This window comes from Kribbella sp. VKM Ac-2568, assembly GCF_004345365.1.
Classification (GTDB): Bacteria; Actinomycetota; Actinomycetes; order Propionibacteriales; family Kribbellaceae; genus Kribbella; species Kribbella orskensis.
The window spans coordinates 56,242-168,437 of record NZ_SLVF01000017.1 but is presented as its reverse complement, the minus strand read 5'-3'; the positions used below and the strand labels follow the sequence as shown (position 1 = coordinate 168,437).

The following is a 112,196-nucleotide window of genomic DNA, read 5'->3' as shown; positions in this document are numbered from 1 at the left end:
ATAGCCTGGACAAAATGAAGCGACGTCGGACAGCCACGGGGGGAGCCGTCCGACGCCGCATCAAGTCTCTGAATTCCATCAGTGAACTTCAGAGCACGCGGGAGATTCTGACACGGATCAGTCTTGAGAATCCAGTCCCGGCGCGGATCACTTTTCGGTGTCGAGATCGGGACCCAGTTCGCCCCGGGCCGGCGGCACGTAGACCGCCGCTCCGGTGACCTTCGAGGTGCGTCGCGCGTTGGCCAGCACGACGGCCACCGACGGCAGGAAAACCGCGCCGACGATGAACATCCAGCGCCAGGGCGACGGGGTCAGCACCGCGAGCACGAAGCAGACGATGCGCAACGACATCATCCACGCGTAGCGGACGATCCTGCTGTCCAGATCCTCGGACCGGCCGGGCTGAGCACTCGTCACCGAGATGACGGTCTCGTCGGCCTTGTCACGGCGTCGCGGCATCTATCCTCCTCACCAACACCCAACGGTACGCCGCCGCGGAAGCGGTGGCGCACCCAGGCGAAGGGGAACTTCAATGACGGATCGCACCTACCGCGTGACCGAGATCGTCGGCACGTCCAAGGAGGGCGTCGACCAGGCGATCACGAACGCGATCACCCGGGCCGGCGAGACGCTGCGGCACCTGGACTGGTTCGAGGTGACCCAGGTCCGCGGCCACATCGTCGACAACGCGATCGACCACTACCAGGTGGGTCTCAAGGTCGGCTTCCGCCTCGAGGACTCCTGATCCCCGGAGTCCGCCGGACCACGCCGTACCGCTGATAACGCCGTACTGCGAACCACGCCCGGGCGTAGCGCGAACCGCCCGGGCCCGCCCGGTTCGCGGTACGGGCGGGTGCGGGCGATACCGTTCGTGCGGCAGCGCCCTCGACGGCGCCGTACATATCTGTGAGGAGAGGGATTCGTGGCCAGATCGGTACTCGTCACCGGTGGGAACCGGGGCATCGGACTCGCCATCGCGACGGCCTTCAAGGAGGCCGGCGACCAGGTCGCGGTCACCTACCGCAGCGGGGAACCGCCGGAGGGCTTCCTCGGCGTGAAGTGTGACGTCACCGACGGCGAGCAGGTGGAGGCCGCGTTCGACACCATCCAGGCCGAGCACGGCCCGGTGGAGGTGCTGATCGCCAACGCCGGCATCACCCGTGACACGTTGCTGCTGCGGATGACCGACGAGGACTGGGACGCGGTCATCGCGACCAACCTGACCGGCTCGTTCCGGGTCGCCAAGCGCGCCGCCAAGGGCATGCTGCGGCTGCGCCGGGGCCGGATCGTCTTCATCTCCTCCGTCGTCGGCCTGCTCGGCTCGCCGGGTCAGGTGAACTACGCCGCGAGCAAGGCCGGCCTGGTCGGGATGGCCCGGTCGATGGCTCGTGAGCTCGGCAGCCGCGGGATCACCACCAACGTGGTCGCCCCGGGCTTCGTCGAGACCGACATGACCGCGGTGCTGCCCGAGGAGACCCAGAAGCAGTACCTGAGCCAGATCCCGCTCGGCCGGTTCGGCCTGACCGACGAGGTCGCCAAGGTGGTGCGCTGGGTGGCCTCGGACGAGGCCGGCTACATCACCGGTGCGGTCATCCCGGTCGACGGCGGCATCGGCATGGGCCACTAGCCCCGCCCTCCGTACCACCCCTCCCAGCTCGACATTTTCCAGAAAGGGCAGTGCCCGTGGGCATCCTCGACGGCAAGCGCATCCTGGTCGCGGGCGTCACGCTCGACTCCTCGATCGGGTTCGCCACGGCCAAGGTGGCGCAGGAACAAGGCGCCACCGTGCTGATCTCGAACTTCGGCCGCGCGCTGAACATCACCAAGCGGATCGCCAAGCGGCTGCCGGTCGAACCGCCCGTGCTGGAGCTGGACGTCACCGATGCCGAGCATCTGGCCGCCCTGCCGGACGCGATCCGCGAGCACGTGGACGGCCTGGACGGCGTGGTGCACTCGATTGCCTATGGCAACCCGGAGACGATCCTCGGCGGCAAGTTCCTCGAGGGTCCGTGGGACGACGTGTCCCGCGCCGTGCACGTCTCGGCGTACAGCCTCAAGTCTCTGGCGGTGACTTGCGCCCCGTTGATGAGCCGGGGTGGCAGCATCGTCGGGCTGACCTTCGACGCCACCGTCGCCTGGCCGGGGTACGACTGGATGGGCGTGGCGAAGGCCGCGCTGGAGTCGACCTCCCGGTACCTCGCGCGGGACCTCGGCGCGCAGGGGATCCGCTGCAACCTGGTCTCGGCCGGTCCGCTGAAGACGCTCGCGGCGAAGGCGATCCCGGGCTTCGAGAAGTTCGAGGAGCCGTGGCTGGACCGCGCCCCGCTGGGCTGGGACCCGTCCGACCTCGAACCGACCGGCAAGACGATCGTCGGCCTGCTCAGCGACTTCTTCCCCTCCACCACCGGCGAGATCATCCACGTCGACGGCGGTTACCACGCGATGGGTGCCTGAATTGTCCACGTCCCTGGTGGAGCTCCGTGTCCTGGACGGAGCCAACCTCTACTTCAGCCGCGCGGCGGTCAAACTCACCCTCGACCTCACCGCGCTGATCGACGCCCCGGCGCCGGCCGCGAAGGCGTACGCCTCGGCGCTCGGCCTGGGCACCACTCGGCCGGGCCGGATCGGGTCGGGCTTCCGGCAGCGGTTCGCAGTACGGGTGGTCGGCCACATCGTCCGGCGGATCGCCCGCGAGGCGGGGATCGGCCGGATCGGCGTCCGGGTCCGCTCGGAGTCGGACGTGCACCGGCTGGTCGTCGCGTTCCCGTGGGCGCACGAAGGCCGCGCCCGGGCGCTCGGCCAGGCGATCGTCGACGTCGTCGACGCGTTCGGCGCCGACGAGCTGCCCGAACTGGTCGCCTCCGTCGGTGACCGGGTCCGCAACGAGCCGGCCGGCGACCCGCCGCCTACCCTGCGCCCGAAGGTCCCCGTGGTCGCCGTGACCGGCACGAACGGCAAGACCACGACGTCCCGGATGATCGCGCACATCGGCCGGGCCGCCGGGCTGCACGTCGGCTGGTCCAGCACCGACGGCGTGTACTTCGACGGCGAGCTCGTCAAGTACGGCGACTTCTCCGGTCCGAGTGGCGCCGGTCAGGTGCTCTCCCAGCCGGGGGTCCAGCTGGCGGTCACCGAGACGGCCCGCGGCGGCATCCTGCGGCGCGGGATCGGCGTCGCCTACAACGACGTCTCGGTGGTCACCAACGTCACGGCCGACCACCTGGGCCTCGGGGGCATCGACACCGTAGACCAGCTCGCCGAGGTGAAGGCCGTCGTCACCAAGATCACCAGGCCGCGCGGCTGGTGCGTCGTGAACGGCGACGACCCGCGGACGTTCGGGATGCGGCTCGGGTCGCCTGCCAAATGCTGGGTGTTCTCCCGCGACCCCGACTCGCCGTCTATCCGCACGGTGCTCGACGAGGGCGGCCGCGCGACCACCGTGCTGGACGGGTTCATCACCGTGCTCGACAACTCCAGCGACGCCGAGCCGCTGCTGAAGGTCGTGGACGTCCCGATGACGCTGTCCGGCCTGTCGCACTACAACGTCGAGAACGCGCTCGCGGCGACCTCGGCCGCACTCGGGCTCGGCCTGTCCCGCAGCGCGGTGATCGAGGGACTCACCACGTTCACGCCGAGCGAGAACAACCCGGGCCGGATGAACATGTACTCCATCCGCGACTTCACCGTGGTGATCGACCTGGCCCACAACGAGGCGGGGCTCGAGGCGCTGCTGGAGATCATGAACGGCGTCCGTGAGCCGGGTGCCCGGCTGCTGCTCGCGCTCGGTTCGCCGGGTGACCGGGCCGACGACATGGTGACCGCGATGGGCGCGATCGGTGCCCGCGGCGCGGACCGGGTGGTGATCGGGCACAAGGGTGACTACCTGCGCGGCCGGCCGCCGGAGGAGCTCGAGGCGGTGTTCCGCGAAGGCACCAGTTCGGTCGGCGTCGACGACGTACCGGCGTTCCCGAGCGAGCTCGACGCGGCCAAGGCGCTGGTCGGCGAGGCGCAGCCCGGTGACGTGGTCGCCGTGATGTCTCTGCAGGATCGGGCGAGTCTTGACGCGTGGTTGCGGTCCGAGGGGGCTACCGTCGATAACCCGGAGACCTTGAAGAGCAAGGTCGAGCGAGCACAGCACTGATCCCGGGCCCCTCCGCCCGGGGCCGGAACGAGGTGTCATGCGCTACTTGTGGTCGGTGCCTGCGGCGGTGATCGTCTGGTTCGTGCTCGGCTTCGCGCCGACGTACCTGAACGCGCTGCCCGACGGCTCGACCATGTTCGTGCCGGCCCGGATCGATCTGCTCGTACTCGGCGGATTCGCCGGGGGAGTGGTGGCCGGGCTGCTCATCCGCCGGATCCGGATCGTGGTGCCACTCGTCCTCGTGGTTGCCGGCGGAACCTGGTGGCTGAGCGGGAATCTCCTGTCGGCCAAGGGATTGTTGCCCGCGCTGCTGGTCGCAAGTGCCATCGGTGGGCTCTTCGGGGCCCTCGGCACCCGTAGTTCGGTGGTCGCCGCCTTCGCCCTCGCCGTGCCGGTCGCGTGGTACGCGCTGCGCCCTGCCTCCGAGCTGGAGACCTGGCGGTGGCTGTGGCAACTGAACGGCCTGCTGGTCGCCGTCGGTCTCGCCCTGCTCCTGTACGTCGCGTGCTGGCGGCGCGGGTGGCGTTCGGCGTACTACTGGGTGCCTTTGGCAGCGGTCTACGTGGCGTCGTTCGCCGTGGTGGATGGCGCGCAGGCGATCACCCAGGCGAGGGGCCGTAGTACGGACGAGGTCGCCGACGCGGGGACGGACGCGTTCTTCCAGACTTTCGAGCCGCTGCTCAGGGAGTACTGGCCGTGGTTCGTGCTGGCGGTGCTCCTGGCGATCCCGATGGTCGCGCTCAAGATCCGCGCGCTGCCGCCGCCCCCACCGCCGCCCTCCCCGTACGACGACCGCGGCAACGACGCGGTGCTGTCCGACGACCTGGACTGGATCGACCGCGAAGAGCCCAAGCGCCGGCTCATCCCACGCCGCGAACCCGTCGGCTGACGCCGCGGCGCGCCGGACCGAACCGCTTTAGTGACGCGTCATCCATAAACTCTCCGGTGTCAGGGAACCGCCCATCTTCCCGGAGGACCGTGTGAAATCTCGTCTCGCCCTCGCCGCCGCAGCAACCGCGACCATCTCGCTCGGCCTCGTCGCGCCGGCATCCGCTCAAACACCCGCCAAGGCTTCGGCCGCGTTCGAGTGCCGGCCCGGCATCGCGTGCTTCTACGAAACCACCGCCTTCAGCGGCAACTCCGTCCAGTACTCCGACCCGAGCACCGGCTGCACGGTGTTGCCGTTCGCTCCGGGCTCGCTGTTCAACTGGAGCAACAAGGACATCTACCTCTACACGACCTCCAACTGCACCGGTACAGCGTCGCTCGAACCGGCCAACAATTTCCACAGCTACCCAGGCCGCACCTTCCGGAGCTTCCGCGCCTCCTGACCCCAACCCACCACCTCCACCCCCACGACCACTCCCGGACCCGCGTCAATCCCCGGACCCGCGTCAATCCCCGGACTCGCGTCAGTTCGCGAACCTGCGTCAGTCGCCGGACTCGCGTCAGTTCGCGAACCTGCGTCAGTCGCCGGACCCGCCGCCGACGCGCCCCGGCTCCGGTCTCGCGGCCCCGTGATTGCGCTGATCCTGCGCACCTGGTCCAGGCGGCTTCGCGCGGCGCGGGAGCCCGCGCGGCTCCGGCGCCGTACCCGGATCCCGCGGAGGTCCTCGTCCCGCGCCCGGCGGACTTTGTGCTTCGAATGAGTGCCCGGGACCGTGGGAAACACTCGGCCGGTGCACAAGGTCGCCGGGATTGGGGCCCGGGGACTTGGGCTTCGGGTGGGGTGGTTGGGGCCCGGGGAGGTGTTCGGCTGGTGCACAAGGTCGCTGGGGTTGCGGCGAGGGCGGGGACTTTGTGCTTGGAGTGAGTGCCCAGCGCCGCGAGAGGCGCACGGCTGGTGCACAAGGTCGTCGGGACTAGGCGAGGGGCGGGACTGCGGCGAGGGGCGGCGGACTTTGGGCTTCGAATGAGTGCCCGGGACCGTGGGAAACGCTCAGCCGCTGCACAAGGTTGCCGGGAGATGGGGCCCGGGGACCTTGGGCTTGGGGTGGGGCTTGGAGTGGGGGGAGGGGCTAGCGCAGGAGGGGTTGGGCTAGCCATCCGCCTGGGTGGAAGCCCGGTGGGATTGCGAAGACGGCTGAGCCGATGGTGGTGGTCCACTCGTTGAGGGCGTCCGCCGCGTCCAGACGAGCCAGCAGCGGGAGGAACTGGCCTGCGACGTCGGCCTGGTAGCTGAGGAAGATCAGGCCGGACTCGCGGGTTGCGCCGGTGTCCTGGACGTAGTTGAGGCCCTTGCGGAAGATCCGGCGACCGTCGTTCGTCGAATGGTGGGAGAGCCGCGCGTGCGCGTTCTCGGCGATCACCAGGCGACCATCGGCGTCCCGCTTCTCGAGATCCAGTTCGTCGTGCTCGACCGACCCCGTGAGCGGAGCACCGGTGGAGAGCTTCCGGCCGACCGCGCGTTCCTGTTCTGAGCGGGTGAGCTCGTCCCAGGTGTCCAGGTTCATCCTGATCCGCCTGACCACCAGCGTCGTACCGCCCCGGAACCAGTCGGGGCCGTCCGTCGACCACACCGTGCTGTCGAACTCCGGAGTACCGGGGGCGGGGTTGCCGGTGCCGTCCACCTGGCCGAAGAGGTTCCGCCCGGTGGCAGGTTTCCCGTCGGCGCCGGTGCCGTTCCAGAATCCCGTCTGCCGCCAAACCGGCCGCGCGAACGGAGCCGCATCAGCCACGAGACGCCGTACTGCGTGAACGACCGACACCGGGTCGTCCGCACCGACGAGCAGCAGGAGATCGCCACCAGACCACGCCGGCTGCAGGCGATCGTGCGACATCACCGGCAGATCGTCGAGCCCACCAGGTTTCAACCTAGCAAGCCCTGGCAGGGCGAACACCCGCGGTCCGAAGCCAACGGTTGTCGTCAGTGCGACGCCGGGGAGGGCGAGCTCCGGGGCAGTGTCGCCGGGTGCGGGGCGACCGGCGCTCAGGGCAACGATGTCCGCCGTCCAGAGCCGCATCAGCCGGCCGAGCGCCGCCCGATCGGTGCCGCTCAGCAGGTTGAGTGCGACCAGCTCGGCGTGCTTGGGTGACGCCGCCGCGACAGCAGGCTGGTGATCGCCATACGGCTCGATATCCCGGACAACGACTGTGGCCTCGGTGCTGCTGGCGGCGGGGTCATCCTTGCCCAGCACAACAGCTACGCCGGTGACAGCGGCACCAGCAGCGGCGGCTCCGGCGTACCCGAAGAGTTGCCGTCGAGATGGCCGCGCGGTCAAGGTGTGCTTGTGGGTGTGGCGGACGGGTGGTAGTGCTCTTCCTCCTCGCTGAACGCCTTCACCGGCACCGTCAGGTCGTGCGAGGAACCGTCGGAGAACTTCAGCGTCAGCGGTACTTCGTCACCGGGCTTGAGCGCCTGCTTCAGACCCATCAGCATCACGTGGTCGCCGCTAGGCGCGAGATGGGCGTGGGACTCGGCCAGGACGTTGATGCCACCGGCCTTCTCCTGCATCACCATCTTGCCGCCTTTCATCGCCATCTCGTGCAACTGCACCACGCCGGCCGCCGGAGAGGTTGCCGAGGTCAACTTGATGTCCGTGCCGCCCGGGTTGGTCAGGGACATGAAGGCGGCCGTCATTGTCGTGTCCTTGGCGCCGACGGTCGCTCGCACCCAGGCGTCCTCGACCAGAACACCAGGTGTCGTGGCGGCGGCCTGCGTCGCGGAATCCGCCGAGGCCTGGGGCGGAGCCGACGATCCGCAGGAGGACAGCAACAGAGGGAGGGCGACGGCCAGACAGGCCGTCAGCAACTTGGTCTTCACGGACAGGCCAACGAGGCTTCCCCTAGCCGAGTTCCCCCTGAGCGGGGACACACAGTGTGTCCCCGCTCACGGTCCGTCTACTCCTCTGACGGGGAAGCTTCCTCGTCAGAGCGGACGAAGTCCGGGTCGCCGCCCTCGTCGCCGAACCGGGCGCCCGCCTGGGCCAGGTGGGACACCGATTCGAGCTCCGCCAGCACGGTCTGATGCTGGTCGACGCAGAGCACCACGAGGTCACCGGGGTTGGACCTGCTCAGGGCGTGCCGGACCGCGGTCAGCTCGTCGATCACGGTCTCGACCTGGCGACAGCGCGCACCGTTCTCCATCGCGGTACGGACGCCCTCGCTGACGAGCTCGGCGGTGCTGCCACGTTGCCGGCCGCGCAGCCGCGCGTCCTCGCGGACGATCACGACGTCGAAGTGCTGCGCCGCGACCTCGCCCAGTTCGCGCATGTCGTCGTCCCGCCGGTCTCCCGCGGTCGCGATCACGCCGATCCGCGACGGCCGGCCGAGCTCGGACGACGCGTTCAGGCTCTCGCCGAGCTTGTCGACGAAGTCGCCGAGCATCCGCATCGCCGGCGCGTTGTGGCAGTAGTCGACGATGACGGTCCGCCCGTCGACGTCGATCTCGTTCAGCCGGCCGGGGGACAGGTAGTACGACGTGTTGAACGTCCGCAGTCCCTGCCGGATGTCATGCAGGGGAGCTCCGGCCGCGAAGGCTGCCGCGGCGGCGGCCATCGCGTTCTGCACGTTCATCATCGCCCGCCCACCGAACGTTGCCGGCAGCAAGTGGGTCCACGCCAGCTGCATCGACCGCCGGCCGTGCTTCATGATGATCATGTCGCCGAGGTCGGAGCGGTCCAGCACGACCGCACGACCACCGCGCCGGCAATGGCCCTCGATGTAGTCGCGGACCTCGCTGCCAGGCTCGGAGACGCTGAACCACACCACCTCGCCCGAGCACTTCCGCCGCATCTTGCGCACCAGCGGATCGTCGGCGTTCAGTACTGCGAACCCGTTGCGCGGCACCGCCTCCACCAGTACGGCCTTCACGTCGGCCAGTTGCTCCAGGGTGTCCACCCCGCGCATACCGAGGTGGTCCGGCTGGATGTTCAGCACCACGGCGACGTCGTTGCGCTGGTAGCCGAGGCCCTCGCGCAGGATCCCGCCGCGAGCCACCTCGAACACGGCGAAGTCGACGCGCGGGTTCTGCAGCACCATCCGGGCGGACTTCGGCCCGGACGCGTCGGACCGGATCACCAGCCGTTCGTCGATCACGATGCCGTCGGTCGAGGTCATCCCGACCTTGCGGCCCATCCCCTTGAAGACGTGGCTGATCATCCGGGACGTGGTCGTCTTGCCGTTCGTCCCGGTCACCGCGACGATCGGGATCCGGCTGGTCGCGCCCGGCGGGAACAGCATGTCCACCACCGGCTTGGCGATGTACTGCGGGTCGCCGATCGTCGGGTTCGTGTGCATCCGGAACCCAGGGGCGGCGTTCACCTCGCAGATCGCGCCGCCGGTCTCGCGGACCGGCTGGGTGATGTCCGGGCAGATGAAGTCGATGCCGGCGATGTCCAGCCCGATCATCCGGGCCGCTTCCTCCGCGATCTCGACGTTCTCCGGGTGTGCCTCGAAGGTGCGGTCGATCGAGATCCCGCCGGTCGACATGTTCCCGGTGAGCGTGAGCTTCACCATGGTGTCCTCGGGCGGCACGTCGTCCAGCTCGAAGCCCTGGCTGCGGACCAGTTCGCGCGCGCCCGCGTTCACCGTGATCCGGGTCAGGATCTTCTCGTGGCCGACGCCTCGCCGCGGGTCCGCGTTGGTGATGTCCACCAGTTCGGCCACCGTGTGCACGCCGTCGCCGACGACGTGCGCGGGCACCCGCTCGGCGATGGCCTCCATCCGGCCGTTGATGATCAGGCAGCGATAGTCCTTGCCGGTGACGAAGTTCTCCACGATCACCGAGCCGCGGCGCGACTGCTCCGCGGCGATCGGGAACGCCTCGCGCAGTTCGTCCGCGTCCTTCAGGTTCAGACAGACGCCACGACCGTGGTTGCCGTCCAGTGGCTTGCACACGACCGGATAGCCGATCTTGTTCGCAAGCTGTACCGCGTCCTCCACGTCGCGGACCGAGCCGGACCGCGGCACCGGAAGTCCCGCCGAGGCCAGCAACCGGGTGGTCAGGTCCTTGTCGCTGGCGACGTCCACCGCGATCGAGCCGGTCTCGGACGTCATCGTGGCCCGGATCCGCTTCGCGTGCACGCCTTGTCCGAGCTGGACCAGGCTGAACTTGTTCAGCCGGATCCACGGGATGTCACGGGACACCGCCTCGTCGACGATCGCCTGGGTGGACGGCCCGAACGCGGTCCGCTCGGCCTGCTTGATGAACCGCTCGAGCTCGGTGGTGAAGTCGAACCCGGGATCCGGCTGCACCAGGTGGTTCACGAACCGGACTGCGAGTTCACCCGCGGCCAGGCCGACCGCCTCGTCGGCGTACGCGTAGACGATGTTGTACCGGCCGGGCACGCCCTTGACCTGGCGGGTCTTGCCGCGCCGCATGTCGTGGCCGGCCTCTTGCTGCAGTTGCAGCGAGACGTGCTCGGCGATGTGCCCGAGCCAGGTGCCCTCCTGCAGCCGCTCGATGAAGCCACCGCGCCGGCCGCGCGAGCAGTGGTGCTGGTCCAGCCGGGGGAGGTACCCGAGCAGCCGCTCGGTGAAGCCGTCGATCGTGTTGGAGGGGAAGTGCTCCAGCGACCCCAGGTCGACCACCAGCTGGATGGCGGGGTCGTAGCTCCACACGTTCGGGCCCCGGTAGACCCGGGTCTCGATGATCTTCAGGTCCGGGCTGGGGGTGCCCTGGGTCTGGTCGGCGGCGGTATCGGTCATTCGGTCCCACTGTCTGGTTGCGGCCCTGGAGTCGGCCCTGGCTCGGTGTCTGGTCGGCTGAGTTCGGCGCCCGCGCTCAGAGGCTCGGTCGCCTCCGGTCTGGACTGCCCGGCGGCCGACGATCTGGACTTCTTCGCCGTGGCCGCCTTCTTGGCCGGCGCCGCCGCCTTGGCTGTGCGGCGCCCGGCCCGGCGCTTGCGCTCGGCGTAGTACGCCGGGGAGACGCCCTCGGCGGCGATCTCCTTGGCGAGGTTGCGCAGATCCGCCTCGGCGGCCTCGATCGAGGCGATCTCCTCGGCCGGCGGCTGCGCGCCGTACGAGAGCAGGACGCGGGCCTTGAGGTCGAAGGTCGCGGTCGCGGGGAGCACGTGCAGGACGACGCCGGACGCGAGGATCGCCTCGGAGCGGCTCGCGTAGTGCGCGTTCGAGGTGATCCGGCTGCCGTCGAAGATCGTCACCGCACCCCGCCCGACGACCTCCAGGTGAGACCCCCGTACGACGGCCGCGGTGTCCTCGTCGACGCCGATCCCGAGCAGCCCGGGGGACTGCGCCACCAGGGACAGCAGGCGGCCGTAACGGTTGCGCTGGGCGAAGTGCTGGTCCACGATCGCGCCCTGGACCAAGCCGAGCCCGCCGGCCAGCTGGCTCATCCGCTGCCGCGGGGTCGCCCCGGAGCGCCCGAACGCGATCATGTGCTCGGCCAGGATGCTCGCGCCGGCCGACGTACCTCCGACGGCCGCGCCCCGGGCATGAGCCGCGGTCACGGCCCGGCCGAACGCGGTACCGGTGACCACGCCGCTCAGCTTGAGCTGGTTGCCGCCGGTCATGAAGATCCCGGTCGCCTCGTTCAGCGGCTCGATGAAGGCGGGGTCGTCGGCGTCCTCACGGTTCTCCGGCCGTACGCCGACCACGCTGGCGGCCCCGAGCGCGGCGAACAACGCCGAGTAGACGTCGACCACGTCCGGCCCCAGCGCGGAGGCGGTCGGAACCACCACGATCCGCGCCTTCGAGCCGCCCGCCGCCTCGACGAACTCCTGCAGGACCATCCGCTTCTTCAGCTTGTCCTCGGCCCCACCAATGGCGAACAGAGCCCCCGGCCCGCCCGTCGTCACCCCACCCTGCTGTTCAGACATAGCCGAACAATAAGTGCTCCACCCCCCGACCACCCCATGGCAACCCGGCGTGCCCGCTCTCGGCGGACCCGGAGTCAGGCGGTGCGGGCCTTCGGGATGGGCCAGACCATGGGTGGCCAGGGGCATGGCGACGACGGTCCACCAGGCTGTTTGGCGCTGTGGCTGAGGACGGCCACCAGGATCTTGATGCCGAGCACGGCGCCGAGTTGACGCCACTGCGTCCAGGAAATCACCTGCGCTAGCAGGTTGATCTAAGACCTGCCAGCCAGCTGAAATCTAACAACTATGTAGGGAGAAAGAATCAGGAAATATGACCTACCAAGCCGGAAGTGAGTGAAGTGGTTCTTGATTTAGAGAGGGTGGTGGAAGAATGGACCTTCTGTGGAAAAAGCCAAGGTCCCATTTGGTGGCGTGACTTAGGCATATGTCAGGTCCAAGGCATCATGGAAAGCAGGATGAATTAAGAAGAACTGAACACGGGAGAGCTTGGAGGGGCGGTCGAGATGATCCGGATCTTGGTAGCTAAACACAGGTGGGTGGCCGTTGTGAATGCATCCAATAAAGCCAATGTCGAACAGAAGGCCTACGAGAGATTTATATTTGTCGGACCAGGTCCCCTGCTTCGGGTTCCAAATCTCTGAGGTCAGTTTTCCTAGCCAGTCGGTTCCGATGAAGTCATGATCTGCCGTGAGCATGGCAATGTCATCGAGTATCAATCCCATTTGATCCGGAGTTAGCTTCCGGCCTTTTCCTTCGAAAATAGAGAAAACCTCATCGATCCCTGGGAATGTCGGCTTCCACTCATCTCTTAGCGCGAGGCGTCTGTTTCTGGAGTAGGCAGACTCAGCATCGTGAATTCTATCCCAGGTTATACGAGGCTTACCTGCAGTGCCTTCAAGGCACTCATTGAGATAGGCAATTACATCGCGAGGCCTCATCAGCGTCCGGCGGAGGATGAATTCAAGAGCATCACCCCGAGTCTTGTTGGTGGAAGGCAGTAGGTCGCGTATGCCTCTGAGGGCTATTCCTACTCTCAGGCCCGCGGCCTTTGCTCTCTCGTTCAGCATCGCTTCCAGGTCTGCGGCCGACCATTGGATGCGCATTGACAAGGCCCTGAACTTCTCCTCCTGGCCGCCGGTTCTGCGACCGAAGTCCAAAGCCTCGAAGATATTCGTCCTAAGCGCAACGATCACCTTGAGATTCTGCACACGCTGTAGATCCAGGACTGCTCTGAATAGGCAGCGAATCAGCGCGTTGGTCACCGAATCGTCGACCCAATCCTGATCGAGATCATCTATCACGACGAACGTGAAATTCTGTTTCGAGTCGAGTATATCCTCATCGAGTACTTTGATCATTTGGTTCAGGCGTGGCAGTTGCGTCTCATTCACGATACGCTGATACCTGGCAACTATTTCAGACTTGTTTTCGGTGATTTTAGTTGAGCCTTGCGTTATGCCTCCGCGTAACCCTTTCGCTTCGACTCCTGCCTCTGACTGAATTTGTGTTTCGAAGCGGTCTGCTATTTCTCGAACGCGCTCATCGGCTTCACACCAAAATTTCCCTTGAAATTCATCCAAATATTTCAGAGCCTCCACTTTGCTTTTGTCGCGCTTGATTCTATCGGCAAGATTGGCCAAGAAATTCTGCTTTGCGGTTGGAGAATCAACCTGATAGCGATGCCTTATTATCTCGACTAAAAGAACATGCTTCCACAGGGCAATAAACAGGGGATCAAGATGCACGCCTTCGGCGCTAAGCCAACGAATCGACTGAAGGTCGGCAACGTACGTCAGTGAAAGATCCTCTGGCGTTATCCGGATTACATGTTCGGGATACTGAAGCTCAAGGCGTCGAAGTATCGCAGATTTGCCACTACCCGTGCGACCGATGATGAAGCACCTATGGTCGTCGCGTGATGAAATCGCCTTGTACTGCGTTGTTTCGTAGAACGCATCTTCGAGGAGAGGATCCGCCTCGGCTTGTTGCCCTCCCAGATAAAAGCCTGAGCTCACGCGCGGCGCATGCTTGCCTCTTGCCATGTTTTCCCCCAGTTGTCACGCCTTGTGATGACGGGATGCTAGCGCGGGCATCGTCGCGACGGAAGACCACCGACATAACACGTCGAAGCCGGTGGGTATCAGCGAGGGTCAGGCCGGTTGTCCGCAAAGGAGTAGCCTCCAGCCAGTCTTTATCAACCATGCCGACCCTCACGTGGAAATCGCTACCGTCTCCTGAAGGTGGCTTGGTTCCTGCCCGGTATAGCTAAGGTGCTGTAGCACGGTGTGCGCGCAATGGCCGCCACGCCACGCGTTGGCGGGCCGTGTAGCCATCAATCGCTAGAGGTGGTGCCGGGCTGGGACGGGACCGCAGCCCCGGCACCACCTTTTACTGCTGGCTGGGCTTGCCGTCGGTGCCGCAGATGTAGCCCGCCTTGATGTAGTTGTCGACTCGTCGCTGGAGCTCGGCCGGGTCCCAGGCATTCAGGAAGTCGCCGTGGAAGGGGTAGCCGGGGGCTGTGGTGACGAGTTGGCCGTTGCGGGTGCCGGCCAGGGTGAGGCCGGCTCCGTTCACTGGGTAGGTGATGAGGAACTCGAGCCGCGGTACGACGACCGGGTGGCTCGCGGGGCAGGTGGCGCCGGTGGGCACGCCATGTGGTCCTTGTGGTTCGGCGAGTCCAGCCGTACGCCGTCCCAGCAGGTCGGGAAGTCGAGGTAGTTCTCCAGCTTCGAACCGGCCGGGCAGATCAGGAAGTCGCGGCTCGACTGGCTCTGCCTGACGCAGGACCACCTTGCCGCCGGGTTCTGGTCCGGGCTGGTCGCTGCCGATCACGTACCGAAGCTCTTGCGGATAAGCCGTCGCGCGGGTCCGGTCGGTGATCCCCTGGTAGTAGATGGTGACCCGCTCCGGCGCCACCGGTACTCCTACCACGGAACCGGCGTGGCCTGCAGTCGAGCCATTGCCGCGGCCTCCGTCGCGTCAGGCGCCTGCCCGTGGTTCATTGTCGAGTGGTCCACCATCGGGTGCTCCGGGGCGGCCTCGGCCTGCTGATGAACCAGTACTGCGGCGGCTGCCGCGACCAGCACGACTCCCGCGGCTGGGTCCTTCTTCGCGCGCATGTCAGTGGCCGAAGGTGAACCAGTTGAGGTTCACGAAGTCAGCCGGCTGACCGCTGGTGAAGGTGAGGTACACGTCGTGCACCCCGGTGACGGCGCCGATGTTCGCCGGGACTGTCCGCCAGCTCTGCCAGCCGCCTGTGTTGGCGATGGCGAAGCTGCCGATCGGTGCGTTCGACCTGTTGTCGAGGCGCACCTCGACGAGGCCGCTGACACCGCCTGAAGCACCTGATGCCACCCGGCCGCTGAACTGATGTGCCGCCGAGCTGCTGAAGTCGATGCTGCGATACATGGCCCAGTCGCCGTTGCCCAGCTGCATGAGGTTCTGCCCGCCGCCTGAGTCAGTGGTGGTCTCCACGCCAGTACCGCCTTGCTGCGTGTAGGACTCGGCCTGGATGGTGCTGTAGGCACTGCCTCCGCCGCCGGGCGGGGGAGTGGTCGGCGGGGTAGTGGGCGGCGTGGTGGGCGGGGTGCCGCCGCCCTTCGTCGACACCGCCACGTAGTCCACGATCATCGGGCGGTCCGGCACGGTCTCGGCCCGCGGCGTGGGACCGTTCAGCGCGTCGGGGAAGGCGCCGCCGATCGCGAGGTTCAGCAGGATGAAGTACCCCGCGTGGTTCGTCATGTTGGCCCAGGTGTCGGCCGGCAACTGCCCCTGGCTGACCGAGTGGAACTGCTGGCCGTCGACGTACCAGCGGAACTGGTTCGGCGAGATGCTCTGGTCCCACTCGAACCGGTAGGTGTGCAACGCGGACTGGCACGACGAGCCGGGACAGGCCCTGTTGCTGGCGATCCCGCTGGTCTCGTTGCACGGGCCGCCGGGGTTCACGCCGCAGTGCAGGACGCCCCAGACGGAGTTGATCCCGTTGACGTTCTCCATGATGTCGAACTCGCCGATGCCCGGCCAGTTCCAGTAGTTCCCCCGGTACGGCTGGCCGAGTGCCCAGAACGCGGGCCAGTACCCGAGTGCCGCGTTGCCCGTCACGTTCGGCATCTGGATCCTGCCCTCGATCGCGAGGACGCCGCCGGAGGGTGGCTTGAAGTTGCTGCGCTGCGTCTCGATCCGGGCCGACGTCCAACTGCCGGCGGCGTCCCGGCGTGGCGTGATCCGGAGGTTCCCGGCGCCGTCCAACGCGAGGTTGCTGGTGCTGTTCGTGTAGTTCTGGATCTCGCCGGTGCCCCAGTTGCCGGGGCCGCCGGGGTAGCCGTGGCCGGTGTCGATGATCCAGTTGGCGCTGGAAGGCAGCGAGCCTCCGGCGCCGTCGAAGTCGTCGCTCCAGACCGTCGTCCATCCGGCGGCGGACGGGGGAACGCTCGCCTGGGCCGCGATGGTCAGCGGGACGGCGACCAGGACGGGGGCGAGCAGGACGCTGAGGATGGTTCGGCGACGTGTGGATGGTTTGTTCGGGCGGGAACGCATGGCGACCTCCACGGTCTTGGACCGGCGCCATCACCAGTGCGGCGCCGAAAGGTACGAAGTATGCCTATGGGAGCGCTCTCATCGCCGTGTGTCAACGGCTCGTCACGCTGGATCGCGTCAAGACCGCGAGGGAACGTTCCCGCTCGAAGGATTTCCGCCGGGAAGGCTTCCGCAGTAGACCGTCGTACTGCGCCGCACGCTCATCCCGAGGCGCTCGTACATCGCCAGAGCGCCGGTCCCCGAGTGCGTCCAGAGGATCAGGTTCCGCCGGCCCTGCTGGTAGAACCCGCGCCTCGCGACCGCCAGCAATCCTCGCGCGATTCCCTGGCCGCGGTGATCACGCCGTACGGCGAGCTGCTCGACGTACCCCTCGTCGGAGTCGGGCAGATCGAGGCTCAGCACCACCCCGACCACCTCGTCACCGGCGAACGCGAGCGGCGAGAGCGCCGGGGCGAAGGTCTCCCGCTCGATGTTCAGCCGAGCCCACTCCTGGTACGACTTCCGCCGCGGCTGCCAGTCGGCGAAGGCGTCCTCCACCACAAGGTGAACCGCCGCCGCGTCACGATCCTCGAACGGCCGCACGGTGATCCCCGCGGGCAGCGCCGGTACGACGGGCTCGACCGGCATCGGCATCTCGAGCTGCCAGTTCGTCGCCAGTACTTCATACCCGCGCGAGCGCAGCAGTTCGGTTCCAGCTTCGTCGGCATCATCGACCGTCTGAGCTATCCAGTCGCTGCCCAGCTCAGTGGCCCGCGCCTCGGCCCAGTCGAGCAACGCGGTCCCGACGCCCCGGCCTCTGAAGGCGGGATCGACGTCGATCTGCGCTCGCCGCCCGCGGTTCAGCCACGCCCATCCCGCGAGCCGGCCGCTCTCGTCGTGGATGACCAGCGTGTCGTCGGCGAGGTCGAGCCCAGGCCGGGTGATGGAGGCCATGATCCCGTCCGCCGACGCCTCGGTGTACCCGAGCTGCTCGTTCTCGACCGCCACCACCAGCCGATGGATCGCCTCGACATCGGCAGTGCTCGCCGCCCGGCCGCTGAACCCGGCCGGCACCCTGGAAACGACAGACATGCCCAAGATCCTCATCCGCCCGGTTGCTGTTGGCAAATATGCCCTGGATTCCGCAGCTTGTTGCAATCCAGCCGTACTGCGCGTGGCGGCCGGATGTGTCACCATCACTCCTCGGGTCTGCCTGAACCTCATTTGCAGCGTGACCCTCGAACCTCCCGGGGAGTCTGCTGTGCGAATCACCTTGCCGCGCGCGATCGCGTTGACCGCCATCGTGGTCCTGCCGGTCGCCTGTGGTGGTGCCGATGAGAGCCCGGCGGTCAAGAGCACGCCCTCGAACACGTCGCCCTCCTCGGCTGAGCTGACGGTCGGGACCTTCGCCCCGCTCGTACTGGGTGCGCTCGAGGCGAAGGGCTCATTCCACGTCGACGGCGCGCTGGTCGGCAAAGGCCAACGCGAAACCGTGGACCTCACGGCGGATGTGCAGACGAGGGACGGCGTGACCGACGTGGCACTTGTGACCGGAGGCATCTCGGTCGTCAGGCTCGGCGACGCGGTGTATATGCGGGACGACAAGCTGACCGGCAGCGCGCAGCGCCCGTGGGCCAGGCTGAACCCACGCAGCAAGAATCCGCCCGAGCAGGAAGCGCTGAAGCTCGCCAAGATGATGATCGGGGTCGCCCTGGCGCACCAGGTGATCGGCGGCACGGCGTACACGACAGGTTTCAAACGGGGCGGGCAGCTCACGATCGACACCTCCGGCGAAGCGCAGGAGTACATCTTCACCATCGATCTGGGGAAGGCGGCCGCGGATCATGCGCTGGGGGAAATGCTTGACGAGCGCGTGGCGAAGACGACACGAAAGGGTCTGAGCGTGTCGATCGCCATCGATGGCAACGACCTGCCGCGTCGGATCGAGTACCTGTTCAGCACCACCACTGGCTTCGCGGCGAACGTGAGGGTGACGTTGAGCGCGTTCGGGCAGCAGTTGCCGATCGTCCCGCCATCCGCTGCCGAGATTGGGGAAGTCAGCTGAGACTGCCCAAGCAATCCGCGGTGCACACCAAGCTCGACCTCAGGTGAGGGCGCCGTCGGCGTCGGCGGCTTCTACTTCTTCGCGGGAGATGCCGAGCAGGTAGAGGATCGTGTCGAGGTAGGGGACGCTCAGGTGGGTGTCGGCGGCCTCGCGGACGACCGGCTTGGCGTTGAAGGCGATGCCGAGGCCGGCCGCGGCGAGCATGTCCAGGTCGTTCGCGCCGTCGCCGATCGCCACCGTCTGGGACAGCGGAGTGTGCGAGGCGGCCGCGAACCGCCGCAGTGCCGTCGCCTTGCCGGCCCGGTCGACGATCTCGCCGACCACCTTGCCGGTGAGCTTGCCATCGACGATCTCCAGCACGTTCGCCGCCGCGAAGTCGATGCCGAGCTCGGCTGCGAGCTTGTCGGTGATCTGGCTGAACCCGCCGCTGACGATCGCGAACTGGTACCCGAGCCGCTTCAGCGTCCGCACCAGCGTGCGAGCCCCCGGCGCCAGCTCGATCGCGTCGTACACCTCGTCGAGCGCTGAGACACTCAACCCTTCGAGGGTCGCCACCCGGTGCCGCAGCGATTCGGCGAAGTCGAGCTCGCCGCGCATCGCCTGCTCGGTGACCGCGGCGACCTCCGCCAGCCGGCCGGCGTGCTCGGCGAGCATCTCGATCACCTCGCCCTGGATCAGGGTCGAGTCGACGTCCATCACGATCAGCCGCTTGGCCCGGCGATACAGCCCACCCGCCTGTACTGCGACGTCCAGGCGCTGGGCGACACCTTCGAGCGCGAGTACGGCGCGCAGGGCGTCCGGGTCGGCGCCGGACACGGCGATCTCCATCGCGGTGACCGGGTAGCGCGCCATCCGGCTGATCCGGTCGATGTTCCCCCCGATGTCGGCGATCCGGCCGGCGATCGCGGCGAGCCCCGCGGCCGACAGGGGATTCCCGATCACGGTCACCTGGCTGCGGCCCTTGCGGCGCGGTTCGTTGTCGCCGATGCCCTTCGAGACGTCGATCTCGACCTCGAGGTTTTCGGCGAGCGTCTTGAGGTCCTTCTTCAGCTCCTTGTGGTCCCGCGGCGCGGTCAGCAGCACCCCGAGTACCAGCCGGCCCCGGAGTACGACCTGTTCGGCGTCGATCACGTCCAGGCCGCGGCCGGCCAGCGTCGACAGCACGGCGGAGGTGAGGCCCGGGCGGTCCGTGCCGGTCAGCGTGACCAGCAGGGTCGGGCGATCGATGGGGTGCGCGTCGTACTCAGCCTGTCCAGTCATGACGAGGATGACGCTACCCAAGAATGGTTAACGGGGAGTCGGCGGTCCACATGCGGCGACGAGTGCACGGCGCGCGGCAGCGGCCAGATTCAGCAGCGTGCGGCGCCTGGCATCGGCTTCGGCGCCGGTGACGGCCGCTCCGTCGTCCTCGAGCGCCGCGTCCGCGATCGCGAGCAGGCGCCTTGCGGTCGCGGCGGTCTTCACGGCGCGGGCCTCGTAGCCGGGAGCGAGATCGTCGCCCTTGCTGGAGCCGATCCTGCGGATGTCGATCAGCGCGTCGGCGACCTCAGGCTTCCACCTGGCCACGTCCAGGGCGGCGAGCGACTCGGCCGCCTCGATCAGCGCGGCCCGCAGTCCCCGGTCGGCTTCCCCGAGGTCGGCCGGTGGGGGACTGGTCGCCGGCAACACCGTCCACTGCACCGCCGGTCCGACGTACGCCGGTACGAGCCCGAGCTCAGTCCCGGTCAGTACGACGGCCTCGCCCGTCTCGAGCGCGGCCTCGTTGAACGGCGGTGGTCCGGCCAGCCCGATCGGGTCGCCGGGGATCGGCAGGGCGAGATGGGCCTGGATGGCGCCGGCCGCGCGGAGCAGGTTGAGTGCCACCGGCAACGTCGCGGGCGCCGGGTGGGCGGCGAGGCCGGACACGTGGTGGCCGACGTCGTCGCCGAGGATCTTGTGCGCGGCCGTGTCCGGGTCGCAGGCGCCGGTCAGCATCGCGTTGGTCCAGACGGTGAAACGCACCGAGGCGGCAGTGGTCAGCACACCTGACATTGTCCCATCCGGCGGCCGCCGGCCCGACACCACCAGGGTCGGCGCACCTCGCCGCGGCCGACCCCGTAGGTTTTGGTCCATGACTGCAGTGGTGGAGCTCGCCGGTGTCTCGATCGTCCGCGGTGATGCGCGTCTGCTCGACAACATCGACTGGTCGGTCGACGAGGCCGACCGGTGGGTGGTGATCGGCCCCAACGGCGCGGGCAAGACGACGATGCTGCAGATCCTGGCGGCGCAGATGCACCCGACCACCGGTGTCGTCGGGCTGCTCGACGAGGTCCTCGGCGCGGTCGACGTGTTCGAGCTCCGGCCGCGGATCGGCCTGACCAGCGCAGCCCTCGCGGATCGCCTGCCACGCTCCGAACGCGTCGCCGACGTGGTCGTCTCCGCCTCGTACGCCGTACTGGGTCGCTGGCGCGAGGAGTACGACGAGCTCGACCATCAGCGGGCCAAGGAACTGCTGACCGAACTCGGTATCGGTCACCTCAGCGACCGCACCTTCGGCACCTTGTCAGAGGGTGAGCGCAAGCGCGTCCAGATCGCCCGGGCCCTGATGACGGACCCCGAGCTGATGCTCCTCGACGAGCCGGCGGCAGGTCTGGACCTTACGGGTCGCGAACACTTGGTCCGCTCCCTCAGCCGGATCGCGACCGCCGAAGGTGCCCCCGCGATGGTCCTCGTCACCCACCACGTCGAGGAGATCCCGCCGGGCTTCACCCACGCCCTGTTGCTGAAGCAGGGCCGCATCGTCAGCGCCGGTCCCATCACCGAGGCCCTGACCGCCCAGACCCTCAGCGAAACCTTCGACATCCCCCTGGCCCTCGACCACATCGACGGCCGCTACACCGCCCGAGCCCTCTGACCTTCGACTTCATCGTCCGAGTCTTCTGACCCTTGACCAGACCAGGCGGCTACACCGCGCTGGCCTCTGGACCCGGAGGCTCCAGCTGCCACCGCCTCTTCGTGGCGGGTGGATTTGTGGGTGGGGTGTTGGCTGGTAGGTGAAGAGGGAATCCTCGAACCGTCCGGGTGCGTCGGACGGTTGGTGGACCTGCTGGAGGTCCTGATCGCGGATAGAGTTGGCAGATGATGGATTGGCTGCGGGACAACGTCTGGGCGGCTTGGCTCGGGATCGCCGTCGTACTCGGTCTGGCTGAGCTCGCCTCACTCGACTTCACCTTGCTGATGCTGGCGGCGGGGGCGATCACGGCCGCCGGCGTGAGTGCCCTGTTCCCGCATCTCTTGTGGCTGCAGATCGTCGTCGGCCTGATCACCGCGGCCGCGATGCTCGCCGCCATCCGCCCGTTGCTGGTCCGCAAGATCCACCACGGCGTCGAGCTGAAGACCGGCTCGGCGCACGTGATCGGCCGCAATGGTGTCGTGATCAAGGAGATCCACCCCGACGGCGGCGGCTCGATCAAGCTGAACGGTGAGCTCTGGACCGCCCGCCCGTACGACGAGGTCTCCACCATCCCGCCGGGCACCCGCGTCGAGGTGATGGGCATCGACGGCGCCACCGCGGTCGTTTATCCGGTCGGCGAGCCTCTCACCCACCGCCCCGAGCTCGGCCAACCCGACCCCACCGACCAGAAGAACGACTCCTGACCTCCTCGCCGACCGCACCGCCACCGGCGTCAGGTCTGATGCACAGTCGTGCTGTGGCGCGCTGGTCGGGTGGCGTTGTGCGGCGGTGCGCGCGAAGTACTGTCGGAAGTAGGACATCGTTGCCATCGGCGACGCTTCGGCCGGCGGTGCGGCGGTCCGGAACCTGACTGATCAGGAAGCCGGATCGTGAGGGAACCGTTGCCCCCAGTGGACCGTCGATAGGAAAGACTGTCCGTCCTGAGGGTTCATCGAGTGGGAGGGTCACGTGACCGCGTTCCTCATAGTGTTGGCATTGGTCGCCTTACTGGTGGTCGTCACACTGATCAAGTCCGTCCGGGTCGTGCAGCAGCAGACCGTCGGCATCGTGGAACGGTTCGGGAAGTTCAAGGTGGGTCTGCAGCCCGGCCTGAACCTGCTGACCCCGTTCGTCGACAAGGTGCGCTACACGATCGACATGCGCGAGCAGGTGGTCGCGTTCCCGCCCCAGGGCGTCATCACCGAGGACAACCTGATGGTGTCGATCGACTCCGTCATCTACTTCCAGGTGAACGACCCGGTGCGGGCGACGTACGAGATCTCCAACTACATCCAGGCGATCGAGCAGCTCACCATGACGACGCTGCGAAACATCATCGGTGGCATGGACCTGGAGCAGACGCTGACCAGCCGCGAGGAGATCAACGAGAAGCTGCGCTACGTGCTGGACGAGGCGACCGGCAAGTGGGGCATCCGGGTGAACCGGGTGGAGCTCCGCTCGATCGACCCGCCGCCGTCGATCCAGGACTCGATGGAGAAGCAGATGCGCGCCGACCGCGACAAGCGCGCCGCGATCCTGACCGCCGAAGGTATGCGGCAGTCGGCCGTTCTGTCGGCCGAGGGTCAGAAGCAGTCCGCGATCCTCACCGCGCAAGGTGACCGGGAGTCCCGCATCCTGCGGGCGCAGGCCGAGCGGGAGGCCCGGATCCTGAAGGCGCAAGGTGAGGCGCAGGCCATCACGACCGTCTTCAACGCGATCCACGCCGGCAAGCCGGACCAGGGTCTGCTGGCCTACCAGTACCTGCAGATGCTGCCGTCGATCGCTCAAGGCGACTCGAACAAGCTGTGGATCATCCCCAGCGAGATCGGCAAGGCGATGGAGGGTCTCGGCAGTGCCGTCGGCCAGATCGCCGGCATCACCCAGAAGGCCGAAGGTCCGTTCCCGGAGCCCGACCTGGGCGACTCGCACGCGATCGAGGTCGAGAGCGGGATGGGTTCGGCGGCTGTTCCGGATGCCGCGGTGGCCGAGGCCGACCACGCGGTCCAGGAAGCGATCGCCGCGGCACAGAACGCGGCTGTCAGTTCGCGCAGCCAGCAGCAGAGTGCGACCCCGGCGGTGACGGCCAACCCGGAGCCGGCCGTACAGGACGTGCCGCCGTCGGCGGAACCGCCGGTCGAGCGCTGACCAGCCTCGGTACGACGTACTGATCACGGCCCGGCTCACACCTCAGGGTGTGAGCCGGGCCGTGTGACGTCCACTGCACTTTCCGGTTCATTGGTCGGACTGACGAGCAGCTACGTCTGTCAGGTGCGTAGAGTCTGGCAGCGATGACATGGTTCGAGGCGCTGCTCGTCTTCGTGGCGGGCATAGGCGCAGGCACAATCAACGCGGTGGTGGGTTCCGGCACTTTGCTGACCTTCCCCGCGTTGCTTGCTGTCGGCATCCCGCCGGTGCTGGCGAATGTCAGCAACAGCGTCGGCTTGTCACCCGGTACGGCGGCCGGCGCGATCGGTTACCGGCGCGAGCTCGAAGGCCAGCGTGGCCGGATGCTGCGGCTGATTCCCGCTTCACTGGTCGGGGGCATCGTCGGAGCGGTCCTGCTGCTCAAGCTGCCGGGCTCTGCGTTCGAGGCGATCGTGCCCGGGCTGATCCTCCTGGGCTGTGTTCTGGTGGCCCTGCAGCCCTGGCTGTCCAAGCGGATCAGCCTTCCTGAGCACACCCATCGCGGAGCCTGGTGGGTGATTCCGGCCGTCTTCGCGACCGGTGTGTACGGCGGGTACTTCGGCGCCGCCCAGGGTGTTCTCCTGATGGCGATCCTCGGCATCGGGATGGACGCCAATCTGCAGCGGATGAACGGTTTGAAGAACGTGCTCGCCACCGTGGTCAACACGGCTGCGGCGATCTTGTTCATCATCGTCGCGGACGTGGACTGGCTGGCCGCGGCGCTGATCGCGGTCGGCTCGACGATCGGCGGATTCGTCGGCGCCCGCTACGGCCGCAAGCTCCACCCGACAGCGCTGCGGGTCCTCATCGTGGTGATCGGCATCATCGCCATCGTCACGATGGTCTTCTGATCGAGGACTACCCGCTGGCCTGCTGGCCCCTCTGCAGGCCTGCCAGCAGCAGGTCCAGGCCGTAGTCGAACTGCTCGTCGCCGCCGGTCGTGCGGGACAGCTCCGGTGTCAGTTCGACGACGGTCGGGAACTCGGTGGGGGAGAGTGACTCGATCGTGGCCCGCAGCCGGCGCCGCTCCTGCGGGTCCTGCCGCTCGGCCGCCATCTGGATCTCCCAGGACGTCGCACCGAGGACATAGGTGAACAAGGTGGTGTGCGTCCGGGCCGCCGTCTGCGCATCGAACCCGGCCGACCGCAGTACGCCGAGCAGGCCTTCGGCCACTCGGGCGGTCTCGTGGCCGCTCAGTGGCCGGCCGGCCAGTAGTTGCGCGAGGCAAGGGTGTTGCAGCATCAGCGCGCGCAGTCCCCGGCAGACGGCGCGGACCTGGTCCGGCCAGGCGACGCCCTCGGGGACCGGCGGGATGAGCCCCATCAGGTGGTCGCGGACCGCGTCGTACAGGTCGTCCTTGTTGCGGAAGTAGGTGTAGAGCGCCATCGGGCCGACGCCCAGCTCGGCGGCCAGACCGCGGAGGCTGAAGGCATCGGTGCCCTGGCCCTCCATCAGGTCGAGCGCGGTCCGCACGATCAGCTCGGGGCTGAGCGTGTTGCGCGGAGTGCGGGTCTTGGCCGGCATCCGGGGTACCTCCCTGATGGGTCGTAGATCACTACGGAACGTCTACCGTACGGTGTATAGTACACCGTAGAGCAGCTGGACGACGCGAAGGGATTCTGCAGCGTGCGAGCCGTACAGATCACCGAGTTCGGTGGACCCGAGGTCCTCAAGGTCAGCGATGTCGAGGAGCCGACGGCCGGTGAGGGGCAGGTCCTGATCACCGTCGACCGAGCCGGGATCAATTACGCCGACACCCATCAGGTCGAGAACAGCTATCTGTCGAAGGCGGAGCTGCCGCTGATCCCGGGTGGCGAGGTCGTCGGCCGTACTGCGGACGGCCGTCGGGTGGTCGCGCTCGTCGGGTCCGGTGGTTATGCCGAGAAGGCCGTGGCGCACGCGCCGTACGTGTTCGACGTGCCGGAAGGTGTCAGCGACGGGGAAGCGCTGGCGCTGGTCCTGCAAGGTACGACCGCCTGGCATCTGCTGAAGACTTCGACCCACTTCAAGGCGGGGGAGTCGGTGCTGGTGCACGCGGGCGCGGGCGGCGTCGGCTCACTCGCGATCCAGCTCGCCAAGCTCTGGGGCGCCGGGCGCGTGATCGCGACGGCCTCCACCGACGACAAGCGCAAGCAGACTCTGGAGCTCGGCGCGGACGCCGCCATCGACGGCGACCCCGAGGGCCTGAAGGACCGCATCCTCGAGGCGAACGGCGGCAAGCCCGTCGACATCGTGCTCGAGATGGTCGGCGGTCCGGTGTTCGACGAGTCGTTCGCCGCGCTCGGCCGGTTCGGCCGCCTGGTCACCTTCGGCGCGGCCTCACGCCAGAGCGCCAACGCGATCGAGCCGGGCCGGCTGATGAAGGGCTCGAAGACGATCGCCGGCTTCTGGCTGGCCGACTGCTTCAAGAACCCGGCGCTGCTCGGCGACCCGCTGGCCGAACTGTTCGAGCTGGCCGGAGCCGGCAAGCTCCGCCCGATCGTCGGTGGCGACTACGCGATGTCCGACGTCGCCACCGCCCACGAAGACCTGCGAGCCCGCCGTACCGTCGGCAAGCTCGTGCTTGATCCCGCCCACTGATCACCCCTCACAACCCCCCGAAAGAAGTCCTAACAGATGACCATCGCAGTCGAGAAGGTTCTGTACACCGCCCGCGCCACCGCGCACGGTGGTCGTGACGGCCACACCGCCAGCGACGACGGCAAGCTCGATGTCACCGTCGCGCCGCCGAAGGAGATGGGTGGCAACGGCGAGGGTACGAACCCCGAGCAGTTGTTCGCGGCTGGATTCGCGTCCTGCTTCCACAGCGCGCTGAAGCTGGTCGGCCGCCGGGCCCGCCAGAACGTCGACCACTCGACGGTCACCGCGGAGGTCGGCATCGGCCCGATCAACGGTGGCGTCGGCTACGGGCTCGAGGTCGAGCTCGTCGTCAGCCTGCCGGACGTCGACCGCGCGATCGCCGAGGAGCTCGTCGCCAAGGCCCACGAGGTCTGCCCGTACTCCAACGCCACCCGCGGCAACATCAAGGTCGGCCTCGTCGTCTCCTGACACTGTGTCGAATCAGCCCCTCTGGAGCACTGCTCCGGAGGGGCTGATCCTTTTCAGGACATGCGTTCCAGCGCCTCGGCGAGCATCGGCTGGGTGGCGGTGACCGGCGCGGCCGAGATCGTCAGCGCCTCCATGATCGCGGTGTACTCGTCCAGGTCCTCGAGTTTGTCCAGGTACAGCGCGCTGGCCGCGTGCTCGATGTAGACCACGTCCGGCAGATCGCCCTCCGGGAACCGCAGGATGCTGAAGGCACCACCGGCGCCCGGGTAGCCGATGCTGCTGAACGGCATCACCTGCAGGGTGATGTTCGGCAGCTTCGCCATCTTCATCAGGTACTCGATCTGCTCGCGCATCGTCGCGCGTCCACCGACCGGCCGGTGCAGGACGGCCTCGTCGATGACCACCCAGAGCTTCGCCGGGTCCGGCCGGGTGAGGATCTGCTGGCGGGCCACCCGCAGGGCCACGCGCTGCTCGATCTCCTCGGCGGGCAGGTACGCCTTGCCGAGCTGGACGACCGCCCGGGCGTAGTCCTTGGTCTGCAGCAGCCCGGGCACGAAGAGCACCTCGTAGGTCCGGATCAGCTTGGCGGCCACCTCGAGCCCGACGTAGTTCGAGAACCAGCTCGGCATCACATCGCCGTACCGCGACCACCAGCCGGGGTTGTTCGCGGCGCGGGCCAGGTCCATCAGCCGCTCGCGTTCCTCGGGGTCCTTCAGCTCGTACAGGTCGAGCAGGTCGCTGACGTCGCGTTCCTTGAAGCCGACCCGGCCGAGCTCCATCCGGCTGACCTTGGACTCGGAGGCGCGGATCTGCCAGCCGGCGTCGGCACGGCTGATCTTCGCGGCCTCACGCATCCGGCGCAGGTGCCCGCCGAGCATGATCCGCAGCGCGGTCGGGCCACCCTCGCCACCAGCCACCGTCACGCGGTCATCACGTCCCCGTAGGTCATGCCCGGTCAGCCGCGGCCGGGCCAGCACAATGAGAGCGTTCTGATGTTATCCGGAACTTCAGCTCGGGGAGGCCAGCGCGAGCACCGTGGCGGTGGGCAGTTTGGCCAGGTCGGCGCCTTCGACGAGCAGCTTCGAGCCGCGGATCCCGCTGCCGATGACGACCGGACCAGCCTGTGCGACGGCCTCGTCGACGAGCACCGGCCAGTCGGTCGGCAACCCGATCGGGGTGATCCCGCCGTACTCCATCCCGGTCGAACCCACCGCGTCGTCCTGCGCCGCGAAGGAGATCTTCCGGACGCCGAGGTGCTTGCGGATTACGCCGTTCACGTCCGCGCGGTGGGTGGCGAGCACCATCACCGCGGCGTACGTCGACTCGCCGGCGCGCTCGCCGTGCACGATGACGCAGTTCGCCGACGCCGCCATCGGTACGTCGTACTCCGCGCAGAAGGCGGCGGTGTCGGCCAGCGTGGGGTCGATCGCGACGGCGTAGGCGGGCAGGTCGCCCAGTGCGGAACGAACCGGCTCGGCCAGCAGTTCGGGCACCTCGGCGGCGGGCTTCCACTCGAGGCTGCCGAGCACCGGCGCGGTCACTTCGCTTCCGGGGCGCCGACGAGGTCGGCGTACTCGGTGTGCTCCTCGAGGAATTGCTTGTAGAAGGGGCACAGCGGCTTGACCCGCAGCCCGGCGTCCCGGGCGTCCTCGAGCGACTTGACCGCGATCTTGCCCGCCACGCCGCGGCCGCGGTAGTCCGGCAGGGTCTCCGCGTGCAGGAAGGCGATCGCCGAGCTGGTCAGTCTGTAGTCGACGAAGCCCATCAGGTTGCCGTCGGCATCGTGGGCCTCGTACCGGCTGCGGTCCGGCGCGTCCGCGATGGTGATCTCGTTGTCCATACCAGCCACTCTAATCAGCCCCCCGGCAAGGCGATCCGGCCGTCCGGATGACGGTGGGTTTTGGGTTCGTGACCGTGGGGGTACCGAGTCCAGCGGACGATCGCAACGGGCCAGGAGGAGTGGCTGATGAGCACCGAGCACGCGTTGGACGAGGGTAGGGCGATACCGAGTCTGGTACCCGCCAGGATGGACCGGCTGCCGTGGACGAGGTTCCACTGGATGATCGTCGTCGGTCTCGGTGTCTCCTGGATCCTCGACGGTCTGGAGATCCAGCTGGTCTCGCTGGTCGGCAACGTGCTGAAGGAGCCGCAGACCCTCGGGCTGAGTACCCAGCAGGTCGGTCTGCTCGCGTCGATCTACCTGGCCGGCGAGGTCGTCGGCGCGCTCGTGTTCGGCCGGCTGACCGACAAGTGGGGTCGCCGGAGCCTGTTCATCATCACCCTGCTGGTCTACCTGATCGCCTCCGGCGCGGCCGGGCTGAGCTGGGACTTCTGGTCGCTCGCCGTCTGCCGCTTCGTGGCCGGGATGGGGATCGGCGGTGAGTACGCCGCGATCAACTCCGCGATCGACGAGCTGATCCCGTCGAAGTACCGCGGCCGGGTGGACATCGGCGTGAACGGCACCTACTGGGCCGGCGCGCTGATCGGTTCCGCGGTCGGCCTGGTCTTCCTGAACGACGACCTGGTGCCGATCGAGTGGGGCTGGCGGCTGTGCTTCCTGATCGGGCCGGTGATGGGCCTGATGATCATCTACCTGCGCAGGCACATCCCCGAGAGCCCGCGCTGGCTGATGACGCACGGCCGGGTCGAGGAGGCCGAGGCCACCGTCGACCGGATCGAGGAGACGGTCCGCCGCCAGGGTGGCGAACTGCGCGAGGTGACCGACGACGAGGCCATCAACGTGGTCGACTACCCGCCGGTGACGTACCGCGAGATCGCCCGGGTGATGTTGCGCGACTACCGCAGCAGGTCGTTCCTCGGCTTCTCGATGATGGTCACGCAGGCTTTCCTCTACAACGCGATCTTCTTCACCTACGCGCTGGTGCTGAACACCTACTTCGGGCTGGACGACTCGAGCATCGCGCTGTACTTCTTCCCGTTCGCGATCGGCAACCTGGCCGGACCGCTGCTGCTGGGCCATCTCTTCGACACCATCGGCCGGCGCAAGATGATCCTCGCCACGTACTCGATCTCGGCTGTCGTGCTGTTCATCACCGCGCTGCTGTTCAACGCGGGCGTGCTGACCGCGGCGACGCTGACCGGTCTGTGGTGCGTGGTGTTCTTCTTCGCCTCGGCGGGAGCGTCCTCGGCGTACCTGACGGTCAGCGAGATCTTCCCGATCGAGCTGCGCGGCCAGGCGATCTCGTTCTTCTTCGCGATCTCGCAGCTCACCGGTGGTGTGGTGGCGCCGTTCCTGTTCGCGTCGCTGATCGGTGAGGGCGAGAACCCGGCCCGGGGTCCGCTGACGGTCGGTTACATCATCGGCGCCTGCGTGATGCTGATCGGTGGTCTGATCGCCTGGTTCTTCGGGGTCGACGCGGAAGGCCAGTCGCTGGAGAACGTCGCGAAGCCGCTCTCGGCGCGCGAGACCGCTTCCTCGACCCGCTTCCAGGGCACCAGACCGCGGCTGCCCAGCACCGATGCCCAGGGCCGCCGCATCACCCCGGTGCTCCCGCCCGACCAGCAGGGGGAGAAGCCGGAGAAGCCGTCAGCCTAAGATCGCGCCGTGGGTTCACTTCTGGTCGCCGGTACGACGTCCGATGCGGGGAAGACGACCGTCGTGACCGCCTTGTGCCGGTGGCTGGCCCGGCAAGGCGTCCGGGTTGCTCCGTTCAAGGCGCAGAACATGTCGAACAACTCGATGGTCTGTGCCGACGGCGCCGAGATCGGCCGGGCCCAGTGGATCCAGGCCGTCGCCGCCGGCGCGGAACCCGAGGCAGCGATGAACCCGGTCCTGCTGAAGCCGGGCAGCGATCGCCGCAGTCACGTAGTACTGATGGGGGAGCCCTGGGGTGAGCTGACTGCCCGGGGCTTCCTCACCGAGCGGGCCGAGCTGGCCAAGGCGGCCTTCGCCGCGTACGACGACCTCGCGAGCCGGTACGACATGGTGATCAGCGAGGGCGCGGGGAGTCCGACGGAGATCAACCTGCGGCGGGCCGACTACGTGAACATGGGGCTCGCCCGGCACGCCCAGGCGCCGGTCGTGGTGGTCGGTGACATCGACCGGGGTGGAGTCTTCGCGTCGATGTTCGGCACGGTGGCGCTGCTCGACGCGGCGGACCAGCGGTTGATCAGCGGGTTCGTGGTGAACAAGTTCCGCGGGGACGTGTCGTTGCTCCAGCCCGGGATCGACATGCTCCGGGCCGTGACCGGTCGTCCCACCTATGGGGTGATCCCGTGGTTGCCGGATCTCTGGCTGGACTCGGAGGACGCCCTCGACGTACCGGCCCGCCGTGCCTCGTCCGGTGCGGGAGAGGTGCTCACGATCGCGGTAGTTCGGTTCCCGCGGATCAGCAACTTCACGGATCTGGACGCGCTCGCGGTCGAGCCGACCACGAGTGTGTTCTTCACCGCGAGCCCGGCCGAGGTCCGCGATGCGGATCTGGTGGTGCTCCCGGGGTCGCGGGCGACGACCGCGGACCTGGCCTGGTTGCGTTCCACCGGCCTGGCGGATGCCGTGGCCGGTCGGGTCGCGGCGGGACGACCTGTGCTGGGGATCTGCGGTGGCTACCAGTTGCTCGGGGAGTCGATCTCGGATCCGCTGGGAGTCGAGGGTGGCGGCGACCACCGCGGCCTCGGGCTGTTGCCGGTGGCAACGGAGTTCGCCGCGGTGAAGGTGCTGGCCCGCCCGGCGCCGACGGCGTACGAGATCCATCACGGGGTGGTGACGGTGACCGGGGAGGCCGGCGAGTTCCCTGGTGGGTGCCGGTCCGGGGTGGTCTGGGGGACGATCTGGCACGGGTTGCTCGACGATGACGCGGCTCGACGGGCCTTCCTGACCGAGGTGGCCGGGTTGGCGGGCAAGGCTGCGCCGGACGGGTCCGTGTCGTTCGCCGCGCTGCGAGAGTCCCGGCTCGACCGGCTCGCCGATGCGATCGACGAGCATCTGGACACGGCCGCTCTGCTGGCGCTGATCGAGGGTGGCGCCCCTGCCGGGGTTCCGTTCATCCCGCCCGGCGCACCGACGGAAACTGTCGGCAGCGTGGACTAGCGTCGCCGAGAAACTCGACTGGGAGGCTCTTCGGATGACGGACATCAAGGCAGAACTGCACAGCAAACTCCGGGAGTCCCGCGCGGTGATGCTGGCGAAGCTCGACGGTCTGAGTGAGTACGACCGTCGTAGACCACTGGTGCCCTCCGGGACGAACCTGCTCGGCCTGGTGAAGCACCTGGCCGGCCTCGAGTACATGTACCTGGGGGAGAGCTTCGGGCGGGCGCCCGGGGAGAAGCTGGCCTGGGTCGAGGACGAGTCGATCTGGGAGGGCGCGGACATGTGGGCGCTGCCGTCGGAGAGCAGCGACTACCTCATCGGCCTGTATCAACGGGCCTGCGCCTTCGCGGACCAGACGGTCTCCGAGCTCGACCTGGACACCCCTGGCGAGGTGGCGCACTGGCCGGAGGGCGGGCGCAAGACCACTCTGGGCGTGCTGCTGATCCGCATGGTCGCCGAGACCGCGCACCATGCCGGCCACGCCGACGTCGTCCGTGAGTTGATCGACGGCCGGGGCGGCTCCGATGCGGACATGCTCGACGAGGAGGGCTGGCAGGCCTACTTGGCGAAGGTGCAACAGGCCGCGGAGACATTCCGCGACTGACCTTCCGCCGGCTGCCCCGCGGGTGCTGAGATCATGGTGCGGTGTCAGTCGACGTGGACGGGCTGGAGGTGTTCCAGCAGCAGCGAGGCCGGATGTTCGGCATCGCGTACCGGATCCTCGGCACGGCCACCGATGCCGAGGAAGTGCTGCAGGACGCCTGGCTCCGCTGGCAGGCCACCGATCGCTCCCGCGTGGACGACCCGGCCGCCTACCTGGCGAAGACCGTCACGAACCTCTGCCTGACCCGGCTGACGACCGCCCGCGCCCGTCGTGAGACCTACGTCGGCGAGTGGCTGCCCGAGCCGGTTCTGACCGATCCACGGCTGGACGACCTGGGCCCGCTCGAGGTGGTGGCCGAGCGCGAATCGGTGTCGATGGCCCTGCTGATGTTGCTCGAACGTCTCAGCCCGGCCGAGCGCGCGGCGTACGTGCTGCGCGAGGCATTCGGCTACAGCCATCGCGAGGTCGCCGAGCTCATCGGTACTACGGAGGCGAACGCACGGCAGTTGCAGTCGAGGGCGCGCAAGCGAGTCGCGGCCGAGACGCCGCCGCGGCGGGTGGATCCGGGGCGATGGCGGCAACTGGTGGAACGGTTCGTCGCGGCAGCGCAGCTCGGCGACATCGCCGCGCTGGAGGCGTTGCTGGCCGAGGACGTCGTGTCCCGGGCGGACGGTGGCGGCAAGGTCGTGGCGGCCCGCAACCCGGTGATCGGCCGGCAGAAGGTGGCTCGCTACCTGATCGGCGCCCTGGAGAAGTTCGGCGCCGGTGTCGTGCCGGGATTCGCCGAGGTCAACGGCGAGCCCGCGGTGGTTGCCGTCGGCCCTGACGGAGTACGCGCTGTGTGCTTCCTCCGGTTCGACGACCAGGACCGACTCGTGGCGGTGGAGCTGGCGATGAATCCGGACAAACTGAGCTTCGCCGAGCGGCAGTTGTCACGAATCGGAGGGCTGTCGAGTCTGGGCTGGTGAACGAAAGGACACCATTCCATGCGAACCATCCTCGTCACCGGAGGAACAGGTACGGTCGGCCGCCCGACGGTCGAACGCCTCCGTCGGGCAGGCCACGAAGTACGGGTGCTGAGCCGTCAGCGCGGGCCGGGTCTGCTGACCGGCGACCTGTCCACCGGCGCCGGCCTCCGTGAGGCCGTCGACGGGGTGGACACCGTCGTCCATCTGGCGACCAGCCGCGGGCACCAGGACGTCGCACAGCTGCAGCGGCTGCTCGAAGTCGTCGGTGCCGCCGGGATCGGCCATCTGGTACTGATCTCGATCGTCGGGATCGACCAGATCCCGACGCCGTACTACCGCGACAAGGTGGAGATCGAGCGGCTCGCGACCGAGTCGAAGATCCCGTACTCGATCCTGCGCGCCACCCAGTTCCATAATCTGGTGGACGAGATTCTCAGCGCGCAGAGGTTCCTGCCCGTGCTGCTCGCGCCGGCAGTGAAGACTCAGCCGATCGCGGTCGAGGACGTCGCCGTACGGCTGACCGAGATCGCCGGTGGTGCGCCCGCCGGGCGGCTCCCCGACATCGGCGGTCCCGAGCAGACCAACCTCCCGGCTCTGGCCCGCGCTTGGAAACAAGCCAAGGGATCGCGTCGGCCGGTAGTTCCCCTGCGGCTGCCGGGCAAGGCCTTCGGCGCGTACCGCGCTGGCGCTGCCTACGCGTTCGGGGCCGGCTACGGGCGGCGGACCTTCGCGGACTTCCTCGCCGACCGCTTCGGGGTGTCAGCGTGAGGGGCCTGGTGAGGGCGGGCCTGATCGTGCTGGCCGCGATCCAGGTGGTGCTCGGGGTGTGGACGTTGCTGTTCCCGGCGAGCTTCTACAACGACGTGCCGACGGTCGACTGGACCCCGCCGTACAGCGAGCATCTGTTCCGCGACTTCGGCGGCGCCACGCTCGGACTGGCCGTGGTGGTCATCGCCGCGGCGATCTGGCTGGAGCGTCGCCTGGTGATCGTCGCCCTGCTGGCCTATCTGGCCTTCTCCTTCCCGCACGCGATCTTCCACGCGGAGCATCTGGAGGGCGATTCGCCGGTGTTGTCGGCCGGGCTGCTCATCGCCGTCGTGCTGTCGGTGCTGCTGCCGTTCGGGGTGATCGCCCTGGCCGTCAGAGCGCTGCCGCGGCGGACAGTGACTTGACTACTGTGACAGTCGTACTGTCACAATGGCCCGCATGGGGCCGTTGGATGGGGTGAAGGTCGTCGAGCTGGCCGGGATCGGGCCGGCGCCGTTCGCCTGCATGCTGCTGGCCGAGCTCGGCGCGGAGGTGCTCCGGATCGAGCGGCCGGGCGGTGGGCTCGCGATGGGACCGCCCGAGCTCGAACTGGTGAACCGCGGCCGGCGCAACGTCGCGATGGACTTGAAGAACCCAGCGGCGATCGACGCGGTGCTCCAGCTGGTCGCGGGCGCCGACGTGCTGGTCGAGGGTTTCAGGCCCGGGGTCGCCGAGCGGCTCGGCCTCGGTCCCGAGGCATGCCACGAGGTCAACCCGAAGCTGGTCTACGGGCGGATGACCGGCTGGGGCCAGGACGGTCCGCTCGCTCAGACGGCCGGGCACGACATCGACTACCTGGCGCTGTCGGGTGCCTTGCACCTGATCGGCCGGGCGGGTGGACCGCCGCAGGTGCCGGCGAACCTGCTCGGCGACTTCGCCGGCGGCTCCCTGTACCTGGTGGTCGGCGTGCTCGCCGCGCTGGTCGAAGCCCGGGGGAGTGGTCAGGGGCAGGTCGTCGACGCCGCGATCGTGGACGGCTCGGCGCACCTCACCACGATGTTGCTCGGCGCGCTGGCGGGTGGGAGCTGGAAGCAGGAGCGCGGCACGAACCTCCTCGACACCGGTGCACCCTTCTACGACGTGTACGAGACGGCCGACTCGCAGTACATGGCGGTCGGTGCTTTGGAACCGCAGTTCTACGACGAGTTGATCCGGTTGCTCGGGATCACCGTGCCGGACCGGTACGACCTGGCGACCTGGCCGGAGCTCCGCAAGGTGCTGACCGAGACCTTCGCGCAGCGTACGCAGGCGGAGTGGACCGACGTGTTCGACGGCTCGGACGCCTGCGTGTCACCCGTCCTCCCGCTGGCCGGCGAGCATCCGCATCTTGCCGCCCGGGCCACCTTCGTCGAGAAGGACGGCGTACGGCAGGCGGCGCCCGCTCCGCGGTTCTCGCGCACGCCCTCGGAACTGACCGACCCCCCGGCCCGGCCCGGGCTGCACACCCGCGCTGCCCTGACCGACTGGGGCGTGGCCGACGTGGACGAACTCCTCCGCTCCGGCGCCGCAGTACAGGCCGACTGACCCTCTCAGACCCAGGAGACCGCCCGTGGAACGTCACCTCTTCGATGCCGATCACGATGCCTTCCGCGAGACCGCGCGCGCGTTCTGCGAGAAGGAGATCGTGCCGCACCACGAGAGCTGGGAGGAGGCCGGCATCGTGCCGCGGGAGCTGTGGACCGCGGCCGGCGACGCGGGCCTGCTCGGCTTCATGATTCCGGAGCAGTACGGCGGTGGTGGCGCGCGGGACTTCCGGTTCAACGCGGTGGTGATCGAGGAGGTCACCAAGGCACGCGCGAGTGGCCCCGGCTTCACGATCCACGCGGACCTCGTCTCGGGGTACCTGCTCGACTACGCGTCGGAGGAGCAGAAGGCGCGGTGGCTGCCGAAGTTCTGCACGGGCGAGACGATCACTGCGATCGCGATGACCGAGCCCGGTGCCGGCAGCGACCTGCAGGGCATCCAGACGACCGCCATCCGGGACGGCGACGACTACATCCTGAACGGCCAGAAGACGTTCATCTCGAACGGCATCCTGGCCGACCTGGTCCTGGTGGTCGCGAAGACCGACCCGGCCGCCGGGTACCAGGGCATCTCGCTGCTCATGGTCGAGCGGGGGATGGAGGGGTTCGAGCGTGGCCGCAACCTCGACAAGATCGGGCTGAAGGCTCAGGACACCGCGGAGCTGTTCTTCGACAACGTCCGGGTGCCCGCCGCGAACCTGCTCGGCGAGGAGGGCAAGGGCTTCATCTACCTGATGGAGAAACTCCCGCAGGAGCGGCTCGGCATCGCGGTGGTGGCGGCCGCCGCCTGCGAGAGCATGATCGCGATGACGCTGCAGTACGTGAAGGACCGGAAGGCGTTCGGACGGCCGATCGGGTCGTTCCAGAACAGCCGGTTCGTGCTCGCCGAGCTGGCCACCGAGACCCAGATCGCCCGGGTCTTCGTCGACCGCTGCATCGAGGAACTCAACGCCGGCGCGCTGACCGTCTCCGACGCCGCGATGGCCAAGTGGTGGACCACCGAGCTGCAGAAGAAGGTCGTCGACCGCTGCCTGCAACTGCACGGCGGCTACGGCTTCATGACCGAGTACCCGATCGCCAAGGCCTACCTCGACACCCGCGTCCAGACCATCTACGGCGGCACCACCGAGATCATGAAGGAGATCATCGGCCGCACGATGGGAATCTGAGGCCCCGACCGGTCCGTGATCCCGGGGATTTCGTGATTGACTTCGGGGGAGTGGTTCCAGGTTGAGGGAGGTCCCCTGATGGGCAGTGTGTCGCCGGGATTCACCGGCCGTCGCCGAGGTGGTAAGGACTTGCCGCCCGGGCAGTACCTGACTCACGATTTCCCGGTCCTGTCGGCCGGCCCGACCCCGCACATTCTCCCGGAGCACTGGGAGTTCACCGTCACCACCGAGACGGGCGGGGTCTCGCGCTGGGACTGGGCCGCTTTCATGGCGTTGCCGAGCGAAGACATCACCAAGGACCTGCACTGCGTGACCCGGTGGTCCAAGCTCGGCACGGACTGGCGGGGCGTCTCCCTCGACACCCTGCTGGCCGACGTGGAGACGGGCGCCGACTACGCCATGGCGCACAGCTACGGCGGTTACACCACGAACCTGCCGCTCGAGGACCTGGTGGATGGCCAGGCCTGGGTCGCCTACGAGTACGACGGCGAGCCGCTGCACCCGGAGCACGGCGGTCCGGCCCGGCTGCTGGTTCCCCACCTGTACCTCTGGAAGAGCGCCAAATGGGTGCGCGGTCTGGTGCTTTCGGACACCGAGGACCTGGGCTTCTGGGAGACGGCCGGCTACCACGAGTACGGAGACCCATGGAAAGAACAGCGATACGCCGGCGACTGACCTGGCAGACCGGCACCGTCACCGAGGTCCGGGAGGAGACGTCGACCGCCCGGACCATCGCCCTCGACGTACCGGACTGGCCGGGGCACCTCGCCGGGCAGCATCTCGACGTCCGGCTGACCGCCCCCGACGGGTATCGGGCATCCCGGTCGTACTCGATCGCCTCCGCCTGGACCGGCGCGGGGATCGAGTTGACCGTGGAGCAGGTGCCCGACGGTGAGGTCTCGCCGTACCTGGTCGACGTGCTCAAGGTCGGCGATCCGCTCGAGATCCGCGGCCCGGTCGGCGGCTGGTTCGTCTGGAAGCCCGAGCAACCCGGCCCGGTCCAGCTGATCGGCGGCGGTTCGGGCGTCGTACCGCTGATGGCGATGCTGCGTGCCCACTCGGCCGCCGCCAGCACCGCGCCGGCGCGGTTGCTGTACTCCGTGCGTCGGCCGGCCTCGGTGATCTACGTGAGCGACCTCAAGGACGTCGCGATGTCCGAGGAAGTGGCGATCACCTTCGCCTATACCCGCGAGGCGCCGCCGGGGGAGTCGCGTGAGCCCAAGCGGATCGACGCGGAGTTGCTCAAGTCGGTCGCCTTCCAGCCCGGGGACGAACCGACCACCTATGTCTGCGGGCCGACGCCGTTCGTCGAGACGGTGGCCGACCTACTCGTCGCCGCGGGCCACGACCCAGCCCGGGTGAGAACCGAACGCTTCGGACCTACAGGAGGACCGCGATGACAGCGGACGAACCCACGTACTTGGATGGCAATGCGGCGGCGGGTGCGATGCGCGAGGTGTTCGCGGTCGACATCACCGCGGCGACCGGGCAGTGCGCCGGCTGCGGCGACCGCGGGGCTTTCGCGGAGGCGCGGTTGTACGTCGATGCGCCCGGCATGGTGGCTCGTTGCCGCAGGTGCGACGACGTCATGGTCCGCGTCGTCTCCACCCCCGACTCCACCTACCTCGACTTCCGGGGCCTCACCTACCTCCGCATCCGTACCCCGACCACCTGACCACGGAACCGGCCTGACCCGACCGGACCTGGTCGGGTCGGACCGCGGTTCAGCGGCGTGGGGGTTTGGTGCGGGAGCGGCGGATGGTGTCGCGCTGGGTCTCGCCGACGGCGCGTTCGTAGGCGAGGACCAGGCCCTGGATGGTGACGGGCTTGAAGCGTTCGACGAGTTGCTGGATGTGCTCGGGAGGACCGCCGGAGTCGCGGTAGTGCGGCCAGACCTTGGTGCGGAAGACCTCGGTGAGCTCCTCGGCCAGGGCCCGGCCGTGCTCGGTGAAGATGCGCCCGGCGTCGAGCACCGCCTCGACCGGCAGATCGAGGTCGAGCAGTTCCACGCCGAGGCTGAGGTGCGCCGTCGCGACCTGGAAGACGTCCTCGTCCGGCGTCGGCTCGACCACGCCGAGCGCGACGAGCATCTCGATGTCGTCGTCGGTCAGGTCCCGCCCGGTACGCCGGACCAGCGCCGCGCGATCGAGCGTCTCCGGCAGGTCCCGCATCCAGGGGGTCAGCAGGGTGCGGTGCAGCGCGATGTCCTGCGGGGTGGCGTCGACCGGGATCCGGTCCAGGTAGCCCTCGATCGCGGACAGGGTGAACCCGTGCGCCTGGAGCTCGCGGACCAGGTCGAGCCGCGCGATGTGCTCGGGTCCGTAGTACCCGACGCGCCCGCGGCGTACAGGCGGGGGGATCAGGCCACGGCCGGCGTAGAAGCGCAGCGTGCGCACGGTCATCCCGACCCGGGCCGACAGTTCGTCGACGGTGAGCATCGCCTCGTCCGCACCGGTCTGTTCGGCGTCGGCAGGCACTGGCGACAAAGGCATGGCGCAGATCATAGTGGGCCCCACTTGACCATCGTGACACCAGAACTGTCACAATCGGTTGGTCAGAGCCATCACGGCACTCGCGGCAGACGACGGGACCCCCATGACCGCACCGAGTGAAGCCTTTCTGTACGACGCGATCCGGACTCCCCGTGGCAAGGGCAAGGCGGCCGGCGCCCTGCATGAGGTGAAGCCGATCCAGCTGATCACCGGCCTGCTGACCGAGCTCCGCGCCCGGCATCTCGAGCTCGACCCGACCGTGATCGACGACCTGGTGCTCGGCGTGGTCACCCCGATCGGCGACCAGGGCATGGACATCGCCCGTACCGCGGTGCTGGCGGCGGGCTACCCCGAGACGACCGGCGGCGTCCAGCTCAACCGGTTCTGCGCGTCCGGTCTGGAGGCGGTGAACCAGGCGGCGCAGCGGATCCGGTCCGGCTGGGAGGACTTCATCCTGGCCGGTGGCGTCGAGTCGATGTCGCGGGTGCCGATGGCCTCCGACGGCGGCGCCTGGGCGATGGACCCGGAGACCGCGATCCAGACCAACTTCATCCCGCAGGGCATCAGCGCGGACCTGATCGCGACCCTCGACGGGTTCTCCCGCACCGACGTCGACGCGTTCGCCGCCGAGTCGCACGCGCGCGCCGCCAAGGCCTGGGCCAACGGATACTTCGCCCGCTCGGTGGTGCCGGTGGTCGACCGGAACGGGCTGCAGATCCTCGACCACGATCAGTTGGTCCGGCCGGGGACGACGGTCGAGACGCTCGCCGGGTTGCCGGTGTCGTTCGCGGCGATCGGTGAGCACGGCGGGTTCGACTCCGTCGCGCTGGAGAAGTACGTAACGGTCGAGCGGATCAACCACGTCCACCACGCGGGCAACTCGTCCGGCATCGTGGACGGCGCCGCGCTGGTTGCGATCGGCAACGAGAAGGCCGGCGAGGCGCTCGGCCAGGCTCCTCGCGGCCGGGTGGTCGCCGCGGCGGTCAGCGGCACCGATCCGACGATCATGCTGACCGGTCCCGCCCCCGCCGCCCGCAAGGCGCTGGCCAAGGCCGGGCTCGAGGTCTCCGACATCGACCTGTTCGAGATGAACGAGGCGTTCGCCGCGGCCGTGCTGCACTTCATGAACGACCTCGGCGTCCCGCACGAGAAGGTGAACGTCAACGGTGGCGCGATCGCACTCGGCCACCCGCTCGGCGCGACCGGCGCCATGCTGATCGGAACCCTGCTGGACGAGTTGGAGCGCCGTGAGCTCCGCTACGGTCTGGCCACCCTGTGCGTCGGCGGCGGCATGGGCGTCGCAACCATCATCGAGAGGCTTGCCGCATGATCGACTGGTCCAACAACTTCGGCGTCGTCACCCTGACGATGAACGACCCAGCGGCGTCGGCGAACACGATGAACGACACCTACATCGCCGCGATGGCGTCGACGGTCGAGCGCCTGCAGGCCGAGAAAGCGGAGCTGAAGGGCGTGGTGATCACCAGCGCCAAGCAGACCTTCTTCGCCGGTGGCAACCTGCAGATGCTGTCCCGGATCCAGCCGGAGAACTCGGCCGAGGTCTTCGAGACGATCGAGGAGGTCAAGCGCCAGCTCCGCGTGCTGGAGACGCTCGGCGTCCCGGTCGTCGCCGCGATCAACGGAGCTGCGCTCGGCGGCGGCCTGGAGATCGCGCTCGCCTGCCACCACCGGATCGTTGCCGACGACAACCGGATCGAGATCGGCGTACCCGAGGTGACGCTCGGCCTGCTGCCCGGTGGAGGCGGCGTCACCCGCACAGTGCGCCTGCTAGGCCTCCAGGACGCCCTGATGAAGGTGCTCCTCCAGGGCCAGCGGATGAAGCCCGCCCACGCCAAGTCCGTCGGCATCGTGGACGAGGTCGTCCCGGCCGGTGAACTGCTCGACGCCGCCTACCGCTGGATCGAGTCGTACGACGGTGACGCCAAGCAGCCGTGGGACCGCGACGGCTACAAGATCCCAGGCGGTACTCCGGCCTCGCCCAAGCTGGCCGCGTTCCTCCCCGCCTTCCCGGCGAACCTCCGCAAGCAGCTGAAGGGCGCTCCCTACCCGGCCCCGAAGGCGATCATGAGCGCCGCCGTCGAGGGCAGCCAGGTGGACTTCGCCACCGCGAGCCGGATCGAGTCCCGGTACTTCGTCTCCCTTGCCACCGGGCAGATCGCGAAGAACATGATCAACGCGTTCTTCTTCGAGCTCCAGGCGATCAACGCCGGGGCATCCCGCCCGGCCGACGTCCCGAAGTACCAGGCTCGCAAGGTGGGTGTGCTAGGCGCTGGGATGATGGGCGCCGGGATCGCCTACGTCTGCGCGAAGGCCGGCATCGAGGTGGTACTCAAGGACGTCACGCTCGACGCCGCCGAGAAGGGCAAGACGTACTCCGAGAAGTTGCTCGCCAAGCAGGTGCAGAAGGGCCGCAGTACTCCGGAGAAGGCCGAGGCCTTCCTCAGCCTGATCACGCCGACGGCGGATCCGAACGGACTGGCCGGGTGCGACCTGGTGATCGAGGCGGTGTTCGAGAGCGAGGAGCTGAAGCAGAAGGTCTTCGCCGAGATCGCCGGCGTGGTCGAGCCGGACGCGCTGCTCTGCTCGAACACGTCCACGCTGCCGATCACCTCGCTGGCCGACGGGATCGACCGGCCGGACGAGTTCATCGGGATGCACTTCTTCTCGCCGGTGGACCGGATGCCGCTGGTCGAGCTGATCGTGGGGCAGAAGACCTCCGACCGGGCGCTGGCCAAGGCCTACGACGTGGTCCGGCAGATCAGGAAGACGCCGATCGTGGTGAACGACAGCCGTGGCTTCTTCACTTCGCGGGTATTCGGCACGCTGGTGATGGAAGGCGCCGCCATGGTTGCCGAGGGCATCAACCCGGTGACGATCGAGCGGGCCGCGACCCAGATGGGCTTCCCGGCGCCACCGCTGGCGATGCTGGACGAGGTCACCCTGACGCTGCCGATGAAGATCCGCGATGCGGCCCGGGCGGCCGGGGACAGCGCGGGCGCCTTCGGCGAGCACCCCGGGATGGCGGTGGCCGACCGGCTGGTGACGGAGTTCGACCGGAAGGGCAAGGCGGCCGGCGCCGGCTTCTACGAGTACCCGGCGGACGGGCCGAAGCACCTGTGGCCGGGGTTGTGGGAGCACTTCGTCAAGGACGACGTCGACGTACCGCTGATCGACCTGCAGGAGCGGATGGCGTTCGCGATGTCGCTCGAGACGGTGAAGTGCCTCGACGAGGGCGTGCTGCGCTCGGTCGCCGACGCCAACATCGGGTCGATCTTCGGCATCGGCTTCCCGCCGCTGCACGGTGGCGCGCTGCAGTACATCAACGCGTACTCCGGTGGTCCGGCCGGCTTCGTCGCACGCAGTCGCGAACTGGCCGAAAGCCATGGCGCGCGCTTCGAGCCGCCGGCGTTGCTGGTCCGCAAGGCCGAGGCCGGGGAGAAGTTCGCCTGATCCTGCTCGCGATCACCTGTGGTGGTCGTTCACATTGAATTGTGACGCTTCGTGTCCCTTCGCGGCGCTGGCCGCGATTACCTTCATCGGCAACTGGAACTCGTTCCTGTGGCCGCTGGTGATCGGCCAGGATTCGTCGTCTTGGACCATCCAGGTGGCGATGTCCACCTTTGTCACCGCGCAGACGATCAACATCCACGAGCTCTTCATGGCTGTCGCGGTGTCGATCCTGCCGCTGGTGCTGATCTTCGCGTTCCTGCAGCGCTGCCTGATCCAGGGAGTCACCCAGTCCGGCATCAAGGACTGACCAACAGGCTGCGGCGGGAGCCCCTGACCGGCTCCCGCCGCTTCACATCAGGACGCTCGGTAGACTTCAGGCCTTCAGCCGGCGGCCGGCTCCTGGTAGGTCGGCGTGATGATCGCGCGGGCGAGGGTGTGGAAGGCCAGGTTGAAGCTGACCACCGCGGCGCTGGCCTCGTCGTCGACGTCCAGGGCCTCGACGTCGATCGCGTGCACCACGAAGTAGTAGCGGTGCGTCTGGTCGCCCGCCGGCGGCGCGGCGCCGCCGAACGCCTTGGTGCTGTAGTCACTGCGGACGTGGAAGGCGCCGTTGTCGAGCCGCGGCGTCGCGCCGGCGCCGGCCGGCAGCTCGGTGACGGTGGCCGGGAGGTTGACCAGGATCCAGTGCCAGAAGCCCGAGGGCGTCGGGGCGTCCGGGTCGTAACAGGTCACCACGAAACCCTTGGTCTCGGCCGGGAAGCCCTCCCAGCTGAGCTGCGGCGACGTGTTGCCACCGGCAAACACCTGGGCGGCGCCGAGGGGCTCGCCGTCGGCGACGTCGGTGCTCGTGACGGTGAAGGAGCCGACCTTCGGGAGCAGTTCGTAGGGGTCCGGTGCGACCGGCCGTTCGAGCGACATCTGTGACCCTCCGGGATCTCGCGACGTGTGGTGACTCCGACATTACTGGCCGATTCAGGCGGTCCCCACCCCGGCAGCACCCATCATGGGCTGGGATCAGGTCGGGTCGTGGGCGCGGAGATGCGAAGATCGGTGCTGGCCGCGTCCAGGTGGCCGTAACTGGAGTGGAGGCACCAGCGGTGGAGGAGTTTCTGGCCCGGATCGGGCCGGCGGACGAGCAGGCGATGCGCGCCGCCACGGAGCGTCAGCTCGCGCTGACAAAACCGGTTGGTTCCCTCGGCGTGCTCGAGGAACTGTCCGTCCGAGTGGCCGGGATGACCGCCTCCTGCCCGCCTGCGGTGCCGAGCCCTGCCGTCGTCACGGTGTTCGCGGCCGACCACGGTGTGCACGCCCAGGGTGTCTCACCCTGGCCACAGACAGTGACCGCCGCCATGCTGGCGAACTTCGCTGCCGGCGGCGCCGCGGTGAACGCGTTCGCCGTGAACAACCGGGTCGACGTCCGGGTGGTGGACGTCGGGGTGGCGAGCGACGTGGACGGGCTGGACATCGTGCACGCCAAGGTGCGCCCCGGGACCCGCGATCTCGCGACGGAGAAAGCGCTCTCTGAGGAGGAGGTGCTGGCCGCGGTCACGGTGGGCTTCGAACTCGCGGACAACCTCGTCCGCGACGGCTACCGCTGCCTGCTCACCGGCGACATGGGGATCGCGAACACGACCGCCTCCGCCGCGCTGATCGCCACCTTCACCGGGATGACCGCCGACGACGTGACCGGCCGGGGGACCGGGATCGACGACGCCACCCTGGCCCACAAGACCTCGGTGGTCCGCTCCGCCCTGGCGTTGCACGCCGTACCGGCCTCGGATCCGCTGGGAGCGCTTTCGGCGTACGGCGGTCTGGAGCACGCCGCGCTCGCCGGGTACATCCTCGGTGGAGCCGCGAACAGGGTGCCGGTGATCCTCGACGGGGTGATCGCGGGTGCGGCCGCCCTGGTCGCCCAGGCGCTCCACCCGGCAGTCATCGAGTACTGCGTCGCCGGGCACCGCTCGGCCGAGCCTGGTCACGCGGTGGCGCTGAAGACGCTCGGCCTGCAGCCGCTGGTGGATCTCGACCTGCGCCTGGGCGAGGGCACCGGCGCGGTACTGGCCTACCCGATTCTGACCTGCGCGGTCCGGGCGCTGGCCGAGATGGCGACGTTCGAGTCCGCCGGGATCACCGCGGAGGACGACGCGTGACGGAACCCGCGCCGTACCTGTCCGGGCTGGTGCTGACCGGCCGCCGCGTCGTGGTGGTCGGCGGTGGCGGGGTCGCGCAGCGCCGGTTGCCCAGGCTGCTCGAGACGGGCGCCCAGATCGACCTGATCTCGCCGGCGATCACGCCGACCATCGAGGGTCTGCTGACGAACCCGGACCTGCGCTGGGTCGAACGCGGTTACGCCGAGGGCGACCTCGACGGTGCGTGGTACGTGGTGGTGGCGACGGATGATGCCGCGGTCAACGATCAGGTGTCCGCGGAGGCAGAGGAGCGGCGCATCTTCTGCGTTCGCTCCGACGACCGGTCCCGCGCGACCGCCTGGACTCCCGCTTCCGGGCAGCACGACCAGGTAACGATCGGCGTACTGGGTGGCGGTGACCACCGGCGGTCGGCCGCCGTACGGGACGCGATCCTGGAAGAACTCCGGACGGGTGCGCTCGGGGCTCGCGACTCGCTGGCCAAGCAGCCTGGCGTATACCTCGTCGGCGGTGGACCGGGCGATCCCGACCTGATCACCGTGCGCGGACGGCGGTTGCTCGCCGAGGCTGACGTGGTCGTCGCCGATCGGCTGGCGCCGCAGCCCTTGCTGGAGGAGTTGCACTCGGACGTCGAGTTGATCGACGCGGCGAAGCTTCCCCGTGGGCGATCCGCGCAGCAGGAGGAGATCAACCGGATCCTGGTCGATCGTGCACTGCAGGGCAAGGTCGTCGTACGGTTGAAGGGCGGCGATCCTTACGTCTTCGGGCGGGGCTTCGAAGAGGCGCTCGCCTGTGCCGAGGCCGGAGTGCCGTGGACAGTGGTGCCGGGGATCACGAGTTCGATCTCGGTGCCTGCCGTGGCCGGGATCCCGGTGACGCATCGCGGGGTGACGCATGAGTTCACGGTGGTGTCCGGGCACATCCCGCCGGGTCACCCGGACTCGCTGATCAACTGGCAGGCGCTTGCTCAGCTCTCCGGGACGCTGGTGTTGCTGATGGCGGTGGAGAATCTGCCGGCCATCGCGGCGACGCTGATGGAGCACGGCCGACCGGCCTCGACACCCGCCGCGGCGATTGCCGACGGCACCCTTCCGGGCCAGCAGATGGTCAGGTCCGACCTGGCCGGTATCGCCGCCACGATGGCCGCCGCCGGTGTCGGCGCCCCGGCGATCGTTGTCATCGGCAACGTCGTCGACGTGGCCGCGCAGGTGTCATGAGCCGGTTGCTCCCGCTCGACGATGCCGCGGACGAGCGGCTGGCGGACTACGTCCAACTGCGGGAGGTGAACCTGCGCCGGCTGCTCGAGGAGGAGCACGGGCTGTTCATCGCCGAGGGCGCCAAGGTGATCCGGCGGGCGGCCGAAGCGGGGTACGAGCCGCGATCGTTCCTGCTGGCGCCGCGCTGGCTGGATACCTTGCAGGACGTGCTGGACAAGTGGCCTTCGGTGCCGGTCTATGTGGTGTCGGAGGAACTGGCCGAGAAGGTGACAGGATTCCACGTGCACCGGGGTGCGCTCGCGTCGTACAAGCGTCGAGCTTCGGTCGGGCTGGAGGTCCTGCTCGAAGGACTGGGTGAGCGTGCGCGGGTCGCGATCTTCGACGACATCGTCGATCACACGAACGTCGGGGCCGGGTTCCGGGCGGCCGCGGCGATGGGGGTCGACGCGGTGCTGGTGTCGCCGACCTGTGCGGATCCGCTGTACCGGCGGTCGGTGAAGGTGTCGATGGGGACGGTCTTCCAGGTGCCTTGGACGCGGTTGACCAGTTGGCCGGGAGACCTTGCTCAGTTGCAGGAACACCGGTTCGTAGCCGCCGGCTTCGCCTTGTCCGACGACTCGATCAGCCTGGACGAACTGGTGGCCCGGCACGACGACAAACTCGCGCTGATCTTCGGGACCGAGGGCCACGGGTTGAAGCCGCACGTGCTCGCGCAGGCCGACCTGACCGTGCGGATCCCGATGTCCGGCGGCGTCGACTCCCTGAACGTGGCATCGTCGGCAGCGGTCGCCTTCTACGCCACGCGACCCTGACCCGGCCGAGGAGGCGCCATGCGTACGACGGACCGCCTGGTGCTGAGGCCGTTCCGCGACGAGGACCTGCCGGCGTGGGCCGCGATGAACGCCGATCCCGAGGTGATGGAGTTCCTGGGCGGCGAGCCGCTCACCCGCGAGAAGTCGGACTGGATCGCCGGGGCGGTGAACGCGCAGCACGAGGCCGAGGGGATCGGCTTCCTCGCGATCGAGCGCAGATCCGACGGCGCGTTCCTCGGGGCGGGGGGCCTGCAACGGGAGCCCTGGTACCCCGATGAGATGGAGCTGGGCTGGCGGTTAGCCCGGGAATACTGGGGCCATGGCTACGCGACGGAGGCGGCCAAGTCGTGGCTGGCCTACGCGTTCACCGAACTCGACCTGCCGCGGGTCATCTCGATCACCGACGCGCCGAACCTCCGGAGCATCGCGGTGATGAAGCGGATCGGGATGACCTTCGACCATGCCGCCGAACTCGTCGAGGACGGCGTCCCCTTCGACGCGGTCATCTACTCGATCACGGCCGCCGCCTGGTCCAACCTCCAGCAGGAAGCCGCTCTCAAGTCCTAGAGCCGCGAGGTCAGGTCGTGAGCGGCGGGGTGCTGGCGCGGAGTACGGGGTAGGCGGGGGCGGTTCGGCGAGTGGGGTTCGCGTCGGTGGTGGTGGCTCGGTGGACGGCTTCCTCGGCGACGGCGTCCAGGGCCACGTGGACGGTGGTGAGGTTCGGTACTACGTCCCGGAGCGTGGTGATGTCGTCGAAGCCGGCGACGCCGAGGTCTTCGGGGATGCGGAGACCGCGTTCGCGCAGACCGGCGAGTGCGCCGAGCGCCATGTCGTCGGTGACGGCGAACACCAGTTGCAGGTCGCGGAGCTGGTCGTCGCCCAGGCCGAGGACGAACTCGCGGGCTCCGGACCAGCTGAAGCCGGGGTGGTGCACCCGGGAGCCGGCGTCCGCGACCCCCGATTCCTCCAGACCGGCGACGAATCCCTCGACGCGTCGCTGCATGCTCAGCAGGGGAGTGCCACTGCCCAGCACGAGGCAACGCTGGTAGCCGAGCCCGGCGAGCTGGAGTGCCAACTGCCGGGCTCCTTCGTGGTTGTCGAAGTCGACGGTCTCGAACGGCAGGTCCGACCGGCTGATCAGGACGACCCGGCCGCCGGTCTCCTCGTACCGCTGGAGCTCGTCGACGAGTTGCTGCTCGGACGGCGGATCGACGTATCCGGAGCCGGCCAGGATGATCGCTCGCGGCTGCTGACCACGGAGTTCACGCACCAGGTCGAGCTCGCGATCCGCCTGCCGCTCGGTGACGGCGATCGACACGTGCAGGCCCAGCGTCTCCGCCTGCTTCATGATCTCGGCCGCCATCGCGGAGAAGTACGGGTCCGAGATCAGGCTGATCACCAGCGCGATCGTTCGCGACGTACCGCGGGCCATCGCCTGGGCGGGGAGATTCGGGGTGTACCCGAGCTCGCGGGCCGCGTGGAGGACCCGCTCGCGATAGCTCTCGGCCACCTTGCGGGAGGAGCCGTTGAGAACTCGGGACGCGGTCGGCTGCGAGACACCCGCCTCCCGCGCGACATCGTCGAGCGTGACCGGCCGTCTGGGACCTGAGCCTCGCGACGCTCCACTCACTGCCGCAGTTTATGGCCGAAAACCGTTGGACGCTCGTGATGGGATGGCCGTCATGCGGAAAGTCGTGCTGATCACCGGAATGCAGGCCGCCGGGAAGTCCACCATCGCCCCACTGCTCGCCGCCAGTCTCGGTCCACCCGCCGCCACCATCGACGGCGACGTGTTCTACCACGCGGTCGTCGCCGGGGCAGCGGTGATGACGCCCGAGCCTTCCGACGGGGCGGTCCGCCAACTCCACCTCCGCTACGGAGCAACCGCCCTTGTCGCCCGGCACTACCTGGAGGCCGGCTTCGACTTCGTCTGCTCCGACATCATGATGGGCGACGACGTCACCCGCTGGCTCGACTCCGTCGCCGACCTGGCCGAGCCGCACCTGGTCGTCCTGACCCCGTCCGTCGACTCGATCGTCGAACGCGAACTGGCCCGAGGCTCCAACTCCTACCGCGACTGGCAACCACCTGGCGGCACTCTCGCGGACGCCGTCAAAGCTCTGCAGACCGGCCTCACCGACACACCCCGCCGAGGCCTCTGGCTGGACACCACCGCCCAGACCCCCGACGAGACCGTCGCCACCATCCTCGAGGACGACCTCAAATCGTCCCTGTGGTGAGCGCCCGCCTGGCCGTGCGAACGCGCCTCCGGCGGACGCGGAGTACAGGTCAGGCGTTGAGGCCTTCCTCTTCCTGGTGGTCCTCGGGGTGGAGCATGGGGGAGACGGGCCAGTCGGACGGGTAGTCGGGGGCGAGCTCCTCGGCTTCGGCGTAGAGGCGCTTGCGGTACTTGCGGGAGAGGCGGTCGCCGAACACGGTGCCCTGGGTATGGTCCGTCTCGTGCTGCAGGCATCGGGCCAAGAGGCCGGTGCCTTCGTAGGTGACCGGTTCGCCGTTCTCGTCGACGCCGGTCACGCGGGCCCAGTCCGGGCGGACGCACTTGGTGAACGCCCCGGGCAGCGAGAGGCAGCCCTCCTCGCCTTCGTCCAACTGGCGGTCCTTGCCCTCGGGGAGCTCGACGACCGGGTTGCAGACGACGCCCTGGTGCTGCACGCCGTCCTTGTCGGGGCAGTCGAACACGAACAGTTGCAGGTCGACCCCGACCTGGTTCGCGGCCAGGCCGACACCTTCGGCGGCGTTCATCGTCGCGACCATGTCCGCGACGAGCTTGTGCAGGTCCTCGCCGAACTCGGTGACGGGCTTGTTCAGCCGGTGCATGACGTCCTCGCCCCACCGCGTGATGGGCAGCACCGAACCGTTCGTAGGCAGCGTAGGCATGGCGGAAATCCTAGCGAAGCCAGGCGCCACCGCCACGCCCGCGGTCCGGAGTACGCCGGTACTGCGGACCGCGGGCGGCAGGTGGTCAGACCTGGCCGTTGACCTCGTCGCGCCAGGCGACCCAGTCGCGGACCAGGCCGAGGTCGTAGTCCGGGCCGGAGGTGCTGATGGTGAACAGCCGGGTGCCCACGTCGAGCAGGGACTTGCCCAGCTCCTCGGGGGTCTTGTCGCCGACGCCGGCCGAGCGCTCGATCTCGCCCGGGTCGCGGCCGATCGTCTTGCAGTGCCCGTCGAGCACGTCGTGCTTGTGCGCGATCGTCTCGGCGTCGCCGAAGCCGTGCCAGATGTTCGCGTGCTGCGCGACGAGCTTCAGCGTCTTCTTCTCGCCGCCACCGCCGATCAGCACCGGGATGTCGCGGGTCGGCTTCGGGTTGAGCTTGGTCCAGCGCTGCTCGATCCGCGGCAGCGCCTCGCCGAGCGCGTCCAGCCGGCCGCCCGCCGTACCGAACTCGTAGCCGTACTCGTCGTAGTCCCGCTGGAACCAGCCGGACCCGATGCCGAGGATCAGCCGGCCGTCGCTGATGTGGTCGACCGTCCGCGCCATGTCGGCGAGCAGGTCGGGGTTGCGGTAGGAGTTGCAGGTGACCAGGGCGCCGATCTCGACCCGTTCGGTCGCTTCCGCCCAGGCGGCGAGCATGGTCCAGGCCTCGAAGTGCAGGCCGTCCGGCTCACCCGAGAGCGGGTAGAAGTGGTCCCAGTTGAACGCCACGTCGACGCCGATCTCCTCGGCCGCGGCGACGGTCCGCCGGATGTCGGCGTACTCGGCGTGCTGGGGCTGAACCTGAACGCCGATCCGTACCGGGAAAGTGCTGTACGGACGGGCAGTGGACTCAGTCGATGTCATGGTGGAGAGCCTATACGCCGTATCGGAGGATCCTCCGGTACGGCCACCATCCGAACTGGGGGACCCGATGCCCGAGCACGAGCAGTTACGCGAGCGCGAAGAGATCGACGAGTTCGCCAGGTTGTTCACCGGGTTCCTGGAGCGGATGCAGTTGCCGCGGGTCGGGGCGGGCCGGGAGAACTTGAGAGAGCGGTTGCTGGCTCATCTCGGCGTCGATCCGGAGGGGCTGCCGGTGGTCGAGTCCGGGTTCCCGGCGTTCGACCTACCGAACGTGCAACTGGCGCTGGAGGCGTGGTTCGACACCTTCGAGGTGATCGGGCTGGCCGGACAGGACCGGAACCACTACACCCTGTCGGAACTGCTCGAGGTCGCCGAGCAACGCCAGTACGGTGTGGGTGCGGTCGACTACGAGCGGATCTCCGTCGACGTGGATGAGCGGATGGACTGCGTCGCCTTCGGGTTCTACCTCGGTGTCCAGGGCGACGACCGGTACGTCGCGCTGCTGCGCAAGGCCAACCCGCAGTACGGCCGGATGACCGTGCAGCTGGAGGTGCTTGCCACCGGCAAGGTAGCCGGAGAGCGCTTCCTGCGTGCTCTGCCCGATCTCATCCAGGAGCACAACGTGTTCCGCGGCAAGGTGGTGTCCTTCGAGGGGCACGACTTCGGCAAGGGCGTCGGGCCGTTCCTGCTGCACCGGCGGCCGAGCCTCAGCAGGGACGACGTGGTGCTGCCGCCGGGCGTCCTCGAGCGGGTCGAACGTGAGGTGATCGGCGTCGCGGAACACCGCGAGACGCTGCTGCGCGCGGGCCAGCATCTTCGCCGTGGAGTCCTCCTCTACGGACCGCCGGGGACGGGCAAGACCCACACGGTCCGGTATCTGCTGTCCCGGCTCCCCTCGTTCACCGTCGTGCTGCTCGCCGGCATCAGCATCAGGTACATCGCTGAGGCTTGTGCGCTCGCCCGGATGCTCGAGCCGGCGCTGGTTGTGCTGGAGGACTGTGACCTGATCGCCGAATCGCGGGACCACTTCCAAGGCGGCAACGCCCTGCTCTTCCAGGTGCTCAACGAGATGGACGGTCTTGCCGAGGAAGCGGACGTGGCCTTCCTGCTCACGACCAACCGCGCGGACGTCCTCGAGCCCGCGCTGGTGCAGCGGCCGGGGCGGATCGACCTCGCGGTGGAGGTGCCACTGCCGGACTCCGAAGGGCGGGCGCGCCTGCTGTCGCTCTACGGACCCGGACTCGAGTTCAGCCAGTCCGCCGTCGACGAGGTGGTCGCCCAGACCGAAGGAACCACCGCCTCGTTCGCGAGAGAGCTCGTACGGCGTGCCGTGCTGCTCGCCGCTGAGAACGGATCCGGCTCGGTCGGTGATGCCGAACTCCGCGCCGCCGCCGGCGAACTCCTCTCCTCCCAGGACACCCTCACCCGCCACCTCCTAGGCAGCCCGGGGCCCACCTGACGCAGCCAGGCCAACTGCCGTTGGTCAGCGGCTGTCGGTTCTGGACGGTAGGTTCCGGGCATGGACCTCAACGGCAGACCTGATCCGCCCACGGACGCGGGGGAGAAGGAGACGCTGGTCGGCTTTCTCGACTTCCAGCGCGCCACGCTCCGCTGGAAGTGCGAAGGCCTGACCCCGGTGCAGCTCGGCACCGCGGCGATCGACCCCTCGTCGATGACGCTGCACGGCCTGATCCGGCACCTGACCGAGGTCGAGCTCGACTGGTCGGTCGGCACCTTCACCGACGAGCCGGTCGTCTACGCGTACTCCTCGCCCGAGAATCCCGAAGGCGACTGGATCGGTCTGGACCCCGCGCAGTACCACGCGGACCTGCACCGGTACGACGAAGCCGTCGAGCGAGCGCGATCGGTGGTCAAGGATCTTGATCCCGGGCACACCGTCGAGGACAACGGCAAGCGGTACACGCTGCGCTGGGTGCTCGCTCACATGATCGAGGAGTACGCCCGCCACAACGGCCACGCCGACCTCCTCCGCGAACGCCTGGACGGCTCCACGGGCGAGTAGCGCGCCCACCAAGCGACCCGGCTGAGCGAGTAGTGCGGCTCAGGCCGGGTCCGAGCGGTGCGATTCGGCCAGTAGGTCGAGCATGTGGGATACGCCGGACTCGACCTCGGACTGCTGTTCCGGGGTCAGGCCGGAGCTGTGGTAGGTCAGCTCGGTCCGGTCCGCCGCGAGTTCGCGCAACGTCACAGTGACGACCTCGTCAGGCCCGGACAGATGGATGACGAGGGTCCGGGGCACATCGAGATCACCGAACTTCAAGGAGAACGGGACCTCGGTGCCGTCCTGCGTGGCAACGAAGACCGCCGAGATGGTCCCGCCTGGACGGACATCGATGGCGACGCGATCGGCCGGCGTGGTGAAACCTTCCGCGACGAACCACTGCGCGAAGTACGCCGGGTCGGTGAAGGAACGGACCACCTGGTCCGGGGCTGCTTCGACGGTACGGGTGAAGGTGAACATCGTGGGCTCCTTCAGGACTGAGTGAGAACTGGGCTGGAGAGTTCTGATGGCCCTCACTCTGTCCGGCACCCCTTCCGGATTGTTTTCGATCTGTTGACGGCGTCAGCCGTTACTGTCGGGTCATGAGCCCGAAGTCGAGCATCGCTCCTGTTCGCTGGACACCTCCGGCCGCTCCCGTGGCCCGCCAACCGCAGCGGATCGAAGTACGGACCGTCGGGTTGCCGGGCACCGGACCCGAGGACGCGTTGATCGACGAGGACGGCAGCGTCCTGACCGGCCTGCTGGACGGCCGGATCCTCCGGGTCAGTGCCGACGGCAGCGCGATCAGCGTGCTGGCCGACACCGGTGGGCGTCCGCTCGGCCTGGAGTGGCTCCCGGATGGCAAGGTGCTGATCTGCGACGCGAACCGCGGGCTGCTGACGCTCGACAAGGACGGGCGGATCACCACGCTGCTCGCCGAGATCGACGGCCGGCCGATGAAATTCTGCAACAACGCGGACATCCTGCCCGACGGCACGATCTACTTCACCGACTCGTCCACCCGGTTCGGCATCGACGAGTGGATGGCGGACCTGCTCGAGCACTCCAGCACTGGCAGCCTCTACCGGCTCACCCCGGCCGGCGAGCTCACCCGCCTGACGACGAACCGCTCGTTCCCCAACGGGGTCGCGCTGAGCGGTGACCAGACCACGTTGTTCTTCGCCGAGACCGCGAGCTACGGCCTGTTCAAGCTCGACCTGACCACCGAGGACGCCGAGCCCGAACTGGTCACGAGGATCCCCGGCCTGCCGGACAACATCGCGCGCGGCTCGGACGGGCTGATCTGGGTCGCGGTCGGCTCACCGCGCAACGCCCTGCTGGACTTCCTGCTGCCCAAACCGCCGGTACTGCGCAAGGTGGTCTGGGGCCTGCCCGAGTCGCTGAAGCCGAAGGCGGCCGACATCATCGAGATCCAGGCGTACGACGACGACGGGAACCTGGTCCACGATCTCCGGGGCAAGCACCCGGACTTCCGGATGCCCACCGGAGTACGGGAGCGCGACGGGAAGGTGTGGCTGAGCAGCATCGGCACCACCCACCTCGCGACCTTCGACACCCCAACCCGCTAGTGTCCGCCAACCCGCTTGCGTCCGAAGAAGCCGAGGTCATAGCCCTCGGTTCTTCGGACGCAAGGGCAGGAACGGTCAGCCGAGCTGCCAGGAGCGCTTGGACAGGCCGTACCAGAAGCCGTCCACCACGGTGTCGGCCGAGCCGACCGAGTCCTCGGCGGCGCCGAGCGACACGAACAGCGGCGCGAAGTGCTCGGTCCGCGGGTGTGCGATCGAGGCGGCCGGTCCCTTGTGCAGGAAGTCGATCAGCGAGTCGATGTCTTGGGCGGCGAGTGCTCGCCTGGCCCAGTCGTCGAACTCGATCGACCAGTTCGGTGCGGCGCCGTCGGGCGAGCCGCCGAGGTTGACCGCGCTCAGGTTGTGCGTGGTGAACCCGCTGCCGACGATCAGCACGCCCTGGTCGCGGAGCGGCGCCAGTTTGCGGCCGATGTCGAACAACTGCTTCGGGTCCAGCGTGGGCATCGACACCTGCAGGACGGGGATGTCCGCCTCGGGGTACATCTCCTTCAACGGCACGTATGCGCCGTGGTCCAGCCCGCGCGTCGGGTCGTCGTACACGGGAGTCGCGGGGGAGTGCAGCAGTTTGCGGACCTGGTCGGCGAGCTCCGGCGCGCCCGGGGCGGCGTACTGGACCTGGTAGTAGCGCTCCGGGAAGCCCCAGAAGTCGTACAGCAGCGGCACGGTCTCGGTCGCGGCGAGGGTGAGCGGCGCCGCCTCCCAGTGTGCCGACACGATCAGGATCGCCTTCGGCTTGGTGAAGCCGGCGGAGACAGCGGCGAGCTCTGCCGTCCACTGCCGGTCGTCGGCCAGCGGCGGCGCGCCGTGGCTCAGGTACAGCACCGGCGTCCGGCTGACATGCAGGGTGTCACTCATCGTCGTCTCCGCCTCTCGGGTTCTTTCTCCTTCCAATGTAGTTGAACACTCAATTTATTCCTACGGCTCGCGCATCAGGCTGACCAGCGACGGCACCAGCATGACGCCGGTGACGAACTGGCGGATCGTCCGGCCGCGGCTGATCCGCGCGATGAACATGCCGACGAACGGCGTCCACGAGATCCACCAGTGTTCGACAGCCATTGGATGCCCTTGGCAACCGCGAGCCAGAGCACGTACACGACGAAGCCCGAGGCGAGCAGCACGAACGGCCAGCTAGGGGGATTGCGCTACGACCGTGCCGAAGATCGTGGCGAAACGCAACCATCGTGGCGTCGGCCACATCGGCGAGTCGCGCTGCCACTGCCGCCCGCGGGCGTACCCGCTACTGTGCGAATCATGCGATTCGGAATCACGATCCTGCCGGAGTACCGCTGGTCCGAGGCGGAGTCGAAGTGGCGACGTGCCGAGGAGCTCGGCTTCGATCACGCCTGGACCTACGACCACCTCACGTGGCACGGCCTGCAGGACTCCCCGTGGTACGGGACCACGCAGACGCTCACCGCGGCGGCGCTGGTGACCTCGACGATCACGCTCGGCACGTTCGTCACCTCGCCGAACTTCCGGCACCCGCTGACGCTGACCCGCGAGATCCTCGCCCTGGACGACATCTCGCAGGGCCGCTTCCTCTGCGGGATCGGCTCCGGCGGCGGGATCGACCAGACCATCCTCGGCGGCGACGAGTTGACGGCACGGCAGAAGGTCGACCGGCTCGAGGAGTTCGTCGGGCTGCTCGACACGTTGCTCACCACGGACGGCGTCGACCACCAAGGCGAGTACTTCGAGACCCGGAACGCGCGCACGCTGCCCGGGTGTGTCCAGCAACCGCGGGTGCCCTTCATCATGGCGGCGAACGGCCCGCGCTCCCTCCGCCTGGCCACCAGGTACGGCGCCGGCTGGGTGACCACCGGGCTGAAGTCGGCCGACTTCGAGACCTGGTTCTCCTCGGTGCGCGACCTCAGCCACCGGCTGGACGACGTACTGGAGGAGGGACGGCCGTTCGACCGGTACCTCGCGCTGGACTCGGCGCGTTACTCCCTGAGCAGCGTCGACGCCTTCGAGGACGTCGTCGGGCGCGCGGCGGACCTTGGCTTCACCGACGTCATCACCCACTGGCCCCGCGCCGAAGGTGTCTACGCCGGTAGCGAGGACACCCTCGAGCAGATCGCGACCGAGGTCATTCCTCGTCTTCGCTAGCGCGTCGGACGTAGGCGGGCAGGACGTACCAGAAGCCGACGAACCAAGCGAGCACGAGCGCCACGGTGACGATCGCGACCGTGCGGTTCAGTACCACGTCGATCGCCAGCAGCACGCCGCCGCAGATCGCGAGCATCAGGAGCACCAGGCCGCCACTGGTCAGGTGGTGCGCGATCGGGATCATCCGGTCTCGCAGCTTCTTCTGGAACACGATCCGGTGGAATGACACCGGCGCCAGGAACAGGCCCATCGCCAGGGCGGAGGCGATCAGGGTGCCGGCGTAGACGTCGTGGGTGAACGCGTCCGCATCCTGGAACCGGTTGGTGAAGGCGATGCTGAGCAGGAACGCGAACAGGATCTGGGTGCCGGTCTGGGCCAGCCGGAGTTCCTGCAGCAACTCGTTCCAGTGCCTGTCGAGGCGCTCGCCCTCGTCCTCTTCCCTGCGCCGGTAGTCGCCGGGACGGTCTTCCTTCGTCATCTGTCTCCTCACGCCGGACAGGTACCCCGCGGGAAACTGTGACCGATCCTCGGGGCCTGGCGAAAGGGCGCAAGCGAAGGGCCGCTCACCGGTCGGTGAGCGGCCCTCTCGTTATTCAGTTCTTAGAAGGTCCTGATCCTGAGATCAGATCGGGCGGATGTTCTCCGCCTGCAGGCCCTTCTGGCCCTGGGTGATCTCGAACTCGACGCGCTGGTTCTCGTCCAGCGAGCGGAAGCCCGAGGTCTGGATGGCCGAGTAGTGCGCGAACACGTCCGCGCCACCGTCATCCGGGGTGATGAAGCCGAAGCCCTTGTCAGCGTTGAACCACTTGACAGTACCGACAGCCATTGTTGTCTATCTCCTTGATGGCTTGTAACAAGACGCGATCCACACCTCATGAACCGCGTGTCGCCGAAAGGCCCCAGACGACGAAACCGGCCGTACAGCACAGCGAAAGTCAGTGGGAGTCCAAAACTGCAACGCGATAACTGTAGCCGATCTCGAGCCTCGTGTGGGGGGTGACCGCGAACACGTGTCGCGGAAAGTTGCAGCCCGCCACGCTCCGTGGCTTTCACGTCGCCCGGATGACCGGTTTCCGCGGGGCCGGCCCGGCCTGGCCCATAGACAACGAACCCCCCGCCGACCTGCTGTTTCGCGCTCAGACAGGCCTGTGACAGCGGTTCCGGACCCCGACAAGGGTGGACAACGGGCCCTATACGCCGGGTAATGGCCGCAAGTCCGCTGTGAATTCGTCCGGCGTGTCGTACGGCGCTGGACAACCGGCGCGGCGCGGGCAAAGGTTTGGTACGACGCGGACGGAAGGCCCGGGATTGATCCTCAGAGTGGTACGCAGCGGTGGTTTCGCCGGCCTGATGGCCCGGGGCGAGCTCGACACGTCGGCTGATCCGGACGCGGAGCGGCTCGAACGGGTCGCCCGCGGCCTGGACCAGGCGCGGCTGGGTTCCGGGCGCCCGCAGCCCGACAGGTACGTCTACCAGCTCCAGGTACGCGACAGCGACGACGCGGAGCCGACGGAGCTGACTCTGGCCGAGCAGGACCTCGATCAGGAGACCGCCTGGCTCCTGGACCGAGTGCTGCAGTCCCAGGAGCCAGGCGGCGGAGCCTAGCCGGCGCCAGCTGATCTAGTACCAGTTGATCTAGCGCCAGTTGATCTCGGGCGCACGGTAGAAGTTGACGCTGAGGATGTCCCAGCGGGAGCCCTGGGCGCCCAGGCGGTCCTTGTAGGCGGTCCAGTCGAGCGCGGAGGCCTGCGACCAGCCCAACTCGGCCACACCTGGCAGACGCGGGAACGCCATGTACTCGAGCTTGTCGAGGTCGTCCAGCGTCTCCGTCCAGATCGGCGCCTCAACCCCGGCGACAGCGCTCTCCGGCAGGTCGGGGACCAGCGTGGACGGGTTCCAGTCGTACGCCGTCTTCACGTCGACCAGCCCGGCCCAGTCCTGCCCGTACGGCGTGCTGTCGTCGTACTTCATGTCCAGGTACGCCCGGTTCGCCGGAGACATCACGACCTGGGCGCCCTGGGCAGCAGCCTTGCGGGCCAGTTCCTGCGACCGCGCGTCGTCGGTGCCCCAGTACTGCGCGATGCTGCCGGCGGGCAGGGGTGTCTCGGCGATCTCCTGCCATCCCATGACCCGCTTGTGCTGCTTGGTGACGAGTGCGGCCGCCTTCGGGACGAAGGTGAGGTAGTCCGAGTGCGGCGTGGAGTGCGCCTCGTCGCCGCCCAGGTGGATGACGTCGCCGGGCGCCTGCTGCGCGACCTCGCGGAACACGTCGTCCAGGAAGCTGTACGTGATGTCCTTGCCGACGCAGAGCGAGCTGAAGCCCACGTCCGTGCCGGTGTAGAGCGGCGGAGCCACCCCGTCGCAGTTCAGGTCGGCGTACGACGCCAGCGCCGCGTTGGTGTGACCCGGGGTGTCGATCTCCGGGATCACCGTCAGATAGTGGTCGGCGGCGTACCGGACGATCTCGGCGAAGTCCGCCTTGGTGTACGAGCCGCCGGGCGTGCCGTTGACCTCCAGGCTGCCCCCGTACGTCGTGAGCCTCGGCCAGGAGTCCACCTGGATCCGCCAGCCCTGGTCGTCCGAGAGGTGCAGGTGGAGCTTGTTCAGCTTGTAGAGCGAGATGAGGTCGATGTAGCGCTTCACCTCGGTTACCGAGAAGAAGTGCCGGGATACGTCGAGCATGGCGCCGCGATACCCGTACCGCGGGGAGTCGGCGATCGTAGTGCCGGCAACCCGCCAGGGGCCGGTCTGACGCCGGGCGGCGTCGGCCTTGGCGGGCAGTAGCTGCCGGAGCGTGGTGACTCCGCGGTACAGGCCCTCGGGGGTTGCCGCCGTCACGCTCACCGCGGAGCGGTCGACGCGCAACTGGTATCCCTCGGCCCCGAGAGAGGCCGGGCCGTTGGTGGACAGCTTCACGTCGGCCACCCCCGGCACAAGCGGGATCACCGGCAGCGGGTAGCCGGTAGAGCGTCGCAGCTGAGCAGTGAGCTGGTCTGCGACCTTGCGGGCGGCCCGGCTCTCCTTGGCGCTCGACGCGACGCCCACGATGCTCCAGGGCTTCAGGGTGAAGTCCTGGCCGTCGAGAGCCTGCTGAGACACCGGCTTGGGGATCAGGGCGGGCGTGGAGGCGGCCTGCGGCTGGGCCGCGGCCGGCGTGGTGGTGGCGATCAGGGGAGTCGCTAGCAGGGCGGCTGTGAGGAGGCCGGCCAGCGAGACCCGACGGCTGGGGCGGGCGAGTCGTGTCATGACTCGAAGTGAACGTCTGCTCACAGCCCCAGTCAAGATCTTTCGGCAATCTCCCTGCATTACTCGCGCGTACGGCGAGCTCAGTCGTACTTCCGCGCTATCGCCAGGGCTTGGGGCACGTACGACGAGCCGAACATCACCACATGCGTCAGCAGCGGGTGGAGCCGGTGCAGGCCGACCCGATCCCGCCAGCCGTCCGTCAGGGGATGGGCCTCGTTGTAGGCGCGCAGTACTCGCTCCAACTGGGGTATGCCGAACAGCCCGAGCATGGCCAGGTCCGTCTCGCGGTGGCCGCCGTGAGCCGCCGGGTCGATCAGGTGCACTCCGTCGGCGGTCCAGAAGACGTTGCCCGACCACAGGTCACCGTGGATCCGGCACGGCTGCTCCGCCGGGTCGTCATACGCGCCGTCCGTCAACCTGCGGCACAGGCGCTCGAAGACGACCAGCTGGTGGTCGTCGATCGTGCCCTGGTCGTAGGCCATCCGTAGATACGGCCGGACCCGCAGAGACGCGTAGAACTCACCCCACGCCGTTGTGGGTTCCAGAGTGTGCGGCAACTCGATCGTGCCGATGTAGCCGTCGGTCTCCCACCCATCGGGCGGTACGCCGAAGTGGCGCGCGCCGGTGTCATGCAGGACCGCCAGCCGCCGGCCGAACTCGTCAGCGGCAGCGCCCGTCGGTGGCACCGGATTCAGTCGTGGGGTCGCCAGGCGGCCGGGGGACACCTGCAGCGGCCGCGCCACCGGGACGCCGCCGGCGACGTCTAGCCAGCGCAGACCGGCGGCCTCGACCTCGAAGAACCCGGGCGGAGCATCGTGCCTCTCCTTCACGAAGGCGTCGGTCATGGCGGCACTCTGCCACGAAGCCTTCGTCATCGAGGAAATAGCGATCAGGCTCACCGGGGCCAGTGGTGCTCCCGGACCGGCGAGCCAGCCAGGGTTCGGTGAGCATGGCTGCGACAGCCATGGCTGTCAGCAGGCCCCCCACCAGCGCGATGCTGCGCACGCCTGTGTTGTCGATCAGCAGTCCACCGATCAGCGCGCCCCCTGCGATACCGACGTTGAAGGCGGAACTGCTGCCTGCCAGAGCGATGTCGGTACTGCCCGGTGCTACGTCGAGGGTCCTGTTCTGCCCGGCGACGGCGAACGCGCTGAAAGCTACGCCGATCGCCGTGAGCAGGGCGATGGCCACCGGCTGGTACTGGCCCAGGGCGAAGAGGCTGAGTAGGGCGCAGGTGGCGAGCCCGAGTGGCCAGACGACTGCGGCCCACGGGTGCCGGTCGAGGAGTGTCCCGACCACCAGTGTGCCGACCAGTCCACCGAGTCCGGTGGCGAGCAGGACCGGCCCGAGCAGGGCAGGTGAGAAACCGCTGACATCGAGGAGGAACGGCGCGACGTAGGTGTTGACGGTCAGGAGTCCGGTGACAGCGACCGCGGAGCTGAAGATGAGGAGCAGGTACCTGCGGAGGTCCGGAGCGCTCCCACGGGCCGAGTTACTGTCCGCTGGGGCGATCGTAGGCAGGAGCACCGCGATGCCGGCACAGGCCAGGAGGCCCAGTGCGCCCATCACGACGAACGGCGTCCGCCAGCCCGCCTGCTGACCGAGCCACGTGCCCAAGGGGATGCCCAGCACGGGAGCGAGCGAAGTTCCGATGGCTAGGCGGGCGACGACGCGGCCGCGGCGTTCAGGCGAGAACAGCCCGACGGCGGCCGGTGCGACCACAGACCAGAACAGGGCCTGGGTGAGCCCGATGACGAGGCGCGCGGCGAACAGAACCGGGTAGCTGGGGGCGAATGCCGACAGCAGCGTCGCCGCACCGAAGACGCCGAGGGTGGCGGTCAGCACGAGCCTGCGCGGCAGTTTCTGGGTGACGCGGGCGAGGGGCAGGGAGGCGAGCACCACGACGACCGCATAGCCGGTGACGAGGTGCCCGACCTGTGATCGGGACCGGTCGAGGTCGTCCGCCATCACCGTGAGAAGTCCCATCGGCAGGACCTCGGTGGTGACGAACGTGAACGTCGAGACCGCCAGCACCGTCAAGGCGGCGGCCGCGCGCCGGGGGGACACGACCGGAGCGTCGACCGGGACAGCCATGGGTTACTCCTCGAGGTGTGAACGCCTGGGTGCTCGTCAGCCGGAGACGACTGACCCCTCAACAAGGCGTGTCGAAAGATGCGGACTGTCGGTCCGACCTGTCATCGTTGGCGGTCGGCCGGGCCTGCCAACCAGAGTGGGCGCGGCTCAGTGATCATCCTGACAAGGAAGCTGGAGGACAGATGACGCAGGTGGCAGAGCAGCCGGGCAGCACTGCCGGGCGGCTCGGCTCGGTGGTGCTGGATTGCCCGGACCCGCTCGAGCTCGCCCGGTTCTACTCGGCGCTGTTCGGCCTGGAGGTCGACGAGCACGGTGACGACGACTGGCGGAGCCTGACCGGCCCCGGGTCGACGCTCGGCTTCCGTCGCTCGGAGGACTACGTCCCTGCCACCTGGCCCGGGCCGGCCGGCTCGTCTGGTGCCGATGGTCAGCAACTCCACCTCGACCTCATCGTCGACGACCTGTCCAGCGGACACGCGACGGTCGTCGCCCTCGGGGCGGAGCCCCTCGACCCGGTGGACGCCCCGCCCGCGGAGAACGAGCGCGGCTGGCGCGTGTACGCCGACCCGGCCGGCCACCCCTTCAGGATCTGCCTGGAGTGAATCCGCACGCATCACCCGGCTCAGGAACCAGCTCTGGGCCGGGTGATTTCGCGTGCGCGCTGTGGCCGGGGGACTGGTCACGTCCACTCGGAGCACCCGGCGAACGGGAAGTCGCGACCTTCGACGTACCGGGGTCGTGGCTGGTAGCTGTTCACGCCGGGGGAGCCCTGGAGATGGAACGCGCTCGGGTACGGCACTTCGGGATCGGTGATGCGGGTCGAGGTCGGGATGTAGCGGATCGTCAGGCCACAGCGCCGGTTCGGTGAGGTGTTCGCGTTGCTGCCGTGCACGATGTTCGGGTGGTGCACCTCGACGTCGCCGGGCGCCAGCACCATGTCGACCGCCTGGGACTCGTCCACCTCGACCGCGATCTCCTTGCCGAGAACGCTCTCCACGGTCTCGTTGTCGCGCATCTCGGCGACCGGCCCGCGGTGGCTGCCCGGGACCACCCAGAAAGGGTCGTCCCGCAGGAACGCGTGACCGAGTTGCTCTGGCCGGACGTCAGGATGCCTCGCTTGCAGCCAGCCGACGTGATCGTTCACCTCGTTGATCAGGCTCTCGTCGATCACGCCGCGGCAGATGACGTAGCCGTCGCGTTCGAAGGCTTCGACCGCGTCCCCGGAGAGCTGGTTCTCCGCTGCTGAAGTCATGCCGCACCCCCTTGGACAGTCCTACCCGCCATCGTCCTGGACCAGGCATGGACGGGCTAGCAACGAGCTGACGCAAACTTGTAGCTTGTTGATGTGAGTCAGGTACTGCGGTTCGCGTCGTCGGCGCTCGGTCGTCCGTACCACGCGGCCCGTGTCCTGCTCACGCCGCGGACACCTCCTTCCGAGCCGCACACGCACGCGGACTTCCACGAGTTCATGGGCGTCACCCGCGGCCGTGGTGACCACCTGCTGGACACCGGCACGGTCCCGCTGGAGGTGGGCGATGTCGTCCTCGTCCGGCCGCGCGACCGGCATGCGTTCCGTGGTTCGGCGCCGGACGGCCTGGAGTTCGTCAACGTGGCGTACCCGAGCTCGGCCTGGCAGGGATTCCTGAACCTGACCAGGACGAATCCGACCGGCAGCTGGGACGCGGCCCGGCAACCGATTACCTTCCGGCCGGGTGATCCGGGGGCCGTGGTGGCGACGTTCGAGAGCGCCCTGGAGCGCTTCTCCGACGGTCCCGGCACCTTCGACCTGGTGCGCTTCTGGATCGATCTGCTGCCACAGGTCTCGCCCGAGGAACTGCCCGCGACAGCGCCTGGCCAGCAGGCGCCAGACTGGTTGGTGGAGGCCTGCGGGGCGATGCGTGCCGAGGAGAACCTGCGCGGAGGAGTACCGCAGCTGCTCGAGTTGGCCCGGGTAAGTCCGGCCCATCTGTCCCGCACCCTGCGGACGGCGTACGGGGTGAGGCCGACGGACTTCGTCGCCGATCTCCGCCTCGAGCACGCCGCCTCGTTGCTAGCAGCAACCACCGGGTCGATCGCCGAGATCGCCGTCCGCTGCGGCTTCTCCAGCCAGTCCTACTTCACCCGCTGCTTCACCGCCGCCCACGCCGTATCGCCCCGAACCTTCCGCCACCAGGCCCAACGCGCCTTCGTCCCGTGACCGTCCGCGCTCGCCGGCCATCGACCGATCGGTTGATGTGGCGGACCGCTCGTCGCCGGGATTCTCGAGGCATGACAGTCATCGAGATCGAGAACCTGAGGAAGAGCTACCACGATCGCCCCGCCGTGGACGGTCTGTCGCTGAGGGTCGAGCGCGGGGAGATCTTCGGCATCGCCGGCGCGAACGGCGCCGGCAAGACGACCGTCGTCGAGTGCGCGGCGGGCCTGCGCCCGTACGACGACGGCACCGTGCGGGTCCTGGGTCTGGACCCGAGGACCGACCGCCGAAGGCTGTTGCAACGCGTCGGGGTGCAGCTGCAGGAGGCGGCGCTCCCCGATGCACTGAGGGTCGGCGAGGCGTTCAGGATGTACGCGTCGCTTTACCAGCACCCGCTCGACTGGCGTGCGCTGATGGACGAGTGGGGTCTGACGGAGAAGCGGCGCGTCGGCTTCGCGAGCCTGTCCGGCGGCTGGAAGCAACGCCTGTTCGTCGCCCTCGCGCTGATCGGTGATCCGGAGGTCGTGTTCCTCGACGAACTGACGACCGCCCTCGATCCGCTCGCCCGCCGGTCCACGTGGGACCGGGTCCGCAAACTCCGCGAGCGCGGCGTCACCGTCGTGCTGGTCACCCACTTCTTGGAGGAGGCCGAGGCCCTTTGCGATCGGGTCGCGATCATCGATCGCGGCCGCGTGGTCACCGCCGGCAGCCCGCAGGCGCTGATCGCCGAGGCCGGCACCGACTCCCTCGACTCTGCCTATCTCACCCTGACCGGAAGGGGCCTGTGATGTCCGAGTTCACTACCTTCAAAGGACTCGCCCGGGTCGCCTCGGTCGAGCTTCTCCTGATCCTGCGGGATCCGATGGCCGCCTTCTTCGCCGTGGCGTTCCCGCTCGTGCTGTTGTGGGTGAAGATGCACACGGCCGATCCGTTGCCCGGTGGTCTGCCGATCGTGGCGGCGACGGTGCCGATGCTCAGCACGTTCGTGATCGGCCTGGCCACGTTGGTGGTGCTGCCCGCCACGATCGCGCAGTACAGGGAGCGGCGGATCCTCAAGCGACTGCGAGCGACTCCGGCATCGTCGGTGCTGCTGCTCACGGTGCAGTGGGCCGCGCACCTGTTGCTCGCCGTCGTCGGGACGGTCCTGCTGATCGTCGTCGGGGTGGTGGCTTTCGACCTCGGCGCACCGGCAAACACGGGGAGCGTGGTGCTGGCCTGGCTGCTTGGGGCGATGAGCCTCGGAGCCATCGGTCTGCTGCTGGGCGCGGTTCTGCCGAGTACTCGCGGCGCGACGGTGATCGGGCTGACGTTGTTCTTTCCGATGGTGTTCCTGTCCGGGGCGATGATCCCGCGCGAGCTCGCGTCACCGTCGATGCGGTCGATCGGCGACCTGCTGCCGTTGGCACCGGTCGTGCAGAGCCTTCGCGCGGGATGGACCGGTGAAGCCCTGTCGATGGTTCACTTGGGCGTCATGGTGGCGATCTTCGTAGTGGCCGGCGGACTGGCCGTCAGGCTGCTCCGCGGATGACGGCCGGCTCGCGCTGGGAACGCGTCACGCCGTTTCTGCCTAACCTGTTCATCGTGTTGCCGGCGGCCTCGTCACTGCTAGGCGACTGGCGGCCCGCAGTACTCGGTCTGTCCCTGCTCGCCGTTGTCGCCTACTGGGCCGTGAACCGGTGGCAGGCCAGGCGCCGCGCCATCGTCTTCCTGTACTTCGCGGGGATGCTCGCCGTGCTCGGGGTGTTGGTCAGCCTCGACGAGGTGTTCACCGTGAGCGCGGTCGGCATCTTCGTCCAGGCCTTCGCCTTGCTCCCCGGTCGATGGGCGTACGCCGGGGTCGCGGCGACGGCTGGCGTCGTGGTGGCCTGCCGACCGCGGGACGGGGAGTCGGCGAGGGAGTTGGTGTTCTCCTTCCTTATCGCCGTGCTGATCGCGTCGACGGTCGGGTTCCTCTTCCAGTTGATCGCCGAGCAGAGCGAGCAACGGCGGCAACTGATCGGCCGGCTCGAAGTAGTCGCGGATGAGAACGCCGAGCTCCAGGCGCAACTGCTCACCCGGGCTCGCGAGGCCGGGATCCTGGCGGAGCGGCAACGGATGGCGCGCGAACTGCACGACACGATCGCGCAGAATCTCACCGCGATCGTCACGCAGTTGGAGGTCGCCGACACGGTGCTGGATGGTGCGCCGGCAGCCCGGGCCCGGCTGGAGACGGCGAGGTCACTGGCTCGCGAAGGGCTGGGGGAGGCGCGGCGGTCGATCCATGCGCTTCGCCCTGCTGTCCTTGATACCGCGCAGCTTCCTCGGGCTCTGGAAGACACCGCGGGAAAGTGGTCGCGGTCTACGGGGGTGCCGGCGACCTTCACGGTCACCGGTGAAGCACGACCTCTGCATACCGAGGTGGAGATCACTCTGCTCCGCGTCGCGCAGGAGGGTCTGGCGAACATCGCCAAGCACGCACATGCCACCCGGGTCGCGCTGACGTTGTCCTACATGGAAGATGTGGTCGCCTTGGATCTCCGCGACGACGGCGTCGGATTCAGTCCGGCCGGTCCGGCGCGGCGGGTCCTGAAGGGTGGTGGGTTCGGCTTGGTCGCCATGCGGCAACGGGTCACCCGACTGGCGGGCACCCTCGAGATCGAGACCGCGCCCGGCGACGGCACCGGCATCTCGGCCACCGTGCCCGCGATCCCCGCCGCCCCTGACGAGGGACGGGCCAACGCGGGACGGGCCAACGAGGACCGGATCGACGAGGAACGGGCCGACGCGCAGGCCGATGAGGACCGCGCTGACGAGGGACGGGTCGAGGCATGACGGTGCGGATGATCATCGTGGACGACCATCCGGTGGTCAGGGACGGCCTCCGCGGGATCTTCTCCGCCGATGACGCGTTCGAGGTCGTCGGTGAGGCAGGTGACGGACCCGAGGCTCTGGTGGTAGCCCGCGAGACGCAGCCGGATGTCGTGCTGATGGATCTGCGGATGCCCCGGATGAGCGGCGCCGAGGTAATCCGCCGGCTGCGTGAACAGTCACCGGGGCTGCCGGTGCTCGTGCTGACCACCTTCGACGACGACGCCGACGTACTGCCAGCTATCGAACAAGGCGCCACCGGTTACCTGCTGAAGGACACGCCGCGCGCCGAACTGCGCAGCGCCGTACTGGCTGCTGCCCGGGGTGAGTCGGTGTTGTCGCCATCTGTCGCCGAGGTGCTGACCCAGCGGGCGCGTGCGCCCAAACGGCCGGTCCTCAGCCCGCGCGAACTAGAGGTCCTCCGCCTCATCGCCGGCGGCACGACCAATCGCGAGATCGCCTCCACCCTCTTCATCACCGAAGCCACCGTGAAGACGCACCTCCTCCACATCTTCGCCAAACTCGAAGTCAACGACCGCGCTGCCGCAGTAGCTAGTGCGTACGACAGATCCTTGCTAGGCCCAACCTCCAGCAAATAGGCCTAGGTGTGGCCGGTCGGGCCGTTGGTGGCGCGCCGGGCCTAGCGGCGGCGGCGCTGACTGTGGGGGGTGAGGACACCAAAACGGGACTTCGGACACGTTGTTACTCATGCGAGGTCCCTCTGGCGCTCCGCCTGGCAGCGTCCAGCCCGTGACCTACCGGCGAGGTTGCTGAGTGGTCGCCGTCCGCTGGTCCTTCGAGGTGCCGGACACGCCGGGGGTGAGGTTCCACGACCTCGTCTCGGGGTCACTCGGCGGCGTCGGCACGATCGCCAACGTCATCAACAACACCGGCGGCACCGCCAACGCCGCCACCCAGCAGCGGTACGTGGTCAGCTACCCCTGCCGGATGGTCGGGTGCCCCCTGGAACTGATATCCAAGGGGCATCCGACCCAAGGGGGAGAATGTCGTGACCAACGCACCGCGGACCGGGTACGCGCCGGTGAACGGCCTGCAGATGTACTACGAGATCCACGGCGAGGGTGGTACGCCGCTGTTGCTGCTGCACGGCGGGTTGTTCGACATCGACCAGCAGTTCGGAGAGGTGCTGCCGAGTCTGGCTGAGAACCGCCAGGTGATCGCCACCGACTTCCAGGCCCACGGGCGCACCAACGACATCGATCGGCCGCTGGGGACCGTCGCCCTGGCCTCCGACGTGATCGGTCTGCTCGAGCACCTCGGCGTGGCGAAGGTCGACGTCTTCGGCTTCAGCGTGGGTGGCGCGGTCGCCCTGCATCTCGCGATCCGCAACCCCGAGCTGATCCGGAAGGCGATCATCTCCTCGGCGTCCTACCACCCGGACGGCGACCGAGCGGAGAACGCCGACGCGGTGGGTGAGATGAAGGTCGAGATGATCGCCGGCACGCCGATGGAAGCGGCCTACCTGGCCAAGTCGCCGCACCCGGACCTCGAGCACCTGCAGGTGCTGCTCAACAAGCTGGGCGGTTACGACCGCGGCACCAGCGGCTGGTCCGACGACGATATCCGGGGAATCGCCGCGCCCACGCTGTACACCGTCGGCGACAACGACGCCGTGAAGTTGGAGCACGCGGTGAAGTTCGCGCAGCTGCGCGGCGGCGACGTCAACGGCGACTTCGTCGGTGTCCCGGCGTCGCAGCTAGCGGTGTTCCCTGGCACGACCCACTTCTTCGGAATGGCTCGTACCAACCTGGTCAGCGACGTCGTGCTGACCTTCCTCGACGCCCCGATGCCGGCGGCTACGCAGTCGTGAGTGCCTTGCGGATGCGCTTGTCCGAGACCGGGTACGGCGTGCCGAGGGCCTGAGCGAAGAGGCTGATCCGGAGCTCCTCGAGCATCCAGCGGACCTCGAGCAGCTCCGGACTCGGGTACTTGCCGGTCGGTACCGCGCGCAACCGCTTCTGGTACTCGTCGGTCAGCGTCTGGACGATCGCCATCCCGGACCGGTCCCGCATCGCGTTGGCGCCGATCTTGTCCAGCCGCTGCTCGATCCCGCGCAGATAACGCACCAGATCGGGCAGCCGCTTCGCCCCGGCCTCGGTGATGAAGCCGCGGTGCACCAGCCCTTCCAGCTGACCCCGTACGTCGGACAGCGCCGCGAGCAGGGCCGGACTGGACGACCTGGAGATCTGCTTGTCCACCGTGCGCGCGTGAGCCAGGACCTGCTCGACCTGCTGCAGGATCGTCAGCACGGTGTCGGCGAGATCCGACCGGACCGCCTCGCGGAGGATGGCGAAAGCGGTGAGGTTCCACGCCGGACCGCCGGCCGCCGCCATCAGTTGATCGATCGCCGCGGAGATCGCGTCATCCAGCAGGTCGCCGACATTGCGGTGCGGCCCGGCCAGCAGCGTCATCTTCTGCTGGTTCGTCAGGTTGCGCTGCACCACGTCGATGACGGACGGCATCGTCAGCAGCAACAGCCGCCGGGTGCCGTTCCACATCGCCGCTGCCTGGTCCCGCTCGGTCTCCTGCAGCCGGATCGCCACGGTCTTGCCTTCGTCGACCAGCGCCGGATACCCCGCGACGGTCAGACCGTTGCGGTGCTCGGAGAAGCTGCGCGGCAGGTCGCCGAAGGTCCAGTCGGTCAGCCCGGAGCGTTCCAGACCGCTGACAGCCTTCGACGCGACCTGCGAGATGGCCGCCTTCGTCTTCGGCTTCAGCCGCTCCTTCAGCGCCGCGAGATCCTTGCCCTCGGCCACGGTCTTCCGCTGGTCGTCGACCACCCGGAACGTCATCCGCAGGTGCTCGGGCACCCGCGTCCAGTCCCAGTCCTCCGGCTCGATCACGACGTCCCGCAGCGAGCGGAACTCCCGGGCCAGCGCATCGGTCAGCGGCCCCGAGGCGGGATCGAGCAGCGGCAACACCTGCCGGGCGTTGTCGGGAGCGGGGACGATGTTGCGCCGGATCGCCTTCGGCAACGACTTGATCAGGGTGGTGACGAGCTCCTCGCGGAAGCCGGGCACGCTCCACTCGAACCCATCGGCGGTGACCTGGTTCAGTACCAGCAGCGGGAGGTGCACGGTGACACCGTCCGCATCGGTGCCGGGCTCGAAGGCGTACGTCAGGTCGAACGTCATCCCGTTCTGCGTCCAGGTGAGCGGGAACTCCTCCTCCTTGACCTCCGCACCCTCGCGAACCACCAGGGACCGCTCGAAGTCGAGCAGATCCGGATCGCGCTGCCGGGCCTTCTTCCACCAGGTGTCGAAATGCCGTCCGGTGACGACGTCGGACCCGATCCGCTCGTCGTAGAAGGCGAACAGGGTCTCGTCGTCGACCAGGAGATCGCGGCGCCGGGTGCGTTCCTCCAGCTCCTCGACCTCCTCGATCAGCTTGCGGTTCTCGTGGAAGAACTTGTGGTGGGTGTCCCAGTCGCCCTCGACCAGCGCGTGCCGGATGAACAGCTCGCGGGACACCTCCTGGTCCACCTTGCCGTAGTTGACCTTGCGCCGGGCAACGATCGGTACGCCGTACAGGGTGACCTTCTCGTAGGCCATCACGGCGCCGGCCTTGCGCTCCCAGTGCGGCTCGGAGTAGCTGCGTTTGATCAGGTGCTGGGCGATGTCCTCGGCCCACTCGGGCTCGATCTTCGCGTTCACCCGGGCCCAGAGGCGGGACGTCTCCACCAGTTCGGCGGCCATCACGAACTGCGGCGGCTTCTTGAACAGCCCGGAGCCCGGGAAGATCGCGAACTTGGTGCCGCGCGCGCCGAGGTACTGGTGCTGGTTCGCCGGGTCCTTCATGCCGAGGTGCGAGAGCAGGCCCGCCATCAGCGAGACATGCACGCTCTGCGGGTCCGCGGCCTCACCCGAGTTGAGGGTGACGCCGATCTGGCTCGCGACCTGGCGCAGCTGGGCGAAGATGTCCTGCCACTCGCGGACGCGCAGGTAGTTCAGGTACTCGCTGCGGCACATCCGGCGGAACTGGTTGCCGGACAGCTCCTTCTGCTGCTTCTTGAGGTAGTTCCACAGGTTCAGGAAGCCGAGGAAGTCCGAGTTGGGGTCGCGGAACCGCGCGTGTGCCTGGGTGGCCTGCGCCTCCGCGTCGGTCGGGCGCTCACGCGGATCCTGGATCGAGAGCGCGGAGGCGATCACCATCACCTCGCGGACACAGCCGTGCTTGTCTGCCTCGACGATCATGCGGGCCAGCCGCGGGTCGAGCGGAATCTGGGCGAGCTGCCGGCCGGTCGGGGTGAGCCGGCGCGAGCGGTCCGCCGCCTTGGCCGAGTCGATCGCGCCGAGCTCGGTGAGCAACTGCAGGCCGTCGGTGATGCTGCGCTTGTCCGGCTCGTCGATGAACGGGAACGCGGCGATGTCGCCGAGACCGATCGACGTCATCTGCAGGATGACCGATGCGAGGTTGGTACGCAGGATCTCCGGGTCGGTGTACTCCGGCCGGCCCTCGAAGTGCTCTTCGGAGTACAGCCGGATACAGATGCCGTCGCTGGTCCGGCCGCAGCGGCCCTTGCGCTGGTTCGCGCTGGCTTGCGAGACCGGCTCGATCGGCAGGTGCTGGACCTTTGTACGGTGCGAATACCTGCTGATCCGGGCGGTGCCGGGGTCGATCACGTACTTGATGCCGGGCACGGTCAACGACGTCTCGGCGACGTTCGTGGCCAGCACGATCCTTCGCGACGCGCCGTGCGACTGGAAGACCCGATGCTGCTCCGCGTTGGACAACCGCGCGTAGAGCGGCAGGATCTCGGTGTTCCGCAGGTTGTGGTCGGCGAGCGCGTCGGCCGTGTCGCGGATCTCCCGCTCACCGCTGAGGAACACCAGTACGTCGCCGGCGGCCTCGTGCGCGAGCTCGTCCACGGCGTCGAGGATCGCCTGGGTCTGGTCGCGGTCGAGGGTGCTCGGGTCGTCCGGGTCGTTGATCGGCCGGTAGCGAACCTCGACGGGGTACGTGCGTCCGGACACCTCGACGATCGGCGCGGGCTCGCCCTTGCTGTCGGCGAAGTGCTCGGCGAAGCGCTCCGGGTCGATCGTCGCCGAGGTGATGATCACCTTCAGGTCCGGGCGGCGGGGGAGCAGTTGCCTGAGGTAGCCGAGGATGAAGTCGATGTTCAGGCTGCGCTCGTGCGCCTCGTCGATGATGAGCGTGTCGTACCGGCTCAGGTCGCGGTCCCGCTGCAGCTCGGCGAGCAGGATGCCGTCCGTCATCAGCTTCACCAGAGAGCGCTCACTCACCTTGTCGGTGAAGCGCACCGCGTAGCCGATCGCGTCGCCCAGCTCGGTGTGGAGCTCCTCGGCGATCCGCTCGGCCACCGTCCGCGCCGCGAGCCGCCGGGGCTGGGTGTGCCCGATCATGCCGAGTACGCCGCGGCCGAGCTCGAGGCAGATCTTCGGGATCTGGGTGGTCTTGCCGGACCCGGTCTCACCGGCGATCACGACGACCTGGTGGTCGCGGATCGCGGCGGCGATGTCGTCCTTGAGCTGGCTGACCGGCAGCTCTTCCGGATACGTGATCTCGGGAACGGACAGCCGGCGCCGATCGACCCGCTGCTCGGCCTGCTCGATCCGCGCGGTTATGTCAGAGAGCGCTCCCTGCAACTTCCCGTCGTCCCGCAGACCCCGCAACCGCTCCAACCGGCGCCCCAACTGCTCCCGATCGGACGTAGTCAGGCCCTCCAGCCGCCCCGCCAACTCAGCAACACCAGCGGCTGCGGAGGCGTCCGGACGACGTCCGCGAGAGGCGCCCGCACCCCGCCCCGCAGCACCAGGTCCGGGAGCGTCGGCTGCGCCACGTCCCGCAGTACCGGCTGCTGCGTCCGCAGTGTCGGTGGTCAGTGCGGGCTGAGCGCCTGCGGGTTTCTTGGGGCGCCGGCGGCGGGGTCGGCGCGGCCGCCCGGGGTCCTGTGCGGAACCGGTGGCTGGGGCAGGACTGGTCGATTCGGTCCGGGCATCAGGCATGTCACCAGCCAGTTTAGGCGCCCCACCCCAGCCACTCACCCGGATTTACCAGACACGCTCCGCGAGCTTGGTGAAGGCGGCCAGCTGCTCCGGGATCGGGGTGTCGATGATGTTGAGATCCCAGTCGACTCGGGTGATGCCTTCGGCGGCGGCTTGCTGGAGGTCGTCGAGGATGGAGTCCTGGGTGAAGACGGGTGGACCCTCGAGCATCGGGTGGGGTTTCATCGGGCCGGCGCGGAGGATGATGTCGCCGGTGCCGCCCGCGTCGCGGTACCAGTTGATGCTCTCGCGGCAGGAGCCCCAGTCGCGGAACGCCAAGGTGAGACCGTCGGTGATCCGAGCGGCTCGCTCGATCGCAGGCCGTGTCACTCCGCCGCCGTAAAGGGAGAGCGGGGAGAGCGGTTTCGGCCCGATCCTGGCCGGCGGGATCGTGAAGTGCTCCCCGCTGAACTCCACCGGATCCGGCCCCCAGCAGGCGCGCAGGACCGCCACAGCCTCCTCGTATGCCGCCGCCCGGCCCCGCTCCGGTACTCCGGTCGCGACGAACTCCTCTGGTAGCCAGCCGAGCGCGATGCCGAGGTCCATCCGCCCACCGGAGAAGTGGTCGATCGTCGCGACCCGGCGGGCGAGGACGATCGGTTGCTGGAACAACGGCACCAGTACCGCCGTGTGCAGCCGGACCCGCGCAGTCGCCGCCGCGACCCACGTCAGCGTCTCGAGCGCGTCGTACGCCGGGTCCTCCGGCAGACCGGCGTAGTTCACCCAGTCCGGTGCCGCGGGCAACAGCAACCGCTCGAACACGGCCACCGCGTCGAACCCGAGCCGATCAGCAGCCGAAGCCACCTCCACGATCGCCTGCGGAGTCGCCTGCGCCCCCAAGATCGGCAACCCGACCCCGACCTGCGGATATCTCATCCCCTCGTCCTCTCGTCGCACCGCCCACGACAGGGCGGCTCCTACCTCGTAGTACGGAGCCGCCAAGACGTTCTTGACACTCAGTCGCGGGGTGAGGGCACCTTCACGGCCAGGACCGGGACGGGGGACTCGAGGAGGACGCGCTGGGCGGTGCTGCCGAGGATGAGCTTGCCGACCGGGCTGCGGCGCCGCAGGCCGAGCACGATCAGTTTGACGTCGCTCGCCTCGGCGGCCTTCAGCAGTTCGTGCGCGACGTCGCCGCTGCTCACGGCCTGCTGGATCGTAACCTCGACCCCGAGCTCCCGCAGGCGTGCCTGGGCGGCGTCGAGCTCGGCCTGGTTCGCGTAGCGGGTGTCGATGTAGGAGTCGCCGCGGCTCGTGTTGAGCAGCAGCACGGAGGCCCCGCGAAGCTTGGCCTCGGCGGCGGCCGCATCCAGCGCGGCCTCGCCTTCGGCCGTCGGCACGTACCCGACCAGGATCTTCACTCCGCCCTCTCCCGTCATCAGTCGTCCCCGAAGGTGAGCCGCTCCCGGGTCACCGCGGTACCGCGGATGCGGGCGACGATACGCGGCAGGTGCGGGACGAAGAGCGCCAACACGGTCAGCACGGTGATGATCAGGCTGCGCAGGGTTCCGGCGTACAGCAGCGGCCGGGGCACCTTCAGCACCTGAGTCAGCTCTCGTTGAGCTTGTTCCGGAGGACCTTTCCTGTCGCGTTGCGGGGGAGGTCTTCCATCAGGACGATCTTGCGGGGTGTCTTGTAGCGGGCCAGGTTGGCGCGGACGTGGGCGATGAGGTCGTCCTCCGTCACAGGACCGCTCGGTACGACGTACGCGACCAGCCGCTGGCCGAATTCCTCGTCGGGCACGCCGACCACCGCCGCGTCGACGACGGCCGGGTGGCTCATCAGGCAGTCCTCGACCTCGACCGGGTACACGTTCTCGCCGCCCGACACGATCATGTCGTCCTCGCGGCCGTCCACGAACAAGCGGCCGGACGAGTCGAGATGCCCGAGGTCACCGGTGCTCATCCGGCCGTCGACGACGGTCTTGCTGCTGCCGTCGGAGTAGCCGCCGAAGACCAGGCCGCCGCCGGCGAAGATGCGCCCGGTCTCGCCGACGGGCACGGGTCGGTCGTCGGCGTCGAGGATCCGCACCGAACTCCCGAGGCAAGGTCGTCCGACGGTGCCGGGCGCCGCGAGCAGGTCCGCCGAGGTGGCGATCGTGGCGATTCCGATCTCACTCGACCCGTACGCGTCGCAGAGCACCGGCCCGAACTGCGCGATGAACCGCTCCGCCGGCGCCGGTCCCAACGCGGCGGCGCCGGAGATGACCGCCCGCAGTGACCTCAGGTCGTGCTCCGCGATCGCGGCCGGTCCGAGGTCGAGCATCCGCTGCAGCATCACCGGTACTGCGACGATCGAGCCGACGCGGTTCCGGTCGACCGCGGCGAGAACCTCCGCAGCGTCGTACCGGCGGGACAGCACGAGAGGCGAGCCGAGGAACAGCGCGAGCATCGAGTTGAGCAGGCCGAGTCCGTGGAAGAGCGGCGGGCAGATCACCATCGGTTCACCGGATCGCAGGCCGATCCGGTTGAGCGCGCTGACGGTCAGTCCGGCGAGAGCGAGCGCGGTCGGCGTCCGCGGCGCGGCCTTCGGAGCGCCGGTCGTGCCGGAGGTCAGGATCGTGATGTGCCCCGGTTTGTCCGGCTTGGGTGGTTCGACAGCGTGGGCGTCTGGCCGGGCAAGGTCATCGAGGCTCGCGGCCTCGCTCGGGCCGTCGACCCAGGCCAGCAGGGTGGGCAGGTCGGCGGGCAGAGCCTCGGTGAACTCCGCGTCGTGGACGAGCAGATCCGGCCGATGCTGCTCGAGCACCGCCTTCAACTGCGGCGGCGCGAACTCCGTGTTCACGAACAACACATCCGCCCCGAGCCGCGACGCCGCCAGCGTGGCCTCCAGGAACCACCGATGGTTCCGGCACAGCACCGCAACCTTGCTCCCAGCAACAATCCCGTACCGCGTGTGCAACGCGGCGGCCTGTCGCGAACAGCGCTGGTCCAACTCGCGGTAGGTGATCGTGCCCCGCTCGTCGATCACCGCCGGCTGATCGGGGTACCGGATCGCGGCGATCACCCCGAGCGCCGCCATCGACTGACCCCATTGCCGCAGCGCCCGCTCGATCGGCACCAGCTGCGAAGGCCGAGCCGACCGCCACACCCCCGACCTCAGCAGCGCAACCGACACCCCACCGACCTCGGCAGCCCCCTTCACCAGCCACCCGGGCGGTCGGATCGGCGCGATCGGTCGCGGCCTCATCGCACCCCTCATCGAGCGCTCCTCATCGGGCACCCCAGATCCGCCCGGTCACGGTTCGTCCTTCCGAGGGCGGTTGGTCCGGCGGTAGTACTGCTCGAAGAGGCGGTCCGTCGGCACCCGGAAGAGGTTGCCCAGGGCATCGGCAGGCCGGACGAACGGGGGTGTGATGTTGTGCGGCTTGTCGGCCACCGCCGTGCAGACCTGATCAGCCGCCTGCTCTGGAGTCAGCCCGGGCATCTTGTTGAGCAGGGGAGTCGGCTCGCTCATCCGCGTGTGCACCAGCCCCATGTAGACCGTCGAGGTCGTCACCCCGTCATCGCGAACCTCCTGAGCCACGCACCGCAACCACACATCGAACGCGCTCTTCGACGCCAGATACGCAGACCACCGGGCCACCGGGGGAGTACGCACACCAGCCGTGGACACGTTGACGATGTGTCCTTGCCTGCGCTCACGCATGGACGGCAACAGCTCCAGCACGAGCTTGGCGGGACCGAGATAGTTGACCGAGTTCGTCCGCTCGATGTCGTGGAACCGCTGGTACGAATCCGCGACCGACCGTCTGATCGACTTCCCGGCGTTGCTCACCAGGACGTCGACCTGACCATGCTCAGCCAGCACCTTCGCGACCAGTTCCTCGATCGCCGTCGGCTCGGCCAGATTCGCCGGATAGGTGAACGCCTTGCCGCCGTCCGCCCGGATCTCCTCGGCGACGATCTCGAGTCGATCGGCCGTCCGCGCCACCAGCAGGACGGTCGCCCCGGCCCGCGCCAACCGCCTCGCCGTCGCCTCACCGATCCCGTATGACGAACCGGTGACCAGGACGACCTTGCCCCGCACGGCAGCCGCGAGCCGATCGTCGGGAATCCGCGTCCGCCCGTTGGTCAACGCCACCAGCAGAGACCACCCGATCGGACGTTTCCCAGTCACCATGGCCCCGACATTACCGGCTGGTAGCCATTCTGGGCAGCCCTCAGGCGGCCTCCCTCGCCACCCGGCCGAGCCACTCGCGCACGAGCGCCGCAAGCAGTCCGGGTTGCTCGATCTGGAGATTGTGGCCGGCCATGTCCAGTACGGCGTACGTGGCGCGCGGGTAGTGGTGGAGCAGCGGGTAGAGGTCCTCGTACCCGGTGACGGAGTCCTGTCGTCCGCACAGGATCAGCGAGGGCCGCTCGTACCGCGGTCCGCTCTCCGGCGCGATCGTGAGGGCCCAGTTCTTCCGGATCCGCTCCATCGCCTCGGTGTCGGCGGCGTCGAGACCTGGCACGACGTCGTCGCGATAGTGCCGGTACGTCTCGGCGGTCTGGACGACGGTGATCTCGGTGAAGTCGCCGACCTGCTGATCGGTCAACCCGTCGAGCACGCCTGGGTCCGACTGCAGGACGACGTGGTCCGGCACGGTCCGGTCGGCGTTCTCCAGTTCGATCCCGATCGAGCAGATCAGCCCGAGCCCGAGGACCTGCTCGGGTCGTTTCGCGATCAGGCCGCGCGAGAGGTAGCCGCCGTACGACTCGCCGATCAGCACGAACGGCTCGGCGCCGATCTCGGCGTCGATGAACTCCTCGACGGCGGCCTGGATGCCGTCCGAGCTGTCGATCGATCCGGCCGGGCTCTGCCCCATCCCGGGCAGGTCGGGGTAGAGCCTTCGGTACCCGGGGAGGTCCGCGAAGACCGGCTCGAGACAGCCGGTCATCAGCCGGTGGTCGGGGGACCAGCCATGCAGCGCGAGCACCGGGATGCCCTCGCCGTGCGAGACGTGGTGGAGCGTCATGTCGTGCCCTTTCGCTGTGCCGATCTTGCGCGACGAGTTCTAACAAATAGCGCCGACAGTTTCCGCCGCCGGAACTAGGCTCGCCTCATGTCACGTCGATCCCTGCATCATCCCGCGCCCGACTCCGCCGTACTGCGAGCCCGGCTGGACCGCGCTCGCGAAGCCGCCAAAGGCACCGGACTGCTGATCGCGCCGGGTTCCGACCTGCGCTATCTGCTCGGCCAGGCCGGCGGCTCCTTCGAACGGCTGACCACCCTCGTCATCCCGGCCGACGGCGCGCCCGCGCTCGTAGTACCGAAGCTCGAAGCGCCCGGGTATGCCGATGTGCCGATGGACGAACTCGGCGTCGACCTGATCACATGGGTCGACGGCGACGACCCGTTCGCCGCGGCGGCCAAGCGACTCGGTGGATCCGACCGGGTCGCGGTGAGCGACTTCACCCCGGCCTTGCATGTGCTGGCGCTTCGCGAGGCTCTTCCGGCGGCGGAGCAGGTGCTGGCCGGGCCGATCGTGCGCGAACTGCGGATGCGGAAGGACGCGGCCGAGGTCGATGCTCTGCGCAAGGCGGGCGCGGCGATCGACCGGGTGCACGCGCGCGTCGCGGACCTACTGCGCGCGGGCCGGACGGAGGCCGAGGTCGGTGCGGACATCGCCGTGGCCATCGTCGAGGAGGGGCACGCGGAGGCGGACTTCGTCATCGTCGCCAGCGGACCCAACGGAGCAAGCCCGCACCATGACGTGTCGGACCGCGTGATCGAGGGTGGCGACGTGGTCGTCGTCGACATCGGTGGACCGCTGCCGGAGGGCTACAACTCCGACTCCACCCGGACCTACTCGGTCGGGGAACCGCGTGACGCCGACGTCGCAGCGACCTACGAGGTACTGCGGCTGGCGCAGCAGGCGGCGGTGGACGCGGTGCGGCCGGGGGTGTCCGCCGAGTCGATCGACGCGGCCGCGCGCGAAGTGATCGAGGCCGCCGGGTTCGGCGAGTTCTTTATCCACAGGACGGGTCACGGGATCGGGCTGGACGTGCACGAAGAGCCGTACATTGTCAGTGGGAACGAGCTGATTCTCGAACCAGGCATGGCGTTCAGCGTCGAGCCGGGCATCTACCAACCGGGCCGGTGGGGTGCGCGGATCGAGGACATCGTGGTGGTCACCGAGGACGGTGTCGAGTCCGTCAACCAGCGTCCGCACGAGCTGGCGATCGTCTGAGAAACCTCGCAGGACCTTCCGCGCCGGATCAGCCGGCCCGGAAGGTCTTGCGGTAAGCGAGAGGAGAAACGCCGAGCTCGGAGCGAAGGTGATGACGCAACGAGGCCGCGGTGCCGAGACCGGCCGCTTCGGCGACCCGGTCGACCGAGAGGTCTGTGGTCTCGAGCAGGTGGCACGCGTGCCGGAGGCGCTGCTGCATCAGCCACGTGCCGGGCGATTGACCCGTCTCGGCCTTGAACCGCCGGCTGAATGTCCGGACGCTCATCTTCGCCTGCGCGGCCATCGCGGCGAGGCTGAGCTCCTCGTCCAGCCGCTCCAGCGCCCAGGCTCGGGTCGGCGCGGTGCCGTCGGTGCCCTCCTCCGGCACGACCCGCTCGATGAACTGGGACTGTCCACCGTCACGCCACGGCGGTACGACGCAGTGTCGCGCGGCCCGGTTGGCCACCTCGCTGCCGTAGTCGCGACGGATCAGGTGCAGGCAGAGATCCACGCCTGCCGCGAGTCCGGCCGAGGTGATGATGTCCCCGTCGTCGATGAAGAGGAGCTCCTCGTTGAGCAGCACCTTCGGATAGAGCGCGCGGAACATGTCGGCGCGCTCCCAGTGCGTGGTCGCCGGACGCCCGTCGAGCAACCCGGCGGCGGCGAGGACGAACGCGCCGGTGCAGATCGACGCGATCCGCGTGCCCGGTCGGATCGTGGCGAGCGCCGCGGCCAGGTCGTCGGGCAAGGTGCCCTCGTAGCGCGGCTGCGGGATGTACGTGCCCGGGATGATCACGGTGTCCGCCTCGGCCAGCGCCTCCACGCCGTACTGCGGGATCAGGCTGTACCCCGCGCTGACGCGGACCGGGGCGACCTCCAGCCCGCACACCTGGACGTCGTACAGGGGAGTGCCGTCTGAGCGGGTGGCTGTGCCGAAGACGGTCGGCGGGATGGTCAGGTCGAAGCCGACCACCGGCTCGAGGGCCAGGACGGCGATCCGGTGCGGCCGGACGGAGCTCAGATGACGGGCCATGGCCATATCTTGACACATGGTGGCGTTCTGGCCACTGTTTCCGCGGCAGTGAAATCGGCAAACTCTTCTGGTGACTGAGATCCTGGAGAAGAAGACGGTCAGGCTGCACCGCGCCTGGCCCGTCGCGGCGGTCGGCTTCATCACCCTGATCGGGGCCGCCGGCTTCCGGTCCGTGCCCGGCGTCCTGCTCGATCCGCTGCACGACGAGTTCGGCTGGTCGCACGCGACGATCTCGGCCGCGGTGTCGATCAACCTACTGCTGTTCGGCCTGATCTCGCCGTTCGCGGCCGCCCTGATGGACCGGCTCGGCCTGCGCCGGGTGGTCAGCGGAGCGCTCCTGCTGATCGCGCTCGGCAGCGGCCTGACGATCTTCATGACCTCGTCCTGGCAACTCCTGATCTGCTGGGGACTTCTGGTCGGCATCGGTACGGGGTCGATGTCGATGACGTTCGTCGCGACCATCACCGGGCGCTGGTTCGTGCAGCGCCGTGGACTCGTCACCGGCATCCTCACTGCCGCTGGAGCCACTGGTCAGCTGATCTTCCTGCCCCTGATCGCGGCGCTCGCCGGGGCGTACGGCTGGCGAGTGCCCGCACTGGTGGCTGCCGCGTCCGCGCTCGCAGTGATCCCGTTGGTGCTGCTCTTCCTGCGCGACTACCCGAGCGACGTCGGCCTCACGGCGTACGGGGCTCCCGAGGGCAGCACGGTCGGACAGCGCGTCGAGACGACCGGCAGTAGCGCGGTGCGCGCGGTCACGGCGTTGTGGAAGGCCATGCATCGGCCGGCGTTCTGGATGCTCGCGGGTGGGTTCGCGATCTGTGGCGCGTCGACGAACGGCTTGATCGGCACCCACTTCGTCACGGCCGCCCACGACCACGGCATGCCCGCGACGACCGCTGCTTCCCTGCTTGCGCTGGTCGGTTTGTTCGACGTCGGCGGCACGATCGCGTCGGGCTGGCTGACCGACCGCTGGGATCCCCGCTACCTGCTGATCGCGTACTACTCGCTGCGTGGTCTGTCGCTGCTGGTGCTGCCGTCGCTGCTCGGGCCGTCCGCTCAGCCGAGCATCTGGGTGTTCATCATCTTCTACGGGCTGGACTGGGTTGCTACCGTTCCGCCGACCGTCGCGCTGTGCCGCGAATGGTTCGGGGTGGACGGGCCGATCGTGTTCGGCTGGGTGTTCGCGTCGCACCAGATCGGTGCGGCCTTCGCGGCGACCGGCGCCGGCGCGATCCGCGACGCTCAGGGAACGTACAACCTCGCCTGGTACCTGGCCGGCGGCCTGTGCGCAGCCGCAGCCCTGATGTCCGCCAGCATCGGCCGCAAACTGGCCGTAGCCACCTAGCCCGTACCCGGCCGATCGCCCGCAGTTGGCCACGGAGGCCGTATGCCGGCGGTGACCGTCCGGCCCCACCAGCCACGACGCCCCACCCCCGGTGGGTCGTCGGCCGAGCATCTGTGGTGGGTCCGAACACCATCTGGGGACCTCGAACAAGACATGACGTGTCAGAAGCCCCGATTTGGTGTCCCCACCCCCGAGAACCACCGCCGCCGCTCGGTTGGGAACGGCTCTTGGCGTTGCTTGTACGGCGGGCGCGGCGGGCGGGGGGCCTTCGGCTAGCCTCGACATTAGTTGAGGTTTAGCGGAGGGGTGACGAGTGGATATCGAGCCGGGTGAACTAACGGTCGGGCAGCTCGCGGAGCGCAGCGGCGTGGCGATTTCCGCCCTGCACTTCTACGAGCGGCAGAACCTGATCATCAGCCGCCGTACGTCGGGCAACCAGCGCAGGTACAAGCGCGACACGCTCCGCCGGGTCGCCCTCATCCGGATCGCGCAGCGGGTCGGCATCCCGCTCGCCGAGGTGGCCGGGGTCCTCGCGCTGCTGCCGGGGAACCGGACGCCGACGCGGCAGGACTGGGAGCACATCTCGGAGCGCTGGCAGGCCGAGCTCGACCGGCGGATCGTCCAGCTGGAACAGCTCCGCGACGACTTCAAGGACTGCGTCGGCTGCGGCTGTCTCTCCCTCGACCGCTGCGGCCTGGCCAACCCGTACGACGTCCTGGCCGGCAAGGGCCCCGGCCCCCAGCGCTTGATGGACGACTCAGGCAACCCCTGCCACCCGAGCGCCTGCGGCAGTCCGGCCGGGTTGTCCACAGGTGCCGAGTGCGGTTGAGCGGAGTGGGGGTGCGGGCGTCTAGGGTCGTCGGCATGGGTGACATCAAGCTCTCGGAGGACCGGGCGACGACCGCGGCCGGAGTGATCCGCGCGATCGCCGGCGACGGCGCGCGTCTTCGCGACGACCAGGAGACCGCGGTAGCGGCCCTGTGCGAGCCGAACGCGAGAGTGCTGGTGGTCCAGGCGACCGGCTGGGGCAAGTCGGCGGTCTACTGGGCGGCGACCGCGATCCGCCGGTCCGAGGGCGCGGGACCGACCCTCGTGGTGTCACCTCTGCTCTCGCTGATGCGCGACCAGGTGGCCGCCGCCGCTCGCGCCGGCCTGCGCGCCGCGACGCTGAACTCGTCCAACGTCGACGAGTGGTCGAGCATCGAGAGCGCGCTCCGCTCAGGCGCCATCGACGTCCTGCTCGTCTCGCCGGAGCGCCTGGCCAATCCGGGCTTCGGCCGTCGCGTGCTGGACGGGCTCGCCGGGCAGATCGGCCTGCTCGTGATCGACGAGGCCCACGCCGTGTCGGACTGGGGTCACGACTTCCGGCCGGACTACCGCCGCGTGTCCGACGTACTGCAGAAGCTCAATCCGCAGACCCCGGTTCTCGCGACGACCGCGACTGCCAACGCTCGAGTGACCGAGGACGTCGCGCGGCAGCTGGGGGAGTCGACCCTGGTTCTGCGCGGACCTTTGGCCCGGTCGAGTCTGCAACTTGCCGTCGTGGACGCGCTGTCGCCACTGGATCGCTTCGCCTGGGTCGTCGACCATCTGCCGAAGTTGCCGGGCTCGGGGATCGTCTACACCCTGACCGTGTCCGACGCGCAGCGACTGGCCGCCGCTATCCAAGAGGTGCACGGCCCGGCTGTACCCGTCGCGGCGTACACGGGTGGCCTTGAAGCGGCTGAACGCGAGCGACTCGAGGATGCGTTGCGCAACAACGAGTTGAAGGCGTTGGTCGCGACGTCGGCGCTGGGGATGGGCTACGACAAGCCTGACCTCGGCTTTGTCGTGCACGTCGGCTCGCCGCCCTCGCCAGTGTCGTACTACCAGCAGGTCGGTCGCGCCGGGCGTGGCATCGACCATGCCGTGGTGGCGTTGCTGCCGTCGGATGCCGATGCTGGGGTGTGGGACTACTTTGCGACCGCGACGATCCCGGTGCCTGAGCAGATGAACCGCTTGCTCCAGGGCTTGGAGGCGTACGGGCCGGATCAACCTGCGACGGTGCCGTCGCTGGAAGCCGAGACTGGTCTGCGGCGAGGCCGGGTCGAGCTGATGCTGAAGCAGTTGGCCGTGGACGGTGCGGTCGAGCGGGTGGAGCGCGGCTGGGTGCGGACGCCGGTCGAGTGGACCTTCGACGCCGAGCACTACGACGGCATCGTGTCGGTACGGCGCCGCGAGGCCGACATCATGCGCGCCTACACCCGCGGCGAACGTTGCCTCATGCAACTGCTCCAGGAGTCCCTGGACGATCCCTCGGCCGAGCCGTGCGGACGCTGCTCGGTCTGCCTCGGCCTGCTGCCCGACCCGCTCAGCGCCAAGCCGGACCCGGAGACCGTGCAGGCGATCATCCGGTTGTTGCGCGGCGAGACCCACATCCTGGAGCCGCGCAAGATGTGGCCCGGTGGCGCTTTCGGCGCGAAGGGCAAGATCCCGCCCGGCCTGATGGCCGAGCCAGGCCGCACCATCGTGTACGCCGATGCGCCCGAGTGGCGCGAGGTGATTCGCTCGACCTTCACCGCGGATTTCGAGGACCGGGCAGGCCTGGATGCGTTGAAGGCGGGCTGCGTGGCAGCTTTGTCGCGTTGGCGTGACGCGTGGTCCCGGCGCCCGGAGGTGGTGGTGACGCTGCCTGCGGCCGGCTATCGACGCTTGACCACCGAGATCGCGGACCACCTCGCCGAGATCGGCCGACTGGAACGGGCCGAACTGACCGTCGACCCGAGCGCGTTCACCACCGACCTCTCCTCAGCCGAGGAAGCAAAAGTCTGGCGCGACGGCGTGACCATCGACGACCTGACAGCCCAGGCCATCACCGGGCGCTCGGTCCTCCTGGTCGTCGACGCCTCCTCGTCCCAATGGCCGATCACCGTAGCCACCGCCAAACTCCGCGAAGCCGGTGCCGCCGCAGTCCTCCCCCTCCTACTCCACCGCCGCCCCTGAACCCACCCCCCCACCCCCGGTGACGTGCCTTCGCGGCAGTCCGAGCGGGGCGCCGCTGGCGTGTGCGCTACCAGCCGCCAAGGTGTCTACTCGACCGGTGCGGCCAGTGGGCTTATGCGGGTTGCCAGGGCTGCGAGGGCTTGGGCGGTAGGGGTGTTGGGAGTGGCGTGGAAGATGACCAGGGTCAGGCCTTCGGTGCCGGTGATGTCCAGCTTTTCAGCGTTCAGGTCGAGGGGACCTACGTCGGGGTGGTTGAGGCGGTTGATGCCGCCTCGGCGGGTGGCGATGTCGTGGCGGTTCCAGAGTTCGCGGAAGCGCTCGCTACCGGCGGAGAGTTCGTCGACCAGCTCCAGGAGATCGGGGTCGTCGACGTTCGGGCCGGCCAGGGATCGGAGACCGGCCACTCCGTCGGCGGTCAGCTGCTCCCACTCCCGGCGGAACTCCCGCTGGTCCGGGTCCAGAAAGACCGCCCGCAAGGGATTGCTGCCCGGCGCGTAGACCGGCGACAAGGCGACCGCGAGGGCGTTCGAGGCGAGGATGTTCCACAGACGGTCCTGCACATAAGCGGCTTCCGTCGTCCAACTGTTGATCAGTTGCAGCAGGCTGGCCGGGATCTCGTCGGCCTTCCTCGCCATTCCCTGACCGCTGGCGGGCTGAGCCAGCTGATGAAGATGCGCTGTGGCGTCCGCGGGCAGGCCAAGCACCCTGGCCAGGGAATCGAGCACCTGCGCCGACGGATGCTGGTCGCGCCCCTGCTCGAGACGCATGTAGTAGTCGCTGCTGATCCCGGCGAGGAGCGCCAGTTCTTCCCGCCGCAAGCCGTGCACCCGCCGCCGCCCACCCGGCGGCAACCCGACATCCGCTGGCTGAACGAGCTCCCGCCGAGCCCGCAGATACTCGCCGAGCCGATTCGCACTAGCCACCCGTTCAACCTAACCGACCACCCCGGGCTAGGGCGTGGTTGCGGGGGTGGGGTTGAGGGCGGGGGCGGTCTCGGTGAAGGACTTGAGGTCGGAGAGGAGGCGGGTCCAGCCGTCGGTGATCATCGCGCGGATCTCGCTGCCGGGTTCGAAGCCGGTGTGGATGACGGTGAGGCGAACCTGGTCGCCGTCCGGTTCGAGGTCGAAGCTGACCCGGGAGAGCGGCTCGCTGCTCGTCTTGGCCAGCAGTTCGTCACTCATCTCGACGGCCGCGGCGAACTCCGGGGTGATGGTGTGCCAGGTGAAGGCGAGCCGGCGGTACGGGTCATGCTCGAGGACCTTCTGGCCCGGGCCTGCCATGGTGACGTCGCCCAGCTTCCACGCCATCGGGGAGCCGACCTTCCAGTCGGTCTCGTGCTGAACACCCCAGTACTGCTGGGTGAACTCCGGGTCGGTGAGGGCCCTCCACAGGCGCTCCGGGGTCGTCTTGATGTAGGTCGTGTAGACGAAGTCGTTGTCGCTCACGGTTTCCTGCTCCAATGCTGTCTTCAGGTCGGCGAACAGATGCGCCCGCCGGCGGTCGTACTGGTTGATCCAGCGGTCGGCGATGGCGTTGATCGGCTCGGCGTTCAGGTAGTGCAACTTCTCCCGGCCGCGCCAGACGACGGTCACCAGGTTGGCGCCCTCGAGGACGGCCAGATGCTTGCTGACCGACTGCCGGGTGATGTCCAGATCGGCGCAGAGCTCCGTCAGCGTCTGCCCGTTCCGCTGGTTCAAGCGGTCCAGCAGGAGTCGCCGGCTGGGATCACCCAGCGCCCGGAACACCTCGTCATCCATCGCACTCCACTCATTCATGCAACCTTGTGGCTGCATGACCAACATAGGCAGCCGTGAGGTTGCATGTCAACGCCGGGCCGTAAGAAGTGTGGGAAACGAGGCGGGTGGGGCAGAGAAGGGCGGGCAGGGACGGGCGGGCGGGGACGGGCGGGCAAGGGACGGGCAGGAGAGGGCGGGCAGGGGATGGGCGTGCATAGGTTCCGGCGTGTTCCGCGTTGGTTTCCCCGGAGCGGGGGCACTGGAGCGGGTCTATGGACAACAAGCTGGTTCTGGTCACGGGTGTTACCGGGTACATCGGTGGGCGGCTGGTGCCCGAGCTCTTGAAGGCCGGCTACCGGGTGCGGGCGATGGCGAGGAATCCCCGGCGGCTGCAGGACCGCGACTGGTACGACGACGTCGAGGTGGTCGAGGCTGACGCGGGGGACCGGCATCAGCTGGACGCAGCCCTCGAAGGCGTGGACGTCGCCTACTACCTGATCCACGCCCTCGGCACCGGCAAGCGGTTCGAGTCGCGCGATCGGCATACTGCGATGACGTTCGGCGCGGCCGCGCGAGACGCCGGCGTCGGCCGGATCGTCTACCTCGGCGGGCTCTACCCCGCGGACGAGGAGTTGTCGCCGCACCTGGATTCCCGCCGCGAAGTCGGCGAGATCCTGCTCGCCTCCGGAGTGCCGACGACCGTGCTGCGTGCCGCGGTCATCCTGGGCTCGGGCTCGGCCTCGTTCGAGATGCTCCGCCACCTCACCGATCGCCTCCCGGTGATGGTGACTCCGCGCTGGCTCGGCACCCGCATCCAGCCGATCGCCGTACGGGATGTTCTGCATTACCTGGTGGGCAGCGCGTCGATGCCGCCCGAGGTCAACCGCGGCTTCGACATCGGCGGGCCGGACGTGCTGACGTATCGCGACATGATGCAGCGGTACGCCGCGGCTGCGAACCTCAAGCCCCGCCGGATCGCCACCCTGCCGCTGCTGACACCGTCGCTGTCCAGCCACTGGGTCGGACTGGTGACGCCAGTGCCGAGCAGCATCGCCCGCCCATTGGTGGACAGCCTCATCCACGAAGTGGTCTGCAAGGAACACGACATCGCCCAGTACGTCGCTGATCCCCAGCCCGGGTTGACCGGCTTCGACCGTGCCGTCGAGCTGGGCCTCAAGCGCGTGCAGGACCTCGACGTCACCACGACCTGGGCCTCCGCCGCGACGCCGGGAGCACCGAGCGACCCGTTCCCGAGCGATCCGGACTGGTCCGGCGGCTCGCTGTACGTCGATGAACGGGAGAGCGCTGTCTCCACGACTCCCGAGCGACTCTGGTCGGTGATCGAAGGGATCGGCGGCTGCAACGGTTGGTACTCGTGGCGCCTGGGTTGGTGGGCCAGGGGCGTGCTCGACCGGGTCTTCGGCGGACCCGGATTGCGCCGCGGCCGGCGGAATCCGAACGACCTGTCGGTCGGTGATCCGCTGGACTGGTGGCGGGTCGAGGAGATCGAGGATCTCAAGCTGCTCCGCCTGCGCGCCGAGATGCGCCTGCCCGGTCTGGCCTGGCTGGAGCTCATCGTCGACCAGGACGACGAGAAGCGCACGATCTTCCGGCAGAGAGCGCTCTTCCATCCGCACGGCCTGCCCGGGCATCTGTACTGGTGGGCGATCAAGCCGTTCCACGGCGTCATCTTCGGCGGCATGCAGCAGAACATCGCCGCGGCCGCCCAGCGCGTCGCGCCGCCGCTCTGGAAGCCGTCGCGCAAATCGCCTTGACGAGCACCTGACGATGGATGCGTGAACATCACCAGCCTCGGCTACCGGACCGACCTGATGCTCTTGCAGCTGAGCGGCAGCGAACTGACCGACAAGGGTGAGTACGTCGTCATCCGCACGCCGGCGAATCCGACCTTCTGGTGGGGCAACTACCTGCTGTACCGGACGCCGTTCGCGCCGGGTGCTCTGGGCGGCCGCCTGGAGGTCTTCCGGCAGGAGTTCCCGGAGGCGAAACATGGTGCCTTCGGCATCGACACCACCGACGGGCTGGTCGGCGCCGAGGAGGAACTGACGGCCGCGGGATTCGAGACGGACCGGAGCACGGTGATGACGGCGAAGCAGGTCAGGGAGCCGGCTCGCCCCAACGTCGATTCGCAGTACCGGTTCTTGAGCAGTGACGACGACTGGGAGCAGCTCGTCGGGCTGAGCCTGGCGGTCAACTCGATGGACCTCGAGGGGTACGAGGAGTTCAACCGGCGCAAGACCGAGGCGGAACGCAGTCTCGTCGAGGCCGGGCACGCGCAGTGGTTCGGCGCCTTCGACGGGGAGCGGTTGCGGGCGTCGCTCGGCCTCGTCTCCGACGGCTCGGGGGTTGGCCGCTTCCAGAATGTGCAGACCCATGAGGACTACCGGGGTCGCGGGATCGCCAGCACCCTGGTCCACCAGGCGTCGCGGTACGGGCTGGATGAGATGCGGGCGGACACGCTGGTGATGGTGGCGGACCCGGACTACCTGGCGATCCGGCTGTACCGCGCGCTCGGCTTCAGCGACAGCGAGGTCCAGGTCGGCCTGGGCAAGCGGCCGAGCTGACCAGTCGAGCCCATGGCAGGCTGAGCGCATGACTGAGGGTGTGAGTGAGCGGATGACTGGGACGGCGGCCAGGCGGGGGACCGCCTTGATCACTGGTGGGAGCCGGGGGATCGGCGCCGCGGCGGCGGTCGCGCTGGCCGAGGACGGCTGGGACGTCGGGGTGAACTACCGGACGCGTTCCGACGAAGCGGACCAGGTGGTCGCGGCTTGCGAGAAGCTCGGCCGGCGGGCGGTCGCAGTACAGGCCGATGTGGCAGAGGCGGACGACATCGAGCGGCTCTTCGACGCGGTGACCGCGGAGCTCGGGCAGATCGGTGCCGTGATCAACAATGCCGGCGTGGTGTCGCCCGCCGGCCGGGTCGCCGACTACGACGTCGCGCGGTTGGAGCAGGTGTTCCGGATCAACACGATCGGCGCGTTCCTGGTCGCGGGCGCGGCTGTACGGCGGATGTCGACCGAGCGCGGTGGGAACGGCGGGGTCATCATCAACGTGTCGTCCCGCGGGGCGGTGCTCGGGTCTGCCGGGGAGTACGTCGACTACGCGAGCAGCAAGGCCGCGGTGGACACCTTGACCGTCGGTCTGGCGAACGAGGTCGCGAAGGAAGGCATCCGGGTGCTCGGGATCAGGCCCGGGCTGATCGAGACGGACATCCACGAGGAAGGCCGACTGGAACGGATCGGCACGACCCCGCCGCTCGGACGTCCGGGCAAGGTCGAGGAGGTCGCGGCGCTGATCGCGTTCCTCGCCTCCGATCGCGCCTCCTACATGACAGGATCGATGGTCGACGTCGCCGGCGGCCGCTGAGCCGGTCGGTAGGGTCTCAACCGGTTCGTCAGAGTCCGAGGGCCGGTGAAGGGAGCTTCGTGGTGAGTCTGCGCCCCGTGGACCTGGCGAGGAAGGCGGGGCTGTCGACCCAGGCGGTCCGGAACTACGAGGCTGCGGGGATCCTGCCTGCTGCGCCGCGGACGGAGTCGGGGTATCGGCAGTACGACGACGACCATCTGCGGGCGTTGCTGACGTATCGCGGGCTGGCGCCGGGGTTCGGGGGTGAGGTGTCGACCGCGATCATGCGGGCCGCACACGAGGGGGATGAATCGACCGCGCTCCGGCTCATCGATGCGAGCCACGCCGGCTTGCACGAGCAGAGGCTTGCTACGGATGCGGCGAGTGAGGCGTTGGGAGCGGCTGCGGAGGAGTTCCTGGACGAGCCTCGGGCGGCGCCGGGGCCGGCGTTGCTCGTCGGTGAACTCGCTGCGCAGCTTGGTGTGAAGACCTCGACGCTGCGGGTGTGGGAGGCGGCTGAGTTGTTGTCGCCGGAGCGGGAGGCCGGTACGAAGTACAGGCGGTACGGGCCGTTGCAGGTGCGGGACGCGCGGATCATCAACATGCTGCGGCAGGGGCGGTACGGCTTCGAGCAGATCCGTCCGGTGCTGGAAGGTTTGCGCCGGACCGGGAGCACCGAGGCATTGCGGGCGGCCGTGGCCGAGCGTCGCGCCGCCCACGACCGCCGCGGCCGAGCGATGCTGCACGGAGCCGCGCTGCTGCACGACTTCCTGGCGAGGCACGGCTAGCTGAACACGGCTGGCTGGACGGGAACCCCAACGGGTGCTGGCGGATGGTCAGGACGGTATGGCCAGGTGGGTGGGTTGGGTGCGGCCGCGGACGGTGACCTGGTCGCCGGGCTTCCAGTGGGCGGCTTCGGCCGGAGCGGCTTCGTTGGTCGTCGCTCCGGTCCGGGCGGGTGGCGGAGACGTCCTGCTCGATCAGGGCCAGGAGAGCGGTCAGCATGAGGCCGAGGACGGGTACGCCCGAGTCGACGGCCCAGAAGAACACCGTGCGCGCCTTCAGACCGGCTGCCAGCAGACGCTTCGGAGGCGGTTGGGGCGAGATGGGGCCTGGTGGGGCGATTACCTTGGTTGGGGTGGTGGGTCGGAGTCGATTGAGCGTGGTGGCTGTCCCGATGCTGGTCGCGGCCTGTTCATCGGTGCTCGCCGCCTGCTCGTCCACGGACTCGAGTACTGCGCCGCCCACCAAGCCACCGGATTCGGCGCCCCTTGCCACGGTCTCGCCGTCGCCGAGCGGGAGTGCTGGACGGCCGACGACGGCCGGTCAGACCGAGCCGCTCGTCCTGGCGGTGAATGCGACGCGGGCGGCTCAGGACGTGGATTTGGCTGCTGCCCGCGCTCTCGCCTCAGGTGCCAGGTCGTGGCGGGGATTCCAGGTGGTCAGTTCGCTCCGCCTGGTGGAGCACAATCCCAACGCCCTCGCGTTGGCTCCGGCATCGAAGGTCGGCCCAAGCGTCCGAGCCCTGACGGTGGCTGGAGTCGACCCCTTCAGCGCCCCCGACCGCTATGCACTCCGTACTGCGGGCCCGACTCCCGCTGCTGAGGTCATCGATCTGACCGTCGGTGGTGACGTCATGCTGGGCCGACGGGTGGCGACTGCGGCGGCGCGGACCGGCGACGTCTCCAGACCGCTTCGCGCGATCGGCCCTCGCCTGGCCGCCGCGGATCTCACCGTGGTGAACCTCGAGAGCACGCTCTCCCGAGCAGGCGCACCACAACAGGGTGGCGATTCCTTCGCCGCTCCGCCCGGCGTGACGGCCGGGCTGCGTGCCGTCGGCGTCGACGTCCTGTCGCTGGCGAACAACCACACCGGCGACTTCGAGAACCAGGCTCTGCTCGACACGGTTCAGCGGGTCCGGGCGAGCGGCATCCAGCCGGTAGGTGCCGGACGCAACCTTTCCGAGGCCGGCCGCCCGGTCGTCGTGACCCGGAGCGGCGTGCGCTTCGGCTTCCTGGCCTTCAATGCCATCGGCGAGACTCCCCGCGCGACGGCGACGGCACCGGGTGCGTTCTCGGTACGGATGCCGCCGCGGACAGGGCCGCTCAACCAGGCGGATCTGGGTGTTCTCACCCGCCAGATCAAGGCGCTGCGAGCCGCGTCCGACGTCGTCGTCGTGCTGCCGCACTGGGGCCAGCAGTACACGCACAAGCCCGTCCCTGCCCAGCGCATTGTCGCCACGGCCCTCACCAAGGCCGGTGCCGACCTGGTGATCGGCGGCCACCCGCACTGGGTGCAGGCAGTCGAGTACCCGCCGAACAAGCTGATCGCGCACTCGCTGGGCAACCTGGTCTTCGACATGGACTTCTCCCAGCAGACCCAGGAAGGCGTTCTGCTCGAGCTCACCTACTGGGGCAAGACCCTCAAGGCCGCCCGCCTCACGCCGTACGTGATTGGTGCCGACTTCAGCCCGCGCATCGTCAGCGGAACCCGTGCAGAGCAAATCCTGGCCGACATCCGCAACGCCTGACTCTCACGCCTGGCTAGCTCTGCAGCCAGGCGGCGAGCACTCGGCCAATCCGGCCGAGCTGAGCAGCCTGTACTACGGGCGGCAGGTCCCGGGCGCTGTGGTACTCCGCGTACGGGGTGCTGCCCAACCTCACGCCAGGCATGCCCGCGCGGACGAACGACCAGTGGTCACTGGATCTGTTGACGCAGGAGCGGGTCGGCACCCGGGCTCGGGCGGCCGCCGCACGCAACTCCCGCTGCAGCGTCACCTGCCCAGCGGTCGCCGTACACATCGGTACCACCGAGCCCACGCCTACTCGGTCGAGCGAGACCATGCCGCGCAGTGCCCTCCGTTGGGCAGCGGGCAGGGACGCGACATAGGCGCGTGAGCCGTAGTGGTGCCGGTTGTCGCCGTCGCCGCGTGGTTCCTCGGCTCCGAAGGCGATGAACACCGTGGGCGGCTTCGGCGCGGGCAGGCTTTCCGCAGTACCGAGGAGGACCGCGATACCAGAGGCGTTGTCTTCTGCGCCCGGTGCCTGGGGCACGGTGTCCAGGTGAGCGCCGACGATCCGATGTGGCGCGGACCGGTCGAAGCCGGGCTTGGTGGCGATCAGGTTCCAGGTGGTGCCGGCTCGGACGGGAACACCCCAGGAGTTACCTGCAGGAACCTGCAATGCCTGCCGCTTGACCTGATAGCCGGCGGCCTCGAACCTGGTTTCCAACCAGGCGAGCGCCCGGCGGTACTCAGTGCTGGTGGCTTCTCGTGGGCCCAGTTCGCCGGCGAGGTAGCGGACGGTTGCCGTGGCGGCAGCGGCGTCGAAGGCCCGTGGGGGTGGGCTTGAGGTTGGCGTCCCGCCAGGTGTTGTAGGCGGACCACTCGAAGGCGGGGGAGCAGCAGTCGGGCTGGAAGTGGTCGGGCTGGGGGCAGGAGTGGAGGTGCTGCTGTCACAAGCGGCTGTTGCCAGCGCCAGCAGCACGGCCAGCGACAGTCCGGCGGCCCGCATGGCTCCATGGTGCCGGGCGGGCCAAAGGGTGAACCGGTTTGGCACGGTGCTGCCCGTGGCTCTAATCGGCCGCGTTATCGACCGATTCGCTGGGTAGTGTCCTGCGAACGACCTCATCCTCGGGAGCTTCTGTGACGCACGACCGCCACTCCTACGCCGAACCGGCGCTGGTCCGTACCACCCACCTCGAGCTCGAGCTCGACCTGGACTTCTCCGCCAAGGTGCTGGCGGGTACGGCCACCCATACGCTCGCCTGGAGTGGCCCGGGCGACCGCCTGGTGCTGGACACCCGGGACCTCACCGTGCTGGCCGTGGAAGGCGCAGTGGAGGGTGCCGTGGACGGCGACTGGGAGCCGTTGGAGTACAGCCTCTCCGTGCCGGACGAAGAGCTCGGCTCGGCGCTGACCATCCGCACGCGGCAACACGAGCGGGTGCGGGTCAGCTACCGGACCGCTCCGACCGCGACCGGCCTGCAGTGGCTGGAGCCGTCCATGACCGCGGGTGGCGTGCTGCCGTTCATGTTCAGCCAGTCGCAGGCGATCCACGCGCGGAGCTGGGTGCCGGTGCAGGACACCCCGAGCGTGCGCTTCAGCTACGCCGCCCACGTGACTGCTCCCCCCGAGCTGATGGTGCTGATGAGCGCCGAGAACGGCACCACCTCCCGGCGTACCGGCTCGTACGACGTAGTGATGCCCGAGCCGATCCCGTCGTACCTGCTGGCCATTGCGGCCGGTGATCTCGTCTTCGAGCGGATCGGCGACCGGTCGGGAGTCTGGGCCGAGCCGGAGATGGCCAAGAGGGCTGCTGCCGAGTTCGCCGACACCGAGCAGATGATGCGGGTGACCGAGGCGCTGTTCGGCCCGTACCGCTGGGGCCGCTACGACATCCTGGTGCTGCCGCCGTCCTTCCCGTACGGCGGGATGGAGAACCCGCGGATGACGTTCGCCACCCCGACCGTGGTGATCGGCGACAAGTCGCTGGTCAACGTGGTCGCGCACGAGCTGGCGCACAGCTGGTCGGGCAACCTGGTGACGCAGGACAGCTGGGACGACATCTGGCTGAACGAGGGCTTCACCTCCTACGTCGAGAACCGGATCGTGGAGGCGGTCTACGGCACCGAGCTGGCCGTGATGGAGACCGCCATCAAGCAGCACTCGACCGTGACCAAGCTGGACCCGCTCTCCCTCGCGGAGCAGGCGGTGGAGCTGCCGGGCCTCAACCACGGCACGGAGTACCACGGGAACAGTGGGCTCGGTCCGCTCAAGGGCGCGTGGTTCCTGTCCTGGCTGGAGGAGCGGTTCACCCGCGAGGTGTTCGACCCGTTCCTGCGCGGGTACTTCGACCGGTTCGCCTTCCGGAGCATCAACTCGGAGGACTTCGCCGGACACCTGCAGGAGCAGCTGCTCGACCGCCATCCCGGAGTGGTGACGGCCGAGGAGGTCGCTGCCTGGCTGGACCAGCCGGGGATCCCGCAATTCGCGGAGCGGGCGGACTCGGCCCGCTTCCAGCTGGTCGACGAGCTCCGCCGGCGCTGGCTGACCACTGGTGAGCTGCCGGCCGGGGCGAAGCAGTGGACCACGCAGGAGTGGCTGCGCTTCCTGGACGCGGCACCGGATGTGCTGACGGCCGAGCAACTGCAGCAGCTCGACCGGGAGTTCGGACTCACCGGTACTGCGAACGGCGAGATCGCCCGCCGCTGGTACTCCCTAGTTGCCGCCAGCTCGTACACCCCGGCATACGAGGAACTCGCGAGCTTCCTGACCCGAGTAGGCCGCATGAAGCTCGTACTACCCGTCTACCGCGCCCTGGCAGACACCCCCGACGGCAAGGACTTCGCCCTCCAGGTCTTCACAGCAGCCCGCCCGGGCTACCACCCGATCACCATCGCCGCAGTACAGAAGATCCTCGGCACCTGAGGTAGCTCATGCCGAGCATCTGCCCTACCCTGGTGGCCGGTTGATTTCTGTTGCCGTCGATGGCCCGGGGCACGTTGTTGCGCACCTGCGACGCGGTCGGCGCCTGCCTCGCAGTACCGAAGCTGCCGTGGGTCCCCGAAGCTCTGGCACGTGGCAACACGCTGAAGCGCCGGACCTGTGTGCCGGCGGAGGCGCTCGATCAGCTTGATGTCGTGGTGGAGATCCCGATGATCGGCACCGGTGCCAGTCTTAACGTGGCGGTGGCGGGGTCGCCGGTGCTGTACCGGCTGGCGGGGTTGCTGTGAGCGGTAGGCGGTAGCGGTGGACGTGGTGGGTGGTGCGGTAGCCGAGCGAGTTGTTGAGGTGGCGCATGGCGGTGTTGGTGTCGGCCATGTCCGTTAGTAGGCCGGCTAGGTCGGGGTAGTGGTCGCGGGCCTGGCGGATCGATTCGGCCTTGATCCAGCGGGCCAGGCCGTGTCCCCGGTGCTCGGGCAGTACTGCGGTGCCGTAGTGCTGCGCGTCGCCTTTGCCGGCGCCGGGGACGACCAGTTCGGTGAAGCCCACGATCCGGCCGGTTGCCTCTTCGACCGCGGCCACTGTCCACAGGTGGTCGCCGCGCTCTTCGACAACGCGCGCGACGTACCGGGTCCGCTCGACGTCCCAGGTCTCGGTGCCGTAGTCGATGTCCCCGACGGGCGCGTCGTCCATCCCGGACCGTGCCTGCGCGAAGGTCTCCGCGAGCCGGTCGGGGACCACGCCGAGCCACGACTCGAGCCGGTACCCGGGGTGATCCGCCTCGAGCGCGGACGCCAGTACTTCGTCGTCGATCCCGGCGACGGGCAGCCTCGCGAAGTAAAGGGTGAGTCCGACGGTGAAGCCGTGGCTCGCCAGGAAGTGGTCACCCGGAGTACCGGCGGTGGCGTCCGCGAGGACGATGCGGGCGTCGTTGTCCCGGGCTGCCTCGGTCGCGGCGGCGAGCAGCCGGGAGCAGATGCCCTTGCGGCGCTCGGCCGGGTGGACCGCCAGTTCGAGCTCGGTCAGGTGCTCCTGGGTCGCCTTGCTGATCAGCCGGAGGTACGCCGAGCCGACCGGGTTGCCGTCGGCGTCCGAGGCGAGCCAGGCGATCCGTCGGCTGAACGGCCGGTAGTCGGGATCGGTCAGCGGCGTGAGGTGGATGGACAAGCCCGCAACGTAGCCAACCCGGTCCGATCCGGGCAAGCGGGTTTCCGTCGATCGCGGTTCCGCGGCCGGGTAGTGTGCTGCGGAACCGTGCGGCGGTACTGCGGTCCAGCGGTACCCGCGGGGTGCGGGGGCAGGTTCAGGTGAGAGGGGAGCTCGGGGTGGATCAGCAGTACGGGGGAGACCAGGCGCGGACGATCGGTGGTGACCACCTGGCGCTGCGGGATCAGGTCCTCAGTGAGCTGCGGCGGCGCATCGTCGACGGGGACTACGCGCAGGGTGAACGGCTGACGGAGAACAGGCTGGCCGAGGACTTCGGCGTATCCCGCAACCCGGTGCGCGAGGCGCTGCGGGTGGTGGAGACCGAGGGGTTCGTGCAGATCCTGCCGCGCCGGGGCGCGGTGGTCGCGACCCTGGACGAGACGGCGATCCGGGATCTGTTCGCCGTGCGGCAGCAGTTGGAGACACTGGCGGCCGGGCTGGCTGCCGAGCGGGCCACTGAGCAGGACGTCGCCCGCTTGCGTCGGTTGCTCGAGGAAGCCAGCGCGGCGACCGAGGCCAAGGACTTCGATCAGGTGGCCGAGCTGAACAGCGCACTCCACCTGGCCGTGATCGAGATCAGCGGCAACCGCTGGCTCGCGTCGCTGTCCGCCGCGATGTACCACCACGTGCACTGGGTGTTCCGGCTCGGTGCGGCCCAGCGGGCGCCGCACTCCTGGGAGGAGCACATCCGCGTGGTCGACGCGATCGCCGCCGGCGACAGAGAAGCCGCGGCCGAGGCGGCCCGCCTCCACGTAGAGGCAGCCGCCACAGCCGCACTGCACTCGGACTGACCGTCAGCAGGCGGCCGCTCGGACTGTCGGCCAGCAGGCGGCCGCCTGAGGCGACCGCCTGACGTGATCGCTAGCGGCCGGTGGCGTAGCCCTGCATGCCCCGAGGGTTAGCGCCCGCGGCGAGTACGCCATCCGCCTCGCGGCTGACCGCGCAGAGCCGGCCGAGGCTCCAGGGATCCGCCTCGGTCACCACATGCCCACGGCGTACCAGGTCGTCCCGTACTGCGGTCCCCAGGCGGCTCTCCATCACCAGGCTGCCGGGCTCGACCGCCCGCGGGTAGAACGACGACGGGAAGCCCGTGGTGTGCCAGGCGGGTGCGTCGATCGCCTCCTGCAGGTCCTGCCCGCCGACAAGGTTCCGCAGCAGGAAGAGCAGTTGCCACTGGTCCTGCTGGTCGCCACCCGGTGAACCACACGCGAGCACCGGCGCACCGTCGCGCAGTACCAGCGTCGGCGTCAGCGTGGTCCGCGGCCGCCGCCCCGGCGCCAGCGACGACGCGAGCCCTTCCTCCAGCCAGAACATCTGCAACCGGCTGCCGAGACAGAACCCGAGCTCCGGGATCGTCGGGGACGACTGCAACCAGCCACCGCTCGGGGTCGCGGAGATGACGTTGCCCCACTGATCCATGACGTCGACGTGGCAGGTGTCGCCGCGGGTCACGCCGTCGGACGACACCGTCGGCTCACCGGTCGTCGCGTCGCCCTGGTTGTTGCCAGAGGCAATGGATGCCAGGTGCGGCTGCCGCCCGTCCGGGCTGCCGGGACGCAGTTCGAAGGTGGCGTCCGGACCGATCAGGCGAGCCCGCTGAGCGGCGTACGCGGGGGAGAGCAGGGTCTTCAGCGGCACGTCCGCGCCGTCGCCGTACCAGGCCTCGCGGTCGGCGTACGAGAGCTTCGTGACCTCCGTGGTCGTGTGGACCGCCTCAGCGCTGGTGAGGTCCAGGGAGGCGGGATCACCGAGCTCGGCCAGCACGGCCAGCGACTGGAGCAGCGCCGGGCCCTGGCCCCACGGACCGGTCTTGGCGACGGTGTGACCTTGCCAGTCGAGAGTCGCGGGCTCCTCCCAGCTCGCCTGGAACGACGCCATGTCGTCACCGGTGATCAGGCCGGCGTGGTCCTCGCCACTGGAGTCCCGATGCGGCAGCCGCGCGAACTTGTCGACCGCCTCGGCGACGAAGCCCTCCCGCCAGGTGGTGCGAGCCCGCTCGACCTGCGCGACCCGATCCGGCCCGGCTCCTTCGGCCGTGGTCAGGATCCGCTCGAGCGTGTCGGCGTACGCCGGGTTGCGGAACAGCTTGTTGGCGCTCGGCGGCGTGCCTCCCTGCAGCCAGAGCTCGGCAGAGGTCTGCCAGTGATCGGTGAACAGGTCCTGGACGGTCCGGACCGTGTCGCCGACGCGTGCTACGAGCGGGTGGCCGTTGCGTGCGTAGCCGATCGCAGGCTCCAGCACAGTCCGCAGCGCCAGGCTGCCGTGGTCACGCAGCAGCAACAACCACGCGTCGACAGCGCCCGGTACTGCGGCCGCAAGCGGCCCGGAGCCCGGGATGAGCGACAGCCCGAGGGAGCGGAAGTGCTCGATCGTGGCACCGGCGGGAGCGACTCCCTGGCCGGCCAGCACGCGCGGCGTCGGGTCGGCCGCTGTCGCGATGATCGCCGGGACCTCGCCGCCCGGGCCGTTCAGGTGCGGCTCGACCACGTGCAGCACGAACCCCGCGGTGGCCGCGGCGTCGAAGGCGTTGCCCCCGAGCTCGAGGATCCGCATCGCCGACTGGGACGCGAGCCAGTGCGTGGACGACACCATCCCGAACGTGCCGCGCAGGGTAGGCCGGGTCGTGAAGGTCATCGAGCAGCTCCTCTTGCCGTGGTCACTTCAGTGGCTCCATCGGACTTCGGTTCTGGGGTTGTCGTATCGGTCAGAGAGGCAGTGGCAGTGGGTAGGTCACGGACGTCCGGGCCGGTGCCGTCATCGTTCACCAGGTGGCAGGCGACGCGGTGTCCGCCCTCGCCGATCACGCGGGACTCCGGCACCTCCGTCTTGCAGCGCTCCACAGCTACCGGGCAGCGGGTGTGGAACCGGCAGCCGGGCGGCGGGTCGATGGCCGACGGCAGGTCGTCACCGAGCAGTACCGGTCGCCTGGAGCGTTGCGTTGACGGATCCGGCACCGGCGCCGCCGAGAGCAACGCCTGCGTGTAGGGATGAGCCGGTACTCCGAAGATTCGCTCGCGCGGGCCTTGCTCGACCAGCTGGCCCAGGTACATCACCGCGACCTCATCGGCCAGGTACTCGACGGCCGACAGGTCATGGGTGATGAACAGGCAGGCGAAGCCGAGGTCCCGCTGCAGATCTGCCAGCAGGTTGAGCACGGACGCCTGCACGGACACGTCGAGCGCACTGGTCGGCTCGTCCGCGACCAGGAGTCGTGGTGACGAGATCAGCGCCCGGGCGATGCTGACTCGTTGCCGTTGGCCACCGGACAGCTCGTGCGGCGACCGCTGGGCCACCTCCGGGCGCAGGCCCACCCGGCGCAGCGATTCGGCCACTGCCGACGAGATGTCCCGCTGCTCGGCGGGAAGGTCGCCGCGACGGCGCATCAGCCGCAGTGGTTCGCCAACGATGTCGCCCACGGTCAAGCGTGGGTCCAGCGATCCGGCCGGGTCCTGGAAGACGATGGACACGTCCCGACGGTGTGGACGCAGCCTGCGGCGATTGAGGTGGGTGATGTCGGCATCCGCGAGGCGGACTGTGCCTTCGGTCGGTTCCAGCAGTCGCACGATGCAGCGGCCGACAGTGGACTTGCCTGAGCCACTCTCGCCGACCAGCGCGACCACCGAGCCCTTGGGGATCTGCAGCGAGACGCCGTCGACGGCACGGACCGCGCCGAAGTGCATGACGAGGTTCTCGAGCTCGAGCGCGTACTCGGTCATCAGACCTCCACCGGTTGTCGCACGGGATTCCAGCAGGCCACTCGGTGACTCCCCGATTCCAGAGCGGGTTGCTTCGCAGAACAGGTGTCCAGCGCTTGGGGGCAGCGGTCGGCGAACGTGCAGGCGTCAGGTTGTGAGGCCAGCACCGGCACCAGGCCGGGGATCTCGTTGAGCCGGTGGGTGCCCGCGTGCCTGCCCGCTGAAGGCGAGGCGGCCAGCAACCCGGACGTGTAGGGATGCTGGGGCCGGGCGAACAACTCGTGGACGTCGGCCGTCTCCACCACGCGACCGGCGTACATCACCGCCACCCGGTCGGCCAGGTCGGCGACCACGCCGAGGTCGTGGGTGATCAGTACGACGCTGGTGCCGAGCCGCTCGCGCAGCGCCCGCAGTACGTCGAGGATGCCGGCCTGGATCGTCACGTCGAGCGCGGTGGTCGGCTCGTCGGCGATGAGCACCTTCGGGTCGCAGGCGACGGCCATGGCGATCATCACGCGCTGCCGCATCCCGCCCGAGAGTTGGTGCGGGTAGTCGTCGACCCGTCGCTCGGCCGACGGGATGCCGACCAGCTTGAGGAGTTCGACGGCCCGCCTGCGCGCTGCCTGACGGGACAGGCCGATGTGGACCTGCAGTACCTCGCCGATCTGGCGGCCGACGGTGAAGACGGGGTTCAGGGAGGTCATCGGCTCCTGGAAGATGTACGCCACCTCGCGGCCGCGGATCGACCGCAGTGTGCGTTTGTCCGCGCCGATGAGCTCGACTCCGTCCAGCTGGACAGAGCCGTCGACAGTGGCCGAGCGGGGGAGGAGGCCGGCCAGGCTCATCGCGGTGACGCTCTTGCCGCAGCCGGACTCGCCGACTACTGCCAGCACCTCGCCGTCGCCTACCTCCAGGCTCACCCGATCCACCGCCGACAGGGGTCCGTCCTCGGTCCGGAACGTGACCGAGAGGTCGGTGACCTTCAGTACCGGTCCGCTGGTCATCGGCGGCTCGCTTTCGGGTCGAGGGCGTCGCGCAGGCTGTCGCCGACGATGTTGAAGGCCAGGGTCAGCAGCATGATCGCCAGACCCGGCATGACGGCGGCCCAGGGTGCGCGGGCAGCGAACTGCTGTGCGTCGGACAGCATCGTGCCGAGGCTGGGCGCGGGTGGCTGGATGCCGAGGCCGAGGAACGACAGCACGGCCTCACCCAGGATCGCCGCCGGGATGGCGACGGTCGCCTGCACGATGATCACCGAGGCCGCGTTCGGCAGGATGTGCCGGCCGAGCACCCAGGGATCACCGGCGCCCTCGACGATCGCGGCCGAGACGAAGTCGAGCGACTTCAGCCGCAACGTCTCCGAGCGGACGATCCGGATCACGCCGGGGATCTGCGCGATGCCGATCGCGATCGCCGCGTTGCCGAGGCTCGCGCCGCGGATCGCGGCCAGCCCGACCGCGAGGATCAGGAACGGGAACGCCAGCACCAGGTCGGTGAATCGCGAGATCAGCGCGTCGATCGCGCGGAAGTATCCGGCCATCAGCCCGAGCGGTATGCCGACCACCAGCGAGGTGGCCACCGCGAGCAACCCGACGTGCAGGGACGCCCGGAGGCCGAACATGATCCGCGACAGGACATCGCGGCCCAGGTCGTCGGTGCCGAGCAGATACCCCGGCGTGCCGGGTGGCGCGAACGCCAGGTCCAGGTGGGTCTCGGTCGGCTCGTGCGGCGCGATCCAGGGGGCGAACACCGCCAGCAGAACCGCTATCCCGAGTACGACGAGACCGGTGATCGCCAGCGGGTTGCGCAGCATCCGGCGGAGCACCTTGCGCCGGCGTGAGGCCAGCGGCATGCCGGCGGTGACAGTGACGTCTGCGATGGCCATCAGACCTCACCTCGCACGCGGATCCGCGGATCGATCACCGAGTAGAGCAGGTCCACCAGCAGATTGATCATGATGTACGCCGTGGCGGTGACCAGCACGACCGCCTGGATCACCGGGTAGTCCCGCTGGAACACCGCGTCGACCGTGAGCTTGCCGAACCCCGGCAGCGCGAAGATCCGCTCGGTCACGACGGCCCCGGAGATCAGGGCGCCGAGTTGCAGACCGACGATCGTGATCACCACGATCAGGCTGTTCCGCAACGCGTGCCGGCCGATCACCGCGCTCGACGGCAGTCCCTTGGCCTCTGCGGTCCGGATGTAGTCCGCGGAGAGCGCGTCCAGCATCGAGGACCGGGTCTGGCGCATGATCACCGCGGCCAGACCCGTGCCGAGGATCAGCGCCGGGAGAACCAGGTGGTGCAGGTTGGCGATCGGATCGGTGAAGAACGGCACGAAGCCCGAGGCCGGGAACAGGCCCAGCGCCACCGACAGGTAGAGGATCGCCATCAGGCCGAGCCAGAAGTTCGGCACGGACAGCCCGAGCAGCGCCAGGGCGTTGGCAGCCCACTCGGCCGGGCGGCCCCGGCGGACGGCAGCGACAACGCCGGCGCCGACCCCGAGCACGCTGGCGACCAGGATCGCCAGCGCGGACAACTCCATCGTCACCGGGAGCGCGCTCTTGAGCATCGAGACAACGCTCTCACCCGTTCTGATCGACACCCCGAGGTCACCCCGGAGGGCGTGGCTGACGAACTGCCAGAACTGCACGATCAGCGAGTCGTCCAGCCCGTACTGCTCGCGGATCGCGCGCAGCGACTCCGGATCGCGGTCCTCCCCGGCCAGCGCGAGCGCCGGGTCGCCGGGCAGCGCCCGGACCCCGAGGAAGACCACGATCGTTGCCAGCAGCAACGTGACGAGCGACTGCCAGAGCCGGCCGAGCAGGTAGCGATTCATGGCGCTCCCTGCCGTCGGTCAGCCGAGCTGTGTGCCGTCATGGGCGCCGTCATTTGGCGTAGGCGGCGAACGCGGTGCGGATCACGCCGTCCGGGTAGGTCTGCACGCCGAGCACCTTCTTCGAGACGCCGGTCAGGTTGCGCTGCCGGTACATGTAGATCAGCGGGTCGTCCTGCTGCAGCTTGGTGACCACGTCGCCGTACAGCTTGACCCGCTCGGCCTGGTCCTTCGACTGCCGGGCGTCGGTGAGCAGCTTGTCCAGCTCGGGGCTGCTGTAGCCGGCCACGTTCTGGCTGCCCTCGCTGCCGACGAAGTTGAAGGTGTTCGCATCCGGGTCGACCCGGCCGGACCAGCCGAGCTGCAGCAGCTCGAAGTCACCGCGGTCCTGCTGGTCGAGCAGCGAGGCGTACTCGACCGGCTTGATCACCAGCTCGAACCCACCGTCCTTGACCATCGCCTGCAACGCCTGGGCCAACCGCAGGCTGTCCGGGTTGTTCGAGGTGATCATCTCGACCTTGTACGGCGTGGTGACGCCTGCCTGGCCGAGGAGTTCCTTGGCCTTGGCCGGGTCGTGCGCGGGGCAGACCTGGGCGGCGTCGGAGGTGAACTCGCTCTTCGGCGAGATCGGCGAGCAGGCGACCGTGTTCAGCCCGTTGAAGATCGTCTTGACCAGAGCCGCCCGGTCGATCGACAGGTCGAGTGCCTGGCGGACCCGCGGGTCCTTGGCGATCGGGCTGTCGAGCTGCTTCTTCGGGTTGCCGACTCCGTTCGCGTTGCCGATGTTGATCGTCAGGCCCTGGTATCCGAGCGACTGCGACTGCAGGACGGTCATGCTGGCGTCCTTCTGCAGCGTCGGCGCGTCCTGGGTCGACAGCGAGTCCGCGATCTGCGCGTCACCCGAGCGGAGGTTGGCCGACCGGATGCTGGAGTCGGTGATGATCCGGTACTCGATCGCGTCCAGGTGCACCTTGGCGGCGTCGTAGTACAGCGGGTCCTTGACCACCTTGATCGAGTTCTGCGCGACCCGGCTGGCGAACTTGAACGGCCCGACGCAGACCGGCGCGGTGGAGAAGTTGTCGCCGAGCTTGCTGACCGCGGCCGGGCTGAGCACCATGCCGGCCCGGTCCGCCAGCGCCGCGGTGAGCGGGGCGAACGGCTTGGACAGCTTGATCACCACCGTCTTGGCGTCCGGCGTCTCGATCGAGGTGATCGGACCGAGCTCGCTCTTGCGGCCGGAGCCGGTGATGGTGAGACCCCGGTTGATCGACACCTTCACGGCGTTCGAGTCGAGCGTGCCGCCGTCGGCGAACTTCACGCCTTCGCGCAGCGGGATGGTCAGGCTCAGACCGTCGGGAGAGATGGTCGGCAGCGCGGTGGCGAGCTGCGGCACGATCTTGGCGTCCGGGCCGAGGTCGTAGAGCTTCTCGCACATCGTGTGGAACACGTACCGCGAGTAGAGGCTGCGCGACAGCGACGGGTCCAGCTTGTCCGGGTCCGCGGACAGGGCGACCGTCAGCGTGCCGCCGTCCTTCACCTGCGCGGCGTCCGCGGGCTCGCCGAAGACATCCTGGTCCGCCGAACTCTGCCCGCTCGGCTGTTCTCCGGCTGGTTCGACCGACGAGCATGCGGTACCGACGAGGGCCAGCACGACCACCGCGACCGCGGCGCCGACCGGGGCGGTTCGGAGGGAGCCGGTGCGCCCCGCACCGAGGCGGAAGCGGGGGAGTCGGCTGGAGCGGTTCAGTGACGAGGGAGTTCGACGGGGCATTTTCGGTCTCCTGAATGAGCGGTTCTGCAGACTGTTTCATGTATACAAGGCAGGAGCGCAAGTGATTCGGCGAGTTTGTCTCAACCTTTTCGCGGGGACACCTCCTGGAGAGGCCGCAACCACCCGCCGTCGGCCGCCGCGAGGGCCGTTGGCGATTTCTCCATGTCTGCGAGAGGGATGGGCGGGACACCCTGATGAATGTTCCGATTGACGGAACAATTGTCCAGTAATCGGACATCGGGCTTGGTTCTGAGCGTTATCGGACAGTTATCCAGGGGTGCCGCGAGGCAAGTGGTCCGATGCATGGGATGCCGAGGAATGCCCGGCGGCCCGGGCGCCGCGGAGCTGGCCGGCCCGCCGATAGCCCGTGGCGGATGCCAGCCGGCGGGCTGGTCGCACGCCTCTCGCCCCGGCGCCGGCCGACCTCTGGCGCAGGGAGTGTGAGGGCGGTTTGTATACGGAAGGCTGGTTCAGAGGCCCCAGGGCGGTGGGTAGTGGATCGTGCCGGACGGAACAGGAGTGTCGTCGAGGGGGAGCGCCATCAAGTGGGGGCCGGTCTCGAAGGTGGCGTCGATCCCGAAGGTCGAGGCAGGCCTGAAGCCGAAACGTGGGTAGTACTCGAGATGACCCAGCAGCACGACGAGGTGCTCGCCCTGAGCCCGCGCCGCCGCCAGCGCAGTACGGATGACAGCACTGCCGACGCCTTGCTTCTGATAGTCGGGGAGAACAGCGCAAGGTCCGAGTGCTGCTGCGGGCGTCTCGTCGATGCGGCAGCGGCTGAGCAGGACGTGGCCGACGACCTTGCCGTCCTCGGTGGTCGCGACGATCGACAACCCGGGCAACCACGAGGCCGGATCGGCGCGCAGCTTCTCGATCACGTCCGGCTCGTAGTCGTTGCCGAACGCCTGCAGGTTGACGTCACGGATCGCCGCCACATCGGCAGCAGCCTCCGCACGGGTGATCCAGGCGGTCACAGGCAACGGAAATCCCTTACTGGAGAGGGATTCACGACCTTAATCGCCTGCGCCCGGCGTCGCAGGTCATTTATCGGTGCCTCGGTCTGCGCGGAAGGCGGTCCCGGGCGCTGCTGTGCTGAACGCCCGGGACCTGGAGCCGTGCGGCCCTCGAGAGCCGCACGCCCCTGGTACAGATCCGGTGCCCCGGCCCAATCACGTCAGAACTGCCTCAGTGGCCCTTGCTCGACGACGGCTCGTGAAAGGGGCCCCGCCGGCAGAGGCACCCACCGTTACTCGCTTGCGTGCTCCTGCAGTTTCTTCTTGAGCTCGTCCTTGCCGAGGGAAGCGACACCGCTGACCTCGGCATTGCGAGCCTGCTGCAGCAGCTCCTCGCGGGTGATGTCGTCCGGCTGCTCGCCGAGATGGTCCTTCCGGCTGGCCGCGAAGGCGTCCGCGAGCTCGGCGAGGCGTTGCTGGCTCAGGTTCGCCCGCATTCCCGGCAGAACCTTGCTCTCCTCCTCCTCGACGTGGTGGGTGACCGCGTCGACGAGCTCCTGCAGCACGCTGTCGAAGTTCGGCGAACCGGGGTCGGTGTCGGCCAGCTTGGCGAGCAGCTGGTCGGCCTCGACGTGTTCCTCCTGGCTGTGTGCGACGTCGTCGGACTCGCCTGCCTCCTTGGCGGCCGCCGGGTAGACCTCGGCCTCCTCGGCGCGGCTGTGCGCCGTCAGCAACGTGGTCAGCACCGGCACGAGGTTCGGCCGCTTCTCCGGGTCGCTCTTCAGCTCGTCGAACAGTCGCTCCACCTCACGGTGGTCCTGCATGATCAGATCGACGACATCGCTCGCCATGGCACTGGTCCTCTCTGTTCAGAATCGCGTCGCACCAGCGACGCGGAGATTTGCCGCGCCCCGGTACCCGGCTCTACACACCGCATCCGCCCAGGCTCACTGCGCCATCACGAGTTCGGCGCGGTCCCAGGCTCGGTGTAGGCCGACTGCTGCAAGGAGGTCGGTCGTGTACGGCTTGGCGATCGAGTCGCCGAGCACGATGCCCGGCGCAGCGGTGTCGATGCCGGCTGCTGTGAGCACCTGCTCGCCGTCGCCCCAGGCGCCGATCACCTTGCAGTGCCGGAAGAGTTCCCCGAGCAGGACGGTCAGCTTGATGTCCTTCAGCGACGGGTTGCCCGCGGCGATGACCAGGGCGTCGTACTCGATCGAACGGGTGGTCAGGAAGGTGCGCTCGACCAGCTGGGTCGAGCGTCCTCTCTTGACGGTGCCACCCGAAGGAGCGAGCAGTCGTAGTACGGCGCCTTGGGCTTCTACCGCGCGGCGCAGCTTGGTGATGCCGGCCAGGTCGGAGCCGTCGGCGGCGACCACGCCGATCACCCGTCCTGCGATCGGTCCGGGAGTGGTGACGATCTGGGACAAGGCAGGGGAGGGCGTCACCTCGGTGGCCGGTGAGCCTTTGGGTGCGGGCAGCCCGAGTCCTTCTGCGACGGCTTGACACAGCCCGGAGTCGATCTGGGCCAGGACGGTCAGCATGCGTTCGCGGATTGGTTGCTCGTAGCACTTACCCAGTTCGAAGGTGAACGCCTCGACGATGTGGACGCGTTCGATCTCGGTCATGCTCGCCCAGAACAGCGTGGCCTGGGAGAAGTGGTCCGCGAAGGATGCCGGGCTCTCCCGCACCTTGGGACCGCTGACCTCGCGCGGCACGTGGACGAAGGCGCCCTCGCCCTCCTCGGCGGGGACTGGCTCACCCTCACGGCCGAGGCTGTTGGGCAGGTACGGCGCGACGCCGCGGTGCACGGCGGTCTGGTGCATCCCGTCGCGCAGGTTGTCGTTGACCGCGGCGTGCGGGCAGTTGATCGGCAGCTGGGTGAAGTTCGGTCCGCCCAGACGGGTCAGCTGGGTGTCGAGGTACGAGAACAGCCGGGCCTGCATCAGCGGGTCGTCGGTCACCTCGACGCCCGGGACCAGGTTGCCGGTGTGGAAGGCGACCTGCTCGGTCTCGGCGAAGTAGTTCGTCGGGTTGCGGTCCAGAGTGAGCTTGCCGACCAGCTGGACCTCGCACAGCTCCTCGGGCACGATCTTGGTCGGGTCGAGCAGGTCGATGCCCTCGAAGGTCTGGTCCGCGGAGTCGGGCATGATCTGCAGGCCGAGCTCGAACTCCAGCGGAGCGCCGCCGTCGATCCCGTCGGCCAGGTCGCGGCGGTGGAAGTCGGGATCCGTTCCGGCCGCGAGCTGCGCCTCTTCCCAGACGAGCGAGTGGACGCCCGCGACAGGCTTCCAGTGGAACTTGACCAGGCAGGTCTCGCCCTTGCCGTTCACGAGCCGGAAAGTGTGGACGCCGAAGCCTTCCATGGTCCGGTACGAGCGCGGGATGCCGCGGTCGGACATCGCCCACATGACGTGGTGGGTGGCCTCGGTGTGCAGCGAGACGAAGTCCCAGAAGGTGTCGTGAGCGCTCTGGGCCTGCGGGATCTCGCGGTCCGGGTGCGGCTTGGCGGCGTGGATGATGTCCGGGAACTTGATGCCGTCCTGGATGAAGAAGACCGGCATGTTGTTGCCGACGAGGTCGAAGTTGCCCTCCTCGGTGTAGAACTTCACCGCGAAGCCGCGCACGTCCCGGACGGTGTCGGCCGAGCCGCGGGAACCGAGCACGGTCGAGAACCGGACGAACACCGGAGTCTCGCGGCCGCGCTGGAGGAAACCCGCCTTGGTCGCGGCGCCTGCGTTGCCGTAGGCCTTGAACGTCCCGTGGGCAGCAGCACCGCGCGCGTGCACGACCCGCTCGGGAATGCGCTCGTGGTCGAAGTGGGTGATCTTCTCCCGCAGGTGGAAGTCGTCCATCAGGCTCGGTCCGCGCGGCCCGGCCTTCAGCGAGTGATCAGTGTCCGCCAGCCGAACCCCCTGCGCCGTGGTGAGCAGCGCGCTCGTCTGCAGCCGTCCCTCGGCCGCTTCAACCGGCTGCTCCTCGGTACTCCGCTGCGGCACGGCCGGCTTCGCGGTCGATCGTCGAGGAGCACTACCAGTTTTGCTTTTCGGAGGCATGGCTTTTCCTTCGCGTCCGTGGGCAGGTGGCTACCGGTACCCCCGGCCACACCAACGGGACGCGACAACTCGGAGAAGCGGGGACTTGCGGTGGGGCGTGATCGGGAGCACGCAGAGGTTCCGCGTCGGACTGATGGCGGCGGGTACCGGGGGTTCGTCCACCCCAAGCGCCAACGAGCCACCTCAGGAGGCATTCGGATGAGCAGCATCACCCAGTCGATCGACGTCGACGTCCCGGTGACCACGGCGTACAACCAGTGGACGCAGTTCGAGTCGTTCCCGCAGTTCATGGACAGCGTCGCGGAGATCCGTCAGCTCGACGACACCCACAACCACTGGGTGGTCAAGGTCGGTGGAGCGACGCGCGAGTTCGACGCCACCGTGACGGAGCAGCACCCGGACGAGCGGGTGGCCTGGAAGTCAGATTCCGGTCCGCAACACGCCGGTGTCGTGACGTTCCACAAGCTGACCGACTCCTCCACGCGGGTGACCGCGCAGATGGACATCGACCCGGACGGGTTCCTGGAGACGGTCGGCGACAAGCTCGGCGTGATCGAGGGCCGGGTCAAGGGCGACATGGAGCGGTTCAAGACCTTCATCGAGGAGCGTGGCGGCGAGACCGGCGCCTGGCGCGGCGACGTACCGCGCTGAGCTGACGCCTCGGGTCAGCGTGCTCCGCGCACGCTGACCACCCGAGAACACTCAGGGCCTGCCCGGGCGAATCGACGGAGGGCGGGCCCTGAGGCATGTCCGGCCTCGCTCCACCTGCCGCCCCGCCCCGGGAGGCGCCTGAAGACTGGCTCTCGGTTGCTTTAAGGCTGGCTGAAGACCGGTGGAGACGCTGGTTCTGGCACTGCTCAGGGGGAGGGGTGCCGGAACTCAGGGGGACGAAATGAGAACAGCAACGGACGCGGTGGTGTGGGCGAAGGGGAAGAAGGGCGACGTGGGGTGGCGGAGGCGCTGCCTCGTGTTCGTCCGGTCGGCGTGGGACCTTCCGGCCCAGGACGGGTCGGCCCAGCTGGAGTGGAACTCCATTCCGAAGAAGGGCCGGCACGCGGACAAGATGCCGCCGGTCGGGGCGCCGTGCTTCTGGCAGGGCCCGTCGGCCGAGGGACACGTGGCGATCGTGGTCGAGTACCGCAACGGCGTACCGCAGATCGCCAGCAACGACATCGTCAAGCGGGACCGGATCGACATCGTGCCGCTGAGCCGGATCACCGATAGCTGGAGCAAGGCGCGCTGGCTGGGCTGGACGACGATCCTGCAAGGCCGGGACCTGCCGCTCGGCAAGGTGATGGTGAAGAACGACCTCGCCCAGCCGGACGGCAAGGCCTTCAAGCAGGGCGGCAAGGTGTTCAAGTCGAAGATGCATCTCGGGCAGCTGGACTCCGACAGCGTCTGGAACCTGCAGCGCGCGCTGATGAACCACGGCATCGGCATCCGCTCGCCCAAGCCGACCGGCGACTACCTGCCGGGCACCAAGGAGGCGGTGCAGAAGTTCCAGCTGGCCCAGGGCTGGCGCGGCAAGGACGCCGACGGCATTGCGGGCAAGCAGACGGTCAAGCGGCTCGGCCTGATCTGGGTACCCGAGTAGGCCCCGAGTAGTTTGACGAGTTGTTGCCGAAGAGTTGCAGCACGTTGCAACGACCCCTAGCACTCACGGGCGGGATCGGTCGATGGCATTCGCGGATCGAGGCGAGTGCCGGGGGAGGGCACCCAGACAGCCTCGAAGGTCCTCACCGTCAGCTGACATTCCGCCCAGGCCGTGCTGTGGCCGCGTAGTGTGGATGGCAGGGCGCTGGTCGCACTTCGTCGTCCTGGTCGCGTCTCTACCCGGACTGACGAAGCGGCCGTGGGCTGATCCTCAGCTTGCTGCGGGTTCACCTCGACGGCGTTCGCAGGCTTCCTAGCGGTACTGAACGTGCGGCGTGTGCGTATAAGCGCACGCCGCACGGTCATGGGCTCTCAGCCCCAGATGGTCGTTCGCATGACCTTGGCCGGGCTGGCCCAAGCTCGCGCAGCCGCTACCGGGAGTGGCCGTACCAGTCGTGGCCGAACTCGTGCGCCGCCAGCAGCGGGACCTGACCCGTTGCCGTCGGCACCAACGTGATCCGCTGACCCGCGCCGTAGTTGCAGCCGATGATCGCGCCGGTACCTCCGCAGTCGGTGATGTAGGTGGTCTGGCGGCTGTGACAACCTTCTCTGCTTCACGTTATCGGCAGCGGCGATCATGATGATCGGAGACAATCGCTTTTCACGATCGGGCCGCGCGCCTAGCGTCGGTGGCATGCCTGAACTCCAAGTCAACGGTGCCGAGTTGTCAGTCGAGACCTTCGGGGACCCGGCCGATCCGGCGATCCTGCTCATCATGGGCGCGGCCGCCTCGATGGTGTGGTGGGAGGAGGACCTGTGCTCACAGATCGCGGCCGGCGACCGGTTCGTGATCCGCTTCGACAACCGCGACACCGGTAGATCGACGACCTATCCGCCCGGGCGGCCGGAGTACTCCTTCGGCGACCTCGCCCGGGACGCGGTCGGCATCCTCGACGCGCTCGGCATCGACCGGGCCCACGTCGTCGCTCAGTCGATGTTCGGGGGAGTCGCGCTGATCATTGGTGTCGACCATCGCGACCGGGTCGCCTCGCTCACTTTCGTCTCCACCTCCACCGGCGCGGACGATCTCCCGCCGCCAACGGGCGATTTCGACCTACCGGCTCCTGATTTCGCGGATCATGCTTCGGTGGTCGAGTACGTCGTGCAGTCCGCGGAGCGCGAGGCGGGCGGCTCGCCGTACTTCGACGAGGAGGCGACCCGGCGGTTGGTGGAGCAGGATGTCGCCCGCGCGCGCAATCCCGAGTCGACCATGACGAATCACTTCCTGGCCAAGGTCGACGGACCCGTGGGTGGTGGCTTCGGCGACATCACCGCGCCGACGCTGGTGGTTCACGGCGACCTCGACCCGCTGCTCCCACTCGCTCACGGCGAAGCCCTGCGCGACGCGATCCCCGGGGCCGAACTGCTGATCCTCGAGGGCTGTGGCCACGGCGTACCGCGCGGTCTCTGGGACATCTTCGTGCCGGCGCTGATCCGGCACACCTCACGAGCCTGAGATCAGGCGCAGAATGAGGTGTGGGTGGGCAGTCGCCCGGGTACCGGTGGCAGTCCACCACCACAGAGAGGATCAGCCATGGCAGACAGCAAGAAAGTCGCCTTCCTGGTCAGCGACGAGGGGATCGAGCGGGTCGAGCTGACCGAACCCTGGAAGGCCGTCTCCGAAGCCGGTCACCAGCCGGTGCTGCTGAGCCCGAAGACCGGCGAGGTGCAGACATTCGACCACCTGACCGCGTCCCAGAAGTTCCCGGTCGACCAGGCGGTCGGCGAGGCGTCGGTCGACGACTTCGCCGCGCTCGTGCTGCCCGGCGGCGTCGCGAATCCCGACAAGCTGCGGCTGGACGAGAACGCGGTCGCGTTCGTGAAATCGTTCGTCGACTCGGGCAAGCCGGTGGCGGCGATCTGTCACGCACCATGGACGCTGGTCGAGGCCGACGTGGTGCGCGGCCGGACCGTCACCTCGTGGCCGAGTGTGCAGGCCGACCTGCGCAACGCCGGGGCGACCTGGGTGGACCAGGAGGTCGTCACCGATGGCAACCTGACCACCAGCCGCAATCCCGACGACCTGCCCGCCTTCAACGAGGCGCTGCTCAAAGCGATCGGCTGATGTCCGGCGGCTCGGCGATGGACGTCGAGTTCGACGACCTTGCC

The 112,196-nt window shown here is 68.6% G+C and carries 110 protein-coding genes and 3 pseudogenes (1 of these 113 running past the window's edge); 61 read left to right on the top strand and 52 right to left on the bottom strand.

Translation table 11 applies throughout. The annotated features are described in order from the left end of the window. Window positions 1–147: 147 nt before the first annotated feature. On the bottom strand, window positions 148–459 hold the full coding sequence (locus tag EV648_RS37440) for a DUF3099 domain-containing protein (protein WP_132300370.1): 312 nt from the start codon (window positions 457–459) through the stop codon (window positions 148–150). 73 nt (window positions 460–532) lie between these two features. Between EV648_RS37440 and EV648_RS37435 the strand changes: the two genes are divergently transcribed. The 6 genes from EV648_RS37435 to EV648_RS37410 all read left to right on the top strand — a co-directional run bounded on the left by EV648_RS37435 (window position 533) and on the right by EV648_RS37410 (window position 5,472). Next, entirely contained in the window at window positions 533–745 is a 213-nt protein-coding gene (locus EV648_RS37435) for a dodecin (RefSeq protein WP_132300368.1), read from the top strand. A gap of 177 nt (window positions 746–922) precedes the next feature. Next, the gene (gene fabG, locus EV648_RS37430) at window positions 923–1,627 is read left to right on the top strand and encodes a 3-oxoacyl-[acyl-carrier-protein] reductase (RefSeq protein ID WP_132300366.1); all 705 of its coding nucleotides are present in this window, start codon (window positions 923–925) and stop codon (window positions 1,625–1,627) included. Between the two features lie 56 nt (window positions 1,628–1,683). Continuing rightward, the gene (gene fabI, locus EV648_RS37425; RefSeq protein WP_132300364.1) at window positions 1,684–2,454 is read left to right on the top strand and encodes an enoyl-ACP reductase FabI; all 771 of its coding nucleotides are present in this window, start codon (window positions 1,684–1,686) and stop codon (window positions 2,452–2,454) included. After that, window positions 2,447–4,141 (top strand): Mur ligase family protein, encoded by a 1,695-nt coding sequence (locus EV648_RS37420; protein WP_241995995.1) that lies wholly within the window; start codon window positions 2,447–2,449, stop codon window positions 4,139–4,141. Before fabI ends, EV648_RS37420 begins: the two co-directional genes overlap by 8 nt. A 37-nt stretch (window positions 4,142–4,178) precedes the next feature. After that, window positions 4,179–5,030, top strand: a complete 852-nt coding sequence (locus EV648_RS37415) for a hypothetical protein (protein ID WP_132300362.1) — start codon at window positions 4,179–4,181, stop codon at window positions 5,028–5,030. 91 nt (window positions 5,031–5,121) lie between these two features. Next, a complete protein-coding gene (locus EV648_RS37410; protein ID WP_158294177.1) occupies window positions 5,122–5,472 on the top strand; it encodes a peptidase inhibitor family I36 protein in 351 nt (116 codons plus the stop codon). Between the two features lie 687 nt (window positions 5,473–6,159). Here the strand turns inward: EV648_RS37410 and EV648_RS37405 are convergent. The 9 genes and pseudogenes from EV648_RS37405 to EV648_RS37365 form a co-directional block, all read right to left on the bottom strand. Next, entirely contained in the window at window positions 6,160–7,362 is a 1,203-nt protein-coding gene (locus EV648_RS37405) for a Dyp-type peroxidase (protein ID WP_132300358.1), read from the bottom strand. Then, a complete protein-coding gene (locus tag EV648_RS37400; protein WP_132300356.1) occupies window positions 7,359–7,904 on the bottom strand; it encodes a copper chaperone PCu(A)C in 546 nt (181 codons plus the stop codon). Before EV648_RS37400 ends, EV648_RS37405 begins: the two co-directional genes overlap by 4 nt. Window positions 7,905–7,981: 77 nt before the next feature. Next, window positions 7,982–10,789: a cyanophycin synthetase gene (gene cphA, locus EV648_RS37395; protein WP_132300354.1), complete on the bottom strand. Its 2,808-nt coding sequence runs from the start codon at window positions 10,787–10,789 to the stop codon at window positions 7,982–7,984. Continuing rightward, on the bottom strand, window positions 10,786–11,922 hold the full coding sequence (locus EV648_RS37390; RefSeq protein ID WP_132300352.1) for a cyanophycinase: 1,137 nt from the start codon (window positions 11,920–11,922) through the stop codon (window positions 10,786–10,788). The genes cphA and EV648_RS37390 overlap by 4 nt, the downstream gene beginning before the upstream one ends. 416 nt (window positions 11,923–12,338) lie before the next feature. Further along, on the bottom strand, window positions 12,339–13,964 hold the full coding sequence (locus tag EV648_RS37385) for a P-loop ATPase, Sll1717 family (RefSeq protein ID WP_132300350.1): 1,626 nt from the start codon (window positions 13,962–13,964) through the stop codon (window positions 12,339–12,341). Between the two features lie 346 nt (window positions 13,965–14,310). Further along, window positions 14,311–14,672 (bottom strand): annotated as a pseudogene (locus EV648_RS37380) (DUF1996 domain-containing protein). A gap of 174 nt (window positions 14,673–14,846) precedes the next feature. Then, entirely contained in the window at window positions 14,847–15,041 is a 195-nt protein-coding gene (locus tag EV648_RS37375; RefSeq protein ID WP_132300346.1) for a hypothetical protein, read from the bottom strand. A gap of 1 nt (window position 15,042) precedes the next feature. Further along, the gene (locus EV648_RS37370) at window positions 15,043–16,458 is read right to left on the bottom strand and encodes a glycoside hydrolase family 16 protein (RefSeq protein WP_132300344.1); all 1,416 of its coding nucleotides are present in this window, start codon (window positions 16,456–16,458) and stop codon (window positions 15,043–15,045) included. Window positions 16,459–16,575: 117 nt separating this feature from the next. Then, window positions 16,576–17,529, bottom strand: a complete 954-nt coding sequence (locus EV648_RS37365) for a GNAT family N-acetyltransferase (protein WP_132300342.1) — start codon at window positions 17,527–17,529, stop codon at window positions 16,576–16,578. Between EV648_RS37365 and EV648_RS37360 the strand changes: the two genes are divergently transcribed. Beyond that, window positions 17,477–18,502, top strand: coding sequence for a hypothetical protein (locus tag EV648_RS37360; protein ID WP_132300340.1), 1,026 nt, complete (start codon window positions 17,477–17,479; stop codon window positions 18,500–18,502). The two genes, EV648_RS37365 and EV648_RS37360, sit on opposite strands and share 53 nt — an antisense overlap. Before the next feature lie 39 nt (window positions 18,503–18,541). Here EV648_RS37360 and serB read toward each other — a convergent pair whose 3' ends face one another. Together serB and EV648_RS37350 are read right to left on the bottom strand one after the other, a co-directional pair. Further along, window positions 18,542–19,762, bottom strand: coding sequence for a phosphoserine phosphatase SerB (serB, locus tag EV648_RS37355; RefSeq protein WP_132300338.1), 1,221 nt, complete (start codon window positions 19,760–19,762; stop codon window positions 18,542–18,544). Window positions 19,763–19,789: 27 nt separating this feature from the next. Then, complete coding sequence (locus tag EV648_RS37350) at window positions 19,790–20,533, bottom strand: hypothetical protein (protein WP_132300336.1); 744 nt, start codon at window positions 20,531–20,533, stop codon at window positions 19,790–19,792. Window positions 20,534–20,612: 79 nt separating this feature from the next. Here EV648_RS37350 and EV648_RS37345 point away from each other — a divergent pair, with 79 nt between their 5' ends. The 4 genes from EV648_RS37345 (at window position 20,613) to EV648_RS37330 (ending at window position 24,469) form a co-directional block, all read left to right on the top strand. Then, on the top strand, window positions 20,613–21,395 hold the full coding sequence (locus EV648_RS37345; protein ID WP_132300334.1) for an ABC transporter ATP-binding protein: 783 nt from the start codon (window positions 20,613–20,615) through the stop codon (window positions 21,393–21,395). 224 nt (window positions 21,396–21,619) lie between these two features. After that, window positions 21,620–22,138: an NfeD family protein gene (locus EV648_RS37340; RefSeq protein WP_132300332.1), complete on the top strand. Its 519-nt coding sequence runs from the start codon at window positions 21,620–21,622 to the stop codon at window positions 22,136–22,138. A gap of 265 nt (window positions 22,139–22,403) precedes the next feature. Beyond that, complete coding sequence (locus EV648_RS37335; RefSeq protein WP_132300330.1) at window positions 22,404–23,579, top strand: SPFH domain-containing protein; 1,176 nt, start codon at window positions 22,404–22,406, stop codon at window positions 23,577–23,579. 143 nt (window positions 23,580–23,722) lie between these two features. Further along, on the top strand, window positions 23,723–24,469 hold the full coding sequence (locus EV648_RS37330; protein WP_132300328.1) for a sulfite exporter TauE/SafE family protein: 747 nt from the start codon (window positions 23,723–23,725) through the stop codon (window positions 24,467–24,469). Window positions 24,470–24,476: 7 nt separating this feature from the next. On the opposite strand, the gene EV648_RS37325 is transcribed toward EV648_RS37330, so the two are convergent. Continuing rightward, window positions 24,477–25,142, bottom strand: a complete 666-nt coding sequence (locus EV648_RS37325; protein WP_132300326.1) for a TetR/AcrR family transcriptional regulator — start codon at window positions 25,140–25,142, stop codon at window positions 24,477–24,479. Between the two features lie 102 nt (window positions 25,143–25,244). Here EV648_RS37325 and EV648_RS37320 point away from each other — a divergent pair, with 102 nt between their 5' ends. Further along, the gene (locus EV648_RS37320; protein WP_132300324.1) at window positions 25,245–26,198 is read left to right on the top strand and encodes an NADPH:quinone oxidoreductase family protein; all 954 of its coding nucleotides are present in this window, start codon (window positions 25,245–25,247) and stop codon (window positions 26,196–26,198) included. Window positions 26,199–26,234: 36 nt separating this feature from the next. After that, window positions 26,235–26,666 carry an organic hydroperoxide resistance protein gene (locus EV648_RS37315; protein ID WP_132300322.1) on the top strand — a complete coding sequence of 144 codons (432 nt, stop codon included), beginning with the start codon at window positions 26,235–26,237 and terminating at the stop codon, window positions 26,664–26,666. Between the two features lie 53 nt (window positions 26,667–26,719). Here the strand turns inward: EV648_RS37315 and EV648_RS37310 are convergent, their stop codons facing one another. From EV648_RS37310 to EV648_RS37300, 3 genes are all read right to left on the bottom strand, one after another. Continuing rightward, window positions 26,720–27,544, bottom strand: coding sequence for a helix-turn-helix transcriptional regulator (locus EV648_RS37310; protein WP_132300430.1), 825 nt, complete (start codon window positions 27,542–27,544; stop codon window positions 26,720–26,722). Window positions 27,545–27,673: 129 nt separating this feature from the next. Continuing rightward, the gene (locus EV648_RS37305; protein WP_132300320.1) at window positions 27,674–28,207 is read right to left on the bottom strand and encodes a YbaK/EbsC family protein; all 534 of its coding nucleotides are present in this window, start codon (window positions 28,205–28,207) and stop codon (window positions 27,674–27,676) included. Then, window positions 28,204–28,506, bottom strand: a complete 303-nt coding sequence (locus EV648_RS37300; protein WP_132300318.1) for a GNAT family N-acetyltransferase — start codon at window positions 28,504–28,506, stop codon at window positions 28,204–28,206. Before EV648_RS37300 ends, EV648_RS37305 begins: the two co-directional genes overlap by 4 nt. Window positions 28,507–28,632: 126 nt before the next feature. On the opposite strand from EV648_RS37300, the gene EV648_RS37295 reads away from it, so the two are divergent. The 11 genes from EV648_RS37295 (at window position 28,633) to EV648_RS37245 (ending at window position 38,462) form a co-directional block, all read left to right on the top strand. Further along, the gene (locus EV648_RS37295; protein WP_132300316.1) at window positions 28,633–30,222 is read left to right on the top strand and encodes an MFS transporter; all 1,590 of its coding nucleotides are present in this window, start codon (window positions 28,633–28,635) and stop codon (window positions 30,220–30,222) included. Window positions 30,223–30,231: 9 nt separating this feature from the next. Continuing rightward, window positions 30,232–31,716: a cobyric acid synthase gene (locus EV648_RS37290; protein ID WP_132300314.1), complete on the top strand. Its 1,485-nt coding sequence runs from the start codon at window positions 30,232–30,234 to the stop codon at window positions 31,714–31,716. 34 nt (window positions 31,717–31,750) lie between these two features. Next, the gene (locus EV648_RS37285) at window positions 31,751–32,320 is read left to right on the top strand and encodes a DinB family protein (protein ID WP_132300312.1); all 570 of its coding nucleotides are present in this window, start codon (window positions 31,751–31,753) and stop codon (window positions 32,318–32,320) included. 41 nt (window positions 32,321–32,361) lie between these two features. Beyond that, window positions 32,362–33,288 (top strand): RNA polymerase sigma-70 factor, encoded by a 927-nt coding sequence (locus tag EV648_RS37280; RefSeq protein ID WP_241995994.1) that lies wholly within the window; start codon window positions 32,362–32,364, stop codon window positions 33,286–33,288. An 18-nt stretch (window positions 33,289–33,306) separates the two neighbouring features. Next, a complete protein-coding gene (locus tag EV648_RS37275; protein ID WP_132300311.1) occupies window positions 33,307–34,056 on the top strand; it encodes an SDR family oxidoreductase in 750 nt (249 codons plus the stop codon). After that, window positions 34,053–34,460 carry a hypothetical protein gene (locus EV648_RS37270; protein WP_132300310.1) on the top strand — a complete coding sequence of 136 codons (408 nt, stop codon included), beginning with the start codon at window positions 34,053–34,055 and terminating at the stop codon, window positions 34,458–34,460. The genes EV648_RS37275 and EV648_RS37270 overlap by 4 nt, the downstream gene beginning before the upstream one ends. A gap of 34 nt (window positions 34,461–34,494) precedes the next feature. Further along, window positions 34,495–35,619 (top strand): CaiB/BaiF CoA-transferase family protein, encoded by a 1,125-nt coding sequence (locus EV648_RS37265; protein WP_132300309.1) that lies wholly within the window; start codon window positions 34,495–34,497, stop codon window positions 35,617–35,619. A gap of 25 nt (window positions 35,620–35,644) precedes the next feature. Continuing rightward, a complete protein-coding gene (locus EV648_RS37260) occupies window positions 35,645–36,787 on the top strand; it encodes an acyl-CoA dehydrogenase family protein (protein WP_132300307.1) in 1,143 nt (380 codons plus the stop codon). A gap of 78 nt (window positions 36,788–36,865) precedes the next feature. After that, window positions 36,866–37,462: a molybdopterin-dependent oxidoreductase gene (locus tag EV648_RS37255; RefSeq protein WP_132300305.1), complete on the top strand. Its 597-nt coding sequence runs from the start codon at window positions 36,866–36,868 to the stop codon at window positions 37,460–37,462. Then, window positions 37,432–38,187 carry a ferredoxin reductase gene (locus tag EV648_RS37250; protein ID WP_132300303.1) on the top strand — a complete coding sequence of 252 codons (756 nt, stop codon included), beginning with the start codon at window positions 37,432–37,434 and terminating at the stop codon, window positions 38,185–38,187. Before EV648_RS37255 ends, EV648_RS37250 begins: the two co-directional genes overlap by 31 nt. Further along, window positions 38,184–38,462, top strand: a complete 279-nt coding sequence (locus EV648_RS37245; protein WP_132300301.1) for a DUF6510 family protein — start codon at window positions 38,184–38,186, stop codon at window positions 38,460–38,462. Before EV648_RS37250 ends, EV648_RS37245 begins: the two co-directional genes overlap by 4 nt. Window positions 38,463–38,511: 49 nt before the next feature. Here EV648_RS37245 and EV648_RS37240 read toward each other — a convergent pair whose 3' ends face one another. Continuing rightward, a complete protein-coding gene (locus tag EV648_RS37240; protein WP_132300299.1) occupies window positions 38,512–39,279 on the bottom strand; it encodes a MerR family transcriptional regulator in 768 nt (255 codons plus the stop codon). Between the two features lie 103 nt (window positions 39,280–39,382). Here EV648_RS37240 and EV648_RS37235 point away from each other — a divergent pair, with 103 nt between their 5' ends. The 3 genes from EV648_RS37235 to EV648_RS37225 are packed head-to-tail and all read left to right on the top strand — an operon-like array spanning window position 39,383 to window position 43,057. Beyond that, entirely contained in the window at window positions 39,383–40,609 is a 1,227-nt protein-coding gene (locus tag EV648_RS37235; protein ID WP_132300297.1) for an acetyl-CoA C-acetyltransferase, read from the top strand. Then, entirely contained in the window at window positions 40,606–42,750 is a 2,145-nt protein-coding gene (locus tag EV648_RS37230) for a 3-hydroxyacyl-CoA dehydrogenase NAD-binding domain-containing protein (protein WP_132300295.1), read from the top strand. The genes EV648_RS37235 and EV648_RS37230 overlap by 4 nt, the downstream gene beginning before the upstream one ends. Window positions 42,751–42,784: 34 nt before the next feature. Next, complete coding sequence (locus EV648_RS37225; protein ID WP_199235037.1) at window positions 42,785–43,057, top strand: carbohydrate ABC transporter permease; 273 nt, start codon at window positions 42,785–42,787, stop codon at window positions 43,055–43,057. 74 nt (window positions 43,058–43,131) lie between these two features. On the opposite strand, the gene EV648_RS37220 is transcribed toward EV648_RS37225, so the two are convergent. Continuing rightward, the gene (locus EV648_RS37220) at window positions 43,132–43,668 is read right to left on the bottom strand and encodes a YbhB/YbcL family Raf kinase inhibitor-like protein (RefSeq protein WP_132300293.1); all 537 of its coding nucleotides are present in this window, start codon (window positions 43,666–43,668) and stop codon (window positions 43,132–43,134) included. 179 nt (window positions 43,669–43,847) lie between these two features. On the opposite strand from EV648_RS37220, the gene cobT reads away from it, so the two are divergent. The 4 genes from cobT to EV648_RS37200 are packed head-to-tail and all read left to right on the top strand — an operon-like array spanning window position 43,848 to window position 47,493. Then, the gene (gene cobT, locus EV648_RS37215; protein WP_132300291.1) at window positions 43,848–44,900 is read left to right on the top strand and encodes a nicotinate-nucleotide--dimethylbenzimidazole phosphoribosyltransferase; all 1,053 of its coding nucleotides are present in this window, start codon (window positions 43,848–43,850) and stop codon (window positions 44,898–44,900) included. After that, a complete protein-coding gene (gene cobA, locus EV648_RS37210; protein WP_132300289.1) occupies window positions 44,897–46,114 on the top strand; it encodes a uroporphyrinogen-III C-methyltransferase in 1,218 nt (405 codons plus the stop codon). The genes cobT and cobA overlap by 4 nt, the downstream gene beginning before the upstream one ends. Next, a complete protein-coding gene (locus tag EV648_RS37205) occupies window positions 46,111–46,926 on the top strand; it encodes an RNA methyltransferase (RefSeq protein ID WP_132300287.1) in 816 nt (271 codons plus the stop codon). The genes cobA and EV648_RS37205 overlap by 4 nt, the downstream gene beginning before the upstream one ends. Before the next feature lie 18 nt (window positions 46,927–46,944). After that, window positions 46,945–47,493 (top strand): GNAT family N-acetyltransferase, encoded by a 549-nt coding sequence (locus EV648_RS37200; protein ID WP_132300285.1) that lies wholly within the window; start codon window positions 46,945–46,947, stop codon window positions 47,491–47,493. A 10-nt stretch (window positions 47,494–47,503) separates the two neighbouring features. On the opposite strand, the gene EV648_RS37195 is transcribed toward EV648_RS37200, so the two are convergent. Further along, the gene (locus EV648_RS37195) at window positions 47,504–48,556 is read right to left on the bottom strand and encodes a LacI family DNA-binding transcriptional regulator (RefSeq protein WP_132300283.1); all 1,053 of its coding nucleotides are present in this window, start codon (window positions 48,554–48,556) and stop codon (window positions 47,504–47,506) included. A 52-nt stretch (window positions 48,557–48,608) separates the two neighbouring features. On the opposite strand from EV648_RS37195, the gene EV648_RS37190 reads away from it, so the two are divergent. Next, a complete protein-coding gene (locus tag EV648_RS37190) occupies window positions 48,609–49,166 on the top strand; it encodes an AAA family ATPase (protein ID WP_241995993.1) in 558 nt (185 codons plus the stop codon). Window positions 49,167–49,215: 49 nt separating this feature from the next. On the opposite strand, the gene def is transcribed toward EV648_RS37190, so the two are convergent. Then, window positions 49,216–49,824: a peptide deformylase gene (def, locus tag EV648_RS37185; RefSeq protein WP_132300279.1), complete on the bottom strand. Its 609-nt coding sequence runs from the start codon at window positions 49,822–49,824 to the stop codon at window positions 49,216–49,218. 85 nt (window positions 49,825–49,909) lie between these two features. Beyond that, window positions 49,910–50,728: an LLM class F420-dependent oxidoreductase gene (locus EV648_RS37180; RefSeq protein ID WP_132300277.1), complete on the bottom strand. Its 819-nt coding sequence runs from the start codon at window positions 50,726–50,728 to the stop codon at window positions 49,910–49,912. Window positions 50,729–50,795: 67 nt separating this feature from the next. Here EV648_RS37180 and EV648_RS37175 point away from each other — a divergent pair, with 67 nt between their 5' ends. Together EV648_RS37175 and EV648_RS37170 are read left to right on the top strand one after the other, a co-directional pair. After that, window positions 50,796–52,187, top strand: coding sequence for an ATP-binding protein (locus EV648_RS37175; RefSeq protein ID WP_132300275.1), 1,392 nt, complete (start codon window positions 50,796–50,798; stop codon window positions 52,185–52,187). Window positions 52,188–52,247: 60 nt separating this feature from the next. Then, window positions 52,248–52,751 (top strand): DinB family protein, encoded by a 504-nt coding sequence (locus EV648_RS37170; RefSeq protein ID WP_132300273.1) that lies wholly within the window; start codon window positions 52,248–52,250, stop codon window positions 52,749–52,751. 39 nt (window positions 52,752–52,790) lie between these two features. Here EV648_RS37170 and EV648_RS37165 read toward each other — a convergent pair whose 3' ends face one another. Next, window positions 52,791–53,210 (bottom strand): SRPBCC domain-containing protein, encoded by a 420-nt coding sequence (locus tag EV648_RS37165; RefSeq protein ID WP_132300271.1) that lies wholly within the window; start codon window positions 53,208–53,210, stop codon window positions 52,791–52,793. A 122-nt stretch (window positions 53,211–53,332) separates the two neighbouring features. On the opposite strand from EV648_RS37165, the gene EV648_RS37160 reads away from it, so the two are divergent. Beyond that, window positions 53,333–54,319, top strand: coding sequence for an SMP-30/gluconolactonase/LRE family protein (locus tag EV648_RS37160; protein ID WP_241995984.1), 987 nt, complete (start codon window positions 53,333–53,335; stop codon window positions 54,317–54,319). 75 nt (window positions 54,320–54,394) lie between these two features. Here EV648_RS37160 and EV648_RS37155 read toward each other — a convergent pair whose 3' ends face one another. Beyond that, window positions 54,395–55,192 carry a dioxygenase gene (locus EV648_RS37155; RefSeq protein ID WP_132300269.1) on the bottom strand — a complete coding sequence of 266 codons (798 nt, stop codon included), beginning with the start codon at window positions 55,190–55,192 and terminating at the stop codon, window positions 54,395–54,397. 81 nt (window positions 55,193–55,273) lie between these two features. Further along, window positions 55,274–55,381: pseudogene (locus EV648_RS37150) on the bottom strand (BCCT family transporter); the annotation flags it as partial. Between the two features lie 210 nt (window positions 55,382–55,591). Here EV648_RS37150 and EV648_RS37145 point away from each other — a divergent pair. Next, complete coding sequence (locus tag EV648_RS37145; RefSeq protein ID WP_132300267.1) at window positions 55,592–56,449, top strand: LLM class flavin-dependent oxidoreductase; 858 nt, start codon at window positions 55,592–55,594, stop codon at window positions 56,447–56,449. Here EV648_RS37145 and EV648_RS37140 read toward each other — a convergent pair. After that, a complete protein-coding gene (locus EV648_RS37140; RefSeq protein WP_132300265.1) occupies window positions 56,430–56,927 on the bottom strand; it encodes a DUF6328 family protein in 498 nt (165 codons plus the stop codon). The two genes, EV648_RS37145 and EV648_RS37140, sit on opposite strands and share 20 nt — an antisense overlap. Window positions 56,928–57,071: 144 nt before the next feature. Continuing rightward, window positions 57,072–57,275, bottom strand: coding sequence for a cold-shock protein (locus EV648_RS37135; protein WP_012921273.1), 204 nt, complete (start codon window positions 57,273–57,275; stop codon window positions 57,072–57,074). 482 nt (window positions 57,276–57,757) lie between these two features. Between EV648_RS37135 and EV648_RS37130 the strand changes: the two genes are divergently transcribed. Continuing rightward, a complete protein-coding gene (locus EV648_RS37130; RefSeq protein WP_241995982.1) occupies window positions 57,758–58,054 on the top strand; it encodes a protealysin inhibitor emfourin in 297 nt (98 codons plus the stop codon). A gap of 30 nt (window positions 58,055–58,084) precedes the next feature. On the opposite strand, the gene EV648_RS37125 is transcribed toward EV648_RS37130, so the two are convergent. The 3 genes and pseudogenes from EV648_RS37125 to EV648_RS44505 all read right to left on the bottom strand — a co-directional run. Then, window positions 58,085–59,695, bottom strand: a complete 1,611-nt coding sequence (locus EV648_RS37125) for a beta-N-acetylhexosaminidase (RefSeq protein WP_132300263.1) — start codon at window positions 59,693–59,695, stop codon at window positions 58,085–58,087. An 80-nt stretch (window positions 59,696–59,775) separates the two neighbouring features. After that, a complete protein-coding gene (locus EV648_RS37120; RefSeq protein WP_241995980.1) occupies window positions 59,776–60,540 on the bottom strand; it encodes a fructosamine kinase family protein in 765 nt (254 codons plus the stop codon). A 271-nt stretch (window positions 60,541–60,811) separates the two neighbouring features. Continuing rightward, window positions 60,812–61,789: pseudogene (locus EV648_RS44505) on the bottom strand (MFS transporter); the annotation flags it as partial. 182 nt (window positions 61,790–61,971) lie between these two features. Between EV648_RS44505 and EV648_RS37110 the strand changes: the two are divergent. Beyond that, window positions 61,972–62,391 (top strand): VOC family protein, encoded by a 420-nt coding sequence (locus EV648_RS37110; RefSeq protein WP_132300257.1) that lies wholly within the window; start codon window positions 61,972–61,974, stop codon window positions 62,389–62,391. Between the two features lie 77 nt (window positions 62,392–62,468). Here the strand turns inward: EV648_RS37110 and EV648_RS37105 are convergent, their stop codons facing one another. Next, window positions 62,469–63,041, bottom strand: coding sequence for a phytanoyl-CoA dioxygenase family protein (locus EV648_RS37105; RefSeq protein ID WP_132300255.1), 573 nt, complete (start codon window positions 63,039–63,041; stop codon window positions 62,469–62,471). A 93-nt stretch (window positions 63,042–63,134) separates the two neighbouring features. Here EV648_RS37105 and EV648_RS37100 point away from each other — a divergent pair, with 93 nt between their 5' ends. The 5 genes from EV648_RS37100 (at window position 63,135) to EV648_RS37080 (ending at window position 67,429) form a co-directional block, all read left to right on the top strand. Then, complete coding sequence (locus EV648_RS37100; RefSeq protein ID WP_132300253.1) at window positions 63,135–63,986, top strand: AraC family transcriptional regulator; 852 nt, start codon at window positions 63,135–63,137, stop codon at window positions 63,984–63,986. Window positions 63,987–64,057: 71 nt separating this feature from the next. Beyond that, the gene (locus tag EV648_RS37095; RefSeq protein WP_132300251.1) at window positions 64,058–64,771 is read left to right on the top strand and encodes an ABC transporter ATP-binding protein; all 714 of its coding nucleotides are present in this window, start codon (window positions 64,058–64,060) and stop codon (window positions 64,769–64,771) included. After that, window positions 64,771–65,511, top strand: a complete 741-nt coding sequence (locus tag EV648_RS37090) for an ABC transporter permease (RefSeq protein WP_132300249.1) — start codon at window positions 64,771–64,773, stop codon at window positions 65,509–65,511. The genes EV648_RS37095 and EV648_RS37090 overlap by 1 nt, the downstream gene beginning before the upstream one ends. Next, the gene (locus EV648_RS37085) at window positions 65,508–66,794 is read left to right on the top strand and encodes a sensor histidine kinase (RefSeq protein WP_132300247.1); all 1,287 of its coding nucleotides are present in this window, start codon (window positions 65,508–65,510) and stop codon (window positions 66,792–66,794) included. The genes EV648_RS37090 and EV648_RS37085 overlap by 4 nt, the downstream gene beginning before the upstream one ends. Then, the gene (locus tag EV648_RS37080; RefSeq protein WP_132300245.1) at window positions 66,791–67,429 is read left to right on the top strand and encodes a response regulator transcription factor; all 639 of its coding nucleotides are present in this window, start codon (window positions 66,791–66,793) and stop codon (window positions 67,427–67,429) included. The genes EV648_RS37085 and EV648_RS37080 overlap by 4 nt, the downstream gene beginning before the upstream one ends. 156 nt (window positions 67,430–67,585) lie before the next feature. Here EV648_RS37080 and EV648_RS42875 read toward each other — a convergent pair whose 3' ends face one another. After that, the gene (locus EV648_RS42875; RefSeq protein WP_158294176.1) at window positions 67,586–67,744 is read right to left on the bottom strand and encodes a hypothetical protein; all 159 of its coding nucleotides are present in this window, start codon (window positions 67,742–67,744) and stop codon (window positions 67,586–67,588) included. Window positions 67,745–67,839: 95 nt separating this feature from the next. Between EV648_RS42875 and EV648_RS37070 the strand changes: the two genes are divergently transcribed. Then, complete coding sequence (locus EV648_RS37070) at window positions 67,840–68,661, top strand: alpha/beta fold hydrolase (RefSeq protein WP_199235036.1); 822 nt, start codon at window positions 67,840–67,842, stop codon at window positions 68,659–68,661. Here the strand turns inward: EV648_RS37070 and hrpA are convergent. The 7 genes from hrpA to EV648_RS37040 all read right to left on the bottom strand — a co-directional run bounded on the left by hrpA (window position 68,648) and on the right by EV648_RS37040 (window position 77,816). Beyond that, window positions 68,648–72,550: an ATP-dependent RNA helicase HrpA gene (hrpA, locus tag EV648_RS37065; protein WP_132300239.1), complete on the bottom strand. Its 3,903-nt coding sequence runs from the start codon at window positions 72,548–72,550 to the stop codon at window positions 68,648–68,650. The two genes, EV648_RS37070 and hrpA, sit on opposite strands and share 14 nt — an antisense overlap. Before the next feature lie 312 nt (window positions 72,551–72,862). Further along, window positions 72,863–73,732 carry a TIGR03619 family F420-dependent LLM class oxidoreductase gene (locus EV648_RS37060; protein ID WP_132300237.1) on the bottom strand — a complete coding sequence of 290 codons (870 nt, stop codon included), beginning with the start codon at window positions 73,730–73,732 and terminating at the stop codon, window positions 72,863–72,865. A gap of 80 nt (window positions 73,733–73,812) precedes the next feature. Then, window positions 73,813–74,235, bottom strand: a complete 423-nt coding sequence (locus tag EV648_RS37055; RefSeq protein ID WP_199235035.1) for a universal stress protein — start codon at window positions 74,233–74,235, stop codon at window positions 73,813–73,815. Continuing rightward, a complete protein-coding gene (locus EV648_RS42870; RefSeq protein ID WP_158294175.1) occupies window positions 74,235–74,399 on the bottom strand; it encodes a hypothetical protein in 165 nt (54 codons plus the stop codon). Before EV648_RS42870 ends, EV648_RS37055 begins: the two co-directional genes overlap by 1 nt. 5 nt (window positions 74,400–74,404) lie before the next feature. Then, on the bottom strand, window positions 74,405–76,045 hold the full coding sequence (locus tag EV648_RS37050) for an AMP-binding protein (RefSeq protein WP_241995978.1): 1,641 nt from the start codon (window positions 76,043–76,045) through the stop codon (window positions 74,405–74,407). 48 nt (window positions 76,046–76,093) lie between these two features. Then, on the bottom strand, window positions 76,094–76,978 hold the full coding sequence (locus EV648_RS37045) for an SDR family NAD(P)-dependent oxidoreductase (protein ID WP_132300235.1): 885 nt from the start codon (window positions 76,976–76,978) through the stop codon (window positions 76,094–76,096). A gap of 40 nt (window positions 76,979–77,018) precedes the next feature. Beyond that, on the bottom strand, window positions 77,019–77,816 hold the full coding sequence (locus tag EV648_RS37040) for an alpha/beta fold hydrolase (RefSeq protein WP_132300233.1): 798 nt from the start codon (window positions 77,814–77,816) through the stop codon (window positions 77,019–77,021). A gap of 87 nt (window positions 77,817–77,903) precedes the next feature. Between EV648_RS37040 and EV648_RS37035 the strand changes: the two genes are divergently transcribed. Further along, window positions 77,904–79,031 (top strand): Xaa-Pro peptidase family protein, encoded by a 1,128-nt coding sequence (locus tag EV648_RS37035; protein ID WP_132300231.1) that lies wholly within the window; start codon window positions 77,904–77,906, stop codon window positions 79,029–79,031. 28 nt (window positions 79,032–79,059) lie between these two features. On the opposite strand, the gene EV648_RS37030 is transcribed toward EV648_RS37035, so the two are convergent. Beyond that, window positions 79,060–80,043, bottom strand: coding sequence for a GlxA family transcriptional regulator (locus EV648_RS37030; RefSeq protein WP_132300229.1), 984 nt, complete (start codon window positions 80,041–80,043; stop codon window positions 79,060–79,062). Between the two features lie 70 nt (window positions 80,044–80,113). Here EV648_RS37030 and EV648_RS37025 point away from each other — a divergent pair, with 70 nt between their 5' ends. The 3 genes from EV648_RS37025 (at window position 80,114) to EV648_RS37015 (ending at window position 84,370) form a co-directional block, all read left to right on the top strand. Beyond that, the gene (locus EV648_RS37025) at window positions 80,114–81,388 is read left to right on the top strand and encodes an MFS transporter (protein ID WP_241995977.1); all 1,275 of its coding nucleotides are present in this window, start codon (window positions 80,114–80,116) and stop codon (window positions 81,386–81,388) included. A 313-nt stretch (window positions 81,389–81,701) separates the two neighbouring features. Then, complete coding sequence (soxR, locus tag EV648_RS37020; RefSeq protein ID WP_132300227.1) at window positions 81,702–82,217, top strand: redox-sensitive transcriptional activator SoxR; 516 nt, start codon at window positions 81,702–81,704, stop codon at window positions 82,215–82,217. A 35-nt stretch (window positions 82,218–82,252) separates the two neighbouring features. After that, window positions 82,253–84,370 (top strand): ATP-dependent DNA helicase RecQ, encoded by a 2,118-nt coding sequence (locus tag EV648_RS37015; protein ID WP_132300225.1) that lies wholly within the window; start codon window positions 82,253–82,255, stop codon window positions 84,368–84,370. Window positions 84,371–84,456: 86 nt separating this feature from the next. On the opposite strand, the gene EV648_RS37010 is transcribed toward EV648_RS37015, so the two are convergent. Both EV648_RS37010 and EV648_RS37005 read right to left on the bottom strand, forming a co-directional pair. Then, window positions 84,457–85,293, bottom strand: coding sequence for a helix-turn-helix transcriptional regulator (locus EV648_RS37010; protein ID WP_132300223.1), 837 nt, complete (start codon window positions 85,291–85,293; stop codon window positions 84,457–84,459). Window positions 85,294–85,320: 27 nt separating this feature from the next. Beyond that, complete coding sequence (locus EV648_RS37005; protein WP_241995976.1) at window positions 85,321–86,145, bottom strand: metalloregulator ArsR/SmtB family transcription factor; 825 nt, start codon at window positions 86,143–86,145, stop codon at window positions 85,321–85,323. A gap of 233 nt (window positions 86,146–86,378) precedes the next feature. Here EV648_RS37005 and EV648_RS37000 point away from each other — a divergent pair, with 233 nt between their 5' ends. The 5 genes from EV648_RS37000 to EV648_RS36980 all read left to right on the top strand — a co-directional run bounded on the left by EV648_RS37000 (window position 86,379) and on the right by EV648_RS36980 (window position 92,005). After that, window positions 86,379–87,881, top strand: coding sequence for an SDR family oxidoreductase (locus tag EV648_RS37000; RefSeq protein WP_132300221.1), 1,503 nt, complete (start codon window positions 86,379–86,381; stop codon window positions 87,879–87,881). A gap of 21 nt (window positions 87,882–87,902) precedes the next feature. Beyond that, window positions 87,903–88,691 (top strand): GNAT family N-acetyltransferase, encoded by a 789-nt coding sequence (locus tag EV648_RS36995; protein WP_132300219.1) that lies wholly within the window; start codon window positions 87,903–87,905, stop codon window positions 88,689–88,691. 28 nt (window positions 88,692–88,719) lie between these two features. Beyond that, entirely contained in the window at window positions 88,720–89,496 is a 777-nt protein-coding gene (locus tag EV648_RS36990; protein ID WP_241995975.1) for an SDR family oxidoreductase, read from the top strand. A gap of 62 nt (window positions 89,497–89,558) precedes the next feature. After that, on the top strand, window positions 89,559–90,263 hold the full coding sequence (locus EV648_RS36985; protein WP_132300217.1) for a MerR family transcriptional regulator: 705 nt from the start codon (window positions 89,559–89,561) through the stop codon (window positions 90,261–90,263). Window positions 90,264–90,640: 377 nt separating this feature from the next. Continuing rightward, a complete protein-coding gene (locus EV648_RS36980; RefSeq protein WP_158294174.1) occupies window positions 90,641–92,005 on the top strand; it encodes a CapA family protein in 1,365 nt (454 codons plus the stop codon). Between the two features lie 13 nt (window positions 92,006–92,018). Here EV648_RS36980 and EV648_RS44845 read toward each other — a convergent pair whose 3' ends face one another. After that, a complete protein-coding gene (locus tag EV648_RS44845) occupies window positions 92,019–92,987 on the bottom strand; it encodes a M28 family metallopeptidase (protein WP_132300213.1) in 969 nt (322 codons plus the stop codon). Window positions 92,988–93,118: 131 nt separating this feature from the next. Between EV648_RS44845 and EV648_RS36970 the strand changes: the two genes are divergently transcribed. Both EV648_RS36970 and EV648_RS36965 read left to right on the top strand, forming a co-directional pair. After that, window positions 93,119–94,903 (top strand): M1 family metallopeptidase, encoded by a 1,785-nt coding sequence (locus EV648_RS36970; RefSeq protein WP_132300211.1) that lies wholly within the window; start codon window positions 93,119–93,121, stop codon window positions 94,901–94,903. A 59-nt stretch (window positions 94,904–94,962) separates the two neighbouring features. Further along, window positions 94,963–95,208 (top strand): hypothetical protein, encoded by a 246-nt coding sequence (locus EV648_RS36965; protein WP_132300209.1) that lies wholly within the window; start codon window positions 94,963–94,965, stop codon window positions 95,206–95,208. Here the strand turns inward: EV648_RS36965 and EV648_RS36960 are convergent. Continuing rightward, window positions 95,153–96,085 (bottom strand): GNAT family N-acetyltransferase, encoded by a 933-nt coding sequence (locus EV648_RS36960; RefSeq protein ID WP_132300207.1) that lies wholly within the window; start codon window positions 96,083–96,085, stop codon window positions 95,153–95,155. The two genes, EV648_RS36965 and EV648_RS36960, sit on opposite strands and share 56 nt — an antisense overlap. A gap of 158 nt (window positions 96,086–96,243) precedes the next feature. On the opposite strand from EV648_RS36960, the gene EV648_RS36955 reads away from it, so the two are divergent. Beyond that, a complete protein-coding gene (locus EV648_RS36955) occupies window positions 96,244–96,915 on the top strand; it encodes a GntR family transcriptional regulator (RefSeq protein WP_132300205.1) in 672 nt (223 codons plus the stop codon). A 70-nt stretch (window positions 96,916–96,985) separates the two neighbouring features. Here the strand turns inward: EV648_RS36955 and EV648_RS36950 are convergent, their stop codons facing one another. The 9 genes from EV648_RS36950 to EV648_RS36910 all read right to left on the bottom strand — a co-directional run bounded on the left by EV648_RS36950 (window position 96,986) and on the right by EV648_RS36910 (window position 108,434). Beyond that, on the bottom strand, window positions 96,986–98,758 hold the full coding sequence (locus EV648_RS36950) for a gamma-glutamyltransferase family protein (protein ID WP_132300203.1): 1,773 nt from the start codon (window positions 98,756–98,758) through the stop codon (window positions 96,986–96,988). Then, window positions 98,755–99,840, bottom strand: coding sequence for an ABC transporter ATP-binding protein (locus EV648_RS36945; protein ID WP_241995974.1), 1,086 nt, complete (start codon window positions 99,838–99,840; stop codon window positions 98,755–98,757). Before EV648_RS36945 ends, EV648_RS36950 begins: the two co-directional genes overlap by 4 nt. After that, entirely contained in the window at window positions 99,840–100,823 is a 984-nt protein-coding gene (locus tag EV648_RS36940) for an ABC transporter ATP-binding protein (RefSeq protein WP_132300201.1), read from the bottom strand. Before EV648_RS36940 ends, EV648_RS36945 begins: the two co-directional genes overlap by 1 nt. Beyond that, entirely contained in the window at window positions 100,820–101,704 is an 885-nt protein-coding gene (locus EV648_RS36935; protein WP_132300199.1) for an ABC transporter permease, read from the bottom strand. The genes EV648_RS36940 and EV648_RS36935 overlap by 4 nt, the downstream gene beginning before the upstream one ends. After that, window positions 101,704–102,657: an ABC transporter permease gene (locus tag EV648_RS36930; RefSeq protein ID WP_132300197.1), complete on the bottom strand. Its 954-nt coding sequence runs from the start codon at window positions 102,655–102,657 to the stop codon at window positions 101,704–101,706. The genes EV648_RS36935 and EV648_RS36930 overlap by 1 nt, the downstream gene beginning before the upstream one ends. A gap of 49 nt (window positions 102,658–102,706) precedes the next feature. Next, a complete protein-coding gene (locus tag EV648_RS36925; RefSeq protein WP_132300195.1) occupies window positions 102,707–104,425 on the bottom strand; it encodes an ABC transporter substrate-binding protein in 1,719 nt (572 codons plus the stop codon). Window positions 104,426–104,895: 470 nt separating this feature from the next. Further along, window positions 104,896–105,399: a GNAT family N-acetyltransferase gene (locus EV648_RS36920; RefSeq protein WP_241995999.1), complete on the bottom strand. Its 504-nt coding sequence runs from the start codon at window positions 105,397–105,399 to the stop codon at window positions 104,896–104,898. A gap of 272 nt (window positions 105,400–105,671) precedes the next feature. Further along, window positions 105,672–106,229, bottom strand: coding sequence for a hemerythrin domain-containing protein (locus EV648_RS36915; RefSeq protein WP_132300193.1), 558 nt, complete (start codon window positions 106,227–106,229; stop codon window positions 105,672–105,674). Between the two features lie 96 nt (window positions 106,230–106,325). Further along, a complete protein-coding gene (locus EV648_RS36910) occupies window positions 106,326–108,434 on the bottom strand; it encodes a catalase (protein WP_132300191.1) in 2,109 nt (702 codons plus the stop codon). Between the two features lie 198 nt (window positions 108,435–108,632). Here EV648_RS36910 and EV648_RS36905 point away from each other — a divergent pair, with 198 nt between their 5' ends. The 5 genes from EV648_RS36905 to EV648_RS36885 form a co-directional block, all read left to right on the top strand. Continuing rightward, complete coding sequence (locus EV648_RS36905) at window positions 108,633–109,085, top strand: SRPBCC family protein (RefSeq protein WP_132300189.1); 453 nt, start codon at window positions 108,633–108,635, stop codon at window positions 109,083–109,085. Window positions 109,086–109,326: 241 nt separating this feature from the next. Further along, window positions 109,327–110,028 carry a peptidoglycan-binding protein gene (locus EV648_RS36900; protein WP_132300187.1) on the top strand — a complete coding sequence of 234 codons (702 nt, stop codon included), beginning with the start codon at window positions 109,327–109,329 and terminating at the stop codon, window positions 110,026–110,028. Between the two features lie 693 nt (window positions 110,029–110,721). After that, window positions 110,722–111,543: an alpha/beta fold hydrolase gene (locus EV648_RS36895; RefSeq protein ID WP_132300185.1), complete on the top strand. Its 822-nt coding sequence runs from the start codon at window positions 110,722–110,724 to the stop codon at window positions 111,541–111,543. A gap of 78 nt (window positions 111,544–111,621) precedes the next feature. Beyond that, entirely contained in the window at window positions 111,622–112,152 is a 531-nt protein-coding gene (locus EV648_RS36890) for a type 1 glutamine amidotransferase domain-containing protein (RefSeq protein WP_132300183.1), read from the top strand. Then, on the top strand, window positions 112,152–112,196 hold the 5' portion of the coding sequence (locus EV648_RS36885) for a methyltransferase domain-containing protein (RefSeq protein WP_132300181.1). The gene runs 711 nt beyond the window's last position; the window shows 45 of its 756 coding nt (coding positions 1–45); the start codon lies at window positions 112,152–112,154; its stop codon lies beyond the right edge, outside the window. The genes EV648_RS36890 and EV648_RS36885 overlap by 1 nt, the downstream gene beginning before the upstream one ends.

Bases quoted from the DNA above. Each gene is read 5' to 3' on its own strand.
- EV648_RS37440 (WP_132300370.1), bottom strand. From the start codon at position 459: ATGCCGCGACGCCGTGACAAGGCCGACGAGACCGTCATCTCGGTGACG.
- EV648_RS37435 (WP_132300368.1), top strand. From the start codon at position 533: ATGACGGATCGCACCTACCGCGTGACCGAGATCGTCGGCACGTCCAAG.
- EV648_RS37415 (WP_132300362.1), top strand. From the start codon at position 4,179: ATGCGCTACTTGTGGTCGGTGCCTGCGGCGGTGATCGTCTGGTTCGTG.
- cphA (WP_132300354.1), bottom strand. From the start codon at position 10,789: ATGACCGATACCGCCGCCGACCAGACCCAGGGCACCCCCAGCCCGGAC.
- EV648_RS37390 (WP_132300352.1), bottom strand. From the start codon at position 11,922: ATGTCTGAACAGCAGGGTGGGGTGACGACGGGCGGGCCGGGGGCTCTG.
- EV648_RS37385 (WP_132300350.1), bottom strand. From the start codon at position 13,964: ATGGCAAGAGGCAAGCATGCGCCGCGCGTGAGCTCAGGCTTTTATCTG.
- EV648_RS37375 (WP_132300346.1), bottom strand. From the start codon at position 15,041: ATGCGCGCGAAGAAGGACCCAGCCGCGGGAGTCGTGCTGGTCGCGGCA.
- EV648_RS37370 (WP_132300344.1), bottom strand. From the start codon at position 16,458: ATGCGTTCCCGCCCGAACAAACCATCCACACGTCGCCGAACCATCCTC.
- EV648_RS37365 (WP_132300342.1), bottom strand. From the start codon at position 17,529: ATGTCTGTCGTTTCCAGGGTGCCGGCCGGGTTCAGCGGCCGGGCGGCG.
- serB (WP_132300338.1), bottom strand. From the start codon at position 19,762: ATGACTGGACAGGCTGAGTACGACGCGCACCCCATCGATCGCCCGACC.
- EV648_RS37350 (WP_132300336.1), bottom strand. From the start codon at position 20,533: ATGTCAGGTGTGCTGACCACTGCCGCCTCGGTGCGTTTCACCGTCTGG.
- EV648_RS37345 (WP_132300334.1), top strand. From the start codon at position 20,613: ATGACTGCAGTGGTGGAGCTCGCCGGTGTCTCGATCGTCCGCGGTGAT.
- EV648_RS37340 (WP_132300332.1), top strand. From the start codon at position 21,620: ATGATGGATTGGCTGCGGGACAACGTCTGGGCGGCTTGGCTCGGGATC.
- EV648_RS37330 (WP_132300328.1), top strand. From the start codon at position 23,723: ATGACATGGTTCGAGGCGCTGCTCGTCTTCGTGGCGGGCATAGGCGCA.
- EV648_RS37325 (WP_132300326.1), bottom strand. From the start codon at position 25,142: ATGCCGGCCAAGACCCGCACTCCGCGCAACACGCTCAGCCCCGAGCTG.
- EV648_RS37315 (WP_132300322.1), top strand. From the start codon at position 26,235: ATGACCATCGCAGTCGAGAAGGTTCTGTACACCGCCCGCGCCACCGCG.
- EV648_RS37310 (WP_132300430.1), bottom strand. From the start codon at position 27,544: ATGCTCGGCGGGCACCTGCGCCGGATGCGTGAGGCCGCGAAGATCAGC.
- EV648_RS37300 (WP_132300318.1), bottom strand. From the start codon at position 28,506: ATGGACAACGAGATCACCATCGCGGACGCGCCGGACCGCAGCCGGTAC.
- EV648_RS37295 (WP_132300316.1), top strand. From the start codon at position 28,633: ATGAGCACCGAGCACGCGTTGGACGAGGGTAGGGCGATACCGAGTCTG.
- EV648_RS37285 (WP_132300312.1), top strand. From the start codon at position 31,751: ATGACGGACATCAAGGCAGAACTGCACAGCAAACTCCGGGAGTCCCGC.
- EV648_RS37275 (WP_132300311.1), top strand. From the start codon at position 33,307: ATGCGAACCATCCTCGTCACCGGAGGAACAGGTACGGTCGGCCGCCCG.
- EV648_RS37265 (WP_132300309.1), top strand. From the start codon at position 34,495: ATGGGGCCGTTGGATGGGGTGAAGGTCGTCGAGCTGGCCGGGATCGGG.
- EV648_RS37255 (WP_132300305.1), top strand. From the start codon at position 36,866: ATGGGCAGTGTGTCGCCGGGATTCACCGGCCGTCGCCGAGGTGGTAAG.
- EV648_RS37250 (WP_132300303.1), top strand. From the start codon at position 37,432: ATGGAAAGAACAGCGATACGCCGGCGACTGACCTGGCAGACCGGCACC.
- EV648_RS37245 (WP_132300301.1), top strand. From the start codon at position 38,184: ATGACAGCGGACGAACCCACGTACTTGGATGGCAATGCGGCGGCGGGT.
- EV648_RS37240 (WP_132300299.1), bottom strand. From the start codon at position 39,279: ATGCCTTTGTCGCCAGTGCCTGCCGACGCCGAACAGACCGGTGCGGAC.
- EV648_RS37235 (WP_132300297.1), top strand. From the start codon at position 39,383: ATGACCGCACCGAGTGAAGCCTTTCTGTACGACGCGATCCGGACTCCC.
- EV648_RS37230 (WP_132300295.1), top strand. From the start codon at position 40,606: ATGATCGACTGGTCCAACAACTTCGGCGTCGTCACCCTGACGATGAAC.
- EV648_RS37220 (WP_132300293.1), bottom strand. From the start codon at position 43,668: ATGTCGCTCGAACGGCCGGTCGCACCGGACCCCTACGAACTGCTCCCG.
- EV648_RS37205 (WP_132300287.1), top strand. From the start codon at position 46,111: ATGAGCCGGTTGCTCCCGCTCGACGATGCCGCGGACGAGCGGCTGGCG.
- EV648_RS37200 (WP_132300285.1), top strand. From the start codon at position 46,945: ATGCGTACGACGGACCGCCTGGTGCTGAGGCCGTTCCGCGACGAGGAC.
- EV648_RS37190 (WP_241995993.1), top strand. From the start codon at position 48,609: ATGCGGAAAGTCGTGCTGATCACCGGAATGCAGGCCGCCGGGAAGTCC.
- def (WP_132300279.1), bottom strand. From the start codon at position 49,824: ATGCCTACGCTGCCTACGAACGGTTCGGTGCTGCCCATCACGCGGTGG.
- EV648_RS37180 (WP_132300277.1), bottom strand. From the start codon at position 50,728: ATGACATCGACTGAGTCCACTGCCCGTCCGTACAGCACTTTCCCGGTA.
- EV648_RS37175 (WP_132300275.1), top strand. From the start codon at position 50,796: ATGCCCGAGCACGAGCAGTTACGCGAGCGCGAAGAGATCGACGAGTTC.
- EV648_RS37170 (WP_132300273.1), top strand. From the start codon at position 52,248: ATGGACCTCAACGGCAGACCTGATCCGCCCACGGACGCGGGGGAGAAG.
- EV648_RS37165 (WP_132300271.1), bottom strand. From the start codon at position 53,210: ATGTTCACCTTCACCCGTACCGTCGAAGCAGCCCCGGACCAGGTGGTC.
- EV648_RS37160 (WP_241995984.1), top strand. From the start codon at position 53,333: ATGAGCCCGAAGTCGAGCATCGCTCCTGTTCGCTGGACACCTCCGGCC.
- EV648_RS37155 (WP_132300269.1), bottom strand. From the start codon at position 55,192: ATGAGTGACACCCTGCATGTCAGCCGGACGCCGGTGCTGTACCTGAGC.
- EV648_RS37145 (WP_132300267.1), top strand. From the start codon at position 55,592: ATGCGATTCGGAATCACGATCCTGCCGGAGTACCGCTGGTCCGAGGCG.
- EV648_RS37140 (WP_132300265.1), bottom strand. From the start codon at position 56,927: ATGACGAAGGAAGACCGTCCCGGCGACTACCGGCGCAGGGAAGAGGAC.
- EV648_RS37135 (WP_012921273.1), bottom strand. From the start codon at position 57,275: ATGGCTGTCGGTACTGTCAAGTGGTTCAACGCTGACAAGGGCTTCGGC.
- EV648_RS37125 (WP_132300263.1), bottom strand. From the start codon at position 59,695: ATGACACGACTCGCCCGCCCCAGCCGTCGGGTCTCGCTGGCCGGCCTC.
- EV648_RS37120 (WP_241995980.1), bottom strand. From the start codon at position 60,540: ATGACCGACGCCTTCGTGAAGGAGAGGCACGATGCTCCGCCCGGGTTC.
- EV648_RS37110 (WP_132300257.1), top strand. From the start codon at position 61,972: ATGACGCAGGTGGCAGAGCAGCCGGGCAGCACTGCCGGGCGGCTCGGC.
- EV648_RS37105 (WP_132300255.1), bottom strand. From the start codon at position 63,041: ATGACTTCAGCAGCGGAGAACCAGCTCTCCGGGGACGCGGTCGAAGCC.
- EV648_RS37095 (WP_132300251.1), top strand. From the start codon at position 64,058: ATGACAGTCATCGAGATCGAGAACCTGAGGAAGAGCTACCACGATCGC.
- EV648_RS37090 (WP_132300249.1), top strand. From the start codon at position 64,771: ATGTCCGAGTTCACTACCTTCAAAGGACTCGCCCGGGTCGCCTCGGTC.
- EV648_RS37085 (WP_132300247.1), top strand. From the start codon at position 65,508: ATGACGGCCGGCTCGCGCTGGGAACGCGTCACGCCGTTTCTGCCTAAC.
- EV648_RS37080 (WP_132300245.1), top strand. From the start codon at position 66,791: ATGACGGTGCGGATGATCATCGTGGACGACCATCCGGTGGTCAGGGAC.
- EV648_RS37060 (WP_132300237.1), bottom strand. From the start codon at position 73,732: ATGAGATATCCGCAGGTCGGGGTCGGGTTGCCGATCTTGGGGGCGCAG.
- EV648_RS37055 (WP_199235035.1), bottom strand. From the start codon at position 74,235: ATGACGGGAGAGGGCGGAGTGAAGATCCTGGTCGGGTACGTGCCGACG.
- EV648_RS37050 (WP_241995978.1), bottom strand. From the start codon at position 76,045: ATGAGGCCGCGACCGATCGCGCCGATCCGACCGCCCGGGTGGCTGGTG.
- EV648_RS37045 (WP_132300235.1), bottom strand. From the start codon at position 76,978: ATGGTGACTGGGAAACGTCCGATCGGGTGGTCTCTGCTGGTGGCGTTG.
- EV648_RS37040 (WP_132300233.1), bottom strand. From the start codon at position 77,816: ATGACGCTCCACCACGTCTCGCACGGCGAGGGCATCCCGGTGCTCGCG.
- EV648_RS37035 (WP_132300231.1), top strand. From the start codon at position 77,904: ATGTCACGTCGATCCCTGCATCATCCCGCGCCCGACTCCGCCGTACTG.
- EV648_RS37030 (WP_132300229.1), bottom strand. From the start codon at position 80,043: ATGGCCCGTCATCTGAGCTCCGTCCGGCCGCACCGGATCGCCGTCCTG.
- EV648_RS37015 (WP_132300225.1), top strand. From the start codon at position 82,253: ATGGGTGACATCAAGCTCTCGGAGGACCGGGCGACGACCGCGGCCGGA.
- EV648_RS37005 (WP_241995976.1), bottom strand. From the start codon at position 86,145: ATGAATGAGTGGAGTGCGATGGATGACGAGGTGTTCCGGGCGCTGGGT.
- EV648_RS37000 (WP_132300221.1), top strand. From the start codon at position 86,379: ATGGACAACAAGCTGGTTCTGGTCACGGGTGTTACCGGGTACATCGGT.
- EV648_RS36990 (WP_241995975.1), top strand. From the start codon at position 88,720: ATGACTGAGGGTGTGAGTGAGCGGATGACTGGGACGGCGGCCAGGCGG.
- EV648_RS44845 (WP_132300213.1), bottom strand. From the start codon at position 92,987: ATGCGGGCCGCCGGACTGTCGCTGGCCGTGCTGCTGGCGCTGGCAACA.
- EV648_RS36965 (WP_132300209.1), top strand. From the start codon at position 94,963: ATGGCCCGGGGCACGTTGTTGCGCACCTGCGACGCGGTCGGCGCCTGC.
- EV648_RS36950 (WP_132300203.1), bottom strand. From the start codon at position 98,758: ATGACCTTCACGACCCGGCCTACCCTGCGCGGCACGTTCGGGATGGTG.
- EV648_RS36945 (WP_241995974.1), bottom strand. From the start codon at position 99,840: ATGACCGAGTACGCGCTCGAGCTCGAGAACCTCGTCATGCACTTCGGC.
- EV648_RS36940 (WP_132300201.1), bottom strand. From the start codon at position 100,823: ATGACCAGCGGACCGGTACTGAAGGTCACCGACCTCTCGGTCACGTTC.
- EV648_RS36935 (WP_132300199.1), bottom strand. From the start codon at position 101,704: ATGGCCATCGCAGACGTCACTGTCACCGCCGGCATGCCGCTGGCCTCA.
- EV648_RS36930 (WP_132300197.1), bottom strand. From the start codon at position 102,657: ATGAATCGCTACCTGCTCGGCCGGCTCTGGCAGTCGCTCGTCACGTTG.
- EV648_RS36925 (WP_132300195.1), bottom strand. From the start codon at position 104,425: ATGCCCCGTCGAACTCCCTCGTCACTGAACCGCTCCAGCCGACTCCCC.
- EV648_RS36915 (WP_132300193.1), bottom strand. From the start codon at position 106,229: ATGGCGAGCGATGTCGTCGATCTGATCATGCAGGACCACCGTGAGGTG.
- EV648_RS36910 (WP_132300191.1), bottom strand. From the start codon at position 108,434: ATGCCTCCGAAAAGCAAAACTGGTAGTGCTCCTCGACGATCGACCGCG.
- EV648_RS36905 (WP_132300189.1), top strand. From the start codon at position 108,633: ATGAGCAGCATCACCCAGTCGATCGACGTCGACGTCCCGGTGACCACG.
- EV648_RS36900 (WP_132300187.1), top strand. From the start codon at position 109,327: ATGAGAACAGCAACGGACGCGGTGGTGTGGGCGAAGGGGAAGAAGGGC.
- EV648_RS36895 (WP_132300185.1), top strand. From the start codon at position 110,722: ATGCCTGAACTCCAAGTCAACGGTGCCGAGTTGTCAGTCGAGACCTTC.
- EV648_RS36890 (WP_132300183.1), top strand. From the start codon at position 111,622: ATGGCAGACAGCAAGAAAGTCGCCTTCCTGGTCAGCGACGAGGGGATC.